Source organism: Sphingomonas lutea (genome assembly GCF_014396785.1).
GTDB classification, from domain to species: domain Bacteria; phylum Pseudomonadota; class Alphaproteobacteria; order Sphingomonadales; family Sphingomonadaceae; genus Sphingomicrobium; species Sphingomicrobium luteum.
Window position 1 is genome coordinate 2,006,521 of sequence record NZ_CP060718.1, and the last position, 113,244, is coordinate 2,119,764.

Sequence of the window (113,244 nt, forward strand, 5' to 3'; positions counted from 1 at the left end):
ACGTCCGCGGCAGCGACGGCTATGGCAAGCGCTACCTCAACCTCGACAATTGGGAAAAGCGCGAGGACAGCGTCAAGGATATCGGCGCACTGCTCGACTGGATCGCCAAGCAGCCCAGCCTCGATGCATCAAAGGTGGCGGTCTACGGCCAGTCCTACGGCGGTTATATGAGCCTGGCGGCGATGACCCATTATTCGAATCGGCTGGTCGGCGGGGTCGAGCGCTACGGCATCAGCGACTTCATCACCTTCCTCAACAACACCGAGGCCTATCGCCGCGACAACCGCCGCGCCGAATATGGCGATGAGCGCGTGCCTGCGATGCGCGCCGTGTTCCAGCGCATCAACCCCCTCGCCAACGTGAAGAAGATCGGCAAGCCGATGCTGGTGATGCAGGGCGCCAACGACCCGCGCGTGCCCAAGTCGGAAAGCGACCAGGTGGTCGCGGAGATCCGCAGGAATGGCGTGGACGCCTGGTACGTCGTCTTTGCCGACGAAGGTCACGGCTTCCTCAAGAAGCCGAACAACGACCTGCGCAGGGAAGTCGAAACCGTCTTCCTGCGGAAACTTTTCGAAGGGCGCTAAGCGCCCGAAGCGGCGTCCGTCAGCCCGCGGAAAGTGCGAAGGCGATTCCTCCGCCGACCACGGCCATCGTCATCAAAAGCGACGCGAAGCGCCACTTGCCGTTGCTCTCGACTTCGTAAGCCATCCAAATCCCCCTTGAAGCGGCCAGTGTAGGCCAAAATCCTTATAACAGTTTTACAGGGCCGCCGTTGGTGAGGATTTTACAAAAAGCGTCGTGAATCGAAACGTTTAGCGTACTAGCGGAGCAGTCCAAGCGCCGTCTTCCTGCCCATTGCCCATGCCAAGAGATGGAACCCGACTCGGGCTCGGTGCATTCTCGCAGCAAAAGTCAACACATAAATTCAGGTGTAAAATGAAGAAGCTAGCCCTTGCGCTGGCGCTGGTCAGTTCGTGCGCCTTCATGGCGCCCCCGGCCGCCGCGCTCGAAACTTACGAAGCCAAGATGGAAGCCAGCGATGCCGCGTCCCAGGCGCGCATCGACATGCTCGAAGCGTTTGGACCAAAGCGTCTCAAACCCGGTCAGTATGTTTGGCGTGACGTGCCTGCGTCCGCGGGTCAGGAACGCGTCGTCGTCAGCCTGTCCGACCAGATGGCTTATCTCTATCGCGGTAGCGAGATGATGGCCGCGACCACCGTGTCGAGCGGGGCGGACAAGACCCCCACTCCTACGGGGATCTTTGCGGTGCTTAACAAGAAACCGATGCACCGGTCGCGCAAGTACGACAACGCGCCCATGCCGCACGCGCAATTCATCGACCAATATGGCGTCGCCTTGCACGCCGGGTTCAACCCGGGCCGCCCCGCCAGTCATGGTTGTGTCCGCCTGCCCGCATCGTTCGCGAAGAAGCTTTTCACCGTCACCGACCTGGGCACGCCCGTCTACATCGGGGCCTGAACTCGCCCCTGATGAGGGCCGCCGGCGCGATCGGTCGCGCGCCGGCGGCTCTTTTATTTCGACTCGATGGAACTTTCCCGACTGTACGATCCCGGGACGGTTCGTCGCATTGTCAACACCTTTTTTTGAACTCGCTGCACTTTTTCGCGTTTAGTCATTCAAACAAAGATTTAGCGAGTTCAAAAAGTGAAAATCCAGATGCTGGCCGGTGCCGCTAGTGCGGCACTGCTCACCCTAGCTACGCCTGCTTCAGGCGCGGGCTACCCTTCCACCGGATCGACTTCGTCCGTCACCGCCAATGCGGTGAGCGGTTCGGTCGAAACCTTTTATGCCCATCAGAACGGGGCTGTTTTGTGGCTTCCCGACGGTGCGGATAGCGCGGCCGCGCGTGAGCTGATCGGCGTGCTCAGCACCGCCGGTATCGACGGTATGGCAAGTGGGCCGGCTCTTGCCGCACAGGCCAACGCCCTGTTGGCGCGCGCCCGCTCGGGCGATCCGGCGGCGCTGAAGAACGCTGAGCGCCTGCTGTCGAACGCATGGGTCATGTACGTCCGCAACCTCCAGCGCGCGCCGGACGGCATGGCGATCGCTGATGGTTGGGCCGCCCCCCGTCAGCAGGGTCCGATCGAAATCCTGCAGCGCGCGGCTGCCGCAAACTCGCTCGTCGCGCATGTTCGTTCGACCAGCGCGGTCAATCCGATCTACGCCGAGCTTCGTCAGGCCGCGATGGCTTCGGGCGGCGCATCAGATCCGCGCGTGCTCGCCAATCTGGCGCGCGTTCGCGCAATGCCCTTCCAGAGCCGCTACGTGATGGTCGATGCCGGCTCGGCCAAGCTGTGGATGGTCGAAAATGGGCAGATCGTCGATTCGATGAAGGTCATCGTCGGCAAGGCCTCGTCGCCGACCCCGATGTTGGCGAGCACGATCTATCGCGCCACTGTCAATCCCTACTGGAACGTTCCGGAAGATCTGGTGCAGAAGCTGATTGCCCCGCGCGTAGTCGATCAGGGCGTCTCCTACCTCAAGAACTTTGGCTACGAAGTGCTGTCGGGCTACGGTGCCGACGCGCAGCCGATCCCGGCGTCGAGCGTCGATTGGAAGGCGGTTGCCGCCGGCCAGACGGTGGTCAAGGTTCGCCAGCTTCCGGGCCCGGGCAATTCGATGGGCCAGGTGAAGTTCGGCTTTCCCAATGCGAATGACGTCTTCCTGCACGACACGCCGAAGAAGGATCTGTTCGCGCAGGCCAGCCGCGACCTGAGCAATGGCTGCATTCGCCTGGAAGATGCCGAAAAGCTCAGCCGCTGGTTGCTTGGCAGCGCGCCGGTCGCGACGTCGAGCGCGCCGGAACAGCATGTGCTTCTGCCCAAGCCGGTGCCGATCTACGTCACTTATCTGACGGCGCGCGCCGAGGGCGGGCAGCTGAGCTTCGCCAAGGATGTGTACGGCCGTGATGGCCGCGATGGATCGACCGCGATCGCGTCGCTTCGGTAAGATCGGTTAGCGGCTGGCGCGACGTCCCCCGCCGCCAGCCGCATCCCCGTTTCCGCTCTCGCTTTCGGTTTCCGCGTTCGCTGCCACAACCTGGCCCGGCGACCGCGGTGCGCGCGAATCCAGTTCAAGCCAGTCGCGGAACGGCAAGCGATAGACCATGTCCATCACTTCAAACTCCAATCCCCCGGCTGGTTGGTATTACTGTTCCAAAGCGCAACGACGCCGCTCTTTTTCTGCGGGTCGAACATGATCAGCGCGCGATAGCCATTGATTCCGCCGCGGTGCCCAATGACGCGATGCCCGGCGTAGTTGTAGCTGCGCCAGCCATAACCGTACCAGGCGGTCTTGATCCGTTCGAGGAACTTGCGCAGCCGCATCCGCTCGCCCGGCGTCTTCACGTATGGTGCGTGGATGATCTTCAGCAACTGCGGATCGAGGACAGCGGGCATCTCCCCCATTTGCGCGACCATCCACAACGTCAAATCCTTGATGTTGCTGTTGACGCCGCCCGCCGCCGGCACCTTGTAATAGGTATCGACCAGCCGCAGCTCGCGACCGCCGGTGCCGTGCGGACGTGCCCAACTCCTGTTCGCCGTGAGCGCGGGCAGCGACATGCTGGCGCTGGTCATGCCGATGGGGTTGAACAAATGCTGCTTGACCGCCTGCTCGTAGGTCTGGCCGGTGGCGTCCGCGACAATGTCGCTCGACGCGTCGAAGGCGATATTCTGATATGACCAGCAGGTCCCGGGCGCACAAGTCAGGTTCAGCTGGCCGAGCGACTGGCGGAGGATGTGGGGATCCATCCCTTCTTCCAGCTTGTTGTCATAGGCGTTGCGGTAAAGGCCGACGCGGTGGGACAGCAGATGGCCGACGGTGGCGCTATATTCCGCCTGCGCGGGAAGCTTGAGGCCCGGCGCGTAATTAACCACCGGGGCGTCGAGCTGGACCTTGCCTTGCTGCGCCAGCTTGGTGACCATTGTCCCGGCAACGCCCTTGGATATCGAGGCCCAGCGAAACACGGTCTCGGGCGTCACTGGCTGGCCTGAACCTTCCAGGGTTTCGCCGTAGCCGCGAAGGAAAGTGATGCGGCCGTTTTCGACCACGCCCACCGCCAGGCCGACCATCGCCGGCTTGGTCATCAGTTGCTGCAGCCGTTGGTCGAGCAGTGCATAGTCGACATCGCGGCGCGCAGCGGTCGAGACGGCGGCGAACTTGAGATTGGCCTGCGCGACCTTTTGTGCTTCGTCCTGCTGCGCGGTCTCCGGGCGCATGGCAAGCAGCGACGCGCCCATCAACAGGACGAACGCGCCCAACCCGTATTTATGCGCTCTCTGCAAATTCGCCTCTCCCCGCCCCAACCTTTGTGTGGCGGGCACGGGGACGGCCCTCAACGTTGCTTGGCCGTGCCTGCGACGAGCCGATTCCCTGGCGCGACGAACGCATTGACCCCTTGCGTCTGGCCTTGGGCCGAGCCGTCGCTTAAAGGCGCCCTTGGGAGCAAAGGGCAGATGCAATTTCTGAAGACATTGTTCTGGGTGCTGCTCGCAGTGGTGCTGGTCCTGTTCGGCACGCGCAACTGGGCAGACGTCACGCTCAACCTGTGGGGTGATATTCAGGCGGATATCAAGATCCCGCTCTTGCTGCTGATTGTCTTCCTGCTCGGACTCATCCCCACCTGGCTGGTGATGCGGGCGCGCATGTGGTCGACCAACCGCCGCATTGAGGCGCTCGAGCGTCATCAGGCAACAGCGGCCGAGAGCGTGGCACCGGCCAGTGAAGGACCCGTAATTTGAACCCGATTTTCGTCGCCATCGATACGACCGACGTCCATCGCGCCGCGGCCCTGGCGCGCGACCTCACAGGCGCCATCGGCGGGGTGAAGCTTGGCCTCGAATTTTTCTGCGCTAACGGCCACGAAGGCGTCCTTCGCCTGGCCGAGCGCGAGCTTCCGGTGTTCCTCGACCTCAAGCTTCACGACATTCCCAATACGGTCGGCAAGGCGGTGCGCGCGCTTGCACCGCTCGAGCCTGCCATCCTCACAGTGCACGCCGCCGGCGGCCGCGCGATGCTCGCCGCGGCGAAGGAGGCGGCACCTGCAGGCACCAAGGTGGTTGCAGTCACCGTGCTCACCAGCCTTGACCGGTCGGACCTTGCCGACTGCGGCATCGGCGGATCGCCGGTCGAGCAGGTCGAGCGACTAACGGCGCTTGCGAAGAGCGCCGGGGTCGATGGCATCGTCTGTTCCGGCGCCGAAGTCGCCGCCGCGCGGGCGGCCTGGCCGGACGGCTTCTTCGTCGTCCCCGGCATTCGCCCCGACGGCGCCGAGACCGCCGACCAGAAACGCGTCGTCACGCCGCGCCAGGCGTTGGACGACGGAGCGTCGATCCTGGTTATCGGCCGTCCGATCACCGGAGCGACGCGGCCTGGCGAGGCCGCATCTGAAATTGCCGCGAGCTTGCGCCGCGCGGCCGACCAGTGGGACAAGTGAAATGAGTTGGCTGAGCCGCGTCCGCAACGGAATCCCTTTCCTGCCCAAACGGCAGACCGCGGACAATCTTTGGCACAAGTGCCGCAAGTGCGGGACGTTGGTCTTCGTCAAGGAATGGGAAGACAATTACAGCGTCTGCCCGCGCTGCGATTATCATGACCGGATCGGCCCCAAGACGCGTTTCGAACATCTATTCGACGGCGGCAAATATGAACTGCTGCCCGCGCCCGAGGTGCGCGAAGACCCGCTCAAGTTCCGCGACACCAAGCGCTACACGGATCGCCTCAAGGCCGCGCGAAGCGCGACCGAGGAGCGTGACGCGCTGCTCAACGCGGCGGGCGCGATCGACGGCCATGCGGTAGTGATCGGCGTGCAGGACTTCGCCTTCATGGGCGGGTCGATGGGGGTCGGCGTCGGCGCCGCCTTCGTCGCCGGCGTGAGGGCGGCAGTCGAGCGTAAGTGCCCATACATTCTGTTCACCGCCGCGGGCGGCGCACGCATGCAGGAGGGAATCCTGTCGCTAATGCAGATGCCGCGCACCACGGTCGCGCTCGCCGACCTGCGCGATGCCGGCCTGCCCTATATCGTCGTCCTGACCGATCCGACGACGGGCGGAGTCACCGCGTCCTATGCGATGCTTGGCGACGTCCAGATCGCCGAGCCGGGCGCGCTGATCGGTTTTGCAGGACAGCGCGTGATCGAACAGACGATCCGCGAGAAACTGCCCGAAGGCTTCCAGCGCGCCGAATATCTGCTCGAACATGGCATGATCGACATGGTCGTCCCGCGCAGCGAGCTTAAGGAACGGCTGGCGCTGCTGGTATCGTACTTGACGCCTCAGAAGCGGGCGGCGTGAGCATTCTCCCCCTTCCGCTTGCGGGAGGGGGTCGGAGGGTAGGCCTGTCACGGGCTGGCCTTCGACAGGCCCTCCTCAACCCCTCCGGCAAGCGGGAGGGGCTTTGATGGACTTCGCCACCTCCACCGACCCGACCGTCCAGGCCCAGCTCGACCGGCTGCCCAAGGCCTCCTCCGCCGGGGACATCCTGACCCTCGACCGGATCCGCGAGCTATGCGCGCGGCTCGGCAACCCGCAGGACCGCCTGCCGCCCGTCTTCCATGTCGCCGGAACCAACGGCAAGGGATCGACCATCGCCTGGCTGCGTGCGTCGATCGAAGCGGCGGGCGGGACGGTTCACGCTTACACCTCGCCCCACCTCGTCCGCTTCAACGAGCGTATCCGGATTGCCGGACGACTGATCGAGGATCGCGAGCTTGCGCCCTTGCTCGAACACGTGATCGACGCCGGAGAAGGGCTCGACGCCAGTTTCTTCGAGGTCGCGACCGCCGCTGCGTTCGTCACTTTCTCCCGGACGCCGGCCGACGCGGCGTTAATCGAGGTTGGACTCGGTGGCCGGCTCGACGCGACCAATGTCGTTAGCCCCGTGATCACCGGCATTTCGACGATCGGCATCGACCATGCGCATATCCTTGGCGACACGCTCGAACAGATTGCCTTCGAAAAGGCCGGCATTGCCAAGCCGGGAGTCCCATTGGTGACGCGGATATGGAAGGGATCGGGACCGGGTGCCGTGATCGCCGCCCACGCCGCCGATGTCGGCGCACCGCTGGAATATCGGTTCAATGTCGAACTGGACCGCGGCGTGAACCGCTATATCGACCGCTTCGGCGAAATCGAGGTGCCGCCGGGCGCCCTCACCCATCAACTCGGCAACTGGGGACTTGCGACGGCCATGTTGCGTCATCAATCGACGGTGACGGCATACGATCCCGTCAAGGCCCCCGAGCTTTTCGACTGGCCGGCGCGCTTACAGCGGCTCACTGGACCGCTCGTCGAAGGCCTCCCCTGCCCCGTAACGCTGGATGGCGCGCACAATGCGCAGGGCGCGGAAGCGCTTGCAATGCGATGGATGGACTGGTTTCGGGGCGAGCGGGGGTATGTGCTGATGGCCGGCATCCTCGCCAATCGCGAGCCGGAAGCACTCCTCGGCCCTTTTGCCGGCATCGTCGAGCGCTTCATCGCACTACCCATCCCCGGCCATGACCACCACGACCCCGAAGCGCTTGCGGCGATCGCCGACCGGCTGTTGGGGCGGTCCGACAGCATCGCGGCTCCGTCCATCGAGGAAGCCTTCGCGGCTCTCCGCGCCATGCAGCCCACGACCGGCACCATCGTGATGGGATCGCTTTATCTGGCGGGCGAAATCCTCCGCCTGAGCGGCCAGATCCCGGACTAGGCCGTGTCGCCCTCGACGGCCTTCGCCGCGTCGGCCTGCAGCACCGGTCCGTTCGCCGCGCGATGGCGGTCGGCCCACGCCTGGCGCATCCATTCGAGGAGGACAAACCCGACCGCGATCAGCCCGATCGCCGCGCACAGCATGAACACCGGCGCATAGCCGATTTGCTCGATCCGCTCGCCAATCGCCGCCCGGCCAAGCGACCCGACGAGGAAGGTCAGCGATGACAGCAAGGCATATTGCACCGCGCTGAATTCGCGGCTGGTGATCGACGACAGATATGCGACGAACGCTGCCCCGGCGAGGCCGGCGGCGATATTCTCGCCCGAGATGGCGATCAGCAGCCGCACCATCCGCAAGTCCTGCCCGAACGCGTCGAGCCCGAAGGTGCGCGCGAAGGCATCGATATATGGCGCACCCGAAGCGAGGTCGGCGTAGAGCAAATTGCTAGCGGCCGCGACGATTGCCCCAATGAGCAAGGTCGGCATCCGCCCCAGCGTCGCAAACAAGGTCGCGCCGAGCGCAATCCCCGCCATGGTCATGAACACGCCGAAGATCTTCGACGCAAACGCCACTTCGTCGCCGGTGTACTGCAGCTCTTCGAGATAGAAGGGGAAGGCGTAGCTGCCCCAGATAAGGTCGGTGATGCGGTAGGACAGGATGAGGCCGATGACGATGATCACGCCCCAGCCGATCCGCCGCACCAGCTCCGACAAAGGCAGGATCAGCGCCGAATAAGCGTGATCCGCGGTCCGCTCGGACGCGGTCACCGCGGGGTCGTCGCTGGTCAGCAGATGCTGCCCGCGCGACTGCATCCAGTTGAGCACCGCCGCGACGATCGCGGGCACGATCACTGTCGCGGCCACGATCCACGGCCCGTAAAGCTTGGTGAAGTCGCCGACCGACGGCGGCTTGCCCGTCGCCGGGTCAACCGACCCGCCGAGCATCGTCACCATGAAGCTGCCAACCATATAAATCGCCCACGTCCAGCCAATGGCGACCACGACCAGGCCGATCAGCCGGTATTTGGGGTCGAGCGCCCCCCGACTGCGCAACGCGGTCTGCTCGATCTCGCGTTCCAGCCGTGGCGTGTCGGGCGCCATCAGGGTGGCGATGATAGTCAGCGCCATGAACCCGCCCATCACGGCATAAACCGTGGGCCAGTCCATGCGTTCGGACAGCACGAGCGCAAGCGCGCCGCCGATCAGTGCCGCGATGCGGTAACCGAACTGGTAGATGGAAGAGAGAATCTCGACCGGCGCTTTCTCGTCCGCGACGTCGATGCGCCAGGCATCGATCACCACATCTTGCGTGGCGGAAGAAAAGGCGCCGATCACCGCAATCAGCGCAAACGTGCCGAGCGCCAGCCGCGGGTCGGACAGCGCCAGCCCGAAGAAGGTCAGTGTCAGCAGCAGCTGGCACAACAAAAGCCAGCTGCGCCGCCGCCCGAGCCTTTCGAGCCCCGGAAGCTTCACCCGGTCGACCAGCGGCGACCACAGGAACTTGAAAGCATAGGCCAGTCCGATCCACGACAGCACGCCGATCGTCGCCAGGTCGATCTTCCATTCGCCCAGCCAGGCGTTGAGCGTGCCAATCAGCAGCGTGTAGGGAAGCCCCGCAGCGAAGCCGAAGACGAGCATGATCGCCGTCTTGCGGTTCTTCAGCGCAACCTTGAGCAGCTGCCAGCCCTTGGGCTTTTCCTGTGCGTGTGCGTCGGCCATTCACCCTCCCGTCGAGGGCGCCATGCTAGCAACAACGCGGCGAGAGGCTAGTGCCCGCCTACTTCTGCTCGTCGTCGTGAAGGAACAGTTCGAGGCCCTTGAACGGCTTCACCTTCTGCCGCTGAAGGTGCTTGTCGACCGCTTCGATCGCCTTGCACAATTGCCGTTCCGAATAAGGCTTGGTCAGGCAGCCGACGGCAATTTCGGCTGCGCCCGGGTAGGGATGACCGGTTGCGAACAGGGTCGGCACGCCGCGCTTCTTGGCCTCCTTCGCCAGTTCGATCCCGGTTTGCTGCTTGCGCAGTCGAACGTCGCTAAGGATCAGATCGATCTGCTCGCGCTTGAGCACGTCGAGCGCCTCGTCCAGATCATCCACCGTCGCGACGATTTCATAGCCGGCATCGCCGAGGAAATTCTCGTTGTCGAAAGCCGTCAGCGGCTCGTCCTCGACGATGAGGATACGCTTGACGATTTGCTTCCGCTTGCCGAACAGCATGGAATACCCCGCAAATGACCGTCCCACCGCAACGAACGAACCCTAAACGGGTGCCGCGCCGGCGCAAGAGCAGCACAGCTGTGCCCGCCGCGCCACAGCGCGAGGGCGGCGAGCAGCGCATCGCTAAATTACTCGCCCGCGCCGGAATCGCCTCGCGGCGGGAGATCGAGCGGATGATCGCCGACGGGCGAATCGCGCTTAACGGTGAAAAGATCACCACCCCCGCGACCCTGCTCCACGACGTCACCGGCGTTACCGTTGACGGCCGTCCCGTCCGCCCGCCCAAGGCGACCCGGCTTTATCGCTTTCACAAGCCGCAGCGCGCGCTGACCGCCGAGTTCGATCCCAAGGGCCGCCGGACAATTTACGACGTGCTGCCGCCGGGGCTGCCGCGGCTGGTGCCGGTCGGGCGCCTCGATTTCATGACTGAGGGGCTGCTCCTCCTCACCAACGACGGCGAACTCAAGCGCCAGCTCGAGCTGCCGCGTACCGGGGTCGTGCGCACCTATCGCGCGCGTGCTTACGGCGAAATCACCCAGGACCAGCTGGAAAGCCTGGCCGAGGGCTTCACCATCGAAGGCGTCCGCTACGGATCGATCAACGCCAACCTCGAGCGCAGCTCGGGCCGCAACCGCTGGATCGAGATGAGCCTGACCGAAGGCAAGAACCGCGAAGTCCGGCGCGTGCTCGAACATCTCGGCCTGCAGGTCTCGCGGCTCATTCGCACGTCCTACGGCCCGCTCTCGCTGGAAGGGCTTTCGCCCGGCGCAGTCGACGAGGTGGCGCAGGACGAGCTCGTCGAATTCCGAAGGACCTTGAAGTGACATCCCCCCACGAGTTCGTGGGGAGGGGGACCATCCGCAGGATGGTGGAGGGTTCTTTCTAGGGCTGAAGAACCCCTCCACCGCCTGCGGCGGTCCCCCTCCCCGGCAACTGCCGGGGAGGACGTCGTATGAGGATCATCGCCGGCCGTTGGCGGGGGCGCACGATCGAAGCGTCCTCGGGGCTCGCCACCCGCCCGACCGCCGACCGCACGCGCGAAACCTTGTTCTCCATGCTCACCAGCCGCCTTGGCAGCTTCGAGCATTTGCGCGTCGCCGACCTGTTCGCGGGCAGCGGCGCGCTCGGCCTCGAAGCCATGTCGCGCGGCGCGGCGCACGTTACCTTCGTCGAGAGTGATGCCGCCGCATTGGCGATCCTCAAACGCAACGCCGCCAAGCTGGACGCGGAAGTGCAAATCCTCGGCGGCTCGGCGCTGAGTCTTCCGAAAAGCGAACCGTTCGACCTGATCCTCGCCGACCCGCCTTATGGTGACGGATCGGGCACGTCAGCGATCGAATCCGTCCTACGCGCCGAATGGCTCGCGCCGGGCGGGTGGCTGAGCGTCGAAACCGGCCGGGGCGAAATCGTCGACCCCGGCGGGCTCATCGTTGATGCCGAGCGGAACGTCGGCAAGGCCAAGCTTACGCTTTTGCGCCGCCCTGGGATTTAGCGTTCGACGCCTTCTTGATCTCGTCGAACTCGTTGCTCAGGCGGCGTCCGATCGCGCCCGCCGCGGCCTTGCCGGCTTCCTTGACGGCCTTGCTCGTGCGCTGACGGCCCGATCCCGACTTGTTGAAGCCATGTTCGGCAAGCGCGGCCAGCGCAGCGGTGGCGGCAACGGCGAGCAGGTCGGCAACCAGTGGGCTTTGCAGCAGGTTGATGAAGGCGTCGCCGGCGGTCGAGCTGCTGCCGCCGCTCGAACGTCCGCTGCTGCGCGCAGCTTGCGGCTTGCGCGTCGCGGTTTTCGCGGCCGCCGGCTTGCGCGTCGTTCCGCCGGTCTTCGTCGTTTGCCTCGCCATGTGAAAAATTCTCCTGCCTTCAAGACTTGGAACGCTTAACTCCGCGGGGGCCGGGCGTATCCATCAGCCCAGGCGTTCGAGCGCGGCACGCAGCCGCTCGGCCTCGGCCGCCTTGGCCGCATGGTCCGCGCGTGCCTTCTCGACCGCCTCGGGCTTGGCGCGCTCCGTAAAGGCCGAATTGCCGAGCCGCTGCGCAAGGCTGTCGCGCTCCTTTTCCGCAGCCTCGGCGCCTTTCGCGAGCCGCGCTTTTTCAGCACCAAGATCGATGACGCCTTCAAGCGGCAGCGCGAACGTTGCCTCGCCGACCACGACCTGCGCCGCGCCCGCGCCATCGAAGCGCGACAACTGAATCGAATCCAGCCGCGCCAGTCGCGACAGCGTCTGGTGCTGCCGATCGAGCCGCGCGCCGGTGTCGTCTGAGGCATCCGTGGCGAAGAGGTGCAGCTTGGCGGATGGCGGGACGTTCAGCTCGGTCCGCGCCGAGCGAACCTCGCTGACCAGTTCGATCAGCCATTCGACCTCCGCCTTGGCGTCGGGATCGACCGCCGCCTCGGGCGCCGGCCATTTGGCAATGATGAGCTCGTATGGCCGCTCATTGGAACCCCAAAGCTCCTCGGTAATGAAGGGCATCATAGGGTGGAGCATGACCAGGATCTGGTCGAAGGCCCAAGCCGCTACGCGTTTGGTCTCCTCGTCGAACGCGCCCTTCACCAGCTCGACATACCAATCGCAGAAGGTGCCCCAGGTGAAGTGATAAATGGCGTCGGCCATCTCGTCGAAGCGCAGCTCGGCGAACGCCTTGTCGAGCTTGGCGAGCGTCTCGACCACCTCGCCGATGATCCAGCGGTTGACCGGCAGCGTCGCCTCGGGCGCTGCGATAGTTTGGCTCGCGCCGACGCCGTTCATCTGCAGGAAGCGGGCGGCGTTCCACAGCTTGGTCGCGAAGTTGCGATAGCCCTCGACCCGCTTCTCATCGAGCTTGATGTCGCGCCCCTGGCTTTCCATCGCCGCCATGGTGAAGCGCAAAGCGTCCGCGCCATATTTGTCGATCAAGCCGAGCGGATCGACCGTATTGCCCTTCGACTTGGACATCTTCTGGCCCTTGGCGTCACGCACCAGCCCATGGAGGTAGAGGGTGCGCCACGGCACCTCGCCCATGAACTCCATCCCCTGCATCGCCATCCGCGCATCCCAGAAGAACAGGATATCGAAGCCGGAAATGAGCAGGTCGTTGGGATAATGGCGCTTGAGGTCTTCGGTCTCCTCCGGCCAGCCGAGCGTCGCGAACGGCCACAGCGCGGATGAAAACCAGGTGTCGAGCACGTCTTCGTCCTGGCGGAGCGGCCGATCACCCGCCTGCGCCCGCGCTTCTTCTTCGGTTTCGGCGACGAACACGGTGCCGTCTTCCGCAAACCACGCCGGAATCCGGTGCCCCCACCACAGCTGACGCGACACGCACCACGGCTGGATGTTCTCGAGCCAGTGATACCAGGTCTTCGCCCAGCTTTCGGGCACGATCTTGATCTCGCCTGACTTGGTCGCCGCCGCCACCCGCTCGGCGAGCGGCCTGACGTCCACATACCATTGATCGGTCAGCCACGGCTCGATCACCACGCCCGATCGGTCGCCGTAAGGCGTCGGAATCGTGCGGTCCTCGACCGCCACCAGCGCGCCTTCGGATTCGAGCAGCTCAACGACCCGTTTGCGCGCCTCCTCGCGCGTCAGGCCGATCAGGTCGGCCGGGAGCAGCCCGTCCTGCGTCTGCACCACGCGCGCCTGCCCGTCGAACATGTTGAGCATGTCGCGCGGCGCGAAACCGGCACGCTTGCCGACCTCGAAATCGTTGAAGTCATGGCCCGGGGTAATCTTGACCGCGCCGCTCCCCAGTTCCGGGTCGGCATGTTCGTCCGCCACGACCGGGATCAGCCGCCCGGTGATCGGATGCTTGATCTGCTTGCCGATGATCGCCGCGTAGCGCGCATCTTCGGGATGCACCGCGACCGCCATGTCGGCGAGCATCGTCTCGGGCCGCGTCGTGGCGACCTCGATCGCGCCCGAGCCGTCTTCCAGCGGGTAGCGCAGGGTCCAGAATTTGCCCTGGACATCGCGCGTTTCGACCTCAAGGTCGCTGATCGCGGTCTGGAACTTGGGGTCCCAGTTGACCAGGCGCTTGTCGCGATAGGCGAGCTTGCGGTTGTACAGCTCGACGAACACCTTGGTCACCGCGCGGCAAAATCCGTCGTCCATGGTGAAGCGTTCGTTCGACCAGTCCATCGAACAGCCGAGCCGCCGCAGCTGGCGCGTGATCTGCCCGCCGCTCTCCTCCTTCCACTCCCAGACTTTGGCGATGAAATCGTCGCGGCTGTAATTGGTGCGCTTGTCCTGCCGCTCCTCGAGCTGGCGTTCGACCACCATTTGCGTGGCGATCCCGGCATGGTCCATGCCCACCACCCACATCGCGTCCTTGCCGAGCATCCGCTGGTGGCGCGTGGCGATGTCCTGAAGCGTGTTGTCGAGCGCATGCCCGATATGGAGCGATCCGGTGACGTTGGGCGGCGGATTGACGATCGTCCACGGCTCCGCGTCGGAGCGCTCGGGCCGGAACAGCCCACGTTCTTCCCAATGCGCATACCAGCGATCCTCGATCGCGCGGGGTTCGAAGGTCTTTGGGAGTTCGCTCATGGTGGGGCGGTTAGCGGGCTTTTTTTGTCATTGCGAGCAGAGCGAAGCAATCCACGCATGGATTGCCGTGTCGCCTGCAGCTCCTCGCAATGACGGTTAAACCGGCTTCCCCGTGATCCGGGAAATCTCGCGCTTCACATGTTCGCCGACGATCTGCGGCAGATGCTCGTCGAGCCATTGCTTGAGGATCGGGCGCAGCATTTCGCGCACCACTTCCTCCAGCGGGTTGACCTGCGGCGCCGCGGGCACGCTTGCGGCGATGGTCGTCAGCTCCTCGAGCGCCTGGCGGCTTTGGCCGGCGACGCTTTCGTCCACCAGCGGAGGGCCGAGGTCGGCGGGCGGGGCTAGCGGTTCGCTAAGTTCGAGCACATCGTCATCCTCGGCGCTGTCCGCCTGCATGTCGGCGGGCGTCACGGGCGGCGAGCGCAGCTCTTTTTCCTCGGCGATCACTTTCTTGATCGAGGCGAGGATGTCTTCCATCGAGGGTTCGCGACCGGGCGATTGCATGGCCGCGATATTGCTTATTGCGGCGGCTGAGTCACCCCTGACGTGGTCACCGGCTCGATCAGGGTGCGGCCGGTGACATCGGGCGTGACGATCGGCTGCGCGGGCAATTCGACCGGGTCGACGGTGCGCGTAGCGGTTGCCGGGCGGCGCGGGTCGGACGCCCAGTCGTTCCAGCTGCCCGCGACGCGGCGGTAATTGCCGAGCGGGTCGTAGAGCGGCCCGCCGTCGAGCCCGAGGTCGCGAGCTTCGGCCTGGCCCATCGCATTGAGCAGCTGGAAACCGGCGACGTACGCATCGCGCCGCGCGGTCACGAGCAGCACCTGCGAATTGAGCAATTCCTGCTCGGCATTGAGGACGTCGAGGACGGTGCGTGTGCCGACGCTCTGCTCGGCGCGGGCGCCCTCCAGCGCGAGTTCGTTGGCGCGCACCGCCACCGTATTCGATTCGATCGCCTGCACGGCGGCGCGATAGGTGGCAAAGGCCGAGCGTGTGGTCGAGACGACCGCACGTTCGGTACCGACGACCTGTTCAACCAGCTGGCCCTCGGCGGCTTGCGCCTGCCGCGTGCGGGCCGCCGGCAGTCCGCCCTGGAAGATCGGAATGCGCGAGTTGAGGCCGATGCTGGTTTCCGTACCGGCACGCGGAAAGGACTCGCCGGTCACGGGATCGCTGCCGTTCGATCCACCGAGCGCATTGACATAGGTGCCGCTGGCGACGCCCGACACGGTCGGAAGCCGCCCCGCCTGCGCCACTCGGACATCGAAGCGCGCGGCGTTGGCCTGGCGGGTAATCGCAATCAAGTCGGGATTGTTGTTGAGCGCCACGCGCACCGCTTCCTCGGCGGTGGCCGGGAGCGGCGGGAGCGGCGGCGGCGGAGCCAGCTGGCCGGGCGGGCGCCCGATCACGCGGCGATAATTGGCCTCGGAGGCGGTTAGCACACCCTGCGTCGTCACCAGGCGCGAGCGCTGCAGTTCGAGCCGGGCTTCGGACTGGGCGACGTCGGTCCGGGTCAAATCGCCAATCTCGAACCGGTCGCGCGTGGCTTCGAGGTTGGTGGTCAGGACGCGCACCTGGTTCTGGTTGAGCTCGACAATCGCGCGATCGCGAATCACGTCCATGTAGGCGGCGACTGCCTCCGTGAAGACATCGCCTTCGACCGCGCGGAGAGTCGCGCGCCCGGCTTCGACCCGGGTTTCCGCGGCGCGGATCGAATTGCGAACGCTGCCGCCGTTGAACAACGGATAGCTGAAGTCGACCCCGCCGCTTAGCGTCGGACCCTTGTTCGTACCGGTATCGAGGATGCCGCTGCGGGTAAGGTCTCGATTCAGTCCGACCGTGCCGCTGACCGACGGCCGGCCCGCGGCGCGTGCGATGGCCACTGCGGCGTCCGTCCCGCGAAGCGCCTCGCGCTGTCCGGTCAGCGTCGGGTTCGATCGATAGGCCGAAATCAGCGCTTCGCGCAGCGTGTCGGCCGAAGCCGTCCCTGCCATGAGCGCGGCCAGGATGCCGGCCGAAAGGATTTTGCGATACACGAGACCCAACCCCTAGAAAGTGAATGCCTTCGCCTGGGCGAACCCGGGGAGCGGCGGAACGCCGGCATCGCCGATCGATCGATGCCCGAACGACCCGCCGGACTTGAGCCCGACGATGAGCCGCGTGATCCCACGGTCGATCAGCGCCGTGCCGAGACGGCCGCCCTCGGCGAGTTGCTGGACGATCGCTTCGGGAATGTGGGGGACCGCGCCGTCGATCAGGATGAGATCATACGGCGCGCCCGCGGCGTGGCCCGCATCGAGCGGACCGCTGACGACGTCGATGCCGGCGTCCTTCGCATGCGCGGCGAGTTCATCGTCCGATTCCACCGCCGTCACGTCGACGCCCATCGCGCCGAGGATTGCGGCCGCGTAGCCGGTACCCGCCCCGATCACGAGCGCGCGCTCGCCCTTCACCGGCATCAGGCCTTGAAGAAGTTGCGCGAACGCGGCCGGCGCCGACAGAAACCGCCCGTTGCCGATCGTCACCGCGCGGTCGACATAAGCCAGTGGACGCGAATGCGACGGCAGGAAGTTCTCGCGCTCGATCGACCCCATGGCGTCGATGACGCCGCGATCGGTCACCCCCTGCGGGCGCAACTGATTGTCGATCATGGCGCGGCGGGCGGCACCAAAGTCGGGTATGGGGGATTGCGCAGTCATAGCTGTTATATGCCAGTAATACACCTGAGGTTCAAGCCCGCGCCGGGCGAAATCCCGCGCGCGATCGTGGATCCGTCCTTATCGGGCAGCGGCGCGCCAGCCAACCGCCATTGGTCGAACGAAACGTCCTCCCGAGCGATGCGTGCGCCGGCAGCAGGATCAGTTCGGGCTTGACCGTGGCGGCAGGCTCTTGGAAAGGCCTTCCTTCTCGGCCCGATGGCGGAGTGGTTACGCAGAGGACTGCAAATCCTTGCACGCCGGTTCGATTCCGGCTCGGGCCTCCACTCTCTTCCTGCACTGGCGTCCATGATCGGACGCGCCTTGTTCGGAATCGGACAGGCGCCCGGGCGGTGCCGGTGGTCGGGTGGCGCGGGCAAAGCTAGCATCGCCCTTCAAGCTGCAAGCGACGTGCCAGTCGCGCGGTTTGACCCGCGCAAAGGTGCGTGTCACGGCGCTGGGCATGAGCGACAAGCCTCCTTCGCAGCCGACCTGGGGCGGCCGCTTCGAAACGAAGCCCGCCGAGCTGATGACCCGCATCAACGCCTCGATCGGCTTCGACAAACGCCTGTGGCGCGAAGATATCGAAGCGTCGAAGGCGCATGCCGCGATGCTCCGCGACCAGAAGATCATCCCCGCCGAGGACGCTGACGCAATCCTCAAGGGCCTCGATCAGATTGCCGAGGAATATGCGCGCGACGGCGTGCCCGTGCGCGATGAGCTCGAAGACATTCACATGACCGTCGAGCATCGGCTGAGCGAACTGATCGGCCCCGCCGCCGGACGGCTGCACACCGCGCGCTCGCGCAACGACCAGGTCGCGACCGATTTCAAATTATGGACGATGCGCGCGTGCGACGATGTGCAGCGCGCCATCTCAGACTTGCAAGACGCCCTTCTCGCGCGCGCCGAGGAACATGCGGAAACGGTGATGCCCGGCTTCACGCACTTGCAGGTCGCGCAGCCGGTGACGCTCGGCCACCATCTCATGGCCTATCACGCCATGCTCGACCGCGATTTCGTCCGCCTGATGGATGCGGAGCTGAGCATGTCCGAATGCCCGCTCGGCGCTGCCGCGCTCGCAGGCACGGGCTTCCCGATCGACCGCGAAGCCACGGCGCAAGCGCTCGGCTTTACCAGCGGCCCGACCGCCAACAGCCTCGACAGCGTGTCCGACCGCGATTTCGCGCTCGATTTCCTGGCCGCCGCGGCCTTTTGCAGTTTGCACCTCTCGCGCTTGGCCGAGGAGCTGATTATCTGGGCCAGCCCGCAGTTCGGCTTCGTCAAACTCAGCGACGATTATTCGACCGGCAGCTCGATCATGCCGCAGAAGCGCAATCCCGACGCCGCCGAGCTGGTGCGCGGGCATAGCGGGCGGATCATCGGCTGCCTGACCTCGCTGATGGTGACGATGAAGGGCCTGCCGCTCGCTTATTCCAAGGACATGCAGGACGATAAGGAGCCGGTGTTCGAGGCGTACGACCTGTTAATGCTGTCGCTCGAGGCGCTGACCGGCATGATCGCCACGGTGACCTTCGTGCCGGAGCGGATGCGCGCCGCCGCCGAGCAGGGCTTTTCCACCGCCACCGACCTTGCCGACTGGCTGGTGCGCGAGGCGGGCGTGCCGTTCCGCGAGGCCCACCACATCACCGGCCGCGCGGTGAAGGTGGCGGAGGAACGCGGCTGCAACCTCGACGCGCTGCCGCTTGATGTTCTCAAGGACATCGACCAGCGCATCGACGAGCGCGTGTTCGACGTCCTCAGCGTCGACGCGTCGGTCCGCAGCCGCACGAGCTTCGGGGCACCGCGCCTGAGCGTGTCCGCGAGCAGGTCGCGCGGGCGCGGGAGGACTGACGGCCTGCCACCCCGCTTATCCTGAGTAGGGGCTGAGTAAAGCGAAGACCCGTATCGAAGGACGCACCACGGCCTTCGATACGCCGCTTGCGCGGCTACTCAGGATGAGCGGGTTTTTGTCGGGTCGAGCCGCGCCTTGCGCTGCGCCAGCGTGCGTAACCGCAGCGCATTCAACCGAATGAACCCTGCGGCGTCGCGGTGGTCGTAACTGCCGCTGCCTTCCTCGAAGGTGACCAGATCCTGGTCGTAAAGCGAATGCGCACTTTCCCGCCCGATCACCGTGGCGTTGCCCTTGTACAGCTTCATCGTGACGCGCCCGGTGACATGCTGCTGGCTATGGTCGATCGCGGCCTGGAGCATCTCGCGTTCGGGCGCGAACCAGAAGCCGTTGTAGATCAGGCTCGCATAGCGCGGCATGAGTTCGTCCTTGAGGTGCATCGCGCCGCCGTCGAGCGTGATGCTCTCCATCCCGCGATGCGCGGCAAGCAGGATCGTCCCGCCCGGTGTTTCGTAGACCCCACGCGACTTCATGCCGACGAAGCGGCTCTCGACCAGGTCGAGGCGGCCGATGCCATTGTCGTGGCCGAGGCTGTTGAGCTTTTCGAGCAGCGACGCCGGCGACAGCGCCTTACCGTCGACCGCAACCGGATCGCCTTTCTCGAAGTCGATCGTCACCGTCGTCGCCTCGTCCGGCGCGTCCTCGGGCGAGATCGTGCGCTGGTGGACATATTCGGGCGCGTCGACCGCCGGGTCCTCAAGCACCTTCCCCTCGGACGATGAGTGCAGCAAATTCGCGTCGACCGAGAAAGGCGCCTCGCCCTGCTTGTCCTTGGCGATTGGAATTTGGTGCTTTTCGGCGAAGTTGATCAGCGCTTCGCGGCTGGCGTAGGGCCACTCGCGCCACGGGGCGATGACCTTGATGTCGGGCTCAAGCGCATAATAGCCAAGCTCGAACCGCACCTGATCGTTGCCCTTGCCGGTCGCGCCGTGACAGACCGCATCGGCGCCCACCTGCCGCGCAATCTCGATCTGGCGCTTGGCGATCAGCGGCCGCGCGATTGACGTGCCGAGGAGATACTGCCCTTCATAGACCGTGTTGGCCCGGAACATCGGGAAGACGAAGTCGCGCACGAACTCCTCGCGCAGATCATCGATGAAGATGTTTTCGGGCCGGACGCCGAGCATCTCGGCCTTGCGCCGCGCGGGCTCGACCTCGCCGCCCTGCCCCAGGTCGGCAGTGAAGGTGACGACCTCCGCATCATATTCGGTCTGCAGCCACTTGAGGATGATCGAGGTGTCGAGCCCGCCCGAATAGGCGAGCACGACCTTCATTTTTTTGTTCGTCATTACGCCTTCTCGCCTAGCAGCCAGCGCATCGCGCCGCGTGCGGTGTGCATCCGGTTTTCCGCCTGTCGCCATACCGCCGAGCGCGGCCCATCGATGACCGGCGCAGTCACTTCCTCGCCGCGCCGCGCGGGCAGGCAGTGGAGGAACCATGCGCCCGGTGCGCGGGCCATCAGCGCTTCATCGACTTGATAAGGCTCGTAAAGCGCGCGGCGTTCGTCGCTGTCCTCGCCGCCCATCGACACCCACACGTCGGTATAGACGATGTCCGCGCCCTCGACCGCTTCGTCCGGATCAGTGGTCGCGCCGTCGAGGCCATGCCCAGCCGGACTTGCACTGACGAATTCCGCGCCCGCCAGCGCGCACGCCTGACCAAGCGAACGCGCGACATTATTGCCCTCACCGACATAAGCGATGCGCGTCCCCTCGATACGGCCGAGCAATTGCTTGATCGTCAGCAAGTCCGCCAGGGCCTGGAGCGGGTGATCGGTGGCTGACAACATGTTGAGCACCGGCGCGACGTTCAGCGCCGCCATCTTTTCGAGCAATCCATGGTCGAACACGCGCGCCGCGATCACTGCGTGAAAGCAGGCCAACGTGCGGGTAATGTCCTCGACGCTCTCGCGCGTGCCGATGCCAAGTTCGGCCGGCTGCAAATAAACCGGATGCCCGCCAAGCTGCGCGGTCGCCAGCTCCATCGAGTTGCGCGTGCGTGCGCTCGGCTTTTCGAAGTAGAGCGCGACGCCCTTGCCCTGCAGGACGGGCGACGGCGCCGCTTCCGATAGCGCGAGGATGGCCTTCAAGTCCGCCGCGCTGAGATCGCGGATGGCAAGCAGATGCCTCATGCCGCGTCCCTGGTGACCATCGTGCCGACGCCGTGATCGGTCAGAAGTTCGATCAGCAGCGAATGATGCACGCGCCCGTCGATGATGTGGGCGAAGCCGACCCCTTGGTCGACCGCATCGGCGCAGGCACGGAGCTTGGGGATCATCCCCTTGCCGATGCTCTCGTGCGACAGCCGGCCGCGCAGGTCGGTCGAGGTTAGCCGTTGCACCAGAGTGCTTTCGTCCCTCGGATCTTCGAGCAGCCCGGGCACCGCGGTCAAATAGACGATCTTTTCCGCCTCCATCGCCACGGCTATCGCCCGCGCCGCTTCATCGGCGTTGACGTTGAACGGCTGCCCATCAGGATTTGCGCCTACCGTCGACACCACGGGGGTCAGGCCATCGTCCAGCAGCCGATGCAACAATTCCGCGCGGACCGCCGTCACGTCGCCAACGAAGCCGAGTGCGGGATCGCGCGGCGTCACCGTCAAAAGCCCGGCATCCTCGCCCGACACCCCGACTGCGACGGGATGGTCCCCCGCCTGGCCGTTGATCGTCGCGACGAGGTCGCGGTTGATCTTGCCGACCAGCACCATGCGCACGATCTCAAGAGTCTCGGCATCGGTGACTCGAAGGCCGTCCTTGAACTCGGGTTCCTTGCCGACGCGGCGCAGCATCGCGTCGACCTGCGGCCCACCGCCGTGGACCAGCACGCAGCGCACGCCGACGCTGCGTAGCAGGAGCACGTCCTGCGCCAGCGCAAGGTCGCTGTCGCGGTCGATCGCCGCGCCACCGAGCTTCACGACGACGGACTTGCCGGCCCATTGCCGGATGTAGGGCAAAGCCTCGACGAGGATGCGCGCCGTATCGTGGGGAGTGAGGCTCATGACGTCGCTGCATTTTCCTTGATGTAGCCGGGGCCGAGATCGACCGAGACCGCGCGGCCCTTGCCGCTGCCGAGGCCCAGATCGATCAATATGTCGATCTCCGCGCCCTCGACGTGCGCGCGCACCGCATCGGCATCGTGCGGAATTTCGACGCCCGCCTGCGCCACTTTGACGCCGCCGTAGCTGACCGCCGAAGTCAGCGTGTCGAACTCCGCACCGCACGATCCCGCTTCGGCGAGCAAGCGGCCCCAATAAGGATCGGCGCCGTACCAGCTACACTTGATGAGGTTGTTGTTTCCGATCGACCTCGCGACCAGCCGCGCCTCGGCATCGCTCCTGGCACCGACGACCCGGACGATGACCAGCTTGGTCATCCCTTCCGCATCGCGCGCCATCATCAGCATCAGTTCTTCGCACACCTGCCGCACATCATCCTCGAAAGCGGCAAGGTCGGCAGGCCGCCCTTTGCGGCCGCTTGCGAAGAGCATGACCGTATCGTTGGTCGAGGTCGCACCGTCGGTGATCAATTCGTTGAACGTCGCGTCGGTCGCGCGCTGCAGGATCGGCTTGAGCTCGCTCGGGCTTAGCTCGGCATCGGTAGTCATGAAGGCGAGCATGGTCGCCATGTTCGGCGCAAGCATCCCGCAGCCCTTGGCCATCCCGCCTACGGTGTAGCCGTCGCGCGCGATCGCCGCTTCCTTGGGGCGCGTGTCGGTGGTGAGGATGCCCTTGGCAGCATCGCGGTGCCCGTCACGGCTCAGCGTCTCGCCGAGGGCCGGGATGGCGGCAAGAATCCGCCGCATCGGCAGGCGGAAACCAATCAGCCCGGTCGAGCAGACGAGCATGTCGCGCGGGTCGCAGCCGACGGCCTTGGCTGCCTCGGCACACATCGTCTCGGCGTCCTCACGGCCCTTGGCGCCGGTGCCGGCATTGGCGTTGCCGCTGTTGACCATGACGCCGCTGGCCATGCCGCCCGACACGTTGAGCCGCTCCAGGCTGGCATCGACCGGCGGGGCGCGGAACTTGTTCTGGGTGAACACGGCGGCGGTCGGCACCGGCTTGCCGTCGTCGGTGGCGAGCAGGCTGGTATCGCGCCGCCCGCCGGTCTTGATCCCTGCGGCATGCCCGGCGGCGACGAAGCCCTCGGCAGCAGTGACGCTCATGGAAAGACTCCGATCGGCGAGAGGCCCGCGCCTTCGTCGAGGCCGAGCATGAGGTTGGCGCACTGGATCATCTGACCCGCCGCGCCCTTGCCCAGATTGTCGATTGCCGACAGTGCAAGGATGCGGCCCGTGCGATCGTCGCGGCGAGCGGTGACCTGCACCCCGTTCGACCCGGCGACCCACTTGGTCGCGGGTGGTTGGTCGGTGACGTGGACGAACGGCTCGTCGGCATAAGCGACGCGCAGGAAGTCGAGCGGATCGCCCTCCCCCGTCGTGGTGGCGTAGCAGGTAGCGAGGATACCCCGCGTCATCGGCACCAGGTGCGGGGTGAACAGCACCGTGCCGCCAGTCGCCATTTCCATCTCGGCGGTATGGCGGTGCGAAACGAGGCCGTACGCGGCGAAGCTGCCATCGACGTTGCTGAACCCGGTCGCTTCCTTCGCTTCGCGGCCTGCCCCGCTGACGCCGGACGCGGCATCGACGATCATCGACGCGGGATCGATCATTCCGGCGTCGACCAGCGGCTTGAGCGCCAGGATCGCCGCCGTCGCGTAACAGCCTGCGGCCGCGACGGCCTTGGCCGAGCGGATCGCGTCGCGATGCAATTCCGGAATGCCGTACACGAAGCGGTCGAGCAGCTCGGGCGCTTCGTGAGCATCGCCATACCAGCGCTCGTAAGTCGCGGAATCGTTGAGCCGGAAGTCCGCGCCGAGATCGACGAAGGGAATTTGCCGGTCGAGAATGGTCGCGGCCAGCCGCTGGCTGTGACCGTGCGGGAGCGCGGCGAACACGAGGTCGACGTCGTCCAGCGCCCTGTCGCCGAACTTTTCGAAGCTTCGGTCGGCAAAGGCGGCGGCAAGGTGGGGGTGCGCCGAGGAGACCGGCTGCCCCGCCTTGCTCTCCCCGAACAATTTGGCGGGCACGAGCGCGGGATGCGCGGCAAGAAGCCGCAGCAGTTCGCCGCCGACATAGCCGGAAGCTCCAAGGATTGCCGTCCGAATCATGAGCGGGCCATATGCGGCCGATTGCATGTTTATGCAATACAGTGCATATTTATGCAGATGGCTGAACTCAAGGACCGGCGCCAGCGCGCCATCGCCGACCTGATCCGCGCCGACGCCGTTTCGAGCCAGGACGAACTGGCCGAGCGCCTCGCCGACCTCGGATTTGCAGTGACGCAGGCGACGATTTCGCGCGATCTCGAGCAGATCGGCGCAATGAAAGTTCGCCGCGATGGCCGCTACGCTTATGTTTTCGCCGGCCAGTCCGATGCGCCGGCGGCGGGCCTTGCCGCCGTTCTGCGTTACTGGGCCCGCTCAGTAGAGCCCGCTGCGAACCTTGTTGTGGTGCGCACGCCGCCGGGGTCTGCGCACCTCATCGGAGTCGCGCTCGACCAATCGCAATTGCCGGAAGTCGTCGGCAATATCTGTGGCGACGACACCGTCTTCATCGCTTGCCGCAGCGGCAAGGATGCCGACGCGCTCAGCAGCAAGCTGCGCTCGATTGCGGGCGCTCATCAGCGTCCCCGCGGGCGATAGCCGGCGATCCGGAGGCGCACGATCTGGTCGGCGCTGAGGCGGACCATGCCTTCCTGCTGCAGCGAGCGGATATATTCGGGCGTGACGCCGTGGATGCGCATCCGCACCAGGTCGGCGGCGCTGATGCCGCGATAGCCCAACGCGGCGAGGCCATCGATGAATTGCGCGTTGACCCCGTGGATCGCCATCGACGTCACGTCGTCGCGGCGCAGCTTGCCGTCGCCGATCCTGGCGTAGGCGCGGACCATCTCCGGCTTGGCGCCGTGGATTCGGTAGGCGACCAGATCGGCTGGGGTGACATTGCGGAATTCCGGCCCCATCGCCGCCATTTCGCGCACATAATCGGGACGAACGCCGTGGATGCGCAGGCTGACGAGGTCGTCGGCCGGGATCTGACGGAATTCGGGACTGATCGCGGCAAGCTCGCGAATGTAGTCGAGCGTGACGCCGTGAATCTTGAACTTGACGAGGTCGTCGGCCGACTTGAGGCGGTAGCCCGACGACGCCAGCCCGCGTACATAATCGGCGGCGACGCCGTGCACCGCCATCGACGTCAGCTGGCTGACCGTCGGGCGGGTATAGCCGATCGACTGCATCGCATCGACAAGGTCCCGATTGACCCGGCTCATGGCGAGCGTGAAGGCCTCGCGCTCGTTCGGCCGACCGATGCCGCGCACCTGGAGATAGGCGGCGAAGCCCGCATCGGGCGTGAAGCTGCACGTGCCGCGACCGCTCTGTCCGCCAAGCTCGCCCCCGCAATCGAGGCGGCCTGCGTCGCGCACCAAAGCGAAGCGGACCGGCCGGCGCGGCCCCGTCACCTGCGCCATACTCAGGCCCTGCAAATCGGTGACCGGGTAGTTGTTCGACCAGACGCTGTGGTCACGCCCGCTGCGCCGCTCAATGGTCAGCTGGACGCGGTCACCGGCGGGAATCCTCGCCGCACGCTCGATGCTCCATTCAATCGACCGCTCCTGGGCGAAAGCCGAAGCGGACAGCGCCGTCAGCGGCAGCGCGGCGGCAGCGATCAAGGTGCGGATCATCATGACTGTCTCCCGGTTCCTGTCCGGTTCCGAACGGGGATTTGTTCAGAACCGGACAGCGTGCTGCAAACCGGCCGCCCAGTCTCCCAAGGGCGTTCCGGCAAAGGTGCCGGCTTGCCCCGCCAACACGGCAAACGCCGTGCCAGCCTAGATCAAAGCGACCCGCCCACCGTCGAAGCTGAGCCGTGCGGTGAGCAAGGCGCGGAAGCTGTTGTAGCCGCCCGTGCCGGGGTGGAAGGCGTGGAAGAACAGGCGCGGCTCGCCGTCCAGGCCGAGCGCGACCGAGGCATGGCCGGGCGCGGTCCATGACCGCGTCGACTTGAGCAAGGGCGCACCCTGCTTGCTATAGGGACCGAGCGGATGATCGGCGACCGCGACCCCGATCCCGTAGGCGGGCGACGAAAAGTCGTTGCCCGCGTAGAACAGCCAGTAGCGCCCGTCCTGAAGCGTGCAGAATGGACCTTCGATCAAATGGCCTTCCCAGTCCTGGTCGTTTTCGAGCACGCGGCGCGGCGTGCCGATCAGCGCGCGGCCGTCGTCCGCCAGGCGTTGCGCCCACACCGGGGTGGTCATCGCCGCGACGATCGCCTGCGCGCCTTCGGTGCCGTCCAGCACCGACCGGGCGCGGGCCCAGTTGGCCAGCACCGTCTCGATGAAATTGTGCATAAGGAAAAAGCGCTCCATCGGGCGCTGGCGATTGGCCCAGTCGACCACGCTCGCGGCAAAGGCGGCGGACCGGCGATCGTCGTCGTGTGCGAACAGCCGGTCAATCAGGCCGGGGCGGTCGCGCAGGACGGCGGCGAGCGGGCGCGGCCAAATGCCGTTGCTGTCGTCCTTCCAGAACAGATAATGCGCGCCATCGGCGTCGGTGAAGATGTGGCTGTCGATGACGCCGCCGCTGAGCGCGCCATTCGGGATGCCGGTGGTGTTGACTTCCTGCCCGCGCAGCAGCGGCGCGCCGTTGTCGGTGAACGGCCCGAACGGGCTGGGCGCGCGGGCAAGGCCGATTGCCAGCGCATTGCTCTTCTGCCGCGCGGTAAACGCGACCCAATATTCGTCGCCCGCGCGCGCCATTTCCGGCGCCCAGAAATCCGCGACCTGCCGCCCGCGCGCCGCCCAGTCCGGTGTGCGGCTTTCGGGAAAGACGAAGCCGTGATGATGCCAGTGGATGAGGTCGTGCGAATGGAGGATGGGAAAGGCATCCGGCGCATCGTTGGAAGTGGCGAGCAGGACGTAGCCATCGTCAACGCGCAGCACCGCAGGGTCGCCATAGCCGACCAGGATGGACGGCGAGACATTCTCGGTCAGAAGCGGCTGCCAACTGTCCGGCGTTTCGTCGAAATCGTCCGGTGCTGCGTCGAGGTGCGGCAGCCGTGTGCCGAAGTCGCGGTGGAGGTCGCGGAACAGGCCGCCATAATCCTGCGCCTCGCGCCCCGCGAGCACATAGGATCGCGCGGCATCATCACTGGTGACGATGAAGCGCACGCCCGCGCCCAGGTCCTCGGCTTCAACGCGAAACATCCGCGGCGGAATACGGGCCGGGGGCGAGCGTGAGAAGGGTCAGTCCACCGGACGTCGGAGGAATTGCCCGTGCCGTCCGGAAAGCGAGAACGGCACGGGCAGCCCCTCCCCCTTTATTCGTAACGCAGCGCGTGGATCGGATTGGCGCGGGCGACCCGGATCGCGTGGCCCATCACCGTCCCGACCGCGATCGCCAAGGCGACCAACGCGGCGATCAGGAACGGTCCCGGGCCAAGCGTGATGCGCTGGTCGAACCCGTTCAGCCAATCGCGCATCATCCACCACGCCACCGGCCAGGCGATCAGGTTGGCGACGATCACCGGGCGGCTGAACTGCCACACCAGCAGCTGGACGATGTCGCGGGTGCGCGCGCCCAGCACCTTACGGATGCCGATTTCCTTGGTCCGGCGCTCGGCAGTGAAGGCGGCTAGGCCAAACAGGCCAAGGCAGCCAATGATCACCGCCAGCAACGAGAAGCCGGCGAAAATCTGCGCACGCGCATCCTCGGCTTCGTAAAGCTCGGCCATCACATCTTCGCTGAAGTCCGCGTTGAACGGCACCTCATTGGTGATCTTCTTCCATTCGGCCTCGACCGCAGCGCGAACTTGCGCCGGCTCGCCGTCGTAGCGAATGATCATGTGGCTCTGGCCAAGGTTGGCGTTGCGGAACATGATCGGGTCGATCGGCGTGCGCACGGAGCGGAAGCGGCTGTCGGCGACCACACCAATGATATTGATGTTCACCATCCCCGTGCCTTCCTGAAACAACTCGCTGCGCACGGTCTTGCCGACCGCATCCTGGGGCGATTTGAAGCCCAGCTTTTTGACAGCGAACTCATTCATGACCACGTTGATGCCTCGGGCCGCCAACGCCTTCTCTTCCTCGATCTTGGGCGGGAAGGTCAGCGTCATATCGTCCATCGGGCGATTGGGGTCGAACCAGCGCCCCGCCTTGAGGCGCAGGCCCATGGCGTCGAAAAACCCTTCGTCCACATTATACTGGCCGATCGAGACATTGTTGTTGGTCCCGGGCGGAATGATGAAGGTGTTATTGTTATTGTCGGTGGCGACGCCGATGTCCGTCCGGCCGACCGCCTTCACGCCCGGAACACGCTTCATCCGCTCGACGATCGTCTCGCCCATCGGAATCAGCTGGGCGCGGGCCATTTCATCGACTTGGAGGATGTTGTCGCGGTTATACCCGGGGTCGACCGACCGCGCGTAGACCGTCTGGCCGTACACCACTGCGGTACAGATGATGAGGCCGATGGAGACTGCGAATTGCAGCACGACGAGCGCAGTGCGGAGCCGTCCGGAGCCCGGCGTTTCCGCCGCCGAGCGATTGGCCTTGAGCACCTGCGCGGGCTGGAAGCGCGACAAGAAGAAGGCGGGGTAAAGGCCGCTAAGGACGCCCACCAGCAAGGTCAGCCCGATCGCCGGCAGCAGGATGCCGTTCGACCCCAGGTATGACAGCTGGAGATCGGCATCGAGGAAGGCGGCGAACGGACGCACCAGCAATTCGACCAACGCCAGCGCGATCAGCATCGATGCCGCCGCGATCAGCACCGATTCGCTGACGAACTGGACAATCAGCTGGCGGCGGTTGGCGCCCAAGACCTTGCGCAATGCGACTTCGCGCGCGCGCTGGCTCGCGCGGGCCGTGGCGAGGTTGGTGAAATTGACCACCGCCATGCCGAGAATGAGGATGGCGATGATGGTGAAGGTCGTGATCGTCCGCCGGTCATTGCCCGGCGCCATCTCGCCATCCTGCGCGGCGCCGAGATGCACGTCGCTGACATTCGTGAACCGCCAATCCTGATCGTCGCCCGGATTGTACGGCTTGCCCGTGCCGATATCCTCATCAGGGATATTGCGCTTTTCCCATGCAGGGAGCTGCGCATTCAGCTGCTCGGCATCGGTACCCGGCTTGAGCTTCGCATAGACCCAGCCCGACTGGCAGCCCCAGCAGGTCAGGAACTGCGGATTGTCGGCAAAGAAAGTCGGAAAGTCGCGACGCAGGATCGCATTGATCCGCATGTGCGAATTCTTAGGCAGGTCCTCGATGATGCCGCTGACCTTGAAGTCGACCTTCTTGCCAACAGAAATGATCGTGAAGGTCCGGCCAACAACATCTTCCGTACCGAACCGCCGCATTGCTTCGGTGCGGGTCAGCACCGCAGTCTGCGGCGCAGTCAACGTCGTTCCCGCGACAAGCGGCAAGTTGACGACCTTGAGGAAATCCTCGTCGGCATACTTCCAGTCTTCGGTTGCCGACGCCTGCCCGTCCTTCAGGAAAACGGGCTCGGTCCCTAGGATGTAAGCCGCGTTCTCGACTTGCGGGAAGTCCTTTTCGATGCGTTCCTTGGTCGTATAGGACGCCATCTGCATGTCGAATTCCTCGCCCTCGTCGCTCTTGAAGTGGGTCTGGAACTGATACGTATTCGCAACGTCCGGCAGCCAGTTTTCGTAGCTCCGTTCGTACCGCAGGTAGAGCAGGATGAGGATGCAGGCCGCCATGCCGATCGCAAGGCCGGCGATGTTGATCACCGAATAGGTCTTGCTCTTCGCCAGCGCGCGGATCGCGACCGTCCAATAATTGCGCCACATCGTCATTATCAAAGCCCCTTCAAGTCGAAGTCGTGTCAGGCAGCGCGGCGGCGTTCCTGGAGGATGCGGCCGTCGAGCATGTTGACGACGCGGCTCGCGAAGTCGGCGTGCGCCGGCGAGTGCGTGACCATGACGATGGTCGATCCTTCCTGGTTGAGCTGGCGAAGCATGCGCATCACTTCCTCGCCGTGCGCGGTGTCGAGGTTTCCCGTCGGCTCGTCGGCCAGGATCAGCTTGGGATCGCCGACCAGCGCGCGGGCGACCGCCACGCGCTGCTGCTGGCCGCCCGACAATTGCGTCGGCCGGTGCTTGGCGCGGTGCGCGATGCCGACCTTGTCGAGCACGCGATCGACCCGCGCCTTGCGGTCCGATGCGCTGTGATTGTGATAGAGCAGCGCCAGTTCGACATTCTCGCGAACGCTGAGTTCGTCGACCAGGTTGAAGCTCTGGAAGATGAAGCCGATGTTGCTCTTGCGCGTCTCCGACAGCTGCGATTCGTTGAGCCCCGCCACTTCCTGCCCGTTGAACACGTAGGATCCTTCGGTCGGGCTATCGAGCATGCCCATGACGTTGAGCAAGGTCGACTTGCCGCAGCCCGACGGGCCCATGATCGCGACGAACTCGCCGTCCGCGATGTCGAGGTCAATCGAATCGAGGGCGGTCGTTTCGACCGTGTCGGTGCGATAGCTCTTGGTCAGTCCGGTCATGGTCAGCATGAGTTACGATCCCTTTCTCACTCGCTGTCGAAGGACAGGCGATCCTTGTCGATCAGCCCGCTGTAGGAGGATGTGATGACGCGCTCGCCCGGCTTCAGGCCGCTCACCACTTCGATATAGTCGGCGTTCCGGCGCCCCAGTTGCACCGCCCGCTTGGTCGCGCTGTTGCCGCCCTTGTCGACCACGAACACCCAATTGCCGCCGGTGTCGTTGAAGAAGGCCCCGGCCGGGATCAGCACCGCGCGCGCGCTGTCCCCCAGCGTGACCTTGAGCTGCACGGTCTGCCCGCGCTGGATCGAGCTTGGCTCCGCCTCGAGGAACACGAGGTCGACCTTGAACTGGCCGTTGCGCACCTGCGGATAGACCTTGTTGATGCGGAGCCGATACGTCTTGCCGTCGATGTCCGCGGTCGCCGTCTGGCCGACGTTGACCCGGCCGAGATAATATTCGTCGACATCGGCCTCCAGCTTGCTGCGCCCGGCGCTGTCGATCTGCCCGACGCGCTCGCCCTGCTGGACCGATTGGCCGAGCTGGATGGAAAAGCCGCTGAGCTGCCCCGACACGGGCGCGCGCAGGTTCAGCTGGCCGAGGCTGCCGCGGGCGATGTCGAGCCCGCTCCTCAGCGACTGTGCCGATGCGCGCAATTGTTGAAGCTGGCTCGCCTGCAGCGCCTCGTCCTGCGCGACGCTGCGGCGGAGGATTTCGAGTCGCTTGTTCTGGAACGCCAGGTCATCACGCGAGTCGCGGTACACCTTGGACGAAACGAACCCGCGCTTCGCGAGCGGCTCGTACAGGTCATGCTGGCGCCGAGCCTTGGCAAGCTCGGTCTGCGCCTGGTTGAGGTCGCGCTGGTTGGCGCTGCGTGTCTGGGCCAGTGCCAGCTCCTGCGAGCGCATGTTGTTGAGCTGTTGCTCGACCTCGGTCTGGCGCGCAAGCGTCGACAATTGAAGGTCGGCATTGGACAGAACCGCAAGCAGCTGCCCCTTGGTCACCTGGGCGCCATCCTCGACCATCATCTGCTCGACCCGCCCGCCTTCGACCGCGTCGAGATAGACGGTCAGCAGCGGCGCGACGCGGGCGCGCAACGGCAGGAAGTCCTCGAACACGCCCTGCTCGACCGCCGAAATGGTCAGGCGCTCCTTGGCCACGGTTTGCGAATCCGCGCTCGGCGCGAACATCCAGAAGAAGATGATCAGCAGCATGGCGGCCGCGCCACCGCCGGCGATCAGGATCCGCTTGTCGATCTTCTTGCGAACGACGACGCGATCCATGTTGCCGCCGCTGACCGCATCCGACCCGCCGCCGCTGGTACTGCGCAATTCGACCAGGCTCATTGTTCGCCCCCGGTCAGCGCGTGTCCGCTTTTGGACAGGTTTCTGGCTCGGGCCGCGATGCTCGGCGGGTGCGTACAGAGAGGGGATCGACCAATCATGGCCCTAACGCTGCAAAGCGCGTGCCAATTTATTTCCCTCAGAGACCTATTCGCACTTGTCCATTTCCGGACATTGGCGCTACAAATGTAACGATGGATTCGAAATTCAATCTCGCCGTCGTCGTCGACGACGATCCCGACATTGCGCTTGCGGCCCGTCTCGCCCTGCGTGACCAGTTCGCGCGGATCGTCTCGCTGCAGTCACCGGCGGAACTGCTGAAGCTTCTCGACCAGGAATCGCCCGATGCGATCCTGCTTGATCTCAATTTCGAGCGCGGCGCGACCGACGGGCGAGAGGGGCTCGATTATCTCAACCGGATCATGGCCAAGGACCCTGATTCCGCGGTGGTCATCATTACGGCGCATGGTGCGGTGTCGATCGCGGTCGACGCGCTGAAACGCGGCGCCAGCGACTTCGTCGCCAAGCCGTGGAGCAACGAGCGGCTCGCGGCGACGGTTCGCAGCGCCGCCAGCCTGCGCCGCAGCCGGGTCGATGCCCGCGTCGAGCGCGGACGCGCGTCGGAACTCGCACCGAGCGGGGAGACGCCGCTTCTTGGAAAGACGGACGCGATGCAGCGCGTCCGCACGCTGATCGAGCGCGCCGCGCCGACCGACGCTAACGTCCTCATCCTTGGCGAGAACGGCACGGGCAAGGAGATCGTCGCGCGCGAGATCCATCGCCTGTCGCGGCGAAGCGCGCATCCCATGGTCTCGATCGACCTCGGCGCGACCAGCGAAAGCCTGTTCGAATCCGAACTGTTCGGCCATGTGAAGGGCGCCTTCACCGGCGCCGCGGGCGAACGAATCGGGCGCCTCAAGGCGGCGGACAAGAGCACCTTGTTCCTCGACGAGATCGGCAACCTGCCGCTTCACCTGCAGCCCAAATTGCTCACCGCGCTCGAACAGCGGCAGGTCGTTCCCGTCGGCGCCAACCGCCCGGTCGCGATCGATGTCCGCATCGTCGCTGCAACCAATGCGTCAGGCGACACGCTCGCCGACGAGACTCGCTTCCGCCAGGACCTTCTGTTCCGCTTGAACACGATCGAAATCCACCTGCCCCCGCTGCGCGAGCGGCGCGAGGACATCCCGTTGCTCCTCGACCATTATTTCGGCATCTACGCGCGCAAATATGACCGGCCCGAACGGCAGATGCCGCCCACAGTGCGCGACATCCTGGCCAAGCATGACTGGCCGGGCAACGTCCGCGCCTTGCGGCACGCGGCGGAGCGCGCGGTAATCATGGCCGACGGCGTCAATTACCGGATCGAAGACTTCCCGCTGCCCAGCCGGCCCGGCGCCTCGGCGGTGCCGATCGCCACCGAAAGCCTGAACCTCGACCAGCTCGAAAAGCAGATGATCGAGCGCGCGTTGCGCATGCATCACTTCAACATCTCGCTCGCCGCGACCGAATTGGGGCTGAGCCGCGGCGCGCTTTACCGCCGCATGGAAAAGCATGGCCTTTAGGCACCGGTTCGAATTCGGGTTGGGGTGGCGCACGCTGGCGCTGATGGCGGCGCTGTGGTTGCTCAGCCTGTCCATGTCCGCCCCCGACTTGCGCGCCGGCCGGATTGTTGCGCTGATCATCGCCGCGATCGCCGTGGCGAGCCTGTGGAGCTACATCCGCCGCACCAACTTCATCGTCTCGCGCTTTGTGGAATCGGTCCGCTTCGAGGATTTCTCGCAGCGCTTCTCCGACCCTAGCGGCGGCGGCTTCGATGTTCTCGGCGACACGCTCGACCGCGCGATCAAGGCGCTTCAGGCGCGCAATGTCGAGGCGGCGGCGGAGGCACGCTACCTCGCCGCGATCGTCGACGATTCGCCCAGCGCGCTGCTGACGATCGATCCCGACGGCCGCGTCGAGATGCTCAACAAGGCGGCACGCGAGCTGTTCGCGCGCCAGCCGATCCACCGCGCCGCCGATCTCGAAACCCTGGGGCCTGAGCTTGCGGCTGCGGCCCGGCTCCCAGTCGGCACGCGCAAGATCACCCGGCTGATGCTCGATGGCGTGCCGCAGAAGGCGATCCTCGCCTCGGCGCAGGTCGCTCGCCTCGACGAGCCGGTGACGATCCTGTCGATCCTGCCGGTGCAAAGCGAGCTCGGCGCGCTGGAGGTCGCGGCGCAGGCCGATCTGGTCCGCGTCCTCACGCACGAGATCATGAACTCGCTGACCCCGGTGACGTCGCTCGCGCGGACCGGCGCGGAGATGGTCGCGGCGGCCGAAAAGTCGGGCGGCAGCCTGGCCGATGCCAAGGTTGCGACCGAAACCGTTGCGCGGCGGGCCGAAGGCATCCTCAAGTTCGTCGAAAGCTATCGCGAATTTTCGCAGTCGCCCGACGTCAATCGCCGCTTGTTCAAGGCGCAGTCGTGGGGCGAGGAGCTGTTGCGGCTGGCGACGGCCAATGCCGGCGATCGCCCGGTCGAGGCCCGGCTCAAGGTCGAGCCCAAATCGCTGGCGCTGAACGCCGATCCCGAATTGCTTGCGCAGGCAGTGCTCAATCTTCTGCGCAACGCCATCCGCGCCACGGGCGATGTCGCCGGGCCGGTCGTGACCCTGCGCATGGCGCGCGAGCCGACCGGCAATTACCGCATCGAGGTCAGCGACAACGGCCCCGGCATTCCGCCCGGCCGGCGCGAAGACATCTTCCTCCCTTTCTACACCACGCATAAAGGCGGCAGCGGCGTCGGCCTCAGCTTTGCGCGTCAGGTCGCCCTGGCGCACGGCGGGTCGATCGCCGCGCTCGAAGCGCCGGAGGGCGGCGCCAATATTCGCATGGTGATTTGAACATGGACGAACCCAACCCGTCGCCGCAATCGCCGCTCAGGCATGTGCGGACGATCCTGTGGGTGCTGGTCGCGCTTGCTGCTGTGGCCTTTGCAGTGACCTATTCGATGCGACAGCAGACGCCAACGGAACCGCAATCCACGCTCGGCGGGCCGTTCACCCTGACCGGCGGCGACGGCAAGAAATTCTCCAGCAGCGCGCTGGCAAGCAAGCCCTACGCCATCTTTTTCGGCTTCACGCGCTGCGGCGACGTGTGCCCAGTGACGCTGGGACGAATGGCCAAGCTGCGGAGGCAAGTGGGCGGCGACGACGCGTTCAACATCGTCTTCGTGACCATCGACCCCGCCAATGACGGGCCGGCCGAGGTCGGACAATATGCCAAATTGTTCGGAACGCCGATCATCGGGCTCACCGGCTCGGCAGCCGAGATCGCGCAGGTCAAGCGCCAGTATGGCGTCTATGCCGAGCCCAACCCGCAATCGACCGGCCACGGCGACATGATCAGCCATACGTCGAGCGTGATGTTGTTCGACCGCGATGGAAATCTCACCGGCACGATTTCGGGGAACGAGCCGGACTCGGCGGCGCTGCAAAAACTTCGCGCGCTGATCGCCTGACCGCGTGACCGCCTATCAGCCCGATCCTCGCTTGCTCGATCTTGGGCCCGAATTTTCCGACCCGGTCCGTCCGGCCGACTTCCCCACCTGCACGCCGCGCTTCGTCAATCGGCGCTGGAGCGCGCGGGTCGGGCTCAATCTGTCCGAAAGTGATTGGGCGCGGCACTTCTGCCGGTTCGACCCGCTGCCCGACAACCTGCCCGAGCCGCTTGCGCTGCGCTACCACGGGCATCAGTTCCGCGTGTACAATCCCGATATCGGCGACGGGCGCGGCTTCACGTTCGCGCAGCTGCGCGACGACCGGGGACGGCTGCTCGACCTCGGCACCAAGGGCTCGGGCCAGACGCCGTACAGCCGCCATGCCGACGGCCGCCTGACGCTCAAGGGCGGCGTGCGCGAAGTGTTTGCGACCGAGATGCTCGAAGCGCTGGGCGTCAACACGTCCAAGACCTTCGCACTGTTCGAAACGGGCGAGCAATTGGAGCGCGGCGACGAGCCTTCGCCCACGCGCTCCGCCGTGCTGACGCGCCTCGGCCACGGACACATCCGCATCGGCACCTTCCAGCGCCTCGCCTTTTTCGGCCAGGCCGAGAACATCAAGACGCTCGTCCGCTATTGCCTTGAGCATTTGTTCGGCGAGCCGGGCGACGATCCTCTCCGCTTGTTCGATCTTGCGAGCGCGCGCACCGCCGAGCTTGCGGCGTCTTATCTCGCCGCCGGCTTCGTCCACGGCGTGCTCAACAGCGACAATATCAACGTCACCGGCGAAAGCTTCGACTACGGCCCGTGGCGCTTTACGCCCGACTGGGATCCCGACTTCACTGCCGCTTATTTCGACCACTACGGCTTGTATTCCTTCGCCCGCCAGCCCGAGGCGATCCACTGGGACCTCGCCCAGCTTGCCGGCTGCCTGTCGCTCATCGCCGAAGCGCCGGCGCTGTCCGACATGCTAGGTGCTTGGAGCGAGCGCTTCGACCGGGCACTGACGTCCGCGCTTTGCCGTCGGCTTGGCGTGGCCGACGATGCCCGCGTGGCGTCTGCCCTGCTGAAGGCGCTCGCATCGCGCGAGGCGACGATCGACCGCATCTTCTTCGACTGGCGCGGCGGGCGCGATCCGGGAGTGCAAGCCTATCCGTCGCCGCCGTTCCGCGAACTGGCCGCACTGCTCGACGGCCGCGCCCGGCCCCCATCACATCCTTATTGGTCCGGCCCCGGCCCATGCTCGATGATTATTGAAGAGGTCGAGGCGATCTGGTCGGCCATTGCAACTAGCGACGACTGGCAGCCATTCGAGGACAAGGTTAAGGCCATCCGCAACATGGGGGAGGCGATGGCGCAGGATGCACCGGCAGCTTGACGAAAGTGCGGCGGACGTGAAGCGCGTCGACGTGGCGCCGCTCATCTCGACCAATCCGGCAACCGGCGAGGACGTCTGGTCCGGCACCCCGGGCGACTCCGCGGCCGAGGTTGCCGCCGCGCGCGCGGCCTGGCCCGCCTGGGCGGCGCACGCCGTCGCCTTCCGTATCGAAACCTTGCGTCGCTTCGCCAATGTCGTTCGCGCCAAGGAAGGCGAATTCGCCGAACTGATCTCCCGGGAGACCGGCAAGCCGCTGTGGGAAGCGCGGACCGAGGTCGGCGCGGTGGTCAACAAGGTCCAGATTTCGATCGATGCTTATGCCGAGCGGACGGGGCAACGCCGGCTCGAAGCCGCGCTCGGCAACAAGGTCGCGGTGCGCCACAAGCCGCATGGAGTGCTGGCCGTGCTCGGGCCCTATAATTTCCCTGCGCATTTGCCCAACGGCCACATCGTCCCGGCGCTGATCGCCGGCAATGCCGTGGTGTTCAAGCCGTCCGAAAAGACCCCTGCGACCGGCGAATTCCTGGTCCGCTGCTTCCACGAAGCCGGCGTCCCGGAAGGTGCGGTTCGGCTGCTGATCGGTGGGCGCGACCAGGGTCGCGCGCTGGCCGCCCAGCCGGGGATCGATGGGCTGCTGTTCACCGGCTCCGCGCGCGCCGGCATGTCGCTCCACAAGCAATTCGCGGAAAGCCCGCACAAGATCCTCGCGCTCGAACTTGGCGGCAACAATCCGCTGGTGGTGTGGAACGCCAAGGACATAGCTGCCGCCGCCGCGATTGCGGTTCAGTCGGCCTTTCTCACCGCGGGCCAGCGTTGCACCGCCGCGCGCCGGTTGGTCGTCGAGGACGGCAAGCACCAGGAACTGCTCGACGCCGTCCAGGCGCTGATCGACCGGATCATCGTCGGCGAACCCTTCGCCGATCCGCAGCCGTTCATGGGCCCGGTGATCGACCTCGCCGCCGCCGACCAGGTGCAGGAACAATGGCTCGACCTGATGATGAAGGGCGGCAAGCCGCTTCGCCGCCTCGACCGCCTGGTCGAGGACAAGCCGTTCCTGACGCCCGCGCTGATCGACGTGACCGAGGCGAAGGACCGCCCGGATGAGGAAATTTTCGGCCCTGTGCTGCAGGTCGTCCGGGTCAAGGATTTCGACGCCGCGATCGACGAAGCGAACCGCACGCGCTTTGGCCTTGCCGCAAGCCTGATCGGCGGCACGCCCGAACAATATGACAATTTCTGGGCCAATGTCCGCGCCGGCGTCATCAACTGGAACAAGCCGACCAACGGGGCGCCCTCAAACGCGCCGTTCGGCGGAATCGGCTTGTCGGGCAATCACCGTCCGAGCGCCTTCTATGCTGCCGATTATTGCGCTTATCCGGTGACGAGCAGCGAGGCCGAGGCACCCCGCGCCGCGATCGGCGAGGGCCTGCGCGACCCCAACAAGCAGGAAGACTAACAAGCCAAGGGCGCCGGAGCCGAAGCCCCGACGCCCTCGTCCCCTCCCCCCAAGGCATTCGCGCTAGCTGCGCATTTCCGGCAGGCGATCCTCGTCGGCGGGATCGCTGAACTTGGTGTAGCGGCCCTGGAAGCGCAGCGGCTCCTTGCCGGTCGCGCCGTGACGGTTCTTGGCAACGATCAGCTCGGCGCGGCCGTAAGCGCGCTCCATCTGCTCCTGCCACGCCATGAAATCGGGATGATCCTCGGCCGGCTTGCGCGAGGCGACGTAATATTCCTCGCGATAGATGAACATGACGATGTCGGCGTCCTGCTCGATGGAGCCCGATTCGCGCAGATCCGCGAGTTGCGGGCGCTTGTCCTCGCGCTGCTCGACCGCACGGCTGAGCTGCGACAGGCCAATCACCGGAACGTCGAGCTCCTTGGCCAACTGCTTCAAACCCCGGCTGATCTCTGAAATTTCCTGCACGCGATTCTCGCTCGCGCCGCCGCGGCCGGTGCCCTGGAGCAGCTGGAGATAGTCGACCACGACCATGCCGATGCCCTTCTGCCGCTTCAAGCGCCGCGCGCGCGTGCGTAGCGCCGCAATGGTCAGGCCGGGCGTGTCGTCGATGTATAGCGGCAGCGAATGCAGTCGGTCGGCGGTTCGCGCGAACGAGGCGAATTCCTGCTTGGCGATATTGCCGGTGCGGATCTGCTCGGCGGTGACCTGGGCCTGTTCGGAGAGGACGCGCGTGACGAGCTGCTCGGCCGACATTTCCAGACTGAAGATCGCAACCGGCGCGCCGGCCGAGGCCTTGGCGTCGATGCCATCGGACTGGTCCTGCATGAACCGCTCGGCCGCCGCGAAGGCCATGTTGGTCGCCAGTGCCGACTTGCCCATGCCCGGACGGCCCGCGACGATGATCAGGTCGGATCGCTGGAGGCCGCCTATGCGCCCGTTGAGGCCTTGAAAGCCGGTTGTGATGCCGGTCAGCCCGCCGCCGCGGTTGAGCGCCGCCTCGGCATTGCGGATCGAGGCGAGCGCTGCCTCTCCGAACGATTTTGCGCGCCCTTCCGCGCCGCCTTCCTCGGCGACCTTGTACAGCTCGGTCTCGGCTTGCTCGATCTGGGCGAGCGGGGCGACCTCCTCGCTCGTATCCAGCGCGCTTTCGACCAGGTCGCGGCCGACGCCAACAAGGGCGCGAAGCAACGCCAGATCATAGATCTGTGCGGCAAAATCGCGGGCGCCGATCACGGCTGCGCCCGATCCTGTCAACTGAGCCAGATAGGACGGCCCGCCAACCTCCTTCATCGCCTCGTCGGCATCGAACAGCGGCTTCAGCGTCACCGGATTGGCGATCATGTTCTTGTCGGTCAGCCGCAGGATCGATTCGTAGATGCGGCCGTGCAGCGGCTCGAAGAAATGATGCGGCTGGAGCTTGAGCTGGACATCCTCGACGAGCCGGTTGTCGATCATCAGCGCGCCCAGCAGCGCGGCTTCGGCTTCGATATTTTGCGGGAGGGCCTGGGTGCCCGGTTCGGACGCAGACTCGGCGATACGGAGGATTTCAGCCATGATCTGCTCCTAGGCGTCCGAGCCCGATGCTCAACGAGAACAAACATAGCACAACTGTGGATAGATTGTGGGTTCCGTGCGCCGTGGTCTGCGAAATGGCCATCGCCGACGGGCGGCCTATCCACAGCTAAAAGGATCGCCCATTGATGGGCCGATGAGCGGCCGTTAGGCCCGTCGCATGTCGATCCTTTCCGACCGCTGGATTCGCGAGCAGGCGCAGCAGCACGCCATGATCGAGCCGTTCGTCGAAGCGCAGCGGCGCGACGGCTGCATCAGCTACGGCCTGTCATCCTACGGCTATGACGCGCGCGTCGCCGACGAATTCAAGATCTTCACCAACGTCGACAATGCGATCGTCGACCCCAAGGATTTCGCCGCCAACAGCTTCGTCGACCGCAAGACTGACGTGTGCATCATCCCGCCCAACAGCTTCGCGCTCGCCCGAACGGTCGAATATTTCCGCGTGCCCCGCGACGTCCTCGTCATCTGCCTCGGCAAATCGACTTATGCGCGGTGCGGGATCATCGTGAATGTCACTCCGCTCGAGCCCGGCTGGGAGGGCCATGTGACGCTCGAATTTTCCAACACGACACCGTTGCCCGCCAAGGTCTACGCCAACGAAGGCGCGTGCCAGTTCCTGTTCCTCAAGGGCAATGAGCCGTGCGAGGTCAGCTACGCCGACCGCGCCGGCAAATATATGGGGCAGAAGGGCGTTACGCTGCCCAAGCTGTGAGCCGTATCGAAGCCCTCGCGCGCGAGCGCTTCAGCATCCCCAACGACGTCATTTATCTCGACGGCAACAGCCTCGGCGCGCTGCCGCGGGCGACACCCGAGCGGCTGCGCGCGCTGATGCGCGAGGAATGGCGCAGCGACCTCATAGCCAGCTGGAACAAGCATGGCTGGATCGACCTGCCGATGAGCATCGCGGCGCGGCTCGCGCCGATCGTGAACGCCAAACCTGCCGAACTGCTGATCGCTGATTCGACCTCGGTGTCCCTGTTCAAACTGCTCGCCGCGGCTGCGCGCGCCCGGTCGGGACGGAAGACGATCCTCACCCAGCGGCGCAATTTCCCCACCGATCTCTATGTCGCCCAGGGGCTGTGCGACATGCTCGGCCTGACCTTGCGAGCGGTGGACGCCGATGCCGTGCGCGACAGCATCGATGACGATGTCGCAGTCGTGTCACTGACGCATGTCGACTATCGCAGCGCCGCAGTCCACGAAATGGCGGCGATCAACCGCGCGTCGCGTGATGCCGGAGCGCTGACCTGCTGGGACCTGTCGCACAGCGCGGGCGCGATTGAGGTCGATCTCGCCGGTACGGAGTGCGATCTCGCGGTCGGCTGCGGCTACAAATATCTCAACGGCGGCCCGGGGGCGCCGGCCTTCATCTTCGTCGCCGAACGGCTGTTGGAGACCATGCACCCGCCGCTGCAGGGCTGGATGGGCCATGCGCAGCCATTCGCCTTCGAGGATGGCTATCAGCCAGCACCGGGAATCGCGCGCTTTCTCACCGGCACGCCGTCGATCCTGGCGATCGCCGCGCTCGATTGCGGCCTTGCGACCTTCGACGGAATCGCGATGGCCGACGTCGCGGCGCGTTCGCGCGGGCTGTCGCAGGCATTCATCGACGCCGTCGAAGCGCGCTGCGGCGATGCCGTCTCCCTCGCCTCCCCGGGGGATCCGGCGGCGCGCGGCAGCCACGTCTGCTTCGCACACCCGCACGGCTATGCGGTCATGCAGGCGCTGATCGCGCGCAAGGTGATCGGCGACTTCCGCGCGCCCGACCTGATGCGCTTCGGCTTTGCGCCGCTCTACAATGACGAAGGCGACGTGCTGCGGGCCGCGGAAATTCTCGGCGAAATCCTGGACAGCCGCGCGTGGGACGATCCGCGCTTTCACGCGCGGGCCAAGGTCACCTGATCAGCGCCGGGCGCGACCCGTCGACGCTCCACGGCCCCGCCCCGGCTGCCGCGAAATAGAGGAAGACGAAGCAATAGAGGATCGCCGCGTCGCCCATGTTGTTGACCGGGAACGGGTTCTGCGGCGCGTGCGCGATCCAGTAAGCCGCCGCCATCGTGCCCGAGGCGAGGAACGCCGCGGGCCGCGTGAACAGGCCGATAGCGATGAGGAAGCCGCAGATCAGTTCGATCACCCCGGCATAAGCGGGCAGGCTGTTCAGCCCCGTGCCCATCCCCGCCATGTCACCGGGCGGGAAAGACAGCAATTTCTGAGTCCCATGTTCCATGAAAAGGAGGCCGCTGACGATGCGCAGGATTGCGTGAAGTTGCGGCTGCCAACGCGAAAGCATGTTCATTTGACTGTCCCCTCAGCTCGACGCGAGCGCGGCGCGCGCCCGGTGCACCATATCGACCCAGTCGTGGAATGCATGCGCTAGTTTTTCGACGAGGTCCTTGAGCGGCCCGTCCTTGAGCCTGCCATCGGCATCGAAGCTGTCGTCGTTGACGTGGCCCAAATAGGCTTCGGGCTGCTGCATCACCGGCATGTTGAGGAAGGTGCACGCCTGGCGCAGCTGGTGATTGGCGCCAAAGCCGCCGATGCTTCCCGGCGAGGCGCTGACGATCGCCGCCGGCTTCCCGTTCCACACGCTGCTGCCATAGGGGCGCGAGCCGACATCGACCGCGTTCTTGAGGACGCCGGGTACGCCGCGATTATATTCGGGCGTGCAGAAGAGGACTCCGTCGGCCGCGGCGATCTTCTCGCGGAATGCGCCGTAGGTCGCCGGCTCGTCGGGCGACTTGTCGAAGTCCTGGTTGTACAGCGGCAGGTCGCCGATCTCGACCATCCCGCATTCCAGATGGTCGCCGCGGATGGCGCAAATCGATCGGGCGATCTTGCGGTTGATGCTGTCCTTGCGAAGACTGCCGACGAGGATCGCGATCTTGTACGTGGCCATGGCGTTCAGCGTCCCTTGCGACTTTGGTGGCGGATGTTGGGCGGCCGTCCGCGACGGCTCGTTGTGCGAACGCGGTCGCGGCGTGCGGGTTGCGGTCCGCCATAGCTGCCTTCGGGCAATTCGAAGCGCAGCGAGCCGGAAACCGGATTGGCCTCCGCCAGCCGCAGCTGCAGCTTCTGGCCGATGCGATAGGTCTCGCCGGTCTCGTCGCCGACCAGCACCTTGGCGCCTTCGTCGAAGCGGAAATATTCGTTGCCCAGGTCCTTGGCGAGCACCAGCCCGTCGCCGCCAAGGTCGAGCACCGTCGCAAAGAAACCGAACGGCTGCACGCCGGTGATCCTGCAATCTACCAGTTGGCCGACGCGGTCGGCGAGATAGGCCGCGACATAGCGGTCAATCGTATCGCGCTCGGCCTCCATCGCGCGCCGCTCGAGCATCGAGATCTGCTCGCCGATCTGTTCAAAGCGTTCCTCGTCGCCCTGCGGAAGACCGCCCTCGCCAAGGCCGTAGGCCTTCACCAGCCCGCGGTGGACGAGCAGGTCGGCGTACCGGCGGATGGGCGAAGTGAAATGCGCGTAGGTCGCGAGCGCGAGTCCGAAGTGGCCGAGCCGCTCCGGCCCGTAGCGCGCCTGCATCTGCGTACGCAGCAGCTGCTCCATGATCTCCTCACGCCCGTCGCCGTCGCCGACGCGCTCGATGACACGGGTAAAGGTGCTCGGCTTCACGACTTGGCCGAGCGCGAACTCGATTCCGAAGGTCTTGAGATAGTCCTTGAGCGCGACGAGCTTCTCGCGGCTCGGCGGTTCGTGGACGCGGTACATGACCGGCGTCTTCTTCGCTTCGAGCGCGCGCGCCGCAGCGACATTGGCGGCGATCATATAATCCTCGACCAGTCGGTGCGCATCGAGCCGGTCGCGCGGCGCGACCGAGGTGATGCGGCCCTTTTCATCGAGCTGCACCACGCGCTCGGGCAGGTCGAGCTCGAGCGGCCCGCGCTTGTTGCGGGCGGCGAGCAGCGCGCGCCAGCAGCCCCAGAGGGGCTTGAGCGCCTCCTCGACCAGTTCGCGCGATACCGGCCCTTCGATCTCGGGCATGGAGCAGGGCGAGGAGGCGAGTTCGATGCCCTCGGAAGAGCCCCTCCCCTCGATGGAGAACGGTTGGGGTTCGCCCGCCGCATCCATCGCCGCCTGCGCATCCTCGTAGGCAATGTTCGCCGCCACGCAGATCTTGGCCCGCGTAAATCGCCAGCTTTTGAGCTCGCCGTCCTTGGCGATCTTGAGGTGGCAGGCCATCGCCGCGCGCACCTTGCCCGCCTTCAGCGAGCAGATGTCCGCCGACAATTCCTCTGGCAGCATCGGCACCACCCGATCGGGAAAATAGACGCTGTTGCCCCGCGCCCGCGCCTCGCGGTCGAGCTCGCTGCCGGGGCGGACGTAGAAGCTGACGTCGGCGATCGCGACGATTGCGTTCCACCCACCCTCGCCATCCGCCTCGGCCCAGATGGCGTCGTCATGATCGCGCGCATCGGCCGGATCGATCGCGACGATCGGCAGATGCGTCAGGTCCTCGCGCTCGCCGAGCGGCGTTTTCGCAACCCGATGCGCCTCATCGATCGCTTCCTGCGCAAACTCATGGCGCAACCCGTGCTTGTGAATGGCGATCAGGCTGAAGCTCCGCGGCGCGAACGGGTCGCCGAGGACCGCGTCGACCCGTGCGCTCACCCGCGGCGGACGGCCCGACACCTCGCACAGCACGAGGTCTCCGATCTCCGCATCCTTCAAATCGCTGATGAACAATTCGCGCCGCTCGCGCTTGTCGACCGGTGATAGCCAGAAGCGCTCGCCCTCCTTGCGCACCACCCCCAGCGCCAGCTCCGCCGACTTGGCGAGCTTCTTCATCGGGTGCGCGATATAGCTATCGCCCTTCTGCTCGGTCCGCGACAGGACGCGGTCGCCGATGCCGAGCGCGCCCTTGCGCTCGCGCTCCACGATGCGGATCTTGGGCGGCGCCGTTTCGGCATGCCATTGCTCGGGCACCGCGCGCGCCGTTCCGCTGTCGTCGACCTCGACCACGCGCAGCACCGTTACCTTGGGCACGCCGCCCATCTGGTGGAAGGCGCGGCCGCGCGAATGGTCGATCAGCCCTTCGTCGGCCATGTCCTTGAGCAGCGCCTTGAGCTGGATCTTGTCCGCGCCCGACAGGCCGAAGGCACGCGCGATTTCGCGCTTCCCTGCCGGCTGGTCGGAGGTGGCGATGAAATCGAGGATCTGCTTGCGGCTGGGCAGGCCGGCGGGGCGCTTTTTGGGCATGAATGTCCTAGGTCGTGGCGACTTCCGCCTTTGCGGCCAGTGCAGCGCGCCGCGCAAGCCGATGTTCCCGCCACACGATGACGAGCCCGCTGAGGATGATCACCGGCGCGCCGATCCACACGCTGGGCGTCGGCATTTCGCTGAACAGCCACGCGCCGAGCAGGGTCGCCCACAGCAGGCTGGTGTAATCCATCGGCATGACCAGCGCGACCGGGGCGAGCCGCAGCGCGCCGGTCAGCGTCAGCTGTGCGAGTCCGCCGGCAAGCGCGATCCCCGCGAGCACGCCCCACGTCGCCGCCTCATGCGCTTGCGCGAACCACAGCATCATCCCCGCTAGCGGCACCAGCGAGCTCACCGCGAACCAGAAGACCGTGGTCGATGCCCGCTCGGTCGCGCCGAGACGGCGGATGACGATCGTCACCGACGCCGTTAGCAGTGCGGCGAGGATCGCCACCGATGCGCCGTCCAACGGGACCGCATCTCGGCCCGGCTGGACGATCAGCAGCACGCCGACGAACCCGATTGCGACCGCGCCCCAGCGCCACCGGCCCGTCGGCTCACCCAGCACCAGCGCCGCCAGCACGACGGAGAAGATCGGCACGGTGAAACCGATCGCGGTCGCCTCGGCCAGCGGCAGCATGATCATTGCCAGGAAGTTGAGCGCCATCGCCGTCACCCCCAGCGCCATCCGCCCGACATGCGCACCCACACGCTTCGTTCGCAATGAGCCAAACCCCGGCCCCGCCGCCACCAAAGCCGCCGCGCACGCCGCCGACCCGATCTGCCGGTAGAACACCGTCTCGACCAGGTTCACGCCGCGCGTTGCGGCCAGCTTCACCAGCGCGAACATCACCGCGAGCAGCAATGCGGTGACGAGCCGCAGCGCCACTCCTGCGAGCGGACGCTGCTCGGCGGGCCGGTCGGTGTCTTGGGTCGCGCCGCGCACTAAAGCCCCTCCCCTCGATGGGGAGGGGTTGGGGTGGGGTGACGCCCGCGCAACGCCGTATCTATCAATGTCCACACGCCATCCGGATTGCCCAGCACGTCGTTGTTCCAGAAACGGATGACGCGATAACCCTCAGCCTCGATATTGGCGGTGCGCACTCCATCCACGTCTTCGCGATGTTGCCCACCATCGACCTCGATCACCAGCTTCGCGCGATGGCAAACGAAGTCGGCAATGTAATGACGGACCGGCACCTGCCGTCGGAAATGATGCTCCGGGAACCCCTCACGCAGCAGCCGCCACATCGCCCGCTCAGCGTCGGTCATGTCGCGCCGAAGTCGGCGGGCGCGCGTGACGGCGCCGGGCGGCGGATGTTGCTTCACCGCTGAGCCCCTCCCCTCGATGGGGAGGGGTTGGGGTGGGGTGACGTCTCCGAATAAGTCGCGGCTGTCTCCACCATCACCCCCACCCTGCCCTCCCCCATCAAGGGGAGGGGTCAATCACCGCAACTGGCTGTCCTTGCTGCCGCGGCGGTTGATGGTCGAGTGGGTGATCGCCTTGTCGCGCTCCGACTGGCAAGCGACGCAGGTGCGGACGCCGGGGAGCGCGGCGCGGCGTTTCTTCGGGATGGGCTCGCCGCAATCGTCGCAGTCCTCGGCGCTTTTGCCCTGCGGCGTCAGCGCACGCGCCCGCGCCACCGCATCCTTCACCGTATCGTCGATCTGGTCCTGCACCGCGCCATCGCGCGTCCATCCGCCGGCCATGGGCACCTCCGCAGAGCAACATAATAGCCCCTCCCTTGATGGGGAGGGGTTGGGGTGGGGTGACGTTTCCGGAAAAGTCGCGGGCAGCTCCAACCGCACCCCCACCCTGCCCTCCCCCATCAAGGGGGAGGGTTCTTATTGCGCGGGTGGCGGAGGCGGCGGGGTGTAGGGCTTGAACGCCCCGCCCGGCACGGCGCTCGCGACCGGGCTTTCGAAGCCGTTTGCGCTCACCGAGGACACACCGAACACCCAATCGTCGACGCGAATCCCTGGAAGTATGATTCCACGACTTCCTGGGTCAGGATTACGGCACGGACCGGGTGTGCATCCAGTCACCCGAATATCTCCGTCCTCGCCGATTTCCCAACGGCTCGCGTCAGTTCTGCGCCGCCAGATCTTGTAAGCTGGGTAGCCATCGGCGCCCGGAATCTCCCGCCATTTTACGGTCGTATCCGTGCTCACCGCCCCCTCCACCGTCGGCTCCGGCGGCGGCGGGGCGCTCGCCAGCCACGCGAGCGCCGCGACGTTCAGCTTGGTCACCTTCGCCAGATACGGGAAATTCATCTCGTCGATCGTGTCGCCATATTTCACACCCTTCTCGACCCGCAGATCCTGATGCTGGTGGTCGTAATCCTCGACCGCCACCGACATGCGGATCGCGGAGTAGCCGGCGTTGAGGAATTCGGTGTGGTCGCCGCCGCGGCCGTGGCGGTCGTTGCGCCAGATTGGCATCACGTCGAGATTTAGGTCGGGCCCCATTCGCTCGGCCAGCGTATCGAGGAAGCGCGAAAGGTTGCGCGACGGGCTGTCATTCTCCCCGCCCAGGCTGCGCTGCCGCGCCGCAAGGTCCTCGCGCCCCTGCCAGCGCGGGCCTTCGGAGAAGACGCGCACCTGCTTGTCGTTGCATGTCCCGTCGGAGCCGCAGCTGTTGCCGATGATGTCGTTGTTGAGGTTGGCGATGACGTTCCAGCCCTGCGCCCTGGCATAGTCCGCCATGATCTTGCCGCCGTTGAGCCCCTGCTCCTCGCCCGACAGCACGGCATAGACGATCGTGCCGGGGAACTTGCGCTTGGCCAGTACGCGCGCCGCCTCCATCACTGCCGCGGTGCCGCTGCCGTCGTCGTTCGCGCCCGGCGCATCGGCGGTGGCGTTCATCGGGTCGGAAACGCGGCTGTCGATATGGCCGGTGATGATCACCACGTCGTTCGGCCGCTCGGTCCCGCGCTGGATCGCGACGGCGTTGCACACGCGCGTCGGCGTCGGGATGCGCGGCAGCTTGACCACGGTATCGCACACTTGGCTCGTCGGCAGCCCGGTGCGGCGCATCTCGCCCTCCGCCCAGCGGAGCGCCGCGCCGATCCCGCGCCTGGGGTCGGTCTGGGAGGAGAGCGTATGGCGCGTGCCGAAGCTTACCAGCTTTTCGACCGTCGCCCGCATCCGCGCCGCATCCACGGCACGCGAATATTCGGCGACCACTGCCTCGGGCGGCGGCAAGGGCGGGATGGCGGCGGCAGAGGTCGCCACTGGAAGGCTTGCGAGGATGAAAAACTTACGCATCGGCCACTCCTTGAGCCCTCCCCTGGATGGGGGAGGGTTGGGTGGGGGTGACGCCGGACGTCGAACTCTACGTCGACAATCACCCCACCCCTGCCCCTTCCCATCGAGGGGAGGGGTTGAGCGTGTTGGCATTTGCCGTTCCTGCGGTCTAGTGGAGCCGCGACTTCCCACTCCGTAAATCAGGATGCGTATCTCCATGCTTCGCAGCATCGATCATTACATCGGCGGTTCCAGCTTCGCTTCGGGCGAGCGCCAAAGCGACGTCTTCGACCCCAACCAGGGGTCGGTCCAGGCCCACGTCCGCCTCGGCACCGCCGCCGATCTTGAGCGCGCGATGGACGCCGCGCGCGCCGCGCAGCCCGAATGGGCGGCGACCAACCCGCAGCGCCGCGCCCGCGTCATGTTCAACTTCAAGGCGCTGGTCGAAGCCAACATGCAGGAGCTCGCCGAGCTGTTGTCGAGCGAGCACGGCAAGGTCGTCGCCGACGCCAAGGGCGATATCCAGCGCGGGCTCGAAGTGGTCGAATATGCCTGCGGCATCCCGAGCGCGCTCAAGGGCGAATATACCGTCGGCGCCGGGCCCGGCATCGACGTTTATTCGATGCGCCAGCCGCTTGGCATCGTCGCCGGAATCACCCCGTTCAATTTCCCGGCGATGATTCCGATGTGGATGTTCGCGGTCGCCATCGCTTGCGGCAACGCCTTCATCCTGAAGCCCAGCGAGCGCGACCCGACTGTCCCCGTGCGCTTGGCCGAGCTGATGAAGGAAGCCGGGCTGCCCGACGGAATCCTCAACGTCGTCCACGGCGACAAGGAAATGGTCGATGCGATCCTCGACCATGACGACATCAAGGCGATCAGCTTCGTCGGATCGTCCGACATTGCGCAATATATCTACAGCCGCGGCACCGCGAACGGGAAGCGAGTACAGGCGTTCGGCGGCGCCAAGAACCACGGCATCGTCATGCCCGACGCCGACCTCGACCAGGTGGTCAACGACCTCGCCGGCGCGGCCTTCGGCTCGGCCGGGGAGCGCTGCATGGCGCTGCCAGTGGTGGTTCCAGTCGGCGAGCAAACCGCCGACGCGCTGCGCGCCAAGCTCATCCCCGCGATCGAGAGCCTGCGCGTGGGCGTGTCGACCGACCCGGATGCGCATTACGGCCCAGTCGTGACGCGGGCGCACAAGGAAAAGATCGAGAGCTACATCCAGATGTGCGCCGATGAGGGCGGCGAGCTGGTCGTCGACGGCCGCGGCTTCAAGCTGCAGGGGCATGAGAACGGCTTCTTCGTCGGGCCGACCTTCTTCGACCATGTGAAGCCGAGCTTTCAGAGCTACCAGGAAGAGATTTTCGGCCCCGTGCTGCAAATGGTCCGCGCCAGGGATTTCGAGGAAGCGGTCGCGCTCCCCTCGAAGCACCAGTACGGCAATGGCGTCGCCATCTTCACCCGCAACGGCCACGCAGCGCGCGAATTCGCGGCGCGGGTCAATGTCGGGATGGTCGGAATCAACGTGCCCATCCCGGTGCCGGTTGCCTATCACACCTTCGGCGGCTGGAAGCGCTCCGGCTTCGGCGACATCGACCAGCATGGCCCGGAAGGCGTGCGCTTCTGGACCAAGTCGAAGAAGGTGACGCAGCGCTGGCCCGACGGTTCGGCCGACGGCGGCAATGCCTTCGTCATCCCCACCATGGGGTGATGGCGCGCTCGCCGGCAGCGTTTGGGATACAGCCGTAGCCGCGGGCGTTGGGGACGCCATGAAGCGTTTCCCCGTCTTTATCGCCGCTGTTTTGATACTTGCGGCCTGTGAAGGTCGAAACCCCGTCGCCAATGGCGCCAACGACGTTGCCGGCTTGCCCGACATCGCGACCAATGCGCCCGATCCCGAAAGCGGGCCGCCTGAAAATGCTTCGGCCGCGGCCGACGCGGCCCCGATCCCGGCGGGCGCCGATCCGCCGGCACCCGGTGCCAGGATTCCCGCCGCGCTGCAGGGCCGTTGGGGCATGGTCCCGGGCGACTGCACGTCGACGCGCGGCGACGCCAAGGGGCTGCTGACGATCAGCGCCGATCAGCTCCGTTTCTACGAATCGCGCGCCGTCCCGGGCAGCGATGTCGAGGGCGACGGAAATTCCGTGCGCGGCACGTTCAACTTCACCGGCGAAGGCCAGGAATGGACGCGTTTCGTTACTTTGCGGGCCGAGGGCAACCGCCTGACCCGCACCGAAAGCAACCCAACCGCGAGTTATAATTATGTCAAATGTGCCTAGGTCCGCGCCTCTGGCAATTGCCGTCGCGGCGCTTGCCGCTTGTGCGCAGGACCACAGCGACCAGAACATCATCATCGACAATAATGTCTCTGCCAACGCGGATATCGAGGAACTGCCTGCGGACGAGAGTAGCGCGACGCCGAGCGAAGAGCTGGCCAACGGCGCGGTCGAGGCGGATCGCGCGGCCGGCAATAACAGCCTCTAAGGCCCACTTGTCGATGCCCCGCATTCGCGCCTAGAGCGCCACGCGATGACGCAGTTCGACCTTACCGAAGACCAGCTCCAGATTCAGGAGATGGCGCGCAAATTCACCGCCGACGCCATCACGCCGCACGCCGCCGAATGGGACGAAAAGCACATATTCCCCAAGGACACGATCCGCGAGGCGGCCGAGCTGGGCTTCGGCGCGATCTACGTCGGCGAGGAAAGCGGCGGCATCGGCCTCGGCCGGCTCGAGGCCGCGCTGATCATGGAGGCGATGGCCTATGGCTGCCCCTCGACCAGTGCCTTCATCTCGATCCACAACATGGCCGCTTGGATGATCGACCGCTTCGGCGGCGATGAGGTGAAGCAGAAGTATTTGCCCTCGATGATTCCGATGGAGCGGATGGGCAGCTATTGCCTGACCGAGCCGTCTTCGGGCTCCGATGCCGCGGCGCTCAAGACGAAAGCGGTCTTGGACGGCGACCATTATGTCGTCTCGGGCTCCAAGGCCTTCATCTCGGGCGGCGGCGAGAATGAGATTTACGTGACCATGGTCCGCACCGGTGAGGAGGGCCCCAAGGGCATTTCCTGCCTGTTGATTGAAAAGGACATGAAGGGCGTCAGCTTCGGGGCCCAAGAAAAGAAGCTCGGCTGGCATTCGCAGCCCACCGCGCAGGTCAATTTCGATGAAGTCCGCGTGCCCGTCGCCAACCGCGTCGGAGGCGAGGGCGAAGGCTTTCGCATTGCCATGATGGGCCTTGATGGCGGCCGCCTCAACATCGGGGCCTGCTCGTTGGGCGGGGCGCAGCGCTGCCTCGACGAAGCGGTCAATTACACCAAGGAGCGCAAGCAATTCGGCACCGCCATCGCCGATTTCCAGGCGACGCAGTTTACGCTCGCCGACATGGAGACCGAGCTCCAGGCCGCGCGTTATTTGCTTTACGTCGCCGCCGCCAAGGTCACCGCCAATGCGCCCGACAAGACGCGCTTTGCGGCGATGGCCAAGCGGCTTGCGACCGACACTGGAAGCTCGGTGGTCGACCGCGCGCTGCAGCTGCACGGGGGATACGGCTATCTGCAGGATTACCCGATCGAACGCTTCTGGCGCGACCTGCGCGTCCACTCGATCCTAGAGGGCACCAACCAGATCATGCGCGTCATCGTCAGCCGCGACATGCTGCGGCAGTGATGTTGTGCGTCCTTCGATACGCTGCTTGCGCAGCTACTCAGGATGAGCGGATCGGAGACACCTTACTTTTCCGCTCATCCTGAGTAGGGGCTGAGCGAAGCCGAAGACCCGTATCGAAGGACCCACGATTGAAATCCGCCAAACCCAATCTCCCCTTCGACCCCTTCGCGCTCGCACAGGCTGCCGGCGAAGCCGCGGTGGGCCTTGCCGCTCGCCCCGCCGAACTGCTCGAAGTGCAGATGAAGGCCGCCCAGCAATGGACCGACTTCTGGACCGGCGCGATGACCGGCAAGGCCAGCGAAAAGCCCCGCGATCGCCGCTTTTCGGCGCCCGAATGGCAGGACGATCCATATTATCGCGCGATCCGCGATGCCTATCTGCTCGCGTCGCAGCAGTTGCGCGACAGCGTGTCCAAGGCCACCGGGGACAATTCAAGCGGCGCGATGGCGCGCTTCCTGCTCGACCAATATCTGAACGCCGTGTCGCCGACCAACTTCGCGGCGACCAATCCGCAGGTCGTTCAACGGACGAAGGAAACGGGCGGCGCCAACCTCGTCCAGGGGTTCAAGCATTTGCTGGAGGACATCGGCAGCGGCAAGGGCATCGTCCAGCGCCGCACCGATCCTGACGCGTTCAAGAAGGGCGAGACCGTCGCCGCGACGCCCGGTGCCGTGGTCTATGAGAACAAGCTGTTCCAGCTGATCCAGTATAATCCGTCGACCGACAAGGTCGCCGCCGAGCCGTTGCTCTACGTGCCGCCGCTGGTGAACCGTTATTACATGATTGACCTCGTGCCGCGGCAGAGCCTGGTCAAATGGCTGGTCGACGAAGGCCGCACCGTGTTCGTCATCAGCTGGGTCAATCCCGGTCCCGAGCTCAAGGATATGGGCGTCGGCGACTATGTTTTGACCGGCATCGTCGAGGCGATCGAGCAGGTCTCCAAGCGCACCGGCGCGGCGCCTGACCTTTTCTCCTTCTGCCTTGGCGGGACGCTCGCGGCGATCGCCGTTGCCTGGCTCGCCGCCAAGGGACGCGCCGAGGAAGTGAACAGCGCCACGCTCATCGGCAGCCTCGTCGATTTCTCCGACATGCGCGACTGGGCCGCGTTCGTGCACGAAAGCCACCTTGTCGCGCTCGAGGAGCATCTCGAGCGGCAGGGCTTCGTCGACAGCCTGGAGCTGCAGCGGCTGTTCGCGGCGATGCGCGCCAACGACCTCATCTGGTCGAGCGTGGTGAACCATTACCTGCTCGACAAGCCGGCGCCGCCGAGCGACCTGCTCTACTGGTTCGAGGATGGCGCCCGCATCCCCGCCGCCTTCCTCAAGAGCTACAACCGCGAGCTTTTACTGAAGAACCGCCTCAAGGATCCGGCCGGCTTCATGGTCGGCGATGTCGCCATCGACCTCGCCGCGATCGAAACGCCGATGCTGGTCATCGCGCTCAAGGACGATCACGTCTCGGCCTGGGACGCGGTCTATCGTGGTGCGCGCGACATCGGCGCCGAGTTCGTGCTTGGCGGATCGGGCCACAATGCCGGGGTGATCAACCCACCTGCCGCAAACAAGCACGGCTTCTGGACCAACCGCGAGATGCCCGCCGACGCCGAGCAATGGCTCGCGACGGCGGAGAAGCACGAAGGCAGCTGGTGGCCGTGGTGGACCAAATGGCTCCACGCCAAGGGCAGCAAGAAGTCGGTCGCCCCGCGGGCTCCCAAGCACGCGATCGAACCCGCCCCCGGCCGCTACGTGATGATGCCGTGATGGACGCGATGACGACGTCCGCCGACGTGATTGCGGTCAAGCAGGGCCAGGCGGGCCGCCTCCGCCTCAACCGCCCGAAAGCCCTGCATAGCCTCAACCGCTCGATGGTGCGCGAGATGGCGCGCGCCTTGCTCGAATGGCGCAGCGATCCGGACGTGCGCATCATCCTCATCGATCATGCCGAGGGGCGCGGGTTCTGCGCGGGCGGCGATGTCGTCACCATCGCCAACAGCGTCGACGGCGCGGAGGAGGCGGCGCGCGCGTTCTTCTTCGACGAATATCGCCTCAACCACCTCGAATATACCTACGCCAAGCCGGGCGTCGCCTTCATGGACGGGATCACGATGGGCGGCGGCGTCGGCATTGCCCTGCCCTGCCGCTACCGTGTCGCGACCGAGCGGACGGTGCTGGCGATGCCCGAAACGACCATCGGCATCTTCCCCGATGTGGGCGGCGGCCGCTATCTGTCGCGCCTGCGCGGGCGGCTCGCGCAATTCCTCGCGCTCACCGGTGCCCGGCTCGACGGCGCCGAATGCCTCAAGCTGCGCCTCGCTACGCACTACATTCCGTCCGACCGGCTGGAGGAGGCCAAGGAGCGGATCATCGCTCAGCCCTTCCGCACGCAGGCGGTGCTCGACGAGCTGAGCGAGGAGAACGTCCCCGCCGCACGCATCATGGACAACCTCGCGCGGATCGACCGTTACTTCGCGTCGGATCGGCTCGAGGACATCCTCGCCGCGCTCGATGCCGGCGCCGCCGACGGCGACAAATGGGCGGCCAAGGAAGCCGCGACCATCCGCGCCAAGTCGCCGATGGCGTGCAAGGTCAGCCTGCGCCTGCTCCAGGAAAGCCCGCACCAGCTGCACTTCGTTGACGAAATGCGGATGGAATACGGCATCATGATCCGCCTGATCCATCACCCCGACTTCCGCGAGGGCGTCCGCGCGCTGCTGATCGACAAGGACAACAAGCCCAATTGGCAGCCGACCAACCCCGCGGTGATCGGCGATGCCGATGTCGCCGCCTTCTTCGAGCCCCTGCCCCCGAGGAGCAGTGGCGCCCATTCGATTTTTAGTTCGTCATCCCGGGCTTGACCCGGGACCCGCCTTTTCTTCAGGCGGTCAACGCAAGGCAGGCCCCGGATCAAGTCCGGGGTGACGGTGAGGAAGAGTGATGAGCGAGTACGAGAATATTCTGGTCGAACAGCGCGGCGCAGTGACTTTGGTCACGCTCAACCGTCCGCAGGCGCTGAACGCGCTCAATACGGCGGTGCTCGGCGAGCTGATCGACGCCTTCGCTGCTTATGATTCCGACGACAGCCAGCGCTGCCTCGTCCTCACGGGCAGCGGCGACAAGGCCTTCGCCGCAGGCGCGGACATCAAGGAAATGCAGCCGCAGGGCTTCGCCAGCATGTATTCGGCCAATTTCTTCGCCGGGTGGGAGCAGGTGACGCGCACCCGCAAGCCATGGATCGCCGCGGTCAACGGCTTCGCGCTCGGCGGCGGCTGCGAAGTGGCGATGATGGCGGATTTCATCATCGCGTCCGACACCGCCAAGTTCGGCCAGCCCGAAATCAAGCTCGGCGTCACGCCGGGAATGGGCGGGTCGCAGCGCCTGACGCTGGCGATCGGCAAGGCCAAGGCGATGGAAATGTGCCTGACCGGCCGGATGATGGACGCCGCCGAGGCCGAACGGAGTGGCCTCGTCGCCAAGGTCGTCCCCGCCGCCGATCTGCTCGACGAGGCGCTGAGGACCGCCGAGACAATCGCCGGCATGGCCCCGCTAGCGGCCATCGCGACCAAGGAAATGGTCAACGCCGCGTTCGAAATGCCGCTGGCGCAAGGCATCAATTTCGAGCGCCGCCTGTTCCACGGCCTGTTCGGCACCGAGGACCAGAAGGAAGGCATGACCGCCTTCGTCGAAAAGCGGCCAGGGAATTGGAAGGGCAAATAAGTATGGCGCGTATCGCATTCATCGGGCTCGGCCATATGGGCGGCGGCATGGCGCCCAATCTCGCCAAGGCGGGGCATGACGTCCGCGCATTCGACCTCAGCGCCGACGCGCTGGCCAAGGCCGTTGCCGGCGGTTGCCACCAAGCGGGGTCGACCGAAGAAGCGGTCAAGGACGCCGAGGCGGTCATCACCATGCTCCCCGCCGCGCAGCATGTTTCGGCGGTCTATCGCGACCAGGTACTTGGGAAGGCGCCGGCAAGCGCCCTCCTCATCGATTGCTCGACCATCGACGTCGCCACCGCGCGCAGCGTCGAGGAAGAAGCGGCGGCGCAGGGCTACATGATGGTCGACGCGCCCGTTTCCGGCGGCATCGCCGCCGCGGCCGGCGGCACGCTCACCTTCATGGTCGGCGGATCCGATGAGGCCTTCGCCCGCGCGCAACCGATCCTCGATCCGATGGCCAAGGCCGTCATCCACGCCGGCGGCGCGGGCGCGGGCCAGGCGGCGAAGATCTGCAACAACATGATCCTCGGCGCGACCATGGTTGCGACCTGCGAGGCGTTCGTGCTCGCGCAGAAGCTCGGGCTCGACCCGCAGGTCTTCTTTGACATTTCGTCCAAGGCCTCGGGGCAGAGCTGGTCGATGACCAGCTACGCGCCCGTCCCCGGCGTCGGCCCCGACACCCCCGCCGACCATGACTATGAAGGCGGGTTCGCCGCCGCACTGATGCTCAAGGATCTCAAGCTGGCGATGGAAGCGGCGAAGGCTGCGGGCGCCTACACGCCGATGGGCGGCGAGGCTGAGGAGCTGTACCAGCGGTTCGTCGATCGCGGCGGCGGATCGAAGGATTTTTCCGGAATCATCAAAATGATCGACGACAGTTGGAAAGTGCCCAATAACTGACGTCCGAACCGAACCAGGAGATGCGAATGAAGAGCCTGTTCACCGCCGTTGCCGCCGCCGCATTGCTGGCGGGTTGTAATCAGTCCGACAACGCGAACGAGGCTCTCGCCGACGCCAATGCCAGTGGCAACGCCGCCGCTGCAGCGGTCGAAAATGCCGTCGCGGCGGCCCCGGCCACGCCGCTTCAGAAAGAGCAGGCGCTCGCCCTGATGAAGGAACGGCACGAAAATTACGAAAAGATCGGCGATGCGATGAAGGTCATCGGCCGAGAATTGAAGAGCGACAGCCCCGATCTCGCCGCGGTGCGCACCAACGCCGACGCCATCGCCACGCTGGCGCCGCAGGTGAAGGGCTGGTTCCCGCAGGGCACCGGGCCGGACGTCGGCAAGACCGAAGCGCTTGCCGCAATCTGGGAAAAGCCCGAGGACTTTGCTGCCAAGGCCGCCGAATTCGAGCGCGCGGCGGCGGCATTCCAGGCGGCGACGCGCGGCACGGACGTTGCTGCGATGCGTGCTGCCCAAGGCAATCTGGGCAAGAGCTGCAAGGCCTGTCACGACCTCTATCGTGAAGAGCACGACTGAGCCGCTGGCGGACCCGGGCGGTGCGCCGTCGCGCATCGCGGTCTGGGATCTGCCGACGCGCCTGTTCCATTGGATGCTCGTCGCGCTGATCGCGTTCAGCTGGTGGTCGGCCGAAGACGAAGAGATCGAATGGCATATGTGGTCCGGCTTCGCGGTCCTGACCCTGCTGCTGTTCCGGCTGCTGTGGGGCATTTTCGGCAGTTCGACCGCGCGCTTCGTCAATTTCATACGTGGCCCGCGCGCGGTCGTCGCTTACCTGCGCGACAGCAAGGCGTGGACCGCGGTCGGCCACAGCCCGCTCGGCGCGCTCAGCGTCGTTGCGCTGATGGGCATGCTGTTCCTCCAGGTCGGCACCGGCCTGTTCAACAGCGACCGCGACGGCCTCAACGAGGGACCGCTGGTCACCTGGGTCAGCGGCGACCTTGCCGACCAGATCCACGACCTTCACGAAACCTTGTTCGACGTGTTGCTGGTGCTGATCGGCCTGCACGTCGCCGCGATCCTGTTCTACCGCCTGGTCGGGGGCAAAAAGCTGCTCGGGCCGATGATCACCGGCCGCGCCACGCTCGATCCCGGCCCCGCGCCGATGCGCCCCGGACGCTGGTGGGCGGCTCTTCTCTGCCTGGCTGCCGCGCTGCTAATAACCCGTTGGATCATTGCGGGTTTACCGCCATTTAGTTCTTGATTGAAACGGGTCGCGCCGCCACACCGCGGCCAATGCTGATCCGTACCGAACAGACCCCCAACCCCGCGACCCGTAAATTTCTGCCGGGCGAGACCGTCATGCCGTCGGGCACCCGCGATTTCGCCGACGCAGACGCCGCGCGCGCATCGCCGCTGGCGGCCGCCTTGTTCGACAGCGGCATGGTCGAAGGCGTCTTCTATGGCCAGGATTTCATCTCGGTCACCGCCGCGCCGGGTACGTCGTGGACCGACCTCGAGCCCCTGGTGCTCGAAACCCTGCTCGACCATTTCGTCAGCGGCGCGCCGCTGTTCACGCCGGGCACGGCGGCGGGGATCCAGGTCGCGCCCGACGACATGTTCGAGGACGATCCGGCCGATGCCGACATCATCGACCAGATCAAGGATCTCATTGAAACGCGCGTCCGGCCTGCCGTCGCGCAGGACGGCGGCGACATCGCTTATCGCGGCTACAAGGATGGGCGCCTGTTCCTATCGATGCACGGCGCCTGCGCCGGCTGCCCGTCGTCGGAAATGACGCTCAAGCGCGGCATCGAGAGCCTGATCCGCCACTATGTCCCCGAAGTCGTCGCCGTCGAAGCGGTCTAGGCCGCTTTCCGGGACCCCTTAACTTTCGGGACTTGCGGCCATTCGCTGCTTGTGACCACTATCTGCTCGTTATGATCCTCGCGCTCGACACGTCGACCGCTGCTTGCACCGCCGCCTTGTTCGACGGGACGGGGGCGTGCATCGCACGCCGGGACGAAATCCTGGGACGCGGCCATGCCGAAAGGCTGGTACCGATGATTGCGGACATGCTGGGCGAGCGCCGCGCGCAATCGATCCTCGTCGGTGTCGGGCCGGGCAGCTTCACTGGGATCCGCGTCGCCATTGCCGCGGCGCATGGACTTGCGATTGGCTGGGAAGCGCCCGTTATGGGCTTCTCCTCGCTGGCGCTGCTCGCCGCCGGGTCCGCCGCCGGCGAGCCCATTGCCGCGGCAATGCTCGGCGGCCACGGCGAATTGTTCGTCCAGGAATTCGACGGCACTTCACTCGCCCCCTTGGGCGCGCTGCACAACGCGCCACCCCCCCTGGCAGGACAGGCAATCCGTGCGAGCCTGGTCGTCGGGCCGGGCGCGGCGCAGCTTGTTGCCGCGCGCGGCTGGGGCGAGGCGCGTGAGGCTTTCCCGTCGGCGTCTGCTGTGTTCGGTCTTGCAGAATCTATGCGGCAATTGCCGGCTGCGCCGCTCTACGCGCGCGCGCCGGACGCGAAGGTCGCGGCCTGATGGCGACGCTCATTCGCCCGATCCAGCTCCACGCAGGCAGCTCAGCTGACCTCGACGGCGTGATGCGCGTGATGGAAGCCGCCTTCGGGTCGACCTACGGGGAAGCGTGGACGCGCTCGCAGTGCGCGGGGATCCTGCCGATGACCGGCGTGGCGCTGATGCTCGCGCGCGACGATGACTGCAGGGACACGATCGGCTTCTCGCTCTTCCGGACCGTCGCCGACGATGCCGAGCTCTTGCTTCTGGCAGTCCATCCCGACCGGCACCGGCAAGGTATCGGCGCCCGATTGCTCGACGCCTTCATCGACCGCGCCCGTACGCAGGGCGCGCGCCAGGTGCATCTGGAAGTTCGTGACGGCAATCCGGCGGTGGCCATGTACACGGCCCACGGCTTTGCGCCGATCGGCCGGCGGACACGATATTATCGCGGGCCGGGCGGCGAGCGATTCGACGCGATAACCCTGGCGCGCAAGACCTGACGGAGTCGTCATCCGTTAACGGTCGATAATGTTGCGCCGTTGCGCTCGTATTACTAAGGAAACCGCGCAGTCAAACGACTGACGGCCTCTGCTCGTTTAGGGAAATTTCAACATGATCGACAATGATGGGTCCGACGACACCTTGCTGACGTTGACCGCGGACATCGTCGCGGCGCACGTCAGCAATAATATGGTGGCGGTCAATGACCTGCCGAACCTGATTCAGAATGTTCACGGCGCCTTGAGCGGCATTTCGGGACAGACTTCCGGGCCGGAGCCGAAGCCGGAACCCAAGGTTTCGATCCGCGCGTCGATCAAGCCCGACTACATCGTCTGCCTCGAAGACGGCAAGAAGCAGAAGATGCTCAAGCGTCACTTGATGACCAATCACAATATGACGCCGGACGAATATCGTCGCAAATGGGGACTTCCCGGAGATTATCCGATGGTCGCGCCCAATTATGCCGAACAGCGTCGCACGCTCGCCAAGTCGATCGGCCTCGGCACCAAGCGCAAACGCACGCGCAAGTAAGCCGCCGAGCGAAACCGTAGCGGAGCGCCGCGAGCGAAGGTTACGCGTAGAGCCGGCGCCAACGCGGACGGCCTGCTCGACGAGCGGCTTGGGCCGCGTTGGCGAGACGGGACCGACGGCGCGGGATTTACTCCCGCGCCCGACTGCGCGCTGGCAAGGCGGTTTCTCCCCGGCGACGGGGAGGTTGCCTTTGACGCCACCCGGATCGGTGCTTACCTAGGCGGGCATGAGCCGCAACATCGACATCGAAGCCCTCTGCGCCGACAAGGGGCTGCGGATCACCGAACAGCGCAAGACGATCGCGCGCGTGCTTGGCGATAGCGAGGACCATCCCGACGTCGAAACGCTCCATGCCCGCGCCGCAGCGATCGACCCCAATATCTCGATCGCCACCGTGTACCGCACGGTGCGCCTGTTCGAGGAAGCCGGGATCCTCGAGCGGCATGAGTTTGGCGACGGCCGCTCGCGTTACGAAGCGGCGTCGGAAGCGCACCACGACCATTTGATCGACGTCGAGACCGGCAACGTCATCGAATTCGTCGATGACGAGCTCGAGCTGCTGCAGAAGCGGATTGCCGAGAAGCTCGGTTTCCGCCTCGTCGACCATCGCATGGAGCTGTACGGCGTCGCCCTCAACCGCGACCGCTGAGCTGGACTTGCCCGCGCGCGTGCGCGCCGGCCGGCGCGTCCTTGCGCTGGTGCTGCTGTTTGTCGTCTGCGCCCCACTCCACCTTGCCACCAAATGGATCGCCGGCCGGTCGCCGTGGCCCAGGCGCTTTCTTGCCGCCGCGGCCTGGCTGATCGGAATCCGGGTTCGTCTCACCGGCCGGCCGCTGCGACCGCACAGCCTGTTGATCGTCAATCACACCAGCTGGCTCGATATCCTGATCCTCGGCGGCGGCACGGGTTGCGCCTTCGTGTCCAAGGACAGGCTGGGCCATGGCTTCATCCACTGGCTCGCCGACCAGCAGGCGACTGTTTATGTCAAACGCAGCCATGTAAAAGGCGCCAAGGACCAGGCCACCGCGATCGCCCGCGCGCTCGAAGGCGACAGGCCGGTCGCCTTGTTCCCCGAAGGCACGACGGGGCCGGGCACGCATCTCCTGCCCTTTCGCTCGACCTTGCTCGAAGCGGCGAATTTCGCCGCGAAGGACGTCGAGATCCGGCCCGTCGCGATCGATTTCGGCGAGCCCAGGGCGGCCGTCGGCTGGTACCAGGAACCGGGTAAGCGCAACGTGCTGCGCATTCTCGGTCGGCGCGGCACGCTGCCCGTGACGATCCACCTGCTCGATCCGCTCGACCGCGGCGGCGACCGCAAGCAGCTCACTGGACAGGCGAGGAGCGCGATTGCCGCCGCGCTCGGCTTCAAGTCCGTGAGCCACTCGCCTATAGCCGGACCCGAATGACACCCCGCACCTACCGAATCAAAAGCTTCGGCTGTCAGATGAACGTCTATGACGGTGAGCGCATGGGCGAGTTGCTCAACGCCCAGGGCATGGCCGAGGCCGCCGATGGCGCGGACGCGGACCTGGTCGTCCTCAATACCTGCCACATCCGCGAGAAAGCGGCGGAGAAGGCCTATTCGGATGTCGGGCGCCTGCGCCGCGAAGACGGATCGCGCCCGCTCATCGCGCTTGCGGGGTGCGTCGCCCAGGCGGAAGGAGCGGAGGCGCAGCGCCGCTCCCCGATGATCGACCTGGTCGTCGGCCCGCAGGCCTATCACCGCCTGCCGGAGATGGTTGCGCAGGTGGCTCGCGGCGGCCGCCCGGTGGATACGGACATGCCGGCGATTTCCAAGTTCGACGCCATGCCCGCGCGGCGCCGCTCGGGCCCCAGCGCCTTCCTCACCGTGCAGGAAGGCTGCGACAAATTCTGCACTTATTGCGTCGTCCCCTACACGCGTGGAGCGGAGATTTCGCGGCCGTGGGACGACATTGTCACCGAGGCGCGGGCGCTGGTCGACGCCGGCGCGCGCGAGATCGTCCTGCTTGGCCAGAACGTGAATGCCTGGGCCGACGGCGCGCGTGGCCTTGCCGACCTCATCCGCGCGCTGGACGCGATTAGCGGGCTGGAGCGCATCCGTTACACCACCAGCCACCCGACCGACATGGATGACGGCCTGATCGCCGCGCATGGCGAGGTCGCCAAGCTGATGCCCTACCTTCACCTGCCGGTGCAGTCGGGCAGCGACCGCGTGCTCAAGGCCATGAACCGCAGCCACAGTGCGGAAAGCTATCTGGCGACCATCGCCCGGGTTCGCGCCGCCCGGCCCGACATCGCCATTTCGGGCGATTTCATCGTCGGCTTTCCGGGCGAGACGGAAGCGGACTTCGAAGACACGCTGCGGATCGTCGACGATGTGCGTTACGCGTCGGCCTATTCGTTCAAATATAGCCCGCGCCCGGGAACTCCGGCCGCGTCGATGGAGGATCAGATCGCGCCCGAGATCATGGACGACCGCTTGCAGCGCCTGCAGCGGCGGCTCGCCGAGCATAGCACCGCCTTCAACCGCCGCTGCATTGGCAAGGACACGCGCATCCTTATCGACCGCGTCGGCCGCAAGCCCGGCCAGATGATCGGCAAGTCGCCGTGGCTGCAATCGGTGTTCGTCGAAACCGCCGCCCCGATCGGCGCGATGGTTGACGTGCATCTGACCGAAGCGCTGCCCAACAGCCTTGGCGGCGTGGCGCTCGCGCAAGCGGCGGCTGCCTGATGGCGCGCCGCGACCTTGCCGCCGTAGCCGCGAATGAGGGCCGCGCCCGCCTCGAACTGGAATTCGAGCAGCCGTATTTGCTTGGGCCCTTGTTCGGCGATTATGACCGCCATCTGATCACTATCGAGCAGCGGCTTGGCGTGCACATCGCCGCGCGCGGCAACCGCGTGCAGATCGAAGGTGAACCCGATGCCGCGGCGCGTGCGCGCGAAGTGCTCGTCGGCCTCTACAATCGGCTCGACCAGGGCCATGATGTGGATGCGGAGGCGGTCGAGGCGGTGCTCGGCATGGCCGCCCAGCCCAGCCTCGACGGCATCATCGCGGATGAGGTTGCAACGCCGCCGCGGGTCATGATCCGCACGCGTAAGAAGACCATCGTCCCGCGCTCGACCGTACAGACGGTGTATATGGAAGCGCTCGGGCGCGACGACATGATCTTCGCGCTTGGCCCCGCGGGCACCGGCAAGACCTATCTTGCTGTCGCGCAGGCGGTGGCGATGCTGATCACCGGCCAGGTCGACCGCCTGATCCTGTCGCGCCCCGCGGTCGAGGCGGGCGAGCGCCTGGGCTTCCTGCCCGGCGACATGAAGGAGAAGGTCGATCCCTATCTCCGCCCGCTCTACGACGCGCTTTACGACATGCTTCCGACCGAGCAGGTCGAACGCCGCATCGCTTCGGGTGAGATCGAGATTGCACCGATTGCCTTCATGCGCGGCCGCACGCTCAACGACGCCTTCATCATCCTCGACGAAGCCCAGAACACCACGCCGCAGCAGATGAAGATGTTCCTCACCCGCTTCGGCATGCGCGCCCGCATGGTCATCTGCGGCGACCCCAACCAGACCGATTTGCCTAACGGCGTCATGTCCGGGCTCAAGGACGCGGTCGGCAAGCTGGAGGGCATTCCCAAAATTTCGATGGTCCGCTTCACCGCCGCCGATGTCGTTCGCCACCCGCTCGTCGGACGGATCGTCGAGGCCTATGAAGGCCCCGGCCAATGATGCTCGACGTTGCCATCGAATCGGACGAGGAATGGGACAGTAGCCGCTCCTGGGAGCCGCTCGTTCGAACCGCCGCCGAAGCCGCCGTCGCCGAAAGCGCCTTTCCGCAATTGGCGAGCGCGTGCCGCGCCATAGAAATCTCGGTGCGCCTGACCGGCGATGAGGCGGTGCGCGCGCTCAACGCGCAATGGCGCGGCAAGGACAAGCCGACCAACGTCCTGTCCTTTCCTCTGGCCGACGCGGCAGATTTGCAATCGACAAATGTTGCAGGGCCAGAAATCTTGCTCGGCGATATCGTGCTTGCCCACGGCGTTTGCGCGTCCGAAGCCGCCGACAAGGGCATCAGCGTCGAGGACCATGCGACGCACCTTATCGTCCACGGCACGCTCCATCTTCTCGGCTGCGATCATCATGACGATGTCGAGGCGGCGGATATGGAGGCGCGCGAGGTCCGTGCGCTGGCGCGCCTCGGCATCGCCAACCCCTACGAGGTCAAGACCTGATGGCGACCCGCAATGATGACGAGGACGGCGGCTCCCGACTGTGGCGGGGCATGCGCCAGCTGATCTTCGGCGACGATGCCGAGCCGACGCTGCGCGGGCAGATCGAGGAAGCGATCGAGGAAGCCGAGGAATCGCGCCCGGTCGCCGGCGACTTGTCCCCGACCGAGCGGCAAATGCTCAAGAATCTGCTGCACTTCGGCGATCAGACCGCATCCGACGTCTGCGTCACCCGCGGCGAAATCATCGCCGTTCCCGCAACGATCAGCTTTGACGGTCTGATCGCCGCCTTCGCGGATGCCGGTCACAGTCGCTTGCCGGTTTATGGCGACAGCCTGGATGAAGTGATCGGCATGATCCACATCAAGGACGTGTTCGTCGCCAAGTTCGACGAAAGCCGCGACCGCTCCATATCCGCGCTGATGCGAACGCCCTTGTTCGTGCCCGAATCGATGGGCGTGATCGAATTGCTTGCGCGGATGCGGCACGAGCGCATCCACCTCGCCATCGTCGTCGACGAATTCGGCGGTACCGAGGGGCTGGTGACGATCGAGGATGTGGTCGAGGAGATTGTCGGCGACATCGAGGATGAGCATGACGAGGAACAGTGCGGGCTGCTGACCATGCTCGAGGACAATTTGTGGGAAGCCGACGCCAGGCTCGAGCTCGAGGAGTTGCGCGAGACGGTCGATGCCCGGCTGACCGCGGAGGATGATGAGGTCGATACCGTTGGCGGGCTGACCTTCGTGCTTGCCGGCCGCATCCTGCTGCCCGGCGAATCGGTGCTCCACCCGAGCGGCTGGCGGCTCGAATCGGTCGAGGCCGATGCGCGCAAGATCAAGCGGGTCCGGCTCCACGCGCCCGAGGGTGCGCCCGACGCCGCTTAGGCCGCCGCGAACAATTTCCCCGGATCCGCCATCGCCTTGAATTCCAGCGCGTTGCCGGCGGGATCGAGCAGGAACATCGTCGCCTGCTCGCCCGGCTCGCCGGCGAAGCGGACGGTCGGGGCAATGACGAAGGCGGTCCCCGCCGCCTCCAGCCGATCCGCCAGCCTCTTCCACGCGTCCATCGGCAGGACGACGCCGAAATGCGGGACGGGCACCTCATCGCCGTCGACCGGATTGGTCGCCCGGGCGCGCACCGCGTCCGGTGCCAGATGGGCGACGATCTGATGCCCGTGGAGATCGAAATCGACCCAATGATCGGCGCTCCGCCCTTCGGGGCAGCCGAGCAGGCCGCCGTAGAAGCGGCGCGCGGCGGCAAGGTCATCGACCGGGAAAGCGAGATGGAAGGGAGGCAGGCTCATGCGCTTACGAATGTCAGCGCCGACGACGCGACGCAATCCATACCGCGTTCGAGGGATTGCTTCGCCGCCCCAGTCCCGCAATGATCGGCGTTAATGCCGTTAATCCTCCTCGCTTTTGGCCTTGGGGCCGCGTCCGCACTCGCTTTCGAGCCGGTCGGCTGGTGGCCGCTGCTGCCGGTCGCCTTCGCCATCCTGTGCGAATTGATCTGCCGCGCGAAGACGCTGGCGCGCGGATTGCTCACCGGCTGGGCGTTCGGCGCCGGTCAGTTCATCGTCGGCCTCAACTGGATCGCGACCGCCTTCACCTTCCAGTCGAACATGCCCGCGTGGCTCGGCTGGGTCGGGGTCGTCCTGCTGTCGCTCTACCTCGCCGTCTATCCGGCGATCGCCGCCGGGCTCGCCTGGCGCTTCGGCCGCGCCAATCGCGTTGCGCTGGTGCTGATCCTGGGCGGTGCCTGGGCAATCACCGAATGGCTGCGCGGCACGATGTTTACCGGATTCCCGTGGAACCCCGCGGCATCGGTCCTCGCCAACACGCCGCTGATCAGCATTTCGGCACTGATCGGCACCTACGGCCTGTCGGCCTTCGTCGTCCTTCTCGGCGGCACCGTATGGCTGGAATATTATCGCAAGTGGTTCCCGCTGGTCGTCATTCTCGCGGTCACCTTGCTTGTCTGGCTGCTGCCGACCTCGGCGGTGCCCACCGACCCGCTGACCGTTCGCAATATCCGCGTCGTCCAGCCCAACATCGGCCAGGAAAACCGCTGGGACCCCGGCTTCGCCGACTATAATGCCCGCCGGCTGGCGACACTGTCCGGCTCGCCAACCGCCGAGCCGCGACTCGTCCTTTGGCCCGAGTCCGCCGTCACCTCGCCGCTCGAAGATCAACGCCGTGCGGCCCAGGCATCCGCGCAGTTCGAACGGCAGCGCGCGGCGGCGGTCGTTGGTCCGGGCGACAGGCTCCTTGCCGGCGGCCTGGCGCTCACCTCGACCGATGGAAGGAACGTCACCGGCGCCGCCAACCGCGTCTTCGTGATCGGCCCCGGCGGGCAGATCCTGGCTCGCTACGACAAGGCGCACCTCACCCCCTACGGCGAATATCTGCCCATGCGGCCCTTGCTGTCGGCATTGGGCCTGTCGCGGCTGGCGCCCGGAGACACCGACTTCACGCCCGGTCCGGGTCCACGCACGATCGATCTTGGGCTGCCGTGGGGCAAGGTCGGCATCCAGATCTGTTATGAAATCGTCTTTTCGGGCCAGGTGGTCGATCCCAACAACCGGCCGAGCTTCATCTTCAACCCGTCGAACGATGCGTGGTTCGGGCGGTGGGGCCCACCGCAGCACCTTGCCCAGGCGCGGCTTCGCGCCGCCGAGGAAGGCTTACCCGTGATCCGCGCCACGCCGACCGGGATCAGCGCCGTGATCGATGCCCGCGGCCATGTCGTAAAGCAATTGCCCTGGCGCGCCGCAGGCGTGATCGACGCCGTGCTTCCACCGTCCGGAAATGCGCGCACGCCGTTCGCCCGCGGCGGCAATCTGATCCCGCTGTTCCTCGGGTTTATCCTCCTCATCGGCGGCATTGTGCTAGGGCGGAGGCGCGGCTAGAGGGCGTCATATAAAGACTTCCTTATATCATCGTCAGGACTCGCCGCCCCTCATGCGCAGCTCTTATCTGTTCACCTCCGAATCCGTTTCCGAAGGCCACCCCGACAAGGTCGCCGACCAGATTTCGGACGCCGTCGTCGATCTCTTCCTGTCCAAGGATCCGGAGGCGCGCGTCGCCTGCGAAACCATGACCACGACCAACCGCGTCGTCCTTGCCGGCGAAATCCGCGGCCAGGGGATCATGGACGAGGAAGGCAATTGGGCCGAGGGCGTGCGCGAGGAGATCGAGGCGGCAGTCCGCAAGGTCGTGCGCGACATCGGATATGAGCAGGAAGGCTTCCATTGGGACCGGCTCGACTTCGCCAACCATCTTCATCCGCAATCGGCGCATATTGCGCAGGGTGTCGATGCCGGCGCGGACAAGGAAGAGGGTGCGGGCGACCAGGGCATCATGTTCGGCTTCGCTTGCGATGAAACGCCCGACCTGATGCCGGCGACGCTCGATTACAGCCACAAGATCCTGATGGAGATGGCCGCCGACCGCCACGCGGGGCGCGCGCCGTTCCTGGAGCCTGACGCCAAGAGCCAGGTCACGCTGCGCTTCGAGGACGGCAAGCCCGCCAAGGCGACCGCGATCGTCGTTTCGACCCAGCATAAGCCGGGCTACGACCAGGGCGAGAAGCGCGCCGAGCTTCACGCCTACGTCAAGGACGTCGTCTCCAAGGTGCTTCCGGCCGAGCTCCTCGGCAACGAAACCGTCTATCACATCAACCCCACGGGCAGCTTCGAGATCGGCGGCCCGGACGGCGACGCCGGGATCACCGGGCGCAAGATCATCGTCGACACTTATGGCGGCGCGGCCCCGCACGGCGGCGGCGCCTTCTCAGGCAAGGATCCGACCAAGGTCGACCGTTCGGCCGCTTATGCCGCGCGCTACCTCGCCAAGAATATCGTCGCCGCGGGCCTCGCGCGCCGCTGCACGATCCAGCTCGCCTACGCCATCGGCATCAGCGAGCCGCTGTCGCTCTACGTCGACACGCACGGCACTGGCACCGTCGGCGATGAGCAGCTCGAACAGGCGATCGGACGGATCGACAAGCTCGGCAAGCTCACCCCGCGCGGCATCCGCACCCACCTTGCGCTCAACAAGCCGATCTACCGCGCGACCGCTGCGTACGGCCACTTCGGGCGCAGCGCCGACGGCGACCTGTTCCCGTGGGAAAAGACCGACCTGGTCGATGATCTGAGGGCCGCGTTCGCCTAATCTGCTATGACATCCTTGCTGTAACGGGGAGGATGAAATGTCGGGGCTGACCGGGCTGCTGCTTGCCGCCGCCTTCACGTCGACCGTCCTTCCCTCGCCTGAGGAGCAGGCGGAAATGTATGGCGTCGCGGGCTTCGTCAGGGTCGGCGACGCGTGGCGCACCCCTGACTGCCGCGGGCTGGAGGGCGCGTCCTATTCGCCCGGCACCATCGATTCCTACGGCTTCCGTCTCAACCTCGCCGAGGCGGTGATCAGCGAGGGGAGCGCGGTCTGCTACGGCCTGACCGGCAGCCGCTTCTGGTTCCTCGCGAAGTCCCCAGCCGGAAAATGGCGGGTCATGGCGTCGGAAATCGGCTTGCCCGACTTCCTTGAAACCAGCGGCACCGATGGCTGGCCCGACATTCAGGTCGGCGGACCGGGCTTTTGCTTCCCGGTGCTGCGCTGGGACGGCACGGCCTACCGTCCCCATCGCCATCAATATGAAGGCAAGGCCTGCAAGCCTTAGCTTTCGCGGCAGCGTACCCAGCGGCGCTGCCCGCCGCGCCAAATCTCACCGTCATAGACCCGGCCGTTGCGACGCACCTTGAGCACGAGTTCCCGGCGCGTGGCGTTGCGGTCGGTCAGCACCAGCCGCATCTCGCGATCGTCGAGCCACCATTGCGGGGCGGTCACCGGCACGTTGCGGCCATTGTCACGCAGCCGCACCGTATCCGTGAGTAGCGCTGCCCCAGGGACGTGCCCGAAGCCGACCGTCACATCGATCGGCCGCGCGCCCGCGGTGCGGCAGGTGAAGCCGCCGGTGGCGTGCGCCGGCGCGGCTGCAGCCAGGACCATCCCGGCAAAGATCAGTTTCTTCATCCGCCAATTCTGCCGCTTGCTTGATGAACCGCCGCTGGAGCGACTAACCGGCGCCGATGACCGCGTTCAAACCTGGCGACCCGCTCACCCTCAACCGCCTTTACGGCCGGTCGACCGGGCACAAGCTGCGCCAGGGCCAGCAGGAACTGGTCGAGCGCCTGCTGCCGCAGATCGAGGTGCCGGCCGAGGGCGAGATCACCGCCGCGCGGCTGTTCGGTGAGGACCGCCCGCTGCATTTCGAGATCGGCTTCGGATCGGGCGAGCATCTTGCCAGCCGTGCCGACATGCTGCCCGATCACGGCTTCATCGGCGCTGAGCCCTTCCTCAACGGCGTCGCGACTGCGCTCGGCCACATCCGCGACCAGCATCTCACCAACGTTCGGCTGTGGCGCGGCGATGCGCTCGACGTGCTCCAGCGCATTCCCGACGGCGCGCTCAGCTTCCTCTATCTGCTCCACCCCGATCCTTGGCCAAAGGCGCGCCACGCCAAGCGCCGAATGGTCAACGACCGCCCGGTCGATCTGTTCGCGGCCAAGGTGAGGCCGGGCGGCGAATTCCGCCTCGCGACCGACGACCCGACCTATCTCAACTGGTCGCTGATGGTGATGCAGCGCCACGCGGGCGCGTTCGAATGGCTCGCGGAATCCCCGCGCGACTTCCTCGAACCACCCGGCGGCTGGATCGAAACCCGCTACGGCGCCAAGTCGCGTCGCGAGGGACGACGGCCATATTATCTGCGCTTTCGCCGGACGGCGGGCTAGCGCCGGGCAGGCTCCAACCGCAGCAACCTAGCGCCGTCTTCGTCTTCCAGAACATACACCTCGCCGCGCGGGCCCTGCGCGATTGCGCGGATGCGCTTGCCCATGTCCCATTGCTCGGCCTTGCGCGCTGTCTCGCCATCAAGGTCGACGCGCTCCAGCCGCTGCCCGGACAGGCCGGCGATGAGCGCGTCGCCCTTCCATTGCGAAAACAGGTCGCCGTTGTAGATCAACAAGCCGCCCGGAGAGACGACCGGCGTCCACGTCAGCTTCGGCGCCTCGAACCCGTCGCCGGGCTTGTGGTCGGGGATCGGGACGCCGTTGTAATTGTCGCCGTTCGACACGCGCGGGTAACCGTAGTTGCGGCCCTTCACGATCAGGTTGAGCTCGTCCCCGCCCTTGGGGCCCATTTCCGCCACCCACAGGCGGCCGTCGGGCGCGAAGGCCAGGCCGAGCGGGTTGCGATGGCCGAGCGTCCAGGTCTCCGCCGGAGTCAGGTTCGGCCCCGGCCAGGTGACGGGCCGCCCCTGCGCGGTCTTTGCCTGCTCGCTGTCCCTCGGCGGATCGGTCACCTGCACGGTCGCCGCTCCCGTCCGGCCCGCCCACGGATTGTCCGCCGCGGGCTTTCCGTCGAGCGTCAGGTGAAGGATCTTGCCGAGCGGCTGGTTGACGTCCTGCGCCGGGGTGAAGCGTTGCCGGTCCCCGGCGGCGAGGAACAGCGACTGGCCGTCGGGCGCGAAGGCGATGCGGGCGCCGAAGTGGCCGCCCCTGCCGCCCGTGGGATTGCGCCAGATCACCTGTACTTGCTGGAGCGAGGGCGCGCCCTGCAGGGCAAGCCTGGCGCGCGCCAGCGCGAGTTGGCTGCCGCCATTCTGCGACGCTTCGGCAAAGGTGAAATAGACCATCTGGTCGCCCGCGAAGCTCGGCGCGGCCACCACATCGAGCAACCCGCCCTGCCCTTCGGCGACGACCGCCGGCACGCCGGCCACTTCGCGCTTCTGGCCGTTGGCGGTGTCGACCAGCCACAGCTTGCCGCTTTTTTCGGTGACCAGCGCCATCTTCGTCAGCGGGACGCCGGACCCGGGCAGAAAGCTCATCGCCCACGGCGCATCGAAGGTCGCGACCTCGGTCGTGGTGAAGGGACGTCCGCCCGAAGTACCGGCGGGCTGCGCCGTGGTGGGTGTCGTACTGCCGCACGCGGCGACCACCAGCAAAAGCCCAGCTTGAACAAAACGGCGAACCATCCACTTATCCCTTCTCTGGCACGGGCCGATGTCCGGCCGCCCGTCGTTAAGGCCTCGCATGCAGCCCTGTAGCTTACTCTCATTGGCGACGGCGGTTCCGCCGTTCGTCATCGGCCAGGCCGAAGCGAAGGAGATCGGGCGCCGGGCGTTCCGGCGCAAAGGGCTGTTCGACAAGCTTGCGGGCGTGTTCGACAATGCCGCGATCGCACAGCGGCATCTCGTTGCACCGCCCGATTGGTACGAAACGCCGCACGGCTGGGCCGAGCGCAACGCGGTCTATCTCGAAGCGTCGGAAAAGCTCTTCGAAGAGGCCGCGCGCGCCGCCATCGACCGCGCCGGCCTCGCTCCGGGCGAGATCGACGGCGTCGTCACCGTTTCGACGACGGGCATTGCGACGCCCAGCCTTGATGCCCGCGTCGGTCCCCGCATCGGGCTGCGCGACGATGTCCGCCGCGCCCCCGTCTTCGGCCTCGGCTGCGCGGGCGGAGTCAGCGGGCTTGCGCTGGCATCGCGGCTCGCGGTGTCCGATCCCGGCAGCAACTGGCTGTTCGTCACGGTCGAGACCTGCTCGATCTCGATCCGCCTCGAAAGCGACGACCCCGCGGCAATCGTCGCCACCGCCTTGTTCGGCGATGGCGCGGCGGCGGCGGTGGTGCGCGCGGGCAATGGCGGGCTCGCGTCGATCATGGGATCGGGCGAAAAATTGTGGCCCGACACGCTTGGCATCATGGGCTGGCGGGTCGAGGACCCCGGGCTCGCCGTGGTGTTCGACCGCGCCATCCCGCCGTTCATCGAGGCCGAGCTTGCCGCGGCGGTCGATGCGATGTGCGCCGACCTGCGCATCGCGCGCGAGGATATCGACCGCTTCTGCTGCCACCCCGGCGGCGTGAAGGTCATCGACGCGATCGAGACTGCGCTCGAGCTCCACCAGGGCGAGCTCAATATCGAGCGCGAGGTACTGCGCGACTATGGCAATATGAGCGCGCCCACCGTCATGTTCGCGCTCGACCGGCTGATCGATCGCGGCCTGCCCGATCGGGTGATGATGACCGCCTTCGGCCCCGGCTTTACCTGCGCGGGACTGCTGCTCGAAGCCGCATGACGGGCGCGGTCGTCATCCTTGCGCTGGTTACCCTCCAGCGCCTCGGCGAATTGTGGCTCGCCGCGCGCAACAGCCGCCGCCTTCTCGCCCGCGGCGCCCGCGAGGTCAGCGCTGCCCATTATCCCCTGATCGTCGCCGTTCATGCGTCATGGCTTGCCGCGTTATGGTGGTTCGCGCCCGGGCTGCCGATCCAACTCGGATGGTTGGCGCTGTTCATCCTGCTCCAGATTGCGCGGATCTGGGTCGTCGCCTCGCTCGGCGAGCGCTGGACGACGCGGATCTTCATCTTGCCCGGCGCGCCGCTCGTCCGCCGCGGCCCCTACCGCTTCCTCAGACACCCCAATTACATGGTCGTGATCGGGGAGATCGCCGCGCTCCCGCTGGTGTTTGGCCTGTGGCAGCTGGCACTGGCGTTCAGCCTGCTCAACGCGGCGGTGCTGTTCATCCGGATTCGCGCGGAAAATGCGGCGCTGGCCAGCGCAACCGCCGCCGACTAGGTTTCGCGCATGAAATATCTCGCGATCCTCGCGTTTGCCCTGCTCGCCGGTTGCGCAACCCCGCGCCCGGTGGGGCCACAGGAGGCGTTCATGGACCGCTTGTTGGCGCTGTGCGGGAAGACGCTCGATGGCCGGATCGCCAGCCCCGCCGTCCCCGCCGACGCGGACTTCGTTGGCAAGAAGCTGCAGATCCACGTTCGCGACTGCTCGCCAAGCGAATTCCGCATCCCCTTCGCGGTCGGCGACGATCGTTCGCGCACCTGGGTGATCTCGCGCACCCCGACCGGTTTGACGCTCAAGCACGACCATCGCCACGACGACGGGACCGAGGACAAGCTGTCGCAATATGGCGGCGAGACGGTGCAGCCGGGCACGGCGCAGCGCCAGGAGTTTCCGGCCGACCAATTTTCCAAGGACCTGTTCGTGTGCGAGAACCGCGCGGTGTCGGTGACCAATGTCTGGGCGCTTGAGGCCGCGCCCAATTTCATCGCTTACGAGCTGCGCCGTCCGGGCCGTTTCTTCCGCGTCGAATTCACGCCGGCGGGTGCAAATCCAGCGCGCTGAACTCGCCTTGCCCTAGGCGGGCACTCGGCCTATATCGCGGCTCTCTCCTCGACATCGTGAGATGCCTGAGGCTGGGGCCCCTCGGCTCCGGTCCGAGAGAGGTTTGGAATTTCCGGAAGGCCCCAAGTGACCGATTTGGCCAAGCTGACGTCCCTGATCGAGCCCGAGGCGAAAGCGCTCGGCTTCGACCTTGTGCGCGTGGCGATGATCGGCGGCACCAGCGATCCGACGCTGCAGGTGATGGCCGAGCGCCCCAATACGCGCCAGCTCAACTTGTCCGACTGCGAAGCGCTGTCGCGCGCTTTGTCGGAAAAGCTCGACGCGCTCGAAGCGGCGGGCGCCGATCCGATCGACGGCGGCTACCGGCTCGAAGTCAGTTCGCCCGGGATCGACCGCCCGCTGACCCGCCTTCAGGATTATTCCGACTGGTCGGGACATGAAGCGCGCATCAAGCTCGCCGAACCGCAGGACGGCGCCAAGCAGATCAGCGGCGATATCGCCGGCGTCGACGGCCAGACCATCCGCATTGCCACGCCCAAGGGCGAACGCACTGTCGATTTCGCCAATATCGCGTCGGCCAAATTGCTGTTGACCGACAAGCTCATCACCGCCACCGCGCCGCTCAGCACCGAGGGCGCCGATTCCATTTTGACGCAAGAGGACTAGACTTTCATGGCCACTGCAGCCCCCGCCGCCGTCAGCGCCAACAAGGCCGAGCTGATCGCGATCGCCGACGCCGTCGCGCGCGAGAAGCTGATCGACAAGGCGATCGTCATCGAGGCGATGGAAGATGCGATCCAGCGCGCTGCCCGCGCCCGCTACGGCGCCGAAAATGACATCCGCGCCAAGCTCGACGGCGAAACCGGCGACCTGCGCTTGTGGCGCGTGCTGGAAGTCGTCGAGGAGCCCGAGGATCATTTCAAGCAGATCGACGAAAAGGGCGCGCAGAAGCTGCAGAAGGGCGCCGCCGTCGGCGATTTCATCGTTGATCCGCTGCCGCCGATCGAATTCGGCCGCATCGCCGCCCAGGCCGCCAAGCAGGTCATCTTCCAGAAAGTCCGCGATGCCGAGCGCGAGCGCCAGTACGAAGAGTTCAAGGACCGCGCGAACGAGATTATCACCGGCGTCGTCAAGCGCGTCGAGTTCGGGCACGTCGTCGTCGACCTCGGCCGCGCCGAAGGTGTCATCCGCCGCGACCAGCAGATCCCGCGCGAAATGGTCCGCGTCGGTGACCGCATCCGCTCGCTGATCTCCGCCGTCCGCCGCGAAGCGCGCGGTCCGCAGATCTTCCTGTCGCGCGCCCACCCCGAATTCATGAAGAAGCTGTTCGCGCAGGAAGTGCCCGAAATTTACGACGGGATCATCGAGATCAAGGCCGCGGCCCGCGATCCGGGCAGCCGCGCCAAGATCGGCGTCATCAGCCACGACAGCTCGATTGATCCGGTCGGCGCCTGCGTCGGCATGAAGGGCAGCCGCGTCCAGGCAGTGGTCCAGGAATTGCAGGGCGAAAAGATCGACATCATTCCGTGGAGCCAGGATCTGGCGACCTTCGTCGTCAACGCCCTCCAGCCCGCGACCGTCAGCCGCGTCGTCATCGACGAGGAAGAATCGCGTATCGAAGTCGTCGTTCCCGACGACCAGCTCAGCCTGGCGATCGGCCGTCGCGGCCAGAACGTCCGCCTCGCCTCGCAGTTGACGGCGTCGCAGATCGACATCCTGACCGAGGCGGATGCGAGCGAGAAGCGCCAGCGCGAATTCGTCGAGCGCTCGGAAATGTTCCAGAGCGAACTCGACGTCGACGAAACGCTGTCGCAGTTGCTTGTCGCCGAAGGGTTCACCAGCCTCGAGGAAGTCGCCTACGTCGAGCAGGACGAGATCGCCTCGATCGAAGGCCTCGACGATGAGATCGCGACCGAATTGCAGAGCCGTGCTGGCGAAGCGCTCGAACGCCGCGAAGCCGCAGCCCGCGAGGAGCGCCGCGCGCTTGGCGTGGACGATGCGCTGGCCGAAATCCCGCACCTCACCGAAGCGATGCTGGTGACCTTGGGCAAGGCCAACATCCGCACGCTCGACGACCTCGCCGACCTCGCTACCGACGAGCTCATCCAGAAGAAGCGCGTCGAACCGCGCCGCCGCGAGCCGAGCACCCGGCCCGAAGACAAGGGCGGGATCCTCGCCGAATATGGCCTGACCGAAGAGCAGGGCAACGAGATCATCATGGCCGCCCGCGCGCATTGGTTTGAAGATGAGCCGCAAGCTGAGGAGGCCGCCGATGCGGAACCCTCAGAATGATCGCTTAGGCCGGAAGAACTCCGTTTCTCCTGAGCGGAGCGCGAAGCCGACTGCCAAGCCCATTCGTCCCGAGCCTAGTCAAGGGACGCAGGCAGGACGTGTCTCAACTTCGCTCGACACCAACGGTGGTGCGGGCAAGGCGAACAGCCCCGAACGCACCTGCATCCTTTCGCGCCGCAAGGGCACGCGCGACGATCTGATCCGCCTCGCGCTCGGCCCCGACGGCAGCGTCGCGCCCGACGTTCGCGCCCGCGCGCCGGGACGCGGCGCGTGGATCGGCGTGACGCAGGCCGAGCTCGATGCCGCGAATGCCAAGGGCAAGCTCAAGGCCGCGCTGCAGCGCGCGTTCAAGACCAATGAGGTGACCGTGCCCGCCGACCTTGGGGCTCGCACCGCGCAGGCGCTGCGTCAGGGGGCGCTCGATCGGCTTGGCATGGAAGCGCGCGCGAGCAACCTGATCAACGGCGCCGACCGCGTCGAACAGGCGGCGCGCGGCGGGAAAGTCCATATGCTGATCCACGCCGCCGACGCCGGCGAAGACGGGCGAGGCAAGCTCGACCAGGCCTGGCGCGTCGGCGGGGGTGAGGAGCGGGGGGTGATATTCCCCGAGGAAAGGACTATCTTGTCGATGGCACTTGGCCGCGAAAATGTGGTACATGTAGCCCTGACCGATCCCGCCGCCGCATCGCGTGTTCGCCACGCGCTTGGACGGTGGCTTGCTTTCACTGGCCCCGATCGTGGTCTGGAAGGCGGTGAACCCGCCTCGAGGACCGGCTCGGCTGACGACGTTTTGACGAAGGAATAGAATGGCAGACCAGACCGAAAAGCCGAAGCTCGGAACCCGGCCGCCGCTGGGGCTCAAGCGCACGGTGGAGACCGGCAAGGTCAAGCAAAGCTTCAGCCACGGCCGCTCGAACACGGTCGTGGTCGAGGTCAAGAAGCGCCGCATCCTCGGTCGTCCGGGCGAAGCCCCGCCGGCCGAGCAGGCCAAGCCCGAGCCAGTCGCCGAAGCGCCCAAGCCTGCGTCGAAGCCGGCAGCGCCCGCGGCCCCGGCCCCGCGCCGTCTGTCCGAAGCGGAGCAGATCGCGCAGCGCCGCGCGGACGTCGAGCGCATGCAGCGCGAGGCCGAGGAATCGCGCCTCACCGCGCTTGAGGAAGCGCGCCGCCGCGAAGAACGCAGCAAGGTCGAGCAGAGCGAGGAAGAGCGTCGCCGCGCCGAAGATAACCGCAAGGCCGAGGAAGCTGCTGCCGAAGAGGCCCAGCGCCAGGCCGCCGAAGAGGCGCAGCGCGCCGCTGAGGCCGCTGCCGCGCCCAAGGCGGAAACGCCGGCGGCCGGCCAGGACGATCGCCGCTTTTCCCGTCCCGCCCCTGCGCCGAAGCGCCCTGAGCCGACCCGCCCGAGCCGCGGCCGCGGCGACGACCAGCGCCAGCGCGGCAAGCTGACCGTCACGCGCGCTTTGTCGGGTGAGGACGATAGCCGCGCGCGCTCGCTCGCTGCGCTGCGCCGCGCGCGCGAAAAGGAAAAGCGCCACCACATGGAATCGGGTCCTGCGCAAAAGCAGGTCCGCGACGTGGTCGTGCCCGAAGCCATTACCGTGCAGGAACTCGCCAACCGCATGGCCGAGCGCGGCGCCGACCTCGTCAAAGCCCTGTTCAAGATGGGCTCGCCCGTCACCCTGACGCAGACAATCGACCAGGACACGGCCGAGCTGCTGGTCACCGAGTTCGGCCATACCATCAAGCGCGTCAGCGAAAGCGACATCGACATTGACAGCTCGTCCGATGTCGATGCCGACGACACGCTCCAGCCGCGTCCGCCGGTGGTCACGATCATGGGCCACGTCGATCACGGCAAGACGTCGCTGCTCGACGCCATTCGCGGTGCCGACGTGGTCGCAGGCGAAGCCGGCGGGATCACCCAGCATATTGGCGCCTATCAGGTGACGCTGCCCGACAATTCGAAGGTCACCTTCCTCGACACGCCCGGTCACGAGGCGTTCACGGAAATGCGTGCGCGCGGCGCCAATGTCACCGACATCGTGGTGCTGGTGGTTGCCGCCGACGACGGCCTCAAGCCCCAGACGGTCGAAGCGATCAACCATACCAAGGCGGCGGGCGTGCCGATGATCGTTGCGATCAACAAGATCGACAAGCCCGAAGCCAAGGCGCAGCGAGTCCGCGAAGAGCTGTTGCAGCACGAAGTGATTGTCGAGGATCTCGGCGGCGACGTGCAGGACGTCGAAGTCTCGGCCAAGGCCAAGACCAACCTCGACAAGCTCCTGGAGGCGCTTCACCTCCAGGCCGAAATCCTCGAGCTCAAGGCCAATCCCGACCGCGCCGCCGAAGGCACGGTGATTGAAGCCAAGCTCGACAAGGGCCGCGGTCCGCTCGCCACCGTGCTGATCCAGCGCGGCACGCTGCGCGTCGGCGACGTCTTCGTCGCGGGCGCGTCGAGCGGCAAGGTGCGCGCGATGATCGACGACAAGGGCCGCCAGGTGAAGGAAGCCGGACCGTCCTTCCCGGTCGAAGTGCTTGGACTGTCTGCCGTTCCCGCCGCCGGCGACCCGTTCACGGTGGTCGAGAACGAAGGGCGCGCGCGCGAAGTCGCCGCCTATCGTCAGGGCGTCATCGACCGGAAGCGCACCACCAGCGCGCCGGTCAGCCTGGAAAATATGTTCGCCAGCCACGCTTCGACGACCATGGAATTCCCATTGGTCGTGAAGGCCGACGTGCAGGGGTCGGTCGAAGCGATCGTCCATGCGCTCAACCGCCTGTCGACGGACGAGATCAAGGTTCGCGTGCTTCATTCGGGCGTCGGCGCGATCACGGAAAGCGACGTTACCCTGGCCAGCGCCAGCGGCGCGCCGATCATCGGCTTCAACGTCCGTCCCAATGCCAAGGCGCGCGAAGTGGCCGACCGCAACAAGGTCGAGTTCCGCTATTACGACGTCATCTACCACCTGACCGATTGGGCCAAGGGTGCAATGGCGGGCGAGCTTGGGCCCGAGATCATCGAGACGGTCATCGGCCGCGCCCGCGTCCAGGAAGTGTTCCCGGCGGGCAAGAAGGACAAGGCCGCCGGCCTGCTCGTCCTCGAAGGCGTCATCCGCAAGGGCGTCAACGCCCGCCTCACGCGCGAGGATGTCATCGTGTCGAAGACGACCATCGCCTCTCTGCGGCGCTTCAAGGACGACGTGGCGGAAGTCACCTCGGGCCTCGAATGCGGCGTGCTTCTGGCCGACACCAACGACATCAAGCCGGGCGACAGCCTCGAAGTGTTTGAGGTCGAGGAGCGCGCGCGGACGCTGTAAGCCGCCGAGCGTAAGGAGAGCGGAGCGAAGCGAGCGTCGTTACGTCGAGAGACGGCGCACTCGGACGGCCTGCCGCGCAGCGGACAGGACCGACGGCGCGGATTTACTCCGCGACGGTACGCCGCGTAGGAGTAGTTGAATGCGCCGCGTCGAAACCCCCGAAGGCCGTTCGGTTCGCCTGCTTCGCGTGGGCGAACAGGTGCGCCACATCCTGAGCGAGCTGCTGCAGCGCGGCGACGTGCATGACGCGACGCTTCAGTCGCACCTCGTCAGCATCACCGAGGTGCGCATGTCGCCCGATCTTCGGCACGCCACCGTTTTCGTGAAGCCCTTGCTCGGCCAGGACGAGGAGGCGGTGCTCAAGGCGCTGCGCACCAACACCGCTTACCTCCAGCGCGAAGTTGCCCAGCGCGTGCGCATGAAATATGCCGCGCGCCTCAAGTTCATCGCCGACGAAAGCTTCGACGAGGGCGGCCACATCGACCGGATCTTGCGGTCGAAACATGTGGCGCAGGACCTCAACGACGAATGATCGATTGCCTCGCGCGGCCGATGTCCGGCGACGGCTGCAATGCCGAATTGTTCGACGTCAGGCGCCGCGACGCCCTTCGAGCTGCGTGCGCGGAAGATCTCGACATCTGGCAGATCTATTCGATCAACTTCGGGCCGCCAGATTTCGATACGACGATCGATGCCTTCGCCGGCGCGACGCGTAACCGGACGTTCGTGCTGTTTGACGGGGACGAGCTGGCGGGGATGTCGAGCTTCATCGCCGTCGATGACAGTCGCCAGACGCTGGAGATCGGCGCGACCTATTACCGCCCGCACCTGCGCGGCACTGGCTTCAACCGGCGCATCAAGGACATGATGCTCGCGCGCGCCTTCGAATGCGGGATTCGCCGTGTCGAGTTCCGCGTCGACCGCCGCAACACGCGCAGCCAGGCGGCGATAACCAAGCTCGGCGCGGTGCGCGAAGGCGTGCTGCGCGCCGACCGCATCACCTGGAACGGCCACGTCCGCGACACCGTCCTGTTTGCGATCCTCAAGGACGAATGGCCGGTGTGATCCACGGCTGGATCATTCTCGACAAGCCGCTCGGGCTCGGCTCGACCACGGCGGTCAGCGCGGTCAAGCGCATCCTGCGCGAAGCGGGCGAGCCCAGGACCAAGGTCGGCCATGGCGGCACGCTCGATCCACTGGCGAGCGGCGTCCTGCCGATCGCGCTTGGCGAAGCGACCAAGGTCGCTGGACGAATGCTCGACGCGACCAAAGTGTATGACTTCACGATCAGCTTCGGCGCGGAAACCGACACGCTCGACGGCGAAGGCCAGGTGATCGCGACCAGCGACGTTCGGCCCACACTGGCCCAGGTTGAGGCGGTGCTGCCGCGCTTCACCGGCGAGATCACGCAGATTCCGCCAGCCTATTCGGCGCTCAAGATCGACGGCAGGCCGGCTTACGCCCGGGCCCGCGCGGGCGAGGTGCTTGAGATCAAATCGCGTCAGGTGACGGTGCACGCCCTTCAATTCCTCCCCGGAACGGGGAGGGGGACCAGCGAAGCTGGTGGAGGGGCCGGGCGCGGCATCAACCCCTCCACCACGATCTCCGATCGCGGTCCCCCTCCCCGTCCCGGGGAGGAATTTATCACCCTCTCGGCCACCGTCTCCAAGGGCACGTACATCCGCAGCCTCGCCCGCGACATTGCCCATGCGCTGGGCACCGTCGGCCATGTCACCTATCTTCGCCGCACCCGCGCGGGGCCGTTCGGGCTCGAACAGGCCGTTTCGCTGGACTTTCTGGAAGAAACCGCTAAGGCGCGCGCACTGACGAGGGTGGTCATGCCGCTTGAAGCGGCGCTGGACGACATCCCGGCCCTCCCCGTCACCCCCGACCAGGCACAGCTGCTCCGCCACGGACAGCGCTTGGCCGGTTTCCCCGCGCAGCCGGGGCTTTTGCTGGCAACCGCCGACGGACGTCCGGTGGCGCTGGTCGAAGCTTTGGCCGACGGCCTGAAGGTCGTCCGGGGGTTCAACCTTTGACAAGACAGGAGTGAAGCGATGTCGATTACTGCGGAGCGCAAGGAAGCGCTCATCAAGGAACATGCGCGCGGGTCGGACGACACCGGCTCTCCCGAGGTCCAGGTCGCGATCCTGACCGAGCGCATCCTCAACCTTACCCAGCATTTCAAGGGCCACGCGAAGGATAACCATTCGCGCCGCGGCCTGCTGATGATGGTCAATAAGCGCCGCTCCCTGCTCGATTATCTGCGCGGCAAGGACGAACAGCGCTACACCGATCTCATCGCGAAGCTCGGTCTTCGCAAATAATATGGGACGGCCCGGAAACGGGCCGTTTCGCTTATCTGAAGCTCCGCAATTCGGCGGGGCAAAGTGGGGCCATGCAGCGCCCCAATCCGCTCGCAGACCGGCTTCGTCTGCCACTAGCTGACCCCGCCGGCATCCGGCCCGCGGGCAAAGGAAATCATATGTTCGATACGAAAACTGTAGAAATCGATCTTGGCGGAAAGACCCTCAAGCTCGAAACGGGCCGCGTTGCCCGCCAGGCCGACGGCGCGGTCCTCGCGACCCTCGGCGAAACCGTTGTCCTTTGTGCGGTCACCGCCGCCAAGTCGGTCAAGCCGGGCCAGGACTTCTTCCCGCTGACCGTCCACTACCAGGAAAAATTCTCGGCCGCCGGGCGCATCCCGGGCGGCTTCTTCAAGCGTGAGCGCGGCGCCACCGAAAAGGAGACGCTGACCAGCCGCCTGATCGACCGCCCCATCCGCCCGCTCTTCCCGGAAGGCTTCTACAACGAGATTCTCTGCATTGCGCAGGTGCTGTCTTATGACGGCGAGAACGAGCCCGACATCGTCGCCATGATCGCGGCATCGGCCGCCCTCACCATCTCCGGCGTGCCCTTCATGGGCCCGATCGGCGCCGCGCGCGTCGGCTATCAGGACGGCGAATATATCCTCAACCCGACCCAGACTCAGATTGCCGAGGGCAAGCTCGACCTGGTCGTCGCCGGAACGCCCGGCGCCGTCATGATGGTCGAATCCGAAGCGCAGGAGCTGTCCGAAGAGGAGATGCTTGGCGCCGTCATGTTCGGCCACAAGGCCAGCCAGGACGTCTGCCGTGCGATCATCAGCCTGGCCGAAAAGGCGGCGAAGGATCCGTGGGACCTCGACCTTCTCGAAGACAAAGCCGAAACCAAGGCCAAGCTCAAGGACGTCATCGGCAAGGATCTCGAGGCGGCCTACAAGCTGACCAACAAGCAGGAGCGGCAGACGGCCATCAACGCCGCCCGCGAAAAGGCTCGCGAGGCATTCGCCGACCTGCAGGAATCCGATCCCGCCGCCTATCTCGGCACGCTCAAGCTGGTGAAGAAGCTCGAGGCGGACGTCGTTCGCGGTGCGATCCTCAAGGAAGGCCGCCGCATCGACGGCCGCGACACCAAGACGGTTCGCCCGATCGAAAGCATGGTCGGCTTCCTGCCGCGCACGCACGGCTCGGCCCTGTTCACCCGCGGGGAAACGCAAGCGATCGTCACCACGACGCTGGGCACCAAGGACAGCGAGCAGATGATCGATGGCCTCGACGGCCTCAGCTACTCGCGCTTCATGCTGCACTATAACTTCCCGCCCTATTCGGTCGGTGAAGTCGGCCGCTTCGGTGCGCCGGGCCGCCGCGAAGTCGGCCACGGCAAGCTCGCCTGGCGCGCGCTTCACCCGATGCTGCCGGGCGTGGAAGAATTTCCGTACACCGTGCGCGTTCTGTCGGACATCACCGAATCCAACGGCAGCTCGTCGATGGCGACGGTGTGCGGCGGCAGCCTCGCGATGATGGACGCCGGCGTTCCCTTGAAGCGCCCGGTCGCGGGCATTGCCATGGGCCTCATTCTGGAAGGTCAGGACTTCGCGGTGATCAGCGACATCCTGGGTGACGAAGACCACCTCGGCGACATGGACTTCAAGGTCGCAGGGACGTCGGAAGGCATCACCGCGCTGCAGATGGACATCAAGGTCGCCGGCATCACCGAGGAGATCATGAAGACCGCCCTCGCCCAGGCGAAGGACGGCCGCGCCCACATCCTCGGCGAAATGGCCAAGGCGCTCGATCACACCCGTGAAGAGCTGTCGGCCCATGCTCCGCGCATCGAGACGATGCAGATCCCGAAGGACAAGATCCGGGAAGTCATCGGCACCGGCGGCAAGGTCATCCGCGAAATCGTCGCGGAGACCGGCGCCAAGGTCGACATCGACGACGAGGGCGTGATCAAGATCAGCTCGTCCGACGTCAACCAGATCGAGGCGGCGCGTCAGTGGATCCGCGGCATCGTCGCCGAGCCCGAGCCGGGCACGATCTACACCGGCAAGGTCGCCAGCATCGTCGATTTCGGCGCGTTCGTGACCTTCATGCCGGGCAAGGACGGCCTGGTCCACGTCTCGGAAATCAAGAACGAGCGGGTCGAGAACGTCCGCGACGTCCTGTCCGAAGGCCAGGAGGTCAAGGTCAAGCTGCTCGAAGTCGATCAGCGCGGCAAGGTTCGCCTGTCGATGCGTCTCGTCGACCAGGAAACCGGCGCCGAGCTGGAGGACACCCGGCCCCCGCGCGAACCGCGTGAAGGCGGCGACCGTGGTCCGCGCGGCGAAGGCCGTGGCGACCGTCATCGTGGCGGCGGCCGTGACCGCGATCGCGGCCCGCGCCGCGACGGTGGTGGCGGCGGACGCGGCGGCGACCGCGACCGTGGCCCGCGCGGCGATCGCGGTGATCGTGGTCCCCGCCGGGAAAGTAGCGACGACAACGGCCCCGCGCCGGAGTTCGCACCCGCCTTTCTGACGGGAAATAACGAGGACTAGACGCTCGCGTCAGCGAGAAGGAAAACGCGAAGGCCCCGCAGCAATGCGGGGCCTTTTTGCGTATGTCGCCACGATCGCTCGGCTCATTGCTTCTTCATTTCGTCCTGTCGCCAACCTGGGCCGAAACGTGCCGCATCCTGCGGTCTATCTCGTCCCGACCGATCCACCTGCCCCGCATCATGACCCCGGCGATCTTCGAAGCCGCCGAGATATCTTCAAGCGGATTGGCATCGACCAAAAGAAGATCTGTCCGCTTGCCGACCTCGATAGTGCCGGCGTCCTTGGCCTCGCCGAGATAATCGCTGGGTATCGTCGTTGAGGTGCGCAGCGCCTCATAGGGCGTCAGCCCGACTGAGACGAGCTCCTGCAGCTCCTGGTGCAAGGCGAAGCCGGAGACGAGGCGCGGCATCAACGCGTCGGTGCCGGTCATCAGCTGCCCGCCCTTGTCGTGGAAGACTTTAGTGAACGGCCTCTGGAATTTCTCGAAATCGTCGCGCAGCTTGGTCCGCGCGTCCGGCGGAATGCCCTTGTACATGTTCGAGATGAAGGACCAGATCTCCTTCTGCATCGGGTGAGCCGCGTAGGCGGCTTCGGGGCGGGCGAAGAGCCCATTCGGATCTGAGAACTCCTCCAGGATACGCCGCGTCGTCACCAGCGTCGGCGTCAACCAAACTTTTTTATTGGCGATCCGTCCGGCGAAATAGGAAATCCTCTCGGCCGAATAATCGCCGCCAGCATGTTTCGCGACCTCTTCGGTGTGGGCAATCATCTTTTGGCCGCCATCGACGACGTACTCGACCGAAAGCGCGTACGGGATGTGTCCGACCACATCCATCTGCTGCTCCCTGGCCGTCGCCATGATTGCGTCGTAAGTTTCCTTGGTCAGGAAGGAATAGACCTTCATCTTGTCGTAGCCGTCGGCCTTGGCCTTGCGCGTAGCATTGCGCGCCTCGGCGGCTGTCTTGACCCAGTCGGCCAACGGCGGCGGCCAAGCCTTGTCGGGCCCGTCGATCATCCGCGCCAGGATCAGCCTGGGCGCGAGCAAGTCTCCCTTCGCGATCTGCTCGCGCACCGGAAGCAGTTCCTGCGTCCCCGACAGGACTTGCACGGTCGTGACCCCGTTCGCGACATAGGGAAAGAGGAAGTTCTCGAACGAGATATTCTTGCTCGCAGCCAGGGCTTCCGGACTGAGCAGCTTGTTCCAGGACGGGCCCTCGACGTGGACATGCATGTCGCTCAGCGCTGGCAACAGAAAGCGATCCTTTGCGTCGATCCTGACAGCTTTCGCGGGGACTTTGACCTTTGATGCCGGTCCCAGCGCGGCAATCTTGCCGTTGACCACCACCACGGTTTGATCGCGCAGGACGCGTTCGCGGTCCATCGGCACGACCGCAGCATGAGTGAACGCGATGACGCTCAACTTGCCGCCGCTCGGGACTGCTGCATCAACGACCGCTACACCCTTCTCGTGGCCGTCGTGGCTAACTGCGGGCGCCGCGCAAGCGCAGGCTACCGAAACGGCCATCGAGATGTGATAGATTGTTCGCGACATGTGTTCGTCCTTCCAAAGCTACAGGCTCAAGACTTGCCCCGCCGCCCCGTCGTGGGAAGGAGGAACTGCGTGAACGGTGCTTCTGCTTCGCGAATGAACCCGCGTGAGATTTGGCGACGGGTCTCGCTCGACATCGCATTGTTCGTCTTCTTAGGTTTGGTGATGGCGCAGCTCGGGCCCTACCGCACTCTAGAGGCGCCGCCGCTGTTTCGAACCGCCTATTGGCTGCTGGCGGTGTTCGGCGCCGGCCTCGCGGCCATTGTCGCCGAGCGCGCAATCGCGGGCCGCGTCCGTCGCTTCTGGCCCCGAATCGCGGCCGCCTCTCTCCTCGTCACGCCTCCGGTCACGCTGTACATCTATGCCCTGAACGCAGTGATGCTCGACCTTCCCAGGCGATGGTGGCTCATGCCGCAGCTCGCCTGGCAAGTGCTGGTCGTGATGCTACTGCTGATGACCTTGCGCGCCCTGTTGTGGCGGCGGCTGGTCGAGACGCGAACAATCGTTATGCCGCCGCTCCCAGAAGCGGAGCGCGAGTTTCGGCTCCGGCTGTCGGCGAAACGTCGCGCAGCGCGGCTGCTCGCGATCGAAGCGGAAGACCATTACGTCCGCGTGCACACCGATACGGGTTCGGAGCTCGTCACGATGCGATTTTCAGACGCGCTGGAAGAACTAGGTCGGGCGTACGGCCATCGCGTGCATCGGTCGTGGTGGGTCGTCGGCGACGCGATTGAAGACGTGAGGTGGACTCGTACCGGGGGCGAGGTGCGGCTGAGCGGCGGGATCGTAGCGCCTGTAAGCCGAAGCTACGCCCCCGCCCTGAAGTGGGCAGGCTGGCGATAAACGTCCCTTCTGCACTACGACTCGACCACATGCTCGCGCCTGCCCGAAGCCCTCCCCTTTTTCGGGCGAGAAATCAACGCTATGCCTGAATCGCAATTGCTGGGGGCAATCATGCGTGAATTCCTCGCCGCGACCGCTGCGGCCCTTCTCGTCGCTGCGATTTCCACCTCTCCCGCGTTTGCCAGCGGTTCGAAGGTCTCATCGCCGCTCGCGCTCGCCAAGCAGGCGGAGAAACTGAAGCCGGGCGAATGGGTTTGGGCGGGCAAGGTCGCGCCGACCGGGCCGATCCTGGTCTATGTCGATCTCGGGCGGCAGCGCGCGACGGTCTATCGCAACGGCGTGCGCATCGCGGTTTCCACCATCTCCTCGGGCAAGGAGGGGCATTCGACGCCGACCGGGGTCTTCACGATCCTACAGAAGAACAAGGATCACCGTTCGTCGACTTACGACAATGCGCCGATGCCCTATATGCAGCGGCTGACGTGGAAGGGTGTCGCGCTCCACGCCGGCAACCTTCCGGGCTACCCGGCCAGCCACGGCTGCGTCCGCTTGCCGCTCGAATTCGCCAAGATCCTGTTCGACAACATGCCGATGGGCGGGACGGTGGTGATCGCCGGCGGGCACGAGGATCCGGTCAAGCGGCCGCCCGCGGGCGTGCTTGCCCCGGCGATGGCGGGCGTCACGGCCCAGCCCAAGGCGATCCTGACCCAAAACGGTACCTTCACCTGGACCCCCGAGGCCGCGCCGGACGGCCCGGTGTCGATCATCATCTCGACCGGAGACCAGCAGGTCGTGGTGCTGCGCAATGGCGTGGAAATCGGACGTGCCAAGGCCGTGGTGCAGCAGCAAACCTCCGAAAGCCAGGTCATGACCTTGGCCGGCGGCGCGCGGCCGCAATGGATCCAGGTCGGCGTTTCGGACCTCACCGGGGAACCGGCCGAGATCATCTCGACCCAGCAAGTGAATGAGATGGAGCTGCCCGAAGCCTTCGTCCGCGGCATGCGCTCGGTCATCAAGCCGGGCACGACGGTGCTGGTGACGCAGGCCGGCGTGACCCAGGATTCGACCGGGCGCCAGGCAACCGTGCTCGACGCCGACGACGGCAAGAATTGACCCCAGCTTCTGCTTGGGACGCGCGTCCGTGACGATTAAGATAAATCTTGAACGAGCTCCGACACCTTAATCTCGCTGTCGTGCAAATCCTTAAGTAGCTTGGCACGCGCCAGCCAGACGGCTGCACTGGCCTCCAACTCCCGCCGCTGTTTCGCATCCGATTCTTGCGATGCACTTGCGAGATCAGCTGCCGCACGTACGCGACACGCGTTAGGATCGTTTCGTCGTAAGAATCTCTCGCGATCTACAGGATAACCTAGGGACACAGGCGAACCCTCTACCGGCCTGTTTATAGACACTGACGTAAAGATCAGGTTAACAGAATCTAAACGGAGATCAAGATCGCCGTTTGTTTTCCCTTCTGCATAAGCCGGAACACAGGCTCATCTGCCATTTGAAGGTGTAGTCCCGGAGCGGGATTCCCCTTGACGGCCACGGGATTGATTCATTGGGCTTTTTACGAGAATATAATCGAGCGCCACGTGCGCATTTGGTTTTTGCGTTTCGGGGGCAGCCATGGTTCGTGTTTTGCAGGGTCGATACCTTGCTCCGCTCTCGACGATATCAAAGCGCCTCATCTCGCACTGGATAACTTTGAGTTTGTTGCTCGCAGGCGGCGGTGCGGTGCATGCGCAATCGCCTGCACCGCCGGCACGCGCCGAGTATCGGCTCAACGCCGGTGATACCCTCGAGGTGTTTGTTTGGGGCGAAGAAAGGATGCAGCGCGAAGCGCGTGTGCTTCCTGATGGCACATTCGCCTTTCCGCTGGCCGGAACCATCCAGGCCGAAGGCAAGACGGCGCGGGAAGTTGGCGTCGAAATCCAGACCAAGATCGCGGGGTACTTTCGCGCCGGGACGCCTGAAGTCACCGTGTCCGTCAAAGATACCTCCGGAATGCGCTTCTATGTGATCGGTAAGGTTCGCTCACCCGGCAGCTATTCTATTGGACGTTCGATCAATGCGCTCCAGGCGTTGACGCTCGCCGGCGGGCCCGCCGAATTTGCAAATGTGGATCAGGCAGTGATCCTGCGCGAAACCCGCACGGGGCAGAATGTCGAGCGCGTCAGTTTATCGGACGTCCTCAAGGGCGCACGCGGTCTTGATGCGGGGAATCAAGCGCGCATCATTCCAGTTCTGCGAAGTGGCGATGTTCTTGTCATTCCCTAAGAGGCAAATAAGCCTAGTCGGTAGTGGCGCGGCTGCGATCATGTTCATCCTGCCCAGCTTTGCGATGGCAGCCGAGACGAGGGTTAGCGCCACCGCTACTGCAGGCGTCAGCGCGTCAAACAACCCGTTTCTCTCAACGCAAAATCATGCAGCTGCAATGCTTGCTGAGCTGAGTTTGCATCCCGTTCTTACGAACAAAACGGAGACCACCGCGGTCGAACTTTCGGGCACGCTTGGTCACCGACGGTACAGCAACGACTATGGCTCATACGTCTTCGGCAGCGGGCTGTTATCAGGCTCCTCTCGTCAGAATGAGAGGTTGTCTTTGCGCGGAGCACTTCACTATCGACAAGAGGTCAGCACCGACACCGTCGAAGATGTTTCTGGTGCAATCGATCCTGATAGTGTTCGGCGGTCCTTTGGCGCGAGCGGAACGGCCGCTTGGCAGATTTCTGAGCTGTCGTCCCTTACGCCGAGCTTTAATGCTGAGCGTGTCTCGTACGATCGCACAGACGAGCTTACGAGATACGATCGTCTGGGTGGAGCACTCGGGTACAACCGACGCTTGAGCCCGTACACAAGCGTCGGGATTGGCGCGGGCGTCACGCTTTTCAAGTTTCGCGACACCCCGGACACTGACATCCAGTTTGCCGAAGCGACTGTTGATCACAAATTTTCCGAAGTCCTGGCGATCGAGGGATCGCTCGGCGCGCAACGTGTGACGTTCACAGAGTTCGACGGGATAGAGCTTGAGCGAAAGGCGAAGCTGCTGCTTCAAGGAGACGTGCAATTTTGTCGGCGCGGAGCGGCCACGAACATTTGCCTGACAGGAGCAGTTTCTTCTGAGCCGAGCGGCCTCGGTTCGATCGAGCGGCGCTACTCCAGCGGATTGAGCTACGGGTTGCGGCTTGCGGAGTTTTCAAACATCTCCATTGCCGCGAACTATCAGCGCTCATCAGGCCTTTCGCTCCTCGGGAATGAGCCGATTGAGTATCTCCAGGCAAGCGCGAGTTTCGACAGGCGCATTACCAAAGCTTTGACTTTTGACACTTTTTTGCGATACCGGCATCGAGCCGGCATTGAAACTGCCGGCTCGGCGCAGGCGGGGGTTAACCTGCGTTTGATGGTGGGGCGGAATTGAACATGGAAGAGCACGAGGGCGGCCTTTCGGCCGCGGAAGCAGCTGCGGCGCTATGGCGCCGGAAGTACTGGCTGGCGGTCCCTGCTGTAGTTGGCACCGGGGTCGCTGCCGTTGTCGCTCTACTTATGGACCCCATTTACCAGTCGTCCGCGACCATTCTGATCGAATCACAACAGATACCTACAACGCTCGTTGCGTCACCCATCACAAGCTACGCCGATGAGCGGATCGCTAAGATCCGGCAGCAGATCCTGAGTCGCGATAACCTCATCGAGCTTATCAATAAGAATAAGTTGTACCCGGATGAGCGCGGCAAGAAACAGCTTGCGGACATCATCGAGATGATGCGCTCGGCAATTCAGGTTGACCTGGTCAGCGCCAACGTGGGGTCCCGCAACGCTCAGGGCGGCAAAGCCACCATCGCGTTTACATTAGGATACCAGTATTCAGACGCCGCTGTGACGCAGGACGTCACGCAGCAGCTTACCGGTATGTTCATCGATGCGGACGTTCGACGCCGGACCGAACAAGCTTCGGGCACGGCGTCCTTCCTATCCCGTCGAGCCGACGAGCTCCGCGAGCGGCTCGACAAGATCGAGACGCAAATTACCGAGGTTCGTTCGCGCTTCAATGGGGCGCTGCCAGATCAGGTCCTGGCAAGTTCGCAAAATAGCGCCTCGCTGCGTAGCGAGATCGCCCGTATCGATATCGAGGCGCAGGGCGTAGTCCAAAGCAATGCGATGCTCGCGGGCCAGATTCAGGAACGGAGCAGCGAGCGCTCCCAGTCAGAGCTTGCGCAGGCCGAAGCCAATCTTGCCAAGCTTTCGGCCCAATATGCCGATAATCACCCGGATGTTCGCGCCGCGCAGGAACTGGTCATGCGGCTGCGCGAAGCCGATTATGTCGCGGTCGCTCCAGTACGTCCCGTGATGACGCAACAGCTTCAGGCTGGTCGCTCACGGTTGGCTCTACTCGATCGGCGCCGCTCCGAATTAGAGGCGCAGGTCGCTCGCGCGGATCGTCTGGTAGGTCTCTCCCCTCAAGCTGCCTACGAACTCAACAATCTCACGCGCGAATTCGAAAATCTCAACGACCAGTATCAGAAGATTCGCGACCGGCAGATGGAAGCTCAAGTCGCCGCTAACCTGGAAGCTGAGGAGAAGGGCGAGCGGTTTACCCTAGTTGACGCCCCTCAGATGCCCGAGCAGCCTATCAAGCCAAATCGTCCGATGATCGTGTTTCTGGGATTCCTTGGAGGACTTGGCTTCGGCGTTGCCCTGACGCTGCTCATCGAACTGCTTCTGAAACCAATTCACGGTCGTGCTGCGATCGTCCGCCTGACGGGCCACACGCCACTTGGATCGGTGCCACTCACGCGCCACGGCCTCGCCGCCAATGACGACCGCTCGTTCAAGACAAGGATTCTGCAATGGCTGCCTCGCAGGGCGCACTCCTGACCGTGACCGGCGGGGACGCCTCCTCTCCCGATCAAGCAGCGGTCGCAAGCGACTGGCGCCTGAACTCGAGGAATATTGTCGCCAAGGGCGATCACCTGCTGGACCACGGCATCTATGCGCTCGACCACAAAGATCCGCGGGCACGACCGTTCATCCTGTTGCGCTCGCAGGTCCTGAATGCTCTCGAAAAACTTGAGGGCCGCGTCCTCGCGGTGACTTCGGCGTCCGCCTTAAACGGTAAGTCGCATGTTGCCGCTAATCTCGCATGCGCAATTAGTCGCGTGCGTGAAACGGCTCTGGTCGATCTCCATCTTCGCAGGCCGGTCATTGGCACTCGCTTCGGCCTGCCGGCTGTGGACGGGATCCGATCCTACCTGGAAGGCAGCAATGATCTCGGGCAGCTAAGCTTCCGCCTCCAGGACGAGCGCCTAGCCATCCATGCGGCCGGCACGGCAAGCGAGGATTCTTCCGACCTGCTGCTGTCACCCCGCTTCGGCAAGTTCTTCTCGACTCTCCACGCTGGGCCTGAAGAAGCGATCTGCATCATCGACACGCCGCCGGTTCTCGAAAGCGACGACATGCTGTTGATCTCGAAACAGGTCGATGGCGTGCTCTTCGTGATCGAAGAAGGAAAGACAACGAAGAGCGAATTGGTTGAGTCATTCCGGCTTCTAAACGGGACGCCGGTCGTCGGAACATTGCTGAACAAAGCGATCAAGCCCTTTGGCGGCATCCACGGCTAGGCTCCCGGCTCTGCTCGGCACAGCGATCAGCGTGCTGATTGTGTGCTTCGCCGTCAGTGGCTGCCGTGAAGACGCCGAGCCGCAAGCAAACCTGACTAACATGCAGATCTCAACGCTACCGAAGCCTCAGGATCAGGCGGCGAAAGGTTGGGGCGCGAAGATACTCAGCCTCGTGCCCGATCGCAACAGTATTGCCCTGCCCTCTGCGAGCACCGTCAAATCTACCTTTCGGGCCTGCGCGCTCCGAGGGATCGACAAGTTGGAGGGGCGGTGTAACCTCGATGCTGAAGCCGCGGTCGAAGGCGCTCCAGCAGTTAGAATCGCAATTTTCCTGAGCGAGGAAGGTGCCAAGGCTCTCCATTTGCAGGCTTGCTGCTCGGATGACGACGAGTTTTTCAAGCCCATTGCTGGACAGGCGGTTCTCCGCTCCGAATTATTCTGTTCCGAGCTGACCATCACGGCTTCTGAGTCGGTGCAGGCCTTCCGCGTCACGGCGCCCGGCAAGCGTGACTTTCTTTATTCGCGCCAGGAGCAAGGTTTGCCGGAGGGACGCGCGATTATCCAGAAAGTCCTGCTGACGGCGGTCGAGCCCGGCGACGAGTGCAGTGCCCTCGCCAACACCTGATAGTAGCCGCTGTTGTTATAGAGGACGCTTGCCCACCGTTAATCGTGGCTTGTGGACAACTAGAGAAAGCCGTTTCGTCCCAAAATGATACGGATCTTAAAAATTTGTTAATCAAGCTTGACTCGGCGTGCGACGGTGGCATGTTTTGCGGCTTACAGGGGGCGATTCTCGGGGCATCCTGCATGTTTGGAACGTCGTCGCGGTGACCGCCGCGGCGAACGGATAACTGTGCGGACCTTCCGAGAACGAAGCGTCACGCCGAGTAGGGGCTTGTGGTGTTGCTTAAGCGAGTTTCCATCATTGTCGGACTGCTCGCGCTTGCTGCAACACCAGCGAGTGCCACGACGTTCAATTTCGATGGTGGTCCCAGCAGCGGCACGACTGCGACGAGCCTGAGCTTCACCAAGGATGGAATCACCACCAGCCTTAAGGGCTACAAATTCGCCGACAGCATCACCCCCGGCACACTGAACGGGACGAACCTTTCCGCACTGACCGGAAATGTGACGCTCAGTTACAGCAACCGCGGCGTCGGCGTCTGCTCGGGCGAGAATGGTAGCGCCACCGGCAACAGCGCCGGCTGCCCGGAAATTGACAGCGCAGATGAGGGCGGCCGTAACGCGACCAATTACAATGAGGGACTGCTTCTTTCGTTCACTGGCGTGCCTGCCGTGGACCTCTTGGGGGCAGTGCTCAACATTGTCGACGCGAACGACACGCTGGGCATTTATGGTGTAAGGGACACCGGAGTTCTGGACCTTCTTGGCTTCGCAGACGGGACGATCACGAACCCAGGAGGCGGTTTCACTGTCACCTTCATTGGCGACAACACCAACCGCGAGTACCAGCTGACGTTTACCCCAGCCCTGGGGACCTACTCCCGGTACTTCTTCACGAACATGTCAGAGGTCTCCACCAACGGTCAGTATGGCGGTGACGGATATCGGTTGCGGTCGCTCACGGTGGCGGGCGTACCTGAGCCGGCGACCTGGGCAATGATGCTCTTGGGCTTCGGTTTCATTGGATTTCAGATGCGCCGCTCCCGCGTGCGCAAGGTCTTAGCAGTCTGATGCGGGGGCTTTCCGCACCAGCTTATCGGGTCCTGCTCGTCGCGTTGAGTTTGGCGAGCCAAAGGCAAGGAGAACGGGGATGATGAAGCGCTACTTACTAGGAGCGGCAGCCGCACTCGCGATTGCTGCATCACCCGCAAGTGCAGCGACGCTGATCAATGGGGGCTTCGAGGGCGGGACGTTTACACAGCCTTACGTCACGTTGAGCAGCGCCAACAGCACGTACGACGATATATATGGCTGGGAAGTCACGGGCGGCACTGTCGAGTGGATCGGCAGCTACTGGCAGCCTCACACGGGCTCGAAGAGCCTCGATCTGAACGGCACATCGCCTGGGACCATCTCCCAGAACATCGCCGACACTGTTGGCGGCCAAAGCTACGCGATCAGCTTCTATGCGTCCAAGAATCCCGACGCTGGAGCGCCGACCCGCACTGGAACAATTTCGTTCGGCGGTCAGACGCAGACCTTCACGTATGCTCTTTCAAACACGCTCGCGAATATGAGTTGGCAGCTGTACACGTTCTACTTCACCGCATCGGGCGCGAACACGCTACTGTCGTTTTCGGGCAACGCGACGACCGGCGGGTGCTGCTGGGGCCCTGCTTTGGACGACGTGAGCATCGCTGCGGTTCCTGAGCCAGAAATCTGGGCGATGTTGCTATTCGGTTTGGGTGCGGTCGGTTGGCAGATGCGCCGGCGCAATCGTCTGCAGGTCGTTACAGCCTGAACCTTGCGAGCGCTTCTCCTCGTGAGGGGCGCCCTTGCTGCCGAGTTGGTCAGAGGAGGACAGTGATGCTGAAGCGGAGCCTACCGATAATCGCTAGTTTGGCTGTTCTGTGCGCAACGCCGACGAGCGCGGCGATCATCATCGACGAGGATTTCGAAGCCGGCTACGGTGTTTTCGCGCCAGATGGACAAGTTGCTCGGACCACAGCAACCGGCGGATATCAGACGTGCTGCTTAGCGTTTGGCTCACCGGGAGCCATGGCAAATTACTTCATTGCATTTGGCGGTGGTAATCAGCCCAGCGGCAATATCCTGAGCACGACGTTCAACACGGCTTTGAACGTCATGTATTCGCTCACCTTCGATTACGCAGCCCTCGGTGCCGGCAGCGAGAATCTATACCTGGAGGTCGCTGGCGAAACATTCACCGTCACACCGAACGCCAATCCGAACATGGATTCAAACTGGGCCACCAAGACCTTCAATTTCGCCGGAATCGGAGGATCCACGACCCTGAAGGTCTACAGCGGCGGCATCGATAATGTTGACGCGATTTTCGACAACGTTCTCGTTGCCTCAATACCTGAGCCTGAAGTCTGGGCGATGCTACTGCTCGGCTTCCTTGGCATCGGCTGGCAAATGCGTCGGCGTCAGGAGTTGCAGCCGGTGACTGCCTAACTCTTCTGCGATCCTGGCGCGCGATAGAAGCGTCGGCGATGGCGGGAAAATCGGCGTCGGCACTCCCCGAGAAGAGTGCCGGCGCCGAAATTTTTTCAGCTGCATATGGCGCCGGATCTCGGCCTACTTCTTGGGCTCGTAGCCTGGCTGGTAACTGATCTCAGCCTTTTTCTTCAGCTCCGCAACCTGCCGCTCAATCGCCTTACCGATCTTCTGCTGCTGGATCAGCTGACTTGCATATTGGATCCGAGCCTCCTGCGGGATGGCTGCTGGCTGCTTTTCGCGGATTACGTTAGCGAGGACCATCTGACCGTTTGAGATCACAAACACTTCGCCTGGGGGAAGATTATCGATCCGGTCAGCTAGCTCCCGGCTAACGCTGGTCGTGTCGAACACCGTTGGCGCGCGCTCGAACCGAATCGCCGCCTGCTTCAGCAGATCAGCAACCTCGTCCAAGGACTTGGCCTGCTCGAGAAATTTAACGTCGTTCTTGTTTGCAGGCTGCAGAAAGCGGATCTGCTCGAGGATCATGAGTTTGCGGTTGTTAAAGAGCGCCGGGTTATCCGCGATAAACTTTTCCGCCTCCTGACGCGTCGGTGGCTTAATCTTGCTCATCATCTGCCGCTGGGCCAGTCCGGCAAGTTCGTTCTCTTCGGTCCGCTGCCGCGCGAGAATGTACTCACTCGACTTATCGAGACCCTCGTCACGAGCGGCCTCAACGAGCAATTTTCTGGCGATCAATCTTTCGATCATTTGCTGGCGGACAGCCGGATCCTCGGCCTTCTTGCCCAGATTGTTCGCGAGCAACTCACTGTTCAATTCTGAGAGGGTGATCTCCTGCCCGTTGATGCGGGCGACCACCTGACCAGAAGGACTTTCCTTGGATCCGCCACAGGCACTGAGACCCACGCACAGGACCGCGAGCGCGATGGCTCGTGACACATCTTTTCTCAAAGCCTGCTCCCTACTCAACCACGCTTGACGCAAACGGACTTCGGGTGCGAACCTAGGTTTACATTGCCTCAAACGTCAAAGATTTTCTGAGGGTTAACGAAAGCTCATGCAAACCGTCTATGATTGGGTCACCCTTGCGATTTTCGCTGGACTAGTAGTGCTTTTCCTGCAGCGATCGTCGGCCGAGGAGCCACGCGACCGGCTTCTGCACTACCTTATTGCGGGAGCTGGCTGCGCCACGGTGAATTACCTCGGCAATGAGGGAATGCACCTTTTGGCGATCATCGGTTTGCTGGGTGTGCTGATCTTCATTCAAATGACACTGAAACCGCTGAGCGCCTGGACCCGCTAGGCCAGCGCGCGTCCTAGCAGTGCCTGCCGACCAAGCGGCGTGGATTGAAGGGCGAGCTGCTGAAGAAAGCGGGACAGCAAGACGCTCGCCCGCTGGGCATCGCCGTCAATCACTGAGGCACGCACCAGGATGCCGTCTGAAACCAAGCCGCGAGCACTGTTCTTGAGGCGAGCGAGGTGTTGCTGGAGCCAGGAGTCGGGGAAGTAGTCCCCTAGCCTCACCCAGTAGAGCACCTGCTCAACACGCTGCCCGCGGACGGCGGTAAAGAAGCCCGCTGGAAGGCTCAATCCGGAGGTCACCGGCTGCGACACATCCCGCGTCTCCAATATTTTAAATCCTGAAGCTGGGTAGCAAAACTCAGGACGGTGCACCTGGAGAGTGTCGCTCTGAGTGCTACCGTAGGCAACAAGGAGCATGACACTCGGCTCGTCAGGCGCAGCAAAGACGCGGCTAACTTCCTGGTCGTACCGGGACTTGGCTCCCTGCTCCGGAGGCCGGACGATGCCCTCCTGCTCGAGCGCCACCCATGCACCCAGGCGTTCCGGAAACTGCTCGGCGAGCGCCGCCTGCACCGGCTTCTGCGTACGCGCGCGAAGATCCAAACCCACCGCCGCCGTCGCCGTGGCGACCGTGAGGCTGCCCATGAGAAGGCTGCGCCGGGACAGGGCGCCAGGATACCCTACGTCGTTCATTTCAGAGCTAGCCGAGACCTGACCGGAGTGAGGACCTTGTCGATTGCGAAAATGGCTGCGAGCGCGAGGGCAAAGGTGAAGATGCCAGCAAGATTATGAAGGAAACCCTGCGCCGCGTCGTCGCCGGCGTGATAGGTTAAGAGGATGAGGATCAGGACTCTAATGAAGTTCGCAAAGATTGCGCAGGGCAGCACGAACACGAGCAACAGCAGTGCGTAGCGCCAATCAGAACGGTGAAGCAGGTAGACGTAGAAAAGCCCAATCGCCGAAAGACTGATGATCGCGTTAAGCCCGGAACATGCGGCAGCAACCAACAGCTCATAGGGCCCCACCTGCAAGGTCACACCCGTATTGGCGATGGGATATCCGACAGCCTGAAGGAGACTGGTTGCTGCCTGCGAGATGGCCAGCTTCATCGGCTGGGTCAGGATCGCGACGACGGTATCTGGAAGCGGAACCAGGAACGCGAGGTACAGAAGAGGAAACCATAAAGATCGAAGTGACGCGCTCCCACCGAATGCGAAGATCAAACCGTAAAGCGAGAGCATGAGTCCGAAGACTTCAACGCCCAGCACACCTATCATTCGGCCGAAGAGGTAGACGAGAAGGGACGGGATCATCCAGGCCAGTGCACGCGAAAGCGCCGGTGCCTTGGCGACTTGCACCATCTCCGGCCATTGCCGCGCGAGCAGCCAACAACCGGATGCCAGGACAATCGGGCCGTGAGATCCGTCTTCCGTCGACCAGATCTCCCGGGCCACGGCTATGATCGTGGGTACGGCAAGTCCGGCAACTCCGAGGGCGAGTAGCCAGTGGGACCCCAGCCGCCTAAAAAGGCTTTGCAACGCGGGCCATATGCCAACTGGCTCTCGCGTCGGCGGAGAAGGCGCTACGGACGACATCAGCGGATGGCTATCACTGATAGGACGCCTCGGACAAACTCCAAAATAACCCCCGCTCAGCGGGTTTGGCCGCTGTCCTGATCCGGAACAATATCAACTAATTCCTTGTGTTAAAGTAAATTTTAAGCACGATAAGCGCCGTCGCCCAGCGCGAGTCGAGTAGCTCTGTGACGGTGCGACATCAGGCCTAAAGGGGGAGTCATGAGACGCCTGTCATAGGCCGCCGGGGGATGCTGAGTTGGTAAGGGTTGCGTCGGTGCGGGCGGAAGCGGCTGAGCGGCCGCTGGAAGAGTCAAAGGCTGCCGTCAGGCTGCCGTTGAGCTTGCCGGCAATCAGCTGGGTATCACGTCTAGTCGAACTGGCTGCAGTTCTCGGCGCGAGCTATCTGGCGACCCTGATTTACGACTTGCGAGTGCCGCAGGATCTGGCGATCAACTATGGCCGCCTGACGCTCCTCACTGGCATCGTGTACCTCGTCCTATCGGAATCGATGGGTGCAAACGATGTCGAAGCCCAATTGTCTTTTCGAAAGGCCCTTGGCCGGGTCCTGAGTTCCCTGGTTTTCACGGCGGTGACACTTCTGACCGTCGGCTTCTTTTTAAAGGCGACCGAAGAATTCTCGCGTATCTGGGTGGTGACCTTCTTCGCCTTGAGTGCCGCAGGTCTCATAGTAACGCGTGCCGCGCTTATCCCACTAACTCGGCGCTTGAAACGCCAAGGTGTCTTCAATCAGCGTGTTGCCATCTACGGCGCCGGTCCACAGGGCTCTCGCTTGGCCGAGTATATTCTCGGGCACGAGAAGCTGACACTTAGCATAAATGGTTTCTACGACGATCGGGTGCCTGCAAACGTCCAGACGCACGGATTGCCCGTGCTTGGGGGGTCGCAACGTTTGATCGCCGACATTCGCCAGGGCCTTGTGGATCAGGTGATTGTTGCTTTGCCTTGGTCGGCCGAAAAGCGACTTCGGGAGGTCGTCGAACTCATCGCGCTAACGCCGGTCCGCATTCGCTTGGCTCCAGATATCGCGGGGTTCGTATTTGCCCAGCGCACAGTGGTGTTGCTCGGCGAAGTCCCCGTCGTCACGGTGTTTGAACGGCCAATCTCAGGTGTCGATCAAGCCCTGAAATGGCTCGAAGATAAGGTTCTCGGTTTGCTCATCCTCGCGGTTGCGGCGCCCCTGATGGCGGTGATCGGCATCGCAATAAAACTAGATACGCCGGGTCCAGTGTTCTTCCGCCAGCAGCGCGAGGGCTTTAACAATCGCCCGTTCTTAGTGTGGAAGTTCCGCACGATGTTCGCCGATCGGTGCGAAGGGGATAATATTGCGCAGGCAACGCGTCGAGATCCGCGCATTACACGCGTAGGCGCGTTGCTTCGCCGGAGCAGCCTCGACGAACTGCCTCAGCTGATCAACGTCTTGCTTGGCCAAATGTCCTTGGTCGGACCACGGCCGCACGCCGCTTCGACGCGAGCCGGCGGGCGCGTTTTCTCTGAGGTGATCGCGCGATACGCGGCACGGCACAATGTGAAGCCGGGACTAACGGGATGGGCCCAGATATGCGGTTGGCGAGGTGAGACGCAGACGGAAGAGCAATTGCAGAAGCGCTTCGAATATGACCTGCACTATATCGACAATTGGTCTGTATGGTTTGACTTGTACATCCTGATCCGCACGGCTGCGACGGTCTTGGGGCAGAAGGGTGCCTATTGATGATGCGGGGTCGCCTCAGGCGAGTGCGCGATCTCGCACGCTTTCTTTATGTCCAAAGGGTGCGTGGCTTCGATCCGCCGACTGACCCGCATTTCGACGAGGACACTCAACAATTTTTCAAGGAAGCGTTGGCGAAGGCTTCGCTCTACCTGGAGTACGGCTCGGGGGGCAGCACGATCCTTGCTGACCGGCTGGGCGTACGAACGATCAGCGTGGAAGGTGACCGATTCTACGCAAAGGCCGTGCGCTCCGCTTTACGGCTCAATTCATCCGTTCGGATCATCGCGCCGCACATGGGAATTACCGGCGAATGGAGCATGCCGCTCTTCCGCGCTGCACAGAAAGGCCGTCGTTACGTTGAGGCGCCGTTCTCGTGTCTTAACAGTGCTTGCGCAGATCTTGTTCTGGTTGACGGTCGATACCGTATCGCTTGCACACTTGCCGCCGCGAAAAAGGCCTCAGAAACAGGCACAGTGGCTACGATCATCGTCGATGATTATCGTGATCGACCACAGTATTCCGTGCTCGAGAAATATCTCGGAGTCCCCAAGTGCGTGGGCAGGTCCGCCGTGTTTCGTGTGCGACCTGGTCTATTCATACCGCGTTTCACCCGCCTCTTCTCGGACCCTTCATGATGTTGGACGCGACTCGACACGACAATCGAGAAGTCGGGCTGCTCTACTACGCTGCCGTTGCAGGCGACGTTGCGGAGACCTTTCGACTCTGGCTGTGCGGGCAGAGCGACGACAGCGGGACCTCAGAAGCTTACTCCGGTAGTTTCTTCGAGCTGTGCCAGCGTTTGGGGCGCTCTGGCGTGGCCTCTTATCCTTGGGAACATCAGGTAGTCCTCACCGGTAAGAATCTCACGGTTCGAAGCCGTACTAGTTTGAAGTCGGCGAGGGGGCTGCGCTTCCATTGCAATATGTTGGTGAGCGCTTGGCGCATCTTGCTTGACGGGTGGAAGTTTCGGGCAACCGACATAATTGTGATGGATGGTGCCACCTACTGGTTCCTGCTTCTCCCTGCAGCGTTATTAGGAACTCGAGTCTGGGTGTCGGTTCACTGCGGCCTCTGGGCAGTCGGCCGTCATCCAAAGATCGGTCGTCGATTCGTGTTGGCACTCGAGGGTTGGTTTTTGCGGCATCATTGCTGCGGCGCCTTGGTCGCTTCTCCCCAAGTTGCCTCTCAGGTTAGCGCTTTGGCGAAGCGCTCCTCACTTCCAGTAAAAGTGTTCATGCCCTCTTACAGGCTTTCGGACTTCAAAGATGTGCAAGCTCGGAAGTGGTCGCAGCGGCCGTTCAGGGTGCTTTTCGTCGGACGGATCGAACAGGAAAAAGGCGTTTTCGATCTGCTCTCGATTGCAGAGGAGCTCAGAGAAAGCGGCCACGTCGACATTGTGTTCGATGTTGTGGGTTATGGAGGCGAGTTGGACTCTCTTCGCGAGGCGGCGCGGAAATGCGGACTATCAGACAGCTTCGCCATCCACGGTCGTGCTGACCGCCCGCGAGTAATCACCTTTATGGAGCGGGCACATGTCGTAGTTGTGCCGACGAAAAGCAGCATTACTGAGGGCTTCAATCAAGTTGTTGTCGAAGCAGTACTGGCGAGAACGCCGGTGGTGACTTCACGCGTTTGTCCTGCATTGGACCTAGTGCGCGAAGCGGCAATCGAAGTGCCTCCTGATGACATTGCGGCATATTGTTCCGCAATACTCAACTTGCAACACGATCGGGCCCTGTACGAGGCCAAAGTAGCCGCGACCGAATCACTTAGGAACAAGCTGACCGACAATCGCGCCGGGTGGGCAAGTGTAGCCTATCAGCTCTTCACAGACAGTAGCTCCTCCACTTCCACGCCCAATCCATGCTGTGCGCGCTGAGCATATGGTTACGGCGCGTCCACTCGTAGCGTACATAAGGGAAAGGCTCAGGGGCTTTCCAGAGCTCGATGACGCCGTGACTGAGAAGGAGGTCCTGCACCCTGGAGAGACGATCGATGTGTCGCCCGCAATAACGCTCGATGGTGAAATGGCACGGGTCTTGGGCACTGGTCCTTGGACAACGGTCGAGCAGGAGCTTTCGGAGAGCAAAGCCAGGACACATGTGCATGGGCCGACGGTGGCTTATCGGCTTTGCGATGCATTGATTGCAGACGGAACTGTATATGCGAAAAACGTACGCCTTCCTTGGGGCGTCGCCGATCGGCGGGCTATCCTGTTTGACGAGGGTAGTCACCTCGCTAATGCGCAGCTTTGCGTCAGTGCAGCAAGTAGCACGTTTTTCGGGCATTGGATGCGCGATGGGCTTTGTCTCGAGCAGTTGGCACATGAGCGCGACCTAGTGCCAGTAAGCTTCGCCCGAACGCCGTGGCTCCATGAACCGGGGTATAGAGAGCTTGCTGACCTTTCCGGAGCACCCGTCCTCGTAGCTCGCGCTAGTTCGTTGTGGGTAGTCGATGATCGCGGGCTCAACGGTGAATGGGCCCGCCGCTTTCGTCTCGTGCGCGAACGCATTCGCTCGAAAGTCACTATGGGGGACGCGGATCGTGTGTACTTGGCGCGAGGCTCCTTGGGGGCAGCCAGGACGTTGGTGAACGAACATGAGATTACTGCGGAGCTGGCACGGGCCGGCTTCACCATCGTCGAGCCCGAAAAGCTTTCGCCACGCGCGCTAGTCCAAGCATTGGGCAGAGCACGCATCGTCGTATCGTTTGAAGGATCGCATCTCAATCACGCGCAGTTCTCGATGCCGGAGCGAGCGGCGCTTGTGGTGATTCAACCTGCCACCCGATTCTACATGTTCCATAAGGCGCTGACAGATATTCTGTCGGGCAAATTCGGTTATGTCGTGGCTGAACCGTGTGGTTCAGGGTTTAAGCTCTCCACTAGTAGGCTACGGCGCACTTTGGATCTGGTGGAGAATGAATGTAGTGGCAGTCAATGAGCGTCGATTTTCACCAACCCAAGCATCCTTGACTACCGCTCACCCAGAAAGAACGCGTGGGTTTCCGATGCCATTGTTTTGTAGCCTCATGCAGAATCCTTCCGCCCTCCTCCTGTTGAGTTCTGGCGCGTCGATCGGATTCCGATTCATAAGCAATATTGTTCTGGCGCATCTGCTTTTGCCTTTCGATTTTGGCCTCATAGCGATGGCCACGGTCCTGATGACGGCGATGTCGATGCTTTCCGACACCGGAGCTGGGATCAGCATCGCTCGCAAGCAACGAAAGTACGAAGCGCAGTGGCTCGAGCAACTTTGGACACTACAAATTCTCAGGGGTTCAGTCCTCTGGTGCGCCGCTTGGCTAGCGGCGCCCTGGGCCGCCAGTTTGTATGACGCTCAGGAACTGAAGGTTATTTTGCCCGCCATCGGGGCTTCGCTTGCTATCGACGGGCTACGGTGGTTGCGCCCAAGGGTGTTAACATATGAAATGCTGCCGGCATTGGAGCTCAAAGTCAGTTTAACGGCACAAATCGCCGGCAGTCTGGTAGCAATTCTTTCCGCATTGGCATCTCCAACGGTATGGAGCCTAGTCGCAGGCGTCATTACGACTTCCTGCATCGGTACAATCCTGAGCTTCGCATGGTCGGGCGAGCGCCCGCCGCGGCCAATCCTGACGCCAGGATTCCTGAAAGATCAATGGCGTATGGCTCGCTGGATCGGCGTTTCAAGCGGCATCGGTTTTTTTGCAAGTCAAGCGGATCGGGCACTGTTCCCCGCACTGTTTAGTACAGCGGCGTTCGGCGTTTACAGCACGGCAGGATTGATCGCGATGATACCCCTTCAAATCGGCCAGAAATGGGCGGACGGGGTTTACTTGCCCTGGATTGCTACCGCATCCGCCCCGGGGGCCAAGAGGGACCACAAGGATCTTCGTTTGCTTCGGCGCAAAGTTGCCGTTTTTGCTGCATTAGCTACGGCGGTCCCCACCGGACTCGGCAATCCGCTTTTCTCGGCGCTGTATCCACCTGCATTTATGAAGGCGGGATTGTTCGTAAGCATCCTCTCCGTCGCCGCCTACACAACTTTGCTGACGTACATCCACCGCCGGCAGTTCCTCTATCATGGAATGATGCAATTTGAGGTCTTGATCGAAGCCTCTCGTTTCCTTCTCTTCGCAGCTGCAATTGGGCTGGCGATTACACTCGGTCAAGTCGACTGGACTGAATACGCTCTCCTTTATGCTGTGTCGCAGTTTGCTGTTTACTTTTGTGTAGTAATACTCGGACGTTTGCGTGGGCTAATTGGCATCCGCGATGATCTTCCAGGACATTTAACCTTCGTAGGTGTGTCTCTCCTGCTGGTCAGCGTCGACCAAGTGATACGCTCGAGTTTGGGCGCGTTTGCATCCTTGGTTATCACCGCGGCTCTGAGTGCAGCAGTGGCTGGAGTCTTAGTGCTTATTGTTGGACTTCCAGGTCGGGTGTCGCGACTTGCGCGACCTACGAACCAGCCTGACTGAGCAGAGTCTTAAAATGATCGGGCTGGCCTATATCCTGCTTATTTCGTTTTCGATGCTGGCGCTGATCCGTGCTCTCGACTCCGGGCAGTTGCGCCACTTAATCGGTGTGCGGGAATTTGCTGCCGTTTCGATTCTACCGGCAGCTGCATCAGTCACTTCTAACTATGCAGTCTTTGCCATCTCTGTGTTTTCGTTTCTGGTGTTTGTTCCGGCCAGTTTGGAGCACAGGACTAGGTTGCTACTTTTTAGCATTACTCTGTTGCCTGCATTTTCTTTGTACGTGGTCGCGCCGCCCCCAATCAATCAATTGGTGCAGGTGAGTTATACCGTTCTACTGATGGTTGGCTGTTTAGTGGGGAGTTTCGCTGCCTGGTCCGAGCGCGCCGGAGCGGGAGTTGGGCGCTGGGATATGCTCATACTCCTCGTAGCGACGGTCTTCTTGATCATTGACGCTCGAGAGACAAGCGTAACCAATTTCATGCGGTCCGCCTTACAACAGGCGCTGAACATCGGCTTACCCTATTTCATCTTGAGCCGTGGACTAAGTAAATCAGTGTTCCCGGCTCGCGTTCTCCTTAGCCTCATTCTCGCGGCGTGCATTCTGGCAGGAATCGCAGGCTTTGAAAGTCTCCGGCACTGGCTGCTTTACGCCGGCATGGACGTCGGCGCGGATCCCGAAATGCTTTCGGGCTACACAAAACAACGCGCGGGGGCATTGCGCGGTCAGGCCACCTTCCCGGAACCAACGACACTTTCCTTATTTTTGGGGTTGGCGCTAGTGATGCTCTTTGCGCTGCGAAGGTCCGTCGGCTCTGTTGCTCGAGCCTTGATGTTTGTTGTGCTCGCATTCGGCCTTGTTTTCACGTTCGCTCGCGTTGGGTTTCTGGTTTCGATTGTTGGGCTGGTGGCTTGCCTTATCTACGAACGGCGCTGGGGCTTGGTTGCCCTGATTGCCGCGAGCGCTCCCCCGATTTGGTATTCCACGCGAGCCCTAGGAACCGCAATTCCAACCATTGGGGAAATGATAGGCTTAAGTGGCGACGCAGTGATCACAGTCGAGTATCGCCGGCGCCTGAGTGAACGAATGTTCGCGCTTATACGCGAGCATCCGTTTTTCGGAGTGAGCAGAACTGATATCCAGATCATGCTGGACGACTTGCGTCAAGGCGAGGGAATAATTGACCTTGTCAACGGACATTTCGCCGTCATGCTCCAAGCTGGCGTAGCAGGATGGCTGGCCCTAATGCTCGCAGTTGCCTTTGCTTTGCATAGTACTTGGCGAGACCGTCGGAGTCAGCACGATGGATCTAGTGCAGCTGTGTTCAGTAGTATGGCAGCGCTGCAGGCGGCGCTGTTCACAACCGCACTAATTGGACGCAATTTGTTATGGTTCGTCGTTCTCCTCGCCTTCGCTGCAGGTCTCTCGGTACGGCGGAGGCACGAGGCGAAGAACGCTCCTGCAGCGATGGCGTCTAGCTTGCCTCGCCCGGCAAGCGCATGAACCTGCGCATACCGTTAGACACGCATCGGAACGTAGTGGGGTCTTCTTTGCGGATCGCGTATCTGACGAACGCCTACCCGAAAATAAGCCACAGTTTCATTCGGAGGGAAATCACGGCCCTGGAACAGCTAGGGGTGGAGGTCGTGCGCATCTCCGTTCGTCCTACTGCCGAGATTCTGCCGGGCACTGCCGACGAGGCCGAACAGGCCCGCACGATTGCATTGCTGCATCCAAGCTCGCTGCTCTCACTGATATTCGCGATGTTGCGAGAGAGTGCAGCTTCGCCACGTCGGTTTGTCCGCGCTATGGTCAAAGCTTGGCGACTTGGGCAAGGGAGCTCTCCGGGACTCCTTCGCCACCTCGTCTATTTCGCAGAGGCGTGCAAACTGTCTGGAATCCTGCGCGAAAGGCAGATTCCGCACGTACATGTGCACTTTGGAACGAACCCCGCAACAGTCGCTCTCATTAGCTCGGCACTGACTGGCGTTACCTACAGCATGACTGTTCACGGACCGGACGAATTCGACGATCCGCGCGGATTACGGCTACCGGACAAGATCGCAGGAGGAGTACTTACCGCAGCCGTCTCTAGTTTTGGTCGCGGGCAGTTATTGCGCTGGGCAGAGCCGCAACATTGGGATCGCATCCACGTTGTGCGGTGCGGTGTCGACGATGTCTTTCTGGAGCATGCCGCGAACCGCATGCCGGAAGGGAACAGGTTCGTTTGTGTCGCGCGGCTGAGCGCGCAGAAGGGGTTGCCACTCCTCGTCGAGGCAGCCGGGGTGGCCAAAGATGCGGGGGCTACATTCGAAATCCGCGTGATTGGCGACGGAGAACTTCGTTCCCTTATAGAGGCGATGGTTGCGGATCGAGGCGTTGCCGACTGCTTCACGCTCCTTGGCTGGCTGTCGGCTGAGGAAATACGGACCGAATTGATTCAGAGTCGCGCGTTCGTCCTGCCAAGTCTGGCGGAGGGGTTGCCGGTCGTTCTTATGGAGGCAATGGCGTTGCGCCGTCCTGTCATAGCGACGGCAATCGCAGGGATACCGGAGTTGGTGGACCGAGAGTGCGGCTGGCTCGTCCCGGCGGGATCGGCGGAGGCACTGGCATCAGCGATGGCGCAAGCGCTCGACACGCCTTTGCATGAGTTAGCGAGGCTGGGCGAGGAAGGAAGGCGCCGCGTAGTGGAGCAACATGACGTACGCCGTAACACTGCCGAGCTGCTACAGCGATTGCGGCCGTGCCTGTCACTTGGTGACCAGTGATTGCAATCGCGGCCGTCGTTATTGCGTTACCCGGGTTCATCTTCGCCGTCGAATGCGTATTCGGGCTTCGTCCACTACGTCGTCCAGAGTTGCCGCTCGGCGACGTCCCCGCCTTCGCAGTGCTGGTTCCGGCGCATAATGAGGCGGCCGCCATCGCCGCTACGGTTGCTGCGCTGCGATCGCAGCTTCGCTCGGACGATCGACTTCTGGTCGTCGCCGACAATTGCAGTGACGCCACCGCTGATATTGCGCGTTTGGCGGGCGCTGACGTCGTCGAACGGCACGATCCTGCCCGGCGCGGCAAGGGCTACGCGCTCGCCTACGGACGCCAGGCCTTGGCGGTGGACGCGCCCCCGACGATCGTGATCATTGATGCTGATTGCCGCGTCGAACCTGGAGGCCTTGCGCGCCTGGCGGCTGAAGCGTTCTACGGTCAGACAGCGGTGCAGGCGGCCTACCTGTTAGAGCAGCCATCCCAGGCAGACGAACTCGTGGCTCTTTCTAGCTTCGCCTTTATGGTCCGAAACTTAGTTCGGCAACGTGGGCTCGCACGGCTAGGCGCGGCGGCGCTTCTGCAAGGCACAGGCATGGCATTCCCTTGGCGGATCTTTTCCGCTGCCCCACTGGCAACAGATGACATCGTCGAGGACCTGAATCTTGGGATAGCTCTTCTTCACCAAGGACACCGAATTACTTGGATAGAAAACGCACGGGTCAACAGTCTTCCCGCAAGTCGAAAAGCAACTATCGCGCAGCGGACGCGCTGGGAGCACGGCTTTGTCGTATCGGCTCTCACCAGTGTACCACGTCTGCTGGTAACGGCCATCTTGCGACGGCGTTTGGACATGGCGTTGTTCGCGATAGATCTCCTCGTACCGCCGCTGGCCCTTTTTGCAATGCTCGCGGTTGCCGCTTGGGTTGCCGCGGGGCTGTTCGCCGTGACGGGCGGAACTGCTGCACCGCTCGCCGTTCTCACCTCCAGCCTGGTAGTTATGGTGACCGGTGTCCTCCTTGCGTGGGTCTCAGAAGGCCGGCGAGTGTTATCACTCAAGACGCTTGTGAAAGTGCCCGTCTACCTCCTTTGGAAGTTGCCGATTTACGCTCGCCTGCTTGTTCGAAGGCAGCATACGTGGGTCCGGACCGAGCGGGACTAAGTGATCCCCGCTTACCGCGTACGAGCTACTTCATTTCTGCTCGTGCGGCTTCGTAGATACAGTTCACAAGAGTCTCTCGGTTGGATGCAGGACTCCAGTTCAGGGCCAGACGAGTCGAGGTGCTGTCGTAGACTGCGCGGTGCGTACGGCAGCGCCAATCGTGCAAGCTTGGCCATCGACGATTGGGATGCCGAATGGCATTCTTGACCAACTCCTTCACGAGGTCGCCGATCCACCATCGCCATGGCGGCTGGTTCGCGACAGAAATCTTCGATCCAGAGCCTGCGCTTGCGGCTGCAATGTATTCACGAGCGCTCAGCAATGGGCAGCTCGTAATCAACACACACCTTCCCACGACATTCGGAGCCTCCAATGCCGCCGCCAAGGCATCGGCGACGTCATCTACCAGCACTAGGGGCAGCTTGTTTTCGCCATCCCCCCAGAATCGAACATTCGTCGCAGTGTCGAAATGCGCAACACCTACGTGAGCAACTGGTGCGCCCGAACCGATGACGATGCCGGGCCTTGCGATTATGAGCGGCAGTCCCCGTTTTACGGAGAGATCTTGGAGCAGTGATTCGCACCTTGCTTTCGATCGGGCGTAGAAGTTGCGCCTGTGCATTTTCGGATCGAGTGGCGTATCCGCGGTAATGCGAAGCTCTGAACTGTGGGACGCGTAAGAGTCGATCGTTCCAGTGTAGACGAAGCGCTTCACTCCGGCAGCGATCGCAGCGTCCGCCAGTACCCCAGTTGGCTCGATATCATCGCGCTCGTAATCAGCCCAATTCTTCCCCTCGCACTTCGCTAGGTGATAAACCGTTTCAATACCAACAAGTGCTGCTTTTGCGGTCGCGGGATCGCCGTGGGATCCTTCGTGAATCTCAATAGGAAGTCCGGCAAATGCGATGGCGGCCGAAGCACGACTGCGCGTAAGCACTCGCACTGACTGTCCTTTATCGACAAGCTTGGCTACTAGCTTGCGGCCGATAAACCCGGATCCGCCGACAACCAGCACTCGGGCCGGGTCGCGGATCTCGGGTACTGGTTCGGGCACGCAAATAGGCCCTGTACTTGGTGATCCCGTGTTCGATGCACGCGCAATCGCGTCGCAGAGTTCGATGACCTTCGCGCCAAACTCGCCGTCGTGCCGTGAATCCACTCCAGCGAGAGAATAGAATACAGAGATACTGCGGAGCATGCTCTCGTCGAAGGAGGTTGAGCCAGCGCGCTTTCCGATCGCAGCGCGAAATCGTCGAACCAGATCCTTTCGCGCGCCGGAACGAAGTTGCCTCGCAATGGACCTGGACATGGCGAGAGCATCAAAGATCGGATTCGTACTTTGAGTACCCTCTATCCAGTGAATGTCGCGCCCGAAATCCACCTGCGCGCTGCCTCCCGCCCCCCGCAAACGAAGGTAACGATCGGGCTGCCCGGGCCTGGTGGATATCGACAGTGTGAAGGTCCCTGAGGAGCTCCGCCCGTGGATGTTCCAGCTACGATAGACCGTTTGTCCCGTTGCAAGCTGAAGTGAGTCCCCAGCCGAAGCTCCTGTGACTTCCACATCGCCCATTATGTCTAAGACAAACGCGGCAATGTGCGGTCCGAGTTCGTAGATTAGATTCGCCGGTGCGCTCAGCATCCACGCGTTGGCAGGGCCGTTACGTATTTGAGGGAGCTCGTAGAGCCAACTGCAGGATAGATGGTCAATTCGCCCGAGAGCGCCATCCAAAACGAAGGACCTGACCTCTTCATAGCCCGGTAAGAAGAGGAAGTTGTGATTGACACCGATCCGGCACCCTTGTTCGGCTGCGAAGGACGCCAGTCGACGGCATTCGTCCCCGGACAGGCCCATGGGCTTCTCCAGGAATACTGACTTTCCGGCGCGCAGCATGGCCTCAGCAACCGCAATGTGCGACGATGGCGGCACGAGAACGTGGACAACATCGCATTCGGATTGGGCGAGTTGCTCCACGCTCGAATAGGCTCGTTCGAATCCGAACCGATGAGCGGCCAGCCGTGCCCGACTCTCGGAGATGTCAGCGACTGCGTGAAGGACGGTTTGTTCCAGCTCCGACACCGCAGCGACATGCGATTTAAGTATATAGCCGGCACCGATCATGCCGACTTTGATCGATCTAGAACTCATGATGGTCGTTTGTACTCGATCAGCGTGAACGTGCCTGATCGTGAGTTCAGAGCAAAACGAAGAACACCGACCAAGTTCGCGAACTTGCTTAGCACCATGTAGGCTGCGGCTATCGTGGAGTCCCCTCTGGAAAGGCCCATTCGCCGATAGTGTGCTCCTACGCGATAGCTAAGATACAAGTAAGAGCCGAGGAGGAGCAGCCAAACCGGGCCGATAACAACAGTCAAGCCCAGCGTCAGCAGCGGGACGACAAGCCCCCAGAACAGGGTGCTGCCAAGTTCCCGCCGACAATCGCGTAAGTCTGACTGCCCGTGTAGGGCATACCGATGAGCGATGGAGTGCCCGGCTCGTACCGACCGTTTCCACCATTGAGCGAAGCGGAGAACGTCCGCATCGTGAACCGCCATCGGAAAGTCGATCTTCTCAACGTAGTAGCCTGCTAGTGCCAGCCGCACGCCCAGCTCGGAATCCTCGCCGGCAATCAGATCTGTGTTGAAACAACCCACCGAGCGAACGGCAGCAATGTTGACGGCCATGATTCCGCCCAGCTCACCAAAGTTTGTGATTCTGCCCGCGCTAGATTGCCATTCGTAGCTGCATAGGAGGTTATAAGGTGACTTCTCCGGGTGCTTCTCCGCGAGATGACCCACAACTATCGCGACTTCAGGCGATTGCTCCAGTGCCGCCGATGCCGCGCGGGCGAAGCCGGGGTTCAACTCGCAATCTCCGTCGAGGAAAATGACGTAATCAAGCTCTGGCCATCTCTGCAGCGCCTCGTCGAGGCCTTCATTGCGGGCCCTTGCGGCTGAGAATGGCCTGCAGGCGTCAAGACTGACAATCGGTAGGGAAAGCTGATGTGCGCGTCGCAGGCTGCCATCCGTGGAACCCGAATCCACGTAGACAGTCGGCAAGCCGGTGACACGAGCCGAATGGAGACTTCCATTCAGCCGTCGGCCTTCGTTTCGTCCGATAACGACAATCGCTGTCTTACTTGAGACCGTCACTTGCGACTCATCCATGCTGGAATTTCGCTACGTGGCTCGTCCCATCGAGTTGATTCACTTGGCACATCGCGGCGCCAGGGGATGACCAGCCGCAGTTCATCCCACAACTCTCTCTTAACCGAGCCGCCCCGCGTCAGTCCAAACACTCTCCGCACGGTCCATGCAACGTACCCCATGAGCCACAGGCAGGCTGCAGCGGCTGCGGCTGCCCGGCCGCGCGTCAGTGAAAAGAAGCGACGACGCGATTCGTACCAATACGCGGGACGCCGGGGCCTGCTCGAACCGGAAGTAGCAGCGTTCTGCAGCCCAGTTGCGGCGCCACCGATATGCCGCACGCGACTCCGCGGCACATGACGGATCATCCAACCGGCCCGTCGCAGTCTCCACATCAGCTCCACTTCCTCATGATAGAGGAAGAATCCATCATCAAAGAGCCCAACCTGGCGCAGCGCCTCAGTTCGGAACATCACGCTCGCGCCTGTAACCCAGTCAGCGTCAACGCTGTCGCTTGCGGGCGGCAGTGCGACGGGCGGGATGGACAAAAGCCGATCGATGATGCCGGTCTGAGCGCCGCGGGAAAATTCACCTAGCAGCGTCGGAAATGTGAATGCGCTTCCTTCAAGCTCACCGGTGTCGCTCAATAACTGGCTTCCGCTAGCGCCAGCTAAAGGGTGCGCCAGTAGATCGTCTAAAAGGGCCTTCACCGCGCCCACTTCGATTTCCGCGTCGGGATTGAGCAGGTGGATGAAGTCAGGCGGCTCCTCATCTTTCAGTAACCTGAGGATTGCTTGATTGTTCGCCCAGCCAAAGCCGCCGTTGAGTTCGAGCGGGACGACGGTCACCCATGAAGTCCAGACACGCTCGGCAACGAAGGCGGTCAGCCTGTCGGCTGATCCATCCGCTGAACCGCCGTCAACTACTAGTGCCTTGAGCTTGGGTAGGAGGGCGCGCTCTGGCGCAAGCGCCTCAAGGCACCGGATCGCGAGATCAGACGTCCGGTAATTTACCGTTACGACGGCGATCCGGATTTGGTCCGCAGGTGCTGACAACCGTGCCACCAGCTCAGACCACCCGTGCGCCGCCGCTACGGATATCGGTGCCCACTGCAAACAGGAAATTGAACGAGTGCACGAAGTATCGTTTGAACAGCCGCCGCGGTTCGCTGCCGACGCGCCATAGCCATTCAAAGCCTGCGCGCCGCATCCATTGCGGTGCGCGGCGCTTCAGCCCGGTGACGAATTCGACCGCGGCTCCGATACACAACACGTTTACATCGCCCAAGCGCTCCTGGTGCGCATGCGCCCAGATTTCCGACTTCGGTGCTCCGACGGCGAGAATCAGATGCGTTGCTCGAAATCCGCGAATGCTGTCGGCCATTGAGGTACTGAGGGCCGCGTCCTGCTCGAAGCCGAAGGGGGGAATGTGGAATTGCACCTCCGCATCGTTGAAGCCGCGATTCAAGAGTAAACGCCTCATCTCGGCTGCAACTTCGGCCGAACTGACGACAAACGACAGCCGGTGGAGCTTAGGCTCGAGCAGCGGAAAGAGTTCCTCGAAGAGGTCCGCGCCTGGCACTCGGCTTGGCACGGGCACGCCCACCAGTCGAGCATACGTGTAAACTGGCGCGCCATCGATCGTCACTCGCCAAGCGGAAGCATAGGCTGCCCGGAAGTTCGGATTAGAACGAAGATTGACGACATGGTCGAGATTCATCGTCGCAATCAGCCTGGCGCCGCAGCCCGGTTGCACAGATGCGAGAAGTTCCTTGATCAACTCCGCCGCAGTCACCGGCGAGACGTCGACGCCGAACAGTCGCCGGCGATAACTCTCCTGCCTTCCTGCCGGTGCGCCCCGCAGCCCCTCCATTCGCTGATCCCCGTGTCTTCGCTCTTCGCGCCCGTGCTTCGTATAGTAGAGTTGCGCGCATCCTCGGAGGGTATG

At 64.1% G+C, this 113,244-nt stretch carries 110 protein-coding genes, 1 tRNA gene and 1 pseudogene (1 of these 112 only partly in view); 74 read left to right on the forward strand and 38 right to left on the reverse strand.

What is annotated here, in order from left to right:
* From H9L13_RS10415 to H9L13_RS10425, 3 genes are all read left to right on the forward strand, one after another.
* Window positions 1-584 carry the 3' portion of a S9 family peptidase gene (locus H9L13_RS10415; RefSeq protein WP_187537631.1) on the forward strand. Its footprint begins 1,342 nt before the window's first position, so 584 of the gene's 1,926 nt are visible here — the last part of the coding sequence; the start codon falls outside the window, past its left edge; its stop codon occupies window positions 582-584.
* Between the two features lie 352 nt (window positions 585-936).
* Complete coding sequence (locus tag H9L13_RS10420) at window positions 937-1,479, forward strand: L,D-transpeptidase family protein (RefSeq protein WP_187537632.1); 543 nt, start codon at window positions 937-939, stop codon at window positions 1,477-1,479.
* Window positions 1,480-1,665: 186 nt separating this feature from the next.
* On the forward strand, window positions 1,666-2,970 hold the full coding sequence (locus H9L13_RS10425; RefSeq protein ID WP_187537633.1) for a L,D-transpeptidase family protein: 1,305 nt from the start codon (window positions 1,666-1,668) through the stop codon (window positions 2,968-2,970).
* 6 nt (window positions 2,971-2,976) lie between these two features.
* On the opposite strand, the gene H9L13_RS10430 is transcribed toward H9L13_RS10425, so the two are convergent.
* Both H9L13_RS10430 and H9L13_RS10435 read right to left on the reverse strand, forming a co-directional pair.
* Window positions 2,977-3,135 (reverse strand): hypothetical protein, encoded by a 159-nt coding sequence (locus H9L13_RS10430; RefSeq protein ID WP_187537634.1) that lies wholly within the window; start codon window positions 3,133-3,135, stop codon window positions 2,977-2,979.
* Window positions 3,135-4,307, reverse strand: coding sequence for a serine hydrolase domain-containing protein (locus tag H9L13_RS10435; protein ID WP_187537635.1), 1,173 nt, complete (start codon window positions 4,305-4,307; stop codon window positions 3,135-3,137). The genes H9L13_RS10430 and H9L13_RS10435 overlap by 1 nt, the downstream gene beginning before the upstream one ends.
* A gap of 171 nt (window positions 4,308-4,478) precedes the next feature.
* On the opposite strand from H9L13_RS10435, the gene H9L13_RS10440 reads away from it, so the two are divergent.
* The 4 genes from H9L13_RS10440 (at window position 4,479) to H9L13_RS10455 (ending at window position 7,713) form a co-directional block, all read left to right on the forward strand.
* Window positions 4,479-4,763: a lipopolysaccharide assembly protein LapA domain-containing protein gene (locus H9L13_RS10440; protein ID WP_187537636.1), complete on the forward strand. Its 285-nt coding sequence runs from the start codon at window positions 4,479-4,481 to the stop codon at window positions 4,761-4,763.
* Window positions 4,760-5,458, forward strand: coding sequence for an orotidine-5'-phosphate decarboxylase (pyrF, locus tag H9L13_RS10445; protein WP_187537637.1), 699 nt, complete (start codon window positions 4,760-4,762; stop codon window positions 5,456-5,458). The genes H9L13_RS10440 and pyrF overlap by 4 nt, the downstream gene beginning before the upstream one ends.
* Before the next feature lies 1 nt (window position 5,459).
* Entirely contained in the window at window positions 5,460-6,314 is an 855-nt protein-coding gene (gene accD, locus H9L13_RS10450; protein ID WP_187537638.1) for an acetyl-CoA carboxylase, carboxyltransferase subunit beta, read from the forward strand.
* A 103-nt stretch (window positions 6,315-6,417) separates the two neighbouring features.
* Complete coding sequence (locus tag H9L13_RS10455) at window positions 6,418-7,713, forward strand: bifunctional folylpolyglutamate synthase/dihydrofolate synthase (protein WP_187537639.1); 1,296 nt, start codon at window positions 6,418-6,420, stop codon at window positions 7,711-7,713.
* On the opposite strand, the gene H9L13_RS10460 is transcribed toward H9L13_RS10455, so the two are convergent.
* Together H9L13_RS10460 and H9L13_RS10465 are read right to left on the reverse strand one after the other, a co-directional pair.
* Window positions 7,710-9,434: an AmpG family muropeptide MFS transporter gene (locus H9L13_RS10460; RefSeq protein WP_187537640.1), complete on the reverse strand. Its 1,725-nt coding sequence runs from the start codon at window positions 9,432-9,434 to the stop codon at window positions 7,710-7,712. The two genes, H9L13_RS10455 and H9L13_RS10460, sit on opposite strands and share 4 nt — an antisense overlap.
* A 58-nt stretch (window positions 9,435-9,492) precedes the next feature.
* The gene (locus tag H9L13_RS10465; RefSeq protein WP_187537641.1) at window positions 9,493-9,930 is read right to left on the reverse strand and encodes a response regulator; all 438 of its coding nucleotides are present in this window, start codon (window positions 9,928-9,930) and stop codon (window positions 9,493-9,495) included.
* Window positions 9,931-10,010: 80 nt separating this feature from the next.
* Between H9L13_RS10465 and H9L13_RS10470 the strand changes: the two genes are divergently transcribed.
* On the forward strand, window positions 10,011-10,754 hold the full coding sequence (locus H9L13_RS10470) for a pseudouridine synthase (protein WP_328282553.1): 744 nt from the start codon (window positions 10,011-10,013) through the stop codon (window positions 10,752-10,754).
* A gap of 128 nt (window positions 10,755-10,882) precedes the next feature.
* Window positions 10,883-11,422, forward strand: a complete 540-nt coding sequence (gene rsmD, locus H9L13_RS10475) for a 16S rRNA (guanine(966)-N(2))-methyltransferase RsmD (RefSeq protein ID WP_187537643.1) — start codon at window positions 10,883-10,885, stop codon at window positions 11,420-11,422.
* Here rsmD and H9L13_RS10480 read toward each other — a convergent pair.
* The 5 genes from H9L13_RS10480 to H9L13_RS10500 all read right to left on the reverse strand — a co-directional run bounded on the left by H9L13_RS10480 (window position 11,394) and on the right by H9L13_RS10500 (window position 17,155).
* Window positions 11,394-11,771 (reverse strand): hypothetical protein, encoded by a 378-nt coding sequence (locus H9L13_RS10480; RefSeq protein ID WP_187537644.1) that lies wholly within the window; start codon window positions 11,769-11,771, stop codon window positions 11,394-11,396. The two genes, rsmD and H9L13_RS10480, sit on opposite strands and share 29 nt — an antisense overlap.
* A gap of 63 nt (window positions 11,772-11,834) precedes the next feature.
* Window positions 11,835-14,453, reverse strand: a complete 2,619-nt coding sequence (locus H9L13_RS10485; RefSeq protein WP_187537645.1) for a valine--tRNA ligase — start codon at window positions 14,451-14,453, stop codon at window positions 11,835-11,837.
* A 96-nt stretch (window positions 14,454-14,549) separates the two neighbouring features.
* Window positions 14,550-14,960: a DUF2497 domain-containing protein gene (locus H9L13_RS10490; protein WP_187537646.1), complete on the reverse strand. Its 411-nt coding sequence runs from the start codon at window positions 14,958-14,960 to the stop codon at window positions 14,550-14,552.
* Window positions 14,961-14,974: 14 nt separating this feature from the next.
* Window positions 14,975-16,492 (reverse strand): TolC family outer membrane protein, encoded by a 1,518-nt coding sequence (locus tag H9L13_RS10495; RefSeq protein WP_235090926.1) that lies wholly within the window; start codon window positions 16,490-16,492, stop codon window positions 14,975-14,977.
* Window positions 16,493-16,504: 12 nt separating this feature from the next.
* Entirely contained in the window at window positions 16,505-17,155 is a 651-nt protein-coding gene (locus H9L13_RS10500) for a protein-L-isoaspartate O-methyltransferase family protein (RefSeq protein ID WP_187537647.1), read from the reverse strand.
* A gap of 210 nt (window positions 17,156-17,365) precedes the next feature.
* On the opposite strand from H9L13_RS10500, the gene H9L13_RS10505 reads away from it, so the two are divergent.
* Window positions 17,366-17,439 (forward strand) — tRNA-Cys (locus H9L13_RS10505).
* 176 nt (window positions 17,440-17,615) lie between these two features.
* Window positions 17,616-19,006 (forward strand): annotated as a pseudogene (gene argH / locus H9L13_RS10510) (argininosuccinate lyase).
* Between the two features lie 99 nt (window positions 19,007-19,105).
* On the opposite strand, the gene H9L13_RS10515 reads toward argH, so the two are convergent.
* Genes H9L13_RS10515 through argC form a run of 5 tightly spaced genes read right to left on the reverse strand, consistent with a single transcriptional unit; the run spans window position 19,106 to window position 24,228 of the window.
* Complete coding sequence (locus H9L13_RS10515; RefSeq protein WP_187537649.1) at window positions 19,106-20,353, reverse strand: argininosuccinate synthase; 1,248 nt, start codon at window positions 20,351-20,353, stop codon at window positions 19,106-19,108.
* Window positions 20,353-21,195: an ornithine carbamoyltransferase gene (locus H9L13_RS10520; protein WP_187537650.1), complete on the reverse strand. Its 843-nt coding sequence runs from the start codon at window positions 21,193-21,195 to the stop codon at window positions 20,353-20,355. Before H9L13_RS10520 ends, H9L13_RS10515 begins: the two co-directional genes overlap by 1 nt.
* Window positions 21,192-22,061, reverse strand: coding sequence for an acetylglutamate kinase (argB, locus tag H9L13_RS10525; protein WP_187537651.1), 870 nt, complete (start codon window positions 22,059-22,061; stop codon window positions 21,192-21,194). Before argB ends, H9L13_RS10520 begins: the two co-directional genes overlap by 4 nt.
* On the reverse strand, window positions 22,058-23,224 hold the full coding sequence (gene argJ / locus H9L13_RS10530; RefSeq protein WP_187537652.1) for a bifunctional glutamate N-acetyltransferase/amino-acid acetyltransferase ArgJ: 1,167 nt from the start codon (window positions 23,222-23,224) through the stop codon (window positions 22,058-22,060). Before argJ ends, argB begins: the two co-directional genes overlap by 4 nt.
* Window positions 23,221-24,228: an N-acetyl-gamma-glutamyl-phosphate reductase gene (gene argC, locus H9L13_RS10535; RefSeq protein WP_223176447.1), complete on the reverse strand. Its 1,008-nt coding sequence runs from the start codon at window positions 24,226-24,228 to the stop codon at window positions 23,221-23,223. The genes argJ and argC overlap by 4 nt, the downstream gene beginning before the upstream one ends.
* Before the next feature lie 51 nt (window positions 24,229-24,279).
* Between argC and argR the strand changes: the two genes are divergently transcribed.
* Complete coding sequence (argR, locus tag H9L13_RS10540) at window positions 24,280-24,762, forward strand: arginine repressor (protein ID WP_187537654.1); 483 nt, start codon at window positions 24,280-24,282, stop codon at window positions 24,760-24,762.
* Here argR and H9L13_RS10545 read toward each other — a convergent pair.
* The 5 genes from H9L13_RS10545 to H9L13_RS10565 form a co-directional block, all read right to left on the reverse strand.
* A complete protein-coding gene (locus tag H9L13_RS10545; protein ID WP_187537655.1) occupies window positions 24,741-25,805 on the reverse strand; it encodes a hypothetical protein in 1,065 nt (354 codons plus the stop codon). The two genes, argR and H9L13_RS10545, sit on opposite strands and share 22 nt — an antisense overlap.
* A 144-nt stretch (window positions 25,806-25,949) precedes the next feature.
* Entirely contained in the window at window positions 25,950-27,323 is a 1,374-nt protein-coding gene (locus tag H9L13_RS10550) for a glycoside hydrolase family 43 protein (RefSeq protein ID WP_187537656.1), read from the reverse strand.
* A 113-nt stretch (window positions 27,324-27,436) separates the two neighbouring features.
* Window positions 27,437-29,935, reverse strand: coding sequence for an ABC transporter permease (locus H9L13_RS10555; protein ID WP_235090929.1), 2,499 nt, complete (start codon window positions 29,933-29,935; stop codon window positions 27,437-27,439).
* Between the two features lie 29 nt (window positions 29,936-29,964).
* A complete protein-coding gene (locus tag H9L13_RS10560; RefSeq protein WP_187537657.1) occupies window positions 29,965-30,645 on the reverse strand; it encodes an ABC transporter ATP-binding protein in 681 nt (226 codons plus the stop codon).
* A gap of 17 nt (window positions 30,646-30,662) precedes the next feature.
* On the reverse strand, window positions 30,663-31,979 hold the full coding sequence (locus H9L13_RS10565; RefSeq protein ID WP_235090930.1) for an efflux RND transporter periplasmic adaptor subunit: 1,317 nt from the start codon (window positions 31,977-31,979) through the stop codon (window positions 30,663-30,665).
* Between the two features lie 191 nt (window positions 31,980-32,170).
* Between H9L13_RS10565 and H9L13_RS10570 the strand changes: the two genes are divergently transcribed.
* Genes H9L13_RS10570 through astD form a run of 5 tightly spaced genes read left to right on the forward strand, consistent with a single transcriptional unit; the run spans window position 32,171 to window position 38,289 of the window.
* Complete coding sequence (locus H9L13_RS10570) at window positions 32,171-33,541, forward strand: sigma-54-dependent transcriptional regulator (RefSeq protein ID WP_187537658.1); 1,371 nt, start codon at window positions 32,171-32,173, stop codon at window positions 33,539-33,541.
* Complete coding sequence (locus H9L13_RS10575; RefSeq protein WP_187537659.1) at window positions 33,531-34,859, forward strand: sensor histidine kinase; 1,329 nt, start codon at window positions 33,531-33,533, stop codon at window positions 34,857-34,859. Before H9L13_RS10570 ends, H9L13_RS10575 begins: the two co-directional genes overlap by 11 nt.
* A 2-nt stretch (window positions 34,860-34,861) precedes the next feature.
* A complete protein-coding gene (locus tag H9L13_RS10580) occupies window positions 34,862-35,476 on the forward strand; it encodes an SCO family protein (protein WP_187537660.1) in 615 nt (204 codons plus the stop codon).
* 4 nt (window positions 35,477-35,480) lie between these two features.
* Complete coding sequence (locus H9L13_RS10585) at window positions 35,481-36,833, forward strand: protein adenylyltransferase SelO family protein (RefSeq protein ID WP_187537661.1); 1,353 nt, start codon at window positions 35,481-35,483, stop codon at window positions 36,831-36,833.
* Complete coding sequence (astD, locus tag H9L13_RS10590) at window positions 36,817-38,289, forward strand: succinylglutamate-semialdehyde dehydrogenase (protein WP_187537662.1); 1,473 nt, start codon at window positions 36,817-36,819, stop codon at window positions 38,287-38,289. The genes H9L13_RS10585 and astD overlap by 17 nt, the downstream gene beginning before the upstream one ends.
* Before the next feature lie 63 nt (window positions 38,290-38,352).
* Here the strand turns inward: astD and H9L13_RS10595 are convergent, their stop codons facing one another.
* Entirely contained in the window at window positions 38,353-39,846 is a 1,494-nt protein-coding gene (locus H9L13_RS10595) for a replicative DNA helicase (RefSeq protein ID WP_187537663.1), read from the reverse strand.
* A 178-nt stretch (window positions 39,847-40,024) separates the two neighbouring features.
* Between H9L13_RS10595 and dcd the strand changes: the two genes are divergently transcribed.
* A complete protein-coding gene (dcd, locus tag H9L13_RS10600; RefSeq protein WP_187537664.1) occupies window positions 40,025-40,579 on the forward strand; it encodes a dCTP deaminase in 555 nt (184 codons plus the stop codon).
* The gene (kynU, locus tag H9L13_RS10605; protein WP_235090931.1) at window positions 40,576-41,769 is read left to right on the forward strand and encodes a kynureninase; all 1,194 of its coding nucleotides are present in this window, start codon (window positions 40,576-40,578) and stop codon (window positions 41,767-41,769) included. The genes dcd and kynU overlap by 4 nt, the downstream gene beginning before the upstream one ends.
* On the opposite strand, the gene H9L13_RS10610 is transcribed toward kynU, so the two are convergent.
* The 7 genes from H9L13_RS10610 to H9L13_RS10640 all read right to left on the reverse strand — a co-directional run bounded on the left by H9L13_RS10610 (window position 41,762) and on the right by H9L13_RS10640 (window position 48,339).
* Window positions 41,762-42,163: a DoxX family protein gene (locus H9L13_RS10610; RefSeq protein WP_187537665.1), complete on the reverse strand. Its 402-nt coding sequence runs from the start codon at window positions 42,161-42,163 to the stop codon at window positions 41,762-41,764. The genes kynU and H9L13_RS10610 overlap by 8 nt on opposite strands.
* 12 nt (window positions 42,164-42,175) lie before the next feature.
* Entirely contained in the window at window positions 42,176-42,763 is a 588-nt protein-coding gene (locus tag H9L13_RS10615) for an NADPH-dependent FMN reductase (protein WP_187537666.1), read from the reverse strand.
* 5 nt (window positions 42,764-42,768) lie between these two features.
* On the reverse strand, window positions 42,769-45,072 hold the full coding sequence (locus H9L13_RS10620; RefSeq protein ID WP_187537667.1) for a ribonuclease R family protein: 2,304 nt from the start codon (window positions 45,070-45,072) through the stop codon (window positions 42,769-42,771).
* 7 nt (window positions 45,073-45,079) lie between these two features.
* Complete coding sequence (locus H9L13_RS10625; RefSeq protein ID WP_235090932.1) at window positions 45,080-46,018, reverse strand: DMT family transporter; 939 nt, start codon at window positions 46,016-46,018, stop codon at window positions 45,080-45,082.
* A complete protein-coding gene (locus H9L13_RS10630) occupies window positions 46,018-46,401 on the reverse strand; it encodes an endonuclease domain-containing protein (RefSeq protein ID WP_235090933.1) in 384 nt (127 codons plus the stop codon). Before H9L13_RS10630 ends, H9L13_RS10625 begins: the two co-directional genes overlap by 1 nt.
* Before the next feature lie 117 nt (window positions 46,402-46,518).
* Window positions 46,519-46,782 carry a DksA/TraR family C4-type zinc finger protein gene (locus tag H9L13_RS10635; RefSeq protein ID WP_187537668.1) on the reverse strand — a complete coding sequence of 88 codons (264 nt, stop codon included), beginning with the start codon at window positions 46,780-46,782 and terminating at the stop codon, window positions 46,519-46,521.
* A 135-nt stretch (window positions 46,783-46,917) separates the two neighbouring features.
* A complete protein-coding gene (locus H9L13_RS10640; protein ID WP_187537669.1) occupies window positions 46,918-48,339 on the reverse strand; it encodes a M20/M25/M40 family metallo-hydrolase in 1,422 nt (473 codons plus the stop codon).
* Window positions 48,340-48,535: 196 nt separating this feature from the next.
* Between H9L13_RS10640 and H9L13_RS10645 the strand changes: the two genes are divergently transcribed.
* The 20 genes from H9L13_RS10645 to H9L13_RS10735 all read left to right on the forward strand — a co-directional run bounded on the left by H9L13_RS10645 (window position 48,536) and on the right by H9L13_RS10735 (window position 65,271).
* A complete protein-coding gene (locus H9L13_RS10645) occupies window positions 48,536-50,035 on the forward strand; it encodes a CoA-acylating methylmalonate-semialdehyde dehydrogenase (protein WP_187537670.1) in 1,500 nt (499 codons plus the stop codon).
* Window positions 50,036-50,093: 58 nt separating this feature from the next.
* On the forward strand, window positions 50,094-50,603 hold the full coding sequence (locus tag H9L13_RS10650) for a hypothetical protein (RefSeq protein ID WP_187537671.1): 510 nt from the start codon (window positions 50,094-50,096) through the stop codon (window positions 50,601-50,603).
* Entirely contained in the window at window positions 50,596-50,808 is a 213-nt protein-coding gene (locus H9L13_RS10655; RefSeq protein WP_187537672.1) for a hypothetical protein, read from the forward strand. The genes H9L13_RS10650 and H9L13_RS10655 overlap by 8 nt, the downstream gene beginning before the upstream one ends.
* A gap of 45 nt (window positions 50,809-50,853) precedes the next feature.
* Complete coding sequence (locus H9L13_RS10660) at window positions 50,854-51,996, forward strand: acyl-CoA dehydrogenase family protein (protein ID WP_187537673.1); 1,143 nt, start codon at window positions 50,854-50,856, stop codon at window positions 51,994-51,996.
* A 128-nt stretch (window positions 51,997-52,124) separates the two neighbouring features.
* Complete coding sequence (locus H9L13_RS10665; RefSeq protein WP_187537674.1) at window positions 52,125-53,756, forward strand: PHA/PHB synthase family protein; 1,632 nt, start codon at window positions 52,125-52,127, stop codon at window positions 53,754-53,756.
* An 8-nt stretch (window positions 53,757-53,764) separates the two neighbouring features.
* Window positions 53,765-54,850 (forward strand): enoyl-CoA hydratase/isomerase family protein, encoded by a 1,086-nt coding sequence (locus H9L13_RS10670; RefSeq protein ID WP_187540362.1) that lies wholly within the window; start codon window positions 53,765-53,767, stop codon window positions 54,848-54,850.
* Window positions 54,851-54,929: 79 nt separating this feature from the next.
* Window positions 54,930-55,709: an enoyl-CoA hydratase gene (locus H9L13_RS12820; protein WP_235090935.1), complete on the forward strand. Its 780-nt coding sequence runs from the start codon at window positions 54,930-54,932 to the stop codon at window positions 55,707-55,709.
* A 2-nt stretch (window positions 55,710-55,711) separates the two neighbouring features.
* The gene (gene mmsB, locus H9L13_RS12825) at window positions 55,712-56,611 is read left to right on the forward strand and encodes a 3-hydroxyisobutyrate dehydrogenase (protein WP_235090936.1); all 900 of its coding nucleotides are present in this window, start codon (window positions 55,712-55,714) and stop codon (window positions 56,609-56,611) included.
* A 26-nt stretch (window positions 56,612-56,637) separates the two neighbouring features.
* Window positions 56,638-57,192 (forward strand): c-type cytochrome, encoded by a 555-nt coding sequence (locus H9L13_RS10680; RefSeq protein WP_187537676.1) that lies wholly within the window; start codon window positions 56,638-56,640, stop codon window positions 57,190-57,192.
* Window positions 57,176-57,877 (forward strand): cytochrome b/b6 domain-containing protein, encoded by a 702-nt coding sequence (locus tag H9L13_RS10685; RefSeq protein WP_235090937.1) that lies wholly within the window; start codon window positions 57,176-57,178, stop codon window positions 57,875-57,877. Before H9L13_RS10680 ends, H9L13_RS10685 begins: the two co-directional genes overlap by 17 nt.
* Window positions 57,878-57,909: 32 nt before the next feature.
* Entirely contained in the window at window positions 57,910-58,482 is a 573-nt protein-coding gene (locus H9L13_RS10690; RefSeq protein ID WP_187537677.1) for a NifU family protein, read from the forward strand.
* Between the two features lie 71 nt (window positions 58,483-58,553).
* Complete coding sequence (gene tsaB / locus H9L13_RS10695) at window positions 58,554-59,159, forward strand: tRNA (adenosine(37)-N6)-threonylcarbamoyltransferase complex dimerization subunit type 1 TsaB (RefSeq protein WP_187537678.1); 606 nt, start codon at window positions 58,554-58,556, stop codon at window positions 59,157-59,159.
* Window positions 59,159-59,638, forward strand: coding sequence for a GNAT family N-acetyltransferase (locus H9L13_RS10700; RefSeq protein ID WP_187537679.1), 480 nt, complete (start codon window positions 59,159-59,161; stop codon window positions 59,636-59,638). Before tsaB ends, H9L13_RS10700 begins: the two co-directional genes overlap by 1 nt.
* Window positions 59,639-59,750: 112 nt before the next feature.
* Window positions 59,751-60,170: a Ros/MucR family transcriptional regulator gene (locus H9L13_RS10705; protein ID WP_187537680.1), complete on the forward strand. Its 420-nt coding sequence runs from the start codon at window positions 59,751-59,753 to the stop codon at window positions 60,168-60,170.
* Between the two features lie 226 nt (window positions 60,171-60,396).
* Window positions 60,397-60,819 (forward strand): Fur family transcriptional regulator, encoded by a 423-nt coding sequence (locus H9L13_RS10710; RefSeq protein ID WP_187537681.1) that lies wholly within the window; start codon window positions 60,397-60,399, stop codon window positions 60,817-60,819.
* A gap of 7 nt (window positions 60,820-60,826) precedes the next feature.
* Entirely contained in the window at window positions 60,827-61,576 is a 750-nt protein-coding gene (locus H9L13_RS10715; RefSeq protein ID WP_187537682.1) for a lysophospholipid acyltransferase family protein, read from the forward strand.
* Complete coding sequence (gene miaB, locus H9L13_RS10720) at window positions 61,573-62,883, forward strand: tRNA (N6-isopentenyl adenosine(37)-C2)-methylthiotransferase MiaB (RefSeq protein WP_187537683.1); 1,311 nt, start codon at window positions 61,573-61,575, stop codon at window positions 62,881-62,883. Before H9L13_RS10715 ends, miaB begins: the two co-directional genes overlap by 4 nt.
* Entirely contained in the window at window positions 62,883-63,884 is a 1,002-nt protein-coding gene (locus H9L13_RS10725; RefSeq protein ID WP_187537684.1) for a PhoH family protein, read from the forward strand. Before miaB ends, H9L13_RS10725 begins: the two co-directional genes overlap by 1 nt.
* On the forward strand, window positions 63,884-64,387 hold the full coding sequence (gene ybeY / locus H9L13_RS10730) for an rRNA maturation RNase YbeY (RefSeq protein ID WP_187540366.1): 504 nt from the start codon (window positions 63,884-63,886) through the stop codon (window positions 64,385-64,387). Before H9L13_RS10725 ends, ybeY begins: the two co-directional genes overlap by 1 nt.
* Entirely contained in the window at window positions 64,387-65,271 is an 885-nt protein-coding gene (locus tag H9L13_RS10735) for a hemolysin family protein (protein WP_187537685.1), read from the forward strand. The genes ybeY and H9L13_RS10735 overlap by 1 nt, the downstream gene beginning before the upstream one ends.
* On the opposite strand, the gene H9L13_RS10740 is transcribed toward H9L13_RS10735, so the two are convergent.
* Entirely contained in the window at window positions 65,268-65,690 is a 423-nt protein-coding gene (locus tag H9L13_RS10740) for a VOC family protein (protein WP_187537686.1), read from the reverse strand. The genes H9L13_RS10735 and H9L13_RS10740 overlap by 4 nt on opposite strands.
* A 93-nt stretch (window positions 65,691-65,783) precedes the next feature.
* Between H9L13_RS10740 and lnt the strand changes: the two genes are divergently transcribed.
* The 3 genes from lnt to H9L13_RS12830 are packed head-to-tail and all read left to right on the forward strand — an operon-like array spanning window position 65,784 to window position 69,064.
* Entirely contained in the window at window positions 65,784-67,295 is a 1,512-nt protein-coding gene (lnt, locus tag H9L13_RS10745) for an apolipoprotein N-acyltransferase (RefSeq protein WP_187537687.1), read from the forward strand.
* A gap of 52 nt (window positions 67,296-67,347) precedes the next feature.
* Window positions 67,348-68,559, forward strand: a complete 1,212-nt coding sequence (gene metK, locus H9L13_RS10750; protein WP_187537688.1) for a methionine adenosyltransferase — start codon at window positions 67,348-67,350, stop codon at window positions 68,557-68,559.
* 37 nt (window positions 68,560-68,596) lie between these two features.
* Window positions 68,597-69,064, forward strand: a complete 468-nt coding sequence (locus H9L13_RS12830; protein WP_187537689.1) for a hypothetical protein — start codon at window positions 68,597-68,599, stop codon at window positions 69,062-69,064.
* Here the strand turns inward: H9L13_RS12830 and H9L13_RS10760 are convergent.
* Window positions 69,061-69,417 carry a hypothetical protein gene (locus H9L13_RS10760; protein ID WP_187537690.1) on the reverse strand — a complete coding sequence of 119 codons (357 nt, stop codon included), beginning with the start codon at window positions 69,415-69,417 and terminating at the stop codon, window positions 69,061-69,063. The genes H9L13_RS12830 and H9L13_RS10760 overlap by 4 nt on opposite strands.
* A gap of 56 nt (window positions 69,418-69,473) precedes the next feature.
* On the opposite strand from H9L13_RS10760, the gene trmB reads away from it, so the two are divergent.
* Window positions 69,474-70,178: a tRNA (guanosine(46)-N7)-methyltransferase TrmB gene (gene trmB / locus H9L13_RS10765; protein ID WP_187537691.1), complete on the forward strand. Its 705-nt coding sequence runs from the start codon at window positions 69,474-69,476 to the stop codon at window positions 70,176-70,178.
* On the opposite strand, the gene H9L13_RS10770 is transcribed toward trmB, so the two are convergent.
* Window positions 70,175-71,419 carry a PQQ-dependent sugar dehydrogenase gene (locus tag H9L13_RS10770; RefSeq protein ID WP_187537692.1) on the reverse strand — a complete coding sequence of 415 codons (1,245 nt, stop codon included), beginning with the start codon at window positions 71,417-71,419 and terminating at the stop codon, window positions 70,175-70,177. The two genes, trmB and H9L13_RS10770, sit on opposite strands and share 4 nt — an antisense overlap.
* Before the next feature lie 82 nt (window positions 71,420-71,501).
* On the opposite strand from H9L13_RS10770, the gene H9L13_RS10775 reads away from it, so the two are divergent.
* The 12 genes from H9L13_RS10775 to pnp all read left to right on the forward strand — a co-directional run bounded on the left by H9L13_RS10775 (window position 71,502) and on the right by pnp (window position 84,043).
* Entirely contained in the window at window positions 71,502-72,521 is a 1,020-nt protein-coding gene (locus H9L13_RS10775) for a type III polyketide synthase (protein WP_235090938.1), read from the forward strand.
* Window positions 72,518-73,018 (forward strand): isoprenylcysteine carboxyl methyltransferase family protein, encoded by a 501-nt coding sequence (locus H9L13_RS10780; RefSeq protein WP_187537694.1) that lies wholly within the window; start codon window positions 72,518-72,520, stop codon window positions 73,016-73,018. Before H9L13_RS10775 ends, H9L13_RS10780 begins: the two co-directional genes overlap by 4 nt.
* Window positions 73,019-73,027: 9 nt before the next feature.
* The gene (locus tag H9L13_RS10785) at window positions 73,028-73,582 is read left to right on the forward strand and encodes a hypothetical protein (RefSeq protein ID WP_187537695.1); all 555 of its coding nucleotides are present in this window, start codon (window positions 73,028-73,030) and stop codon (window positions 73,580-73,582) included.
* A 126-nt stretch (window positions 73,583-73,708) separates the two neighbouring features.
* Window positions 73,709-74,248 (forward strand): ribosome maturation protein RimP, encoded by a 540-nt coding sequence (rimP, locus tag H9L13_RS10790; protein WP_187537696.1) that lies wholly within the window; start codon window positions 73,709-73,711, stop codon window positions 74,246-74,248.
* Window positions 74,249-74,254: 6 nt separating this feature from the next.
* On the forward strand, window positions 74,255-75,874 hold the full coding sequence (nusA, locus tag H9L13_RS10795) for a transcription termination factor NusA (RefSeq protein WP_187537697.1): 1,620 nt from the start codon (window positions 74,255-74,257) through the stop codon (window positions 75,872-75,874).
* A complete protein-coding gene (locus H9L13_RS10800) occupies window positions 75,855-76,679 on the forward strand; it encodes a DUF448 domain-containing protein (RefSeq protein WP_187537698.1) in 825 nt (274 codons plus the stop codon). Before nusA ends, H9L13_RS10800 begins: the two co-directional genes overlap by 20 nt.
* A gap of 1 nt (window position 76,680) precedes the next feature.
* Complete coding sequence (infB, locus tag H9L13_RS10805; protein WP_187537699.1) at window positions 76,681-79,185, forward strand: translation initiation factor IF-2; 2,505 nt, start codon at window positions 76,681-76,683, stop codon at window positions 79,183-79,185.
* Between the two features lie 139 nt (window positions 79,186-79,324).
* Window positions 79,325-79,717 carry a 30S ribosome-binding factor RbfA gene (rbfA, locus tag H9L13_RS10810; protein ID WP_187537700.1) on the forward strand — a complete coding sequence of 131 codons (393 nt, stop codon included), beginning with the start codon at window positions 79,325-79,327 and terminating at the stop codon, window positions 79,715-79,717.
* Window positions 79,714-80,250 (forward strand): GNAT family N-acetyltransferase, encoded by a 537-nt coding sequence (locus tag H9L13_RS10815; protein ID WP_187537701.1) that lies wholly within the window; start codon window positions 79,714-79,716, stop codon window positions 80,248-80,250. The genes rbfA and H9L13_RS10815 overlap by 4 nt, the downstream gene beginning before the upstream one ends.
* On the forward strand, window positions 80,238-81,224 hold the full coding sequence (truB, locus tag H9L13_RS10820) for a tRNA pseudouridine(55) synthase TruB (protein ID WP_187537702.1): 987 nt from the start codon (window positions 80,238-80,240) through the stop codon (window positions 81,222-81,224). Before H9L13_RS10815 ends, truB begins: the two co-directional genes overlap by 13 nt.
* Window positions 81,225-81,242: 18 nt before the next feature.
* A complete protein-coding gene (gene rpsO, locus H9L13_RS10825) occupies window positions 81,243-81,512 on the forward strand; it encodes a 30S ribosomal protein S15 (RefSeq protein ID WP_187537703.1) in 270 nt (89 codons plus the stop codon).
* Window positions 81,513-81,670: 158 nt separating this feature from the next.
* A complete protein-coding gene (gene pnp, locus H9L13_RS10830; RefSeq protein ID WP_187537704.1) occupies window positions 81,671-84,043 on the forward strand; it encodes a polyribonucleotide nucleotidyltransferase in 2,373 nt (790 codons plus the stop codon).
* Between the two features lie 94 nt (window positions 84,044-84,137).
* Here pnp and H9L13_RS10835 read toward each other — a convergent pair whose 3' ends face one another.
* Window positions 84,138-85,595 (reverse strand): amidohydrolase family protein, encoded by a 1,458-nt coding sequence (locus H9L13_RS10835; protein ID WP_187537705.1) that lies wholly within the window; start codon window positions 85,593-85,595, stop codon window positions 84,138-84,140.
* 69 nt (window positions 85,596-85,664) lie between these two features.
* Between H9L13_RS10835 and H9L13_RS10840 the strand changes: the two genes are divergently transcribed.
* The 10 genes from H9L13_RS10840 to H9L13_RS10885 all read left to right on the forward strand — a co-directional run bounded on the left by H9L13_RS10840 (window position 85,665) and on the right by H9L13_RS10885 (window position 95,158).
* On the forward strand, window positions 85,665-86,435 hold the full coding sequence (locus tag H9L13_RS10840; protein ID WP_235090939.1) for a LytTR family DNA-binding domain-containing protein: 771 nt from the start codon (window positions 85,665-85,667) through the stop codon (window positions 86,433-86,435).
* Window positions 86,436-86,546: 111 nt separating this feature from the next.
* Window positions 86,547-87,548, forward strand: a complete 1,002-nt coding sequence (locus H9L13_RS10845; protein WP_187537706.1) for a L,D-transpeptidase family protein — start codon at window positions 86,547-86,549, stop codon at window positions 87,546-87,548.
* 516 nt (window positions 87,549-88,064) lie between these two features.
* Window positions 88,065-88,715: a polysaccharide biosynthesis/export family protein gene (locus tag H9L13_RS10850; protein ID WP_187537707.1), complete on the forward strand. Its 651-nt coding sequence runs from the start codon at window positions 88,065-88,067 to the stop codon at window positions 88,713-88,715.
* A gap of 40 nt (window positions 88,716-88,755) precedes the next feature.
* Complete coding sequence (locus tag H9L13_RS10855; RefSeq protein ID WP_187537708.1) at window positions 88,756-89,856, forward strand: hypothetical protein; 1,101 nt, start codon at window positions 88,756-88,758, stop codon at window positions 89,854-89,856.
* Between the two features lie 2 nt (window positions 89,857-89,858).
* Window positions 89,859-91,313: a GumC family protein gene (locus H9L13_RS10860; protein WP_187537709.1), complete on the forward strand. Its 1,455-nt coding sequence runs from the start codon at window positions 89,859-89,861 to the stop codon at window positions 91,311-91,313.
* Entirely contained in the window at window positions 91,286-92,056 is a 771-nt protein-coding gene (locus H9L13_RS10865) for a CpsD/CapB family tyrosine-protein kinase (RefSeq protein ID WP_187537710.1), read from the forward strand. Before H9L13_RS10860 ends, H9L13_RS10865 begins: the two co-directional genes overlap by 28 nt.
* A 31-nt stretch (window positions 92,057-92,087) precedes the next feature.
* Window positions 92,088-92,681, forward strand: coding sequence for a hypothetical protein (locus H9L13_RS10870; RefSeq protein WP_187537711.1), 594 nt, complete (start codon window positions 92,088-92,090; stop codon window positions 92,679-92,681).
* A 275-nt stretch (window positions 92,682-92,956) separates the two neighbouring features.
* The gene (locus H9L13_RS12835; protein WP_235090940.1) at window positions 92,957-93,751 is read left to right on the forward strand and encodes a PEPxxWA-CTERM sorting domain-containing protein; all 795 of its coding nucleotides are present in this window, start codon (window positions 92,957-92,959) and stop codon (window positions 93,749-93,751) included.
* A 79-nt stretch (window positions 93,752-93,830) separates the two neighbouring features.
* A complete protein-coding gene (locus tag H9L13_RS10880) occupies window positions 93,831-94,481 on the forward strand; it encodes a choice-of-anchor C family PEP-CTERM protein (protein WP_187540371.1) in 651 nt (216 codons plus the stop codon).
* A 65-nt stretch (window positions 94,482-94,546) separates the two neighbouring features.
* Entirely contained in the window at window positions 94,547-95,158 is a 612-nt protein-coding gene (locus H9L13_RS10885) for a carbohydrate binding domain-containing protein (RefSeq protein ID WP_187537712.1), read from the forward strand.
* 123 nt (window positions 95,159-95,281) lie between these two features.
* Here H9L13_RS10885 and H9L13_RS10890 read toward each other — a convergent pair whose 3' ends face one another.
* Window positions 95,282-96,100, reverse strand: a complete 819-nt coding sequence (locus tag H9L13_RS10890; protein WP_187537713.1) for an EpsD family peptidyl-prolyl cis-trans isomerase — start codon at window positions 96,098-96,100, stop codon at window positions 95,282-95,284.
* Window positions 96,101-96,218: 118 nt separating this feature from the next.
* Here H9L13_RS10890 and H9L13_RS10895 point away from each other — a divergent pair, with 118 nt between their 5' ends.
* Window positions 96,219-96,464: an XrtV sorting system accessory protein gene (locus H9L13_RS10895; protein ID WP_187537714.1), complete on the forward strand. Its 246-nt coding sequence runs from the start codon at window positions 96,219-96,221 to the stop codon at window positions 96,462-96,464.
* Here H9L13_RS10895 and H9L13_RS10900 read toward each other — a convergent pair.
* Window positions 96,461-97,108, reverse strand: coding sequence for an exosortase C-terminal domain/associated protein EpsI (locus H9L13_RS10900; protein ID WP_187537715.1), 648 nt, complete (start codon window positions 97,106-97,108; stop codon window positions 96,461-96,463). The two genes, H9L13_RS10895 and H9L13_RS10900, sit on opposite strands and share 4 nt — an antisense overlap.
* Window positions 97,109-97,152: 44 nt before the next feature.
* Entirely contained in the window at window positions 97,153-97,917 is a 765-nt protein-coding gene (gene xrtV, locus H9L13_RS10905) for an exosortase V (protein ID WP_235090941.1), read from the reverse strand.
* 397 nt (window positions 97,918-98,314) lie between these two features.
* On the opposite strand from xrtV, the gene H9L13_RS10910 reads away from it, so the two are divergent.
* The 8 genes from H9L13_RS10910 to H9L13_RS10945 all read left to right on the forward strand — a co-directional run bounded on the left by H9L13_RS10910 (window position 98,315) and on the right by H9L13_RS10945 (window position 108,153).
* Complete coding sequence (locus H9L13_RS10910; RefSeq protein WP_187537717.1) at window positions 98,315-99,772, forward strand: undecaprenyl-phosphate glucose phosphotransferase; 1,458 nt, start codon at window positions 98,315-98,317, stop codon at window positions 99,770-99,772.
* Window positions 99,773-99,795: 23 nt separating this feature from the next.
* Window positions 99,796-100,407, forward strand: a complete 612-nt coding sequence (locus H9L13_RS10915; RefSeq protein ID WP_187537718.1) for a hypothetical protein — start codon at window positions 99,796-99,798, stop codon at window positions 100,405-100,407.
* Window positions 100,404-101,651, forward strand: a complete 1,248-nt coding sequence (locus H9L13_RS10920; RefSeq protein ID WP_187537719.1) for a glycosyltransferase family 4 protein — start codon at window positions 100,404-100,406, stop codon at window positions 101,649-101,651. Before H9L13_RS10915 ends, H9L13_RS10920 begins: the two co-directional genes overlap by 4 nt.
* Window positions 101,652-101,727: 76 nt before the next feature.
* A complete protein-coding gene (locus tag H9L13_RS10925) occupies window positions 101,728-102,714 on the forward strand; it encodes a glycosyltransferase 61 family protein (RefSeq protein ID WP_187537720.1) in 987 nt (328 codons plus the stop codon).
* A gap of 88 nt (window positions 102,715-102,802) precedes the next feature.
* The gene (locus H9L13_RS10930) at window positions 102,803-104,233 is read left to right on the forward strand and encodes an oligosaccharide flippase family protein (RefSeq protein ID WP_187537721.1); all 1,431 of its coding nucleotides are present in this window, start codon (window positions 102,803-102,805) and stop codon (window positions 104,231-104,233) included.
* Between the two features lie 13 nt (window positions 104,234-104,246).
* Window positions 104,247-105,734: an O-antigen ligase family protein gene (locus H9L13_RS10935; protein WP_187537722.1), complete on the forward strand. Its 1,488-nt coding sequence runs from the start codon at window positions 104,247-104,249 to the stop codon at window positions 105,732-105,734.
* Between the two features lie 47 nt (window positions 105,735-105,781).
* Complete coding sequence (locus tag H9L13_RS10940) at window positions 105,782-106,999, forward strand: glycosyltransferase (protein WP_187537723.1); 1,218 nt, start codon at window positions 105,782-105,784, stop codon at window positions 106,997-106,999.
* Entirely contained in the window at window positions 106,996-108,153 is a 1,158-nt protein-coding gene (locus tag H9L13_RS10945) for a glycosyltransferase family 2 protein (RefSeq protein WP_187537724.1), read from the forward strand. Before H9L13_RS10940 ends, H9L13_RS10945 begins: the two co-directional genes overlap by 4 nt.
* Before the next feature lie 25 nt (window positions 108,154-108,178).
* Here the strand turns inward: H9L13_RS10945 and H9L13_RS10950 are convergent, their stop codons facing one another.
* Genes H9L13_RS10950 through H9L13_RS10965 form a run of 4 tightly spaced genes read right to left on the reverse strand, consistent with a single transcriptional unit; the run spans window position 108,179 to window position 113,169 of the window.
* Window positions 108,179-110,272, reverse strand: coding sequence for an NAD-dependent epimerase/dehydratase family protein (locus H9L13_RS10950; protein WP_187537725.1), 2,094 nt, complete (start codon window positions 110,270-110,272; stop codon window positions 108,179-108,181).
* A 23-nt stretch (window positions 110,273-110,295) separates the two neighbouring features.
* Window positions 110,296-111,318, reverse strand: coding sequence for a glycosyltransferase family 2 protein (locus H9L13_RS10955; protein WP_187537726.1), 1,023 nt, complete (start codon window positions 111,316-111,318; stop codon window positions 110,296-110,298).
* Window positions 111,300-112,361 carry a glycosyltransferase family 2 protein gene (locus H9L13_RS10960; RefSeq protein WP_235090942.1) on the reverse strand — a complete coding sequence of 354 codons (1,062 nt, stop codon included), beginning with the start codon at window positions 112,359-112,361 and terminating at the stop codon, window positions 111,300-111,302. The genes H9L13_RS10955 and H9L13_RS10960 overlap by 19 nt, the downstream gene beginning before the upstream one ends.
* 4 nt (window positions 112,362-112,365) lie before the next feature.
* On the reverse strand, window positions 112,366-113,169 hold the full coding sequence (locus H9L13_RS10965; RefSeq protein ID WP_187537727.1) for a WecB/TagA/CpsF family glycosyltransferase: 804 nt from the start codon (window positions 113,167-113,169) through the stop codon (window positions 112,366-112,368).
* Window positions 113,170-113,244: the final 75 nt, after the last annotated feature.

What these genes read in the sequence shown, in the direction of transcription:
- rsmD (WP_187537643.1), top strand. Translation starts at nt 10,883, where the DNA reads ATGAGGATCATCGCCGGCCGTTGGCGGGGGCGCACGATCGAAGCGTCC.
- H9L13_RS10885 (WP_187537712.1), top strand. Translation starts at nt 94,547, where the DNA reads ATGCTGAAGCGGAGCCTACCGATAATCGCTAGTTTGGCTGTTCTGTGC.
- H9L13_RS10560 (WP_187537657.1), bottom strand. Translation starts at nt 30,645, where the DNA reads ATGCTGACCATGACCGGACTGACCAAGAGCTATCGCACCGACACGGTC.
- accD (WP_187537638.1), top strand. Translation starts at nt 5,460, where the DNA reads ATGAGTTGGCTGAGCCGCGTCCGCAACGGAATCCCTTTCCTGCCCAAA.
- H9L13_RS10485 (WP_187537645.1), bottom strand. Translation starts at nt 14,453, where the DNA reads ATGAGCGAACTCCCAAAGACCTTCGAACCCCGCGCGATCGAGGATCGC.
- H9L13_RS10460 (WP_187537640.1), bottom strand. Translation starts at nt 9,434, where the DNA reads ATGGCCGACGCACACGCACAGGAAAAGCCCAAGGGCTGGCAGCTGCTC.
- H9L13_RS10760 (WP_187537690.1), bottom strand. Translation starts at nt 69,417, where the DNA reads ATGAAGAAACTGATCTTTGCCGGGATGGTCCTGGCTGCAGCCGCGCCG.
- H9L13_RS10620 (WP_187537667.1), bottom strand. Translation starts at nt 45,072, where the DNA reads ATGCCCAAAAAGCGCCCCGCCGGCCTGCCCAGCCGCAAGCAGATCCTC.
- H9L13_RS10650 (WP_187537671.1), top strand. Translation starts at nt 50,094, where the DNA reads ATGAAGCGTTTCCCCGTCTTTATCGCCGCTGTTTTGATACTTGCGGCC.
- rbfA (WP_187537700.1), top strand. Translation starts at nt 79,325, where the DNA reads ATGCGCCGCGTCGAAACCCCCGAAGGCCGTTCGGTTCGCCTGCTTCGC.
- H9L13_RS10865 (WP_187537710.1), top strand. Translation starts at nt 91,286, where the DNA reads ATGGCTGCCTCGCAGGGCGCACTCCTGACCGTGACCGGCGGGGACGCC.
- H9L13_RS10640 (WP_187537669.1), bottom strand. Translation starts at nt 48,339, where the DNA reads ATGCGTAAGTTTTTCATCCTCGCAAGCCTTCCAGTGGCGACCTCTGCC.
- H9L13_RS10440 (WP_187537636.1), top strand. Translation starts at nt 4,479, where the DNA reads ATGCAATTTCTGAAGACATTGTTCTGGGTGCTGCTCGCAGTGGTGCTG.
- H9L13_RS10500 (WP_187537647.1), bottom strand. Translation starts at nt 17,155, where the DNA reads ATGACTGCGCAATCCCCCATACCCGACTTTGGTGCCGCCCGCCGCGCC.
- H9L13_RS10935 (WP_187537722.1), top strand. Translation starts at nt 104,247, where the DNA reads ATGATCGGGCTGGCCTATATCCTGCTTATTTCGTTTTCGATGCTGGCG.
- rpsO (WP_187537703.1), top strand. Translation starts at nt 81,243, where the DNA reads ATGTCGATTACTGCGGAGCGCAAGGAAGCGCTCATCAAGGAACATGCG.
- H9L13_RS10645 (WP_187537670.1), top strand. Translation starts at nt 48,536, where the DNA reads ATGCTTCGCAGCATCGATCATTACATCGGCGGTTCCAGCTTCGCTTCG.
- H9L13_RS10835 (WP_187537705.1), bottom strand. Translation starts at nt 85,595, where the DNA reads ATGTCGCGAACAATCTATCACATCTCGATGGCCGTTTCGGTAGCCTGC.
- H9L13_RS10815 (WP_187537701.1), top strand. Translation starts at nt 79,714, where the DNA reads ATGATCGATTGCCTCGCGCGGCCGATGTCCGGCGACGGCTGCAATGCC.
- H9L13_RS10465 (WP_187537641.1), bottom strand. Translation starts at nt 9,930, where the DNA reads ATGCTGTTCGGCAAGCGGAAGCAAATCGTCAAGCGTATCCTCATCGTC.
- H9L13_RS10860 (WP_187537709.1), top strand. Translation starts at nt 89,859, where the DNA reads ATGGAAGAGCACGAGGGCGGCCTTTCGGCCGCGGAAGCAGCTGCGGCG.
- H9L13_RS10515 (WP_187537649.1), bottom strand. Translation starts at nt 20,353, where the DNA reads ATGACGAACAAAAAAATGAAGGTCGTGCTCGCCTATTCGGGCGGGCTC.
- H9L13_RS10610 (WP_187537665.1), bottom strand. Translation starts at nt 42,163, where the DNA reads ATGAACATGCTTTCGCGTTGGCAGCCGCAACTTCACGCAATCCTGCGC.
- trmB (WP_187537691.1), top strand. Translation starts at nt 69,474, where the DNA reads ATGACCGCGTTCAAACCTGGCGACCCGCTCACCCTCAACCGCCTTTAC.
- H9L13_RS10705 (WP_187537680.1), top strand. Translation starts at nt 59,751, where the DNA reads ATGATCGACAATGATGGGTCCGACGACACCTTGCTGACGTTGACCGCG.
- argC (WP_223176447.1), bottom strand. Translation starts at nt 24,228, where the DNA reads ATGATTCGGACGGCAATCCTTGGAGCTTCCGGCTATGTCGGCGGCGAA.
- H9L13_RS10595 (WP_187537663.1), bottom strand. Translation starts at nt 39,846, where the DNA reads ATGGCTGAAATCCTCCGTATCGCCGAGTCTGCGTCCGAACCGGGCACC.
- H9L13_RS10955 (WP_187537726.1), bottom strand. Translation starts at nt 111,318, where the DNA reads ATGGATGAGTCGCAAGTGACGGTCTCAAGTAAGACAGCGATTGTCGTT.
- H9L13_RS10420 (WP_187537632.1), top strand. Translation starts at nt 937, where the DNA reads ATGAAGAAGCTAGCCCTTGCGCTGGCGCTGGTCAGTTCGTGCGCCTTC.
- argJ (WP_187537652.1), bottom strand. Translation starts at nt 23,224, where the DNA reads ATGAGCGTCACTGCTGCCGAGGGCTTCGTCGCCGCCGGGCATGCCGCA.
- mmsB (WP_235090936.1), top strand. Translation starts at nt 55,712, where the DNA reads ATGGCGCGTATCGCATTCATCGGGCTCGGCCATATGGGCGGCGGCATG.
- H9L13_RS10690 (WP_187537677.1), top strand. Translation starts at nt 57,910, where the DNA reads ATGCTGATCCGTACCGAACAGACCCCCAACCCCGCGACCCGTAAATTT.
- H9L13_RS10710 (WP_187537681.1), top strand. Translation starts at nt 60,397, where the DNA reads ATGAGCCGCAACATCGACATCGAAGCCCTCTGCGCCGACAAGGGGCTG.
- H9L13_RS10700 (WP_187537679.1), top strand. Translation starts at nt 59,159, where the DNA reads ATGGCGACGCTCATTCGCCCGATCCAGCTCCACGCAGGCAGCTCAGCT.
- tsaB (WP_187537678.1), top strand. Translation starts at nt 58,554, where the DNA reads ATGATCCTCGCGCTCGACACGTCGACCGCTGCTTGCACCGCCGCCTTG.
- H9L13_RS10950 (WP_187537725.1), bottom strand. Translation starts at nt 110,272, where the DNA reads ATGATCGGTGCCGGCTATATACTTAAATCGCATGTCGCTGCGGTGTCG.
- H9L13_RS10780 (WP_187537694.1), top strand. Translation starts at nt 72,518, where the DNA reads ATGACGGGCGCGGTCGTCATCCTTGCGCTGGTTACCCTCCAGCGCCTC.
- pnp (WP_187537704.1), top strand. Translation starts at nt 81,671, where the DNA reads ATGTTCGATACGAAAACTGTAGAAATCGATCTTGGCGGAAAGACCCTC.
- H9L13_RS10735 (WP_187537685.1), top strand. Translation starts at nt 64,387, where the DNA reads ATGGCGACCCGCAATGATGACGAGGACGGCGGCTCCCGACTGTGGCGG.
- H9L13_RS10520 (WP_187537650.1), bottom strand. Translation starts at nt 21,195, where the DNA reads ATGAGGCATCTGCTTGCCATCCGCGATCTCAGCGCGGCGGACTTGAAG.
- H9L13_RS10850 (WP_187537707.1), top strand. Translation starts at nt 88,065, where the DNA reads ATGGTTCGTGTTTTGCAGGGTCGATACCTTGCTCCGCTCTCGACGATA.
- H9L13_RS12820 (WP_235090935.1), top strand. Translation starts at nt 54,930, where the DNA reads ATGAGCGAGTACGAGAATATTCTGGTCGAACAGCGCGGCGCAGTGACT.
- H9L13_RS10725 (WP_187537684.1), top strand. Translation starts at nt 62,883, where the DNA reads ATGGCGCGCCGCGACCTTGCCGCCGTAGCCGCGAATGAGGGCCGCGCC.
- astD (WP_187537662.1), top strand. Translation starts at nt 36,817, where the DNA reads ATGCACCGGCAGCTTGACGAAAGTGCGGCGGACGTGAAGCGCGTCGAC.
- nusA (WP_187537697.1), top strand. Translation starts at nt 74,255, where the DNA reads ATGGCCACTGCAGCCCCCGCCGCCGTCAGCGCCAACAAGGCCGAGCTG.
- truB (WP_187537702.1), top strand. Translation starts at nt 80,238, where the DNA reads ATGGCCGGTGTGATCCACGGCTGGATCATTCTCGACAAGCCGCTCGGG.
- H9L13_RS10660 (WP_187537673.1), top strand. Translation starts at nt 50,854, where the DNA reads ATGACGCAGTTCGACCTTACCGAAGACCAGCTCCAGATTCAGGAGATG.
- H9L13_RS10615 (WP_187537666.1), bottom strand. Translation starts at nt 42,763, where the DNA reads ATGGCCACGTACAAGATCGCGATCCTCGTCGGCAGTCTTCGCAAGGAC.
- H9L13_RS12830 (WP_187537689.1), top strand. Translation starts at nt 68,597, where the DNA reads ATGTCGGGGCTGACCGGGCTGCTGCTTGCCGCCGCCTTCACGTCGACC.
- H9L13_RS10635 (WP_187537668.1), bottom strand. Translation starts at nt 46,782, where the DNA reads ATGGCCGGCGGATGGACGCGCGATGGCGCGGTGCAGGACCAGATCGAC.
- H9L13_RS10680 (WP_187537676.1), top strand. Translation starts at nt 56,638, where the DNA reads ATGAAGAGCCTGTTCACCGCCGTTGCCGCCGCCGCATTGCTGGCGGGT.
- H9L13_RS10845 (WP_187537706.1), top strand. Translation starts at nt 86,547, where the DNA reads ATGCGTGAATTCCTCGCCGCGACCGCTGCGGCCCTTCTCGTCGCTGCG.
- H9L13_RS10555 (WP_235090929.1), bottom strand. Translation starts at nt 29,935, where the DNA reads ATGACGATGTGGCGCAATTATTGGACGGTCGCGATCCGCGCGCTGGCG.
- H9L13_RS10580 (WP_187537660.1), top strand. Translation starts at nt 34,862, where the DNA reads ATGGACGAACCCAACCCGTCGCCGCAATCGCCGCTCAGGCATGTGCGG.
- miaB (WP_187537683.1), top strand. Translation starts at nt 61,573, where the DNA reads ATGACACCCCGCACCTACCGAATCAAAAGCTTCGGCTGTCAGATGAAC.
- H9L13_RS10575 (WP_187537659.1), top strand. Translation starts at nt 33,531, where the DNA reads ATGGCCTTTAGGCACCGGTTCGAATTCGGGTTGGGGTGGCGCACGCTG.
- H9L13_RS10920 (WP_187537719.1), top strand. Translation starts at nt 100,404, where the DNA reads ATGATGTTGGACGCGACTCGACACGACAATCGAGAAGTCGGGCTGCTC.
- H9L13_RS10900 (WP_187537715.1), bottom strand. Translation starts at nt 97,108, where the DNA reads ATGGGCAGCCTCACGGTCGCCACGGCGACGGCGGCGGTGGGTTTGGAT.
- H9L13_RS10570 (WP_187537658.1), top strand. Translation starts at nt 32,171, where the DNA reads ATGGATTCGAAATTCAATCTCGCCGTCGTCGTCGACGACGATCCCGAC.
- H9L13_RS10770 (WP_187537692.1), bottom strand. Translation starts at nt 71,419, where the DNA reads ATGGTTCGCCGTTTTGTTCAAGCTGGGCTTTTGCTGGTGGTCGCCGCG.
- H9L13_RS10740 (WP_187537686.1), bottom strand. Translation starts at nt 65,690, where the DNA reads ATGAGCCTGCCTCCCTTCCATCTCGCTTTCCCGGTCGATGACCTTGCC.
- lnt (WP_187537687.1), top strand. Translation starts at nt 65,784, where the DNA reads ATGCCGTTAATCCTCCTCGCTTTTGGCCTTGGGGCCGCGTCCGCACTC.
- ybeY (WP_187540366.1), top strand. Translation starts at nt 63,884, where the DNA reads ATGCTCGACGTTGCCATCGAATCGGACGAGGAATGGGACAGTAGCCGC.
- infB (WP_187537699.1), top strand. Translation starts at nt 76,681, where the DNA reads ATGGCAGACCAGACCGAAAAGCCGAAGCTCGGAACCCGGCCGCCGCTG.
- H9L13_RS10490 (WP_187537646.1), bottom strand. Translation starts at nt 14,960, where the DNA reads ATGCAATCGCCCGGTCGCGAACCCTCGATGGAAGACATCCTCGCCTCG.
- H9L13_RS10545 (WP_187537655.1), bottom strand. Translation starts at nt 25,805, where the DNA reads ATGATGATCCGCACCTTGATCGCTGCCGCCGCGCTGCCGCTGACGGCG.
- argR (WP_187537654.1), top strand. Translation starts at nt 24,280, where the DNA reads ATGCAGATGGCTGAACTCAAGGACCGGCGCCAGCGCGCCATCGCCGAC.
- H9L13_RS10565 (WP_235090930.1), bottom strand. Translation starts at nt 31,979, where the DNA reads ATGAGCCTGGTCGAATTGCGCAGTACCAGCGGCGGCGGGTCGGATGCG.
- H9L13_RS10670 (WP_187540362.1), top strand. Translation starts at nt 53,765, where the DNA reads ATGACGACGTCCGCCGACGTGATTGCGGTCAAGCAGGGCCAGGCGGGC.
- H9L13_RS10930 (WP_187537721.1), top strand. Translation starts at nt 102,803, where the DNA reads ATGCAGAATCCTTCCGCCCTCCTCCTGTTGAGTTCTGGCGCGTCGATC.
- H9L13_RS10480 (WP_187537644.1), bottom strand. Translation starts at nt 11,771, where the DNA reads ATGGCGAGGCAAACGACGAAGACCGGCGGAACGACGCGCAAGCCGGCG.
- H9L13_RS10965 (WP_187537727.1), bottom strand. Translation starts at nt 113,169, where the DNA reads ATGGAGGGGCTGCGGGGCGCACCGGCAGGAAGGCAGGAGAGTTATCGC.
- H9L13_RS10800 (WP_187537698.1), top strand. Translation starts at nt 75,855, where the DNA reads ATGCGGAACCCTCAGAATGATCGCTTAGGCCGGAAGAACTCCGTTTCT.
- dcd (WP_187537664.1), top strand. Translation starts at nt 40,025, where the DNA reads ATGTCGATCCTTTCCGACCGCTGGATTCGCGAGCAGGCGCAGCAGCAC.
- H9L13_RS10880 (WP_187540371.1), top strand. Translation starts at nt 93,831, where the DNA reads ATGATGAAGCGCTACTTACTAGGAGCGGCAGCCGCACTCGCGATTGCT.
- H9L13_RS10550 (WP_187537656.1), bottom strand. Translation starts at nt 27,323, where the DNA reads ATGTTTCGCGTTGAAGCCGAGGACCTGGGCGCGGGCGTGCGCTTCATC.
- H9L13_RS10895 (WP_187537714.1), top strand. Translation starts at nt 96,219, where the DNA reads ATGCAAACCGTCTATGATTGGGTCACCCTTGCGATTTTCGCTGGACTA.
- argB (WP_187537651.1), bottom strand. Translation starts at nt 22,061, where the DNA reads ATGAGCCTCACTCCCCACGATACGGCGCGCATCCTCGTCGAGGCTTTG.
- metK (WP_187537688.1), top strand. Translation starts at nt 67,348, where the DNA reads ATGCGCAGCTCTTATCTGTTCACCTCCGAATCCGTTTCCGAAGGCCAC.
- H9L13_RS10855 (WP_187537708.1), top strand. Translation starts at nt 88,756, where the DNA reads ATGTTCATCCTGCCCAGCTTTGCGATGGCAGCCGAGACGAGGGTTAGC.
- H9L13_RS10785 (WP_187537695.1), top strand. Translation starts at nt 73,028, where the DNA reads ATGAAATATCTCGCGATCCTCGCGTTTGCCCTGCTCGCCGGTTGCGCA.
- H9L13_RS10430 (WP_187537634.1), bottom strand. Translation starts at nt 3,135, where the DNA reads ATGGACATGGTCTATCGCTTGCCGTTCCGCGACTGGCTTGAACTGGAT.